Here is a 115,343-nt window from a genome sequence, read left to right as displayed (position 1 = left end):
CATCCCCAAATTTGCCCAAAAATTTGGCGATGCCGCCCAGGTGATTCGCCAGGCAGCACACGATTATGCTCAATCTGTGCGGCAGGAAACATTTCCGACGCTTGATCACTGCTTTGGGGTGCGGCGAAAAGGCTAAGATAATGAAACCAATGGTTTCAATTTAATCGGATCACCTCGATCCGAGCTTATGCGCGTCGCAATGATATGGAAATCCGTCAACTTGAGGCGCTGAACGCAGTCGTCAGTACAGGTAGCGTCACAGCGGCAGGCCGTCTCCTGGGGCGCTCTCAACCGGTTGTCAGCCGCCAGATCAGTGATCTCGAAGCCGAACTCGGATTTGTGCTCTTCGAGCGTACGCGGCCCAACATCACGCTCACCGAATCCGGCGCCGAGTTCCACCAGCAGGCCCGCGGTATTTTGGCTGATCTGAAACAGCTCGAAGGCCGGGTGCTGGGGATGCGCAATGGCCAGCAGCGGCCCCTGCGTATTTTGGTTACCTCCGACCTCGCGCGCAGCATTCTGCCATTGGCACTGGCCTTTATCGACCCAATGCATCCGGTCTTTCACCAGGCCATGGTTGTCGAAGAAGCCGTCCACGAAATCACCCCACAAGACATCTTCAACAGTCGTGCTGATTTTGCGCTGATCAACCTGCCCATTGATACCGAGGGCCTGCGGGTGCATTGGTGTGGCCAGGCGCCTTGCCAGCTGGCGCTGCCTGCGCACCATCCACTGGCCAGCTCAACCGACATGCTGCACCTGGACAACCTCACCGACACCGATGTCATCACCTTGCTGGGGCGTTACCGGATGCGCTATCACCTCACCAACCGTCTGGTTCAGGCCACATCGGCCAGTACCCGACGGCACATCGAGGTGGGCAGCCAGCAAACGGCACTGGCCATGGTGCGTGCCGGGCTGGGTGTGGCCCTGATTGACCCCTTCACCGTGCAGGCCAACTTGCTGGAGGGCCTGGTGCTGCGTCCTGTGCGGGCCGATGTCCATTATCGGATCGGGGTGGTCTCGCAACGCTCGCACGAGGTCTCCGACGGTGCCCAGCGCCTGATCCGTGGCTTGCACCAGCATGTCCGCAATACGGTTGCCCAATTTGTAGATGTTGAAGTCAATGGCATGCAATCCGAGGCACGGCCAGGCACGGAAATCACGCCCATCGGCTGAGTGCACTTCCAGGGCGGCGCGCATGCGTCGATGGTCCCTTTGCGTGGCCGCCTGTGCGATGATGTCAGTTTGCTTGGACAGACGCAGGATCGTATCGTGATGTCGTTTTCTTTAGACGTGGTGTTGGCGTTGATTTTGGCCTTGCTGGCGGGCGGCTTGTCTGTCTGGTGGCTATTGCGCCGGCGTTTGGTAGCATTATCCCAGCAGGCGCAGTTGGCCCACCACGAGCAGGTACGCTTGCAAGCCACGCTGGATGCCCAGGCTGGCCAGATCAGCCAGAATCAAGCTGATTTGGCTGCGGCGCGTGAGGCAGCCGGCCAATGGCAGGCCAGGGCACAAGAGCAAGACCTCGAACTCACCCGGTTGCAGGCCGTGCACCACGAGAAACTGGCACTCATCGAAGAGCTGAAACTCAGTTTCGAGCAGTCCAGAGCCAGTCTGCGCACCGAATTCCAGAATCTCGCCAATCAGGTGCTCGAAGAAAAAGGCAAAACATTTGCACAGACCAGCCAGGCTTCCCTGGATGGCCTGCTGCGGCCGTTTCGCGAGCAAATCGAAGGCTTTCAGAAGCGCGTCAATGAAGTTCACGACGCGTCACTACGCGGGCAAACCCAGTTGGGGGCCGAGATTCGGCGCGTGCTGGATATCGGCCTGAAAATGAGTGCTGAAGCGCACACTTTGGCGACCGCGCTAAAAGGCGAGAAAAAAATCACTGGCAACTGGGGTGAGATCCAGCTCGAGCGCAGCCTGCAGCTGGCCGGCCTGGTGCAGGGCGATCACTATCAGGCGCAGGCAAGCTTTCAGGACGAATCCGGACATCGGCGCCAGCCTGACTTCATCATCAAGCTGCCCGACGACAAGCATCTGGTCATCGACAGCAAAGTGTCGCTGGTGGATTACGATCGTGCCATTGCGGCGGAAACCGATGCCGAGCGGGAAACGGCCTTGTCGGCGCACGTGCTGGCGGTCAGGCATCACATCGACGACCTCGCACACAAGGATTACAGCAATTTGGTGGGCATGAAAAGCCCCAGTTTTGTGCTGATGTTCATGCCGATCGAGCCCGCCTACATCGAGGCAATGAAACATAACCGCGATCTTTTTGACTACGGCTATGGGCGTAATGTGATTCTGGTGTCTCACACCACACTGATGCCCATTCTCAGAACCGTGGCCAACCTGTGGATGGTGGCCCGGGCCAACGAGCAAACACGGGCGCTCAGCGATATGGCGGGCGGCTTGTACAATCAAGTGGCCGTAGTGGCAGAGCGTCTGCAAAAATTGGGCAATACGCTGAATACTGTCAGCACGCATTACAACAGTGCTGTTACTGCGGTGGCAGGCCAGCAGGGCCTGTATGGCAAGGTTAACCGCTTTGCCGAGCTTTCCTCCAAGGCCAACAAACAGTTGCCGGCACTCGACCCCATGCATGCCGACATCGAAGTCCAGCGCCTCGATGCTGTATTGCCGGATGCCCCGGACACGGGCACCGAACCTCCCCCAGATACGCTGCTGCAGCAAACCCGTTCGCCCGAATAAGCCCGACGCAGATATTGTTCATCACTTATTGTTATAAGCTTGGCGGCTAACCCTGTGAAACCGCATGTTAAATTCTCGACCTGACGGTTCTGCCGATCCAGAACCCTGTTTATTGAATGGCCCTTTATCTTGATTGATCTCGAGAATATCCGTAAGACGTTTGATTCGGCCGGCCGCGTGGTGCACGCGCTGGCTGATGTCAATCTCAATATCCGCGAAGGCGAGGTCTTTGGCATTATTGGCCGTTCGGGGGCGGGCAAAAGCACCCTGATCCGGCTTTTGAATTTGCTCGAACGCCCCTCTGAGGGCGCGGTACGGGTGGATGGTCACGACATCACCCAGTTTTCGGACGCGCAGTTGCGCGAATACCGCCACAGCGTGGGCATGGTGTTTCAGCACTTCAATTTGCTGCGCTCGCGCACAGTACTGCAAAATGTGTGTTTTCCGCTGCGCCTGGCCGGTTTGGCCCGGGAGGCACGCGAGGCCCGGGCCCGTGAGGTGCTTAAACTGGTGGGCCTGTCGGATCATGAACACAAATATCCGGGGCAGTTGTCTGGTGGCCAGCAGCAGCGTGTAGGAATTGCGCGGGCACTGGCCAGCAGGCCACGGCTGCTGCTGTGCGATGAGGCCACGTCTGCACTGGATCCCGAAACCACGCAATCCATTTTGCGCTTGCTGGGCGATATCAATCAGCGCCTGGGGCTGACGATTGTCCTGATTACACACAGCATGGATGTCATCCGGGCCGTATGCGATCGGGTGGCGGTGATCGAGGCCGGCCGCATTGTCGAATCCGGCCAGGTGCTTGAGGTCTTTCTGCATCCGCAGCACGATGCTACCCGGGCACTGCTCTCGGAAAGCGGGCTGGATGGTGGCGAAGGTTGGCGCGCCATGGCGCAGGGGATGTCAGGGCGCCTGCTGCGTCTCAGCTTTCGGGGCGATGCCACGGGCACGCCACTGCTCAGCCAGCTCAGCCGCGATCTGCGCCTGGATCTCAGTATTTTGCAGGGCTCTGTTGGCCGAATCAAAGAGACTCCCTACGGCCAACTGGTGGTGGCTGCGCAAGGGGCCGCAGAAGACCTGGACGCACTTGGCGGCGCCCTGGATCGGGCCGGCGTGAACTACGAGGTACTGCGCACATGATGGCCAATGTGGATTGGTGGCTGATTACTGAAGCCACCATCGATACTCTGCTGATGACAGGGTTTTCTTTGCTGTTCACGGTGCTGATTGGCTTGCCGGTGGGGGTACTGCTGTTTCTGACCAGCCCCGGCCAGGTCATGCAGCATCGGGGCCTTTATCAAACCACCGCATTTATCGTCAATGTGCTGCGCTCGGTACCATTTTTGATTCTCCTGATTGTCATGATTCCCATGTCGCGCCTGCTGGTGGGGACAGCACTTGGGGTGCAGGGATCCATTCCGCCGCTGGTGGCCAGTGCCGCGCCCTTTTTTGCCCGCCTGGTTGAAAACGTGTTGCGAGAGCTGGATCCGGGGGTCAGTGAGGCCTGTCGTTCGATGGGGGCCAGTTCGCGGCAAACCGTCTTGTGGGCGCTGTTGCCCGAAGCCACCACCGGAATTCTCGCGGCGATTGTCGTCACCGCCATCACCCTGGTGGGGTACTCGGCAATGTCGGGTGTGATTGGCGGCGGCGGCCTGGGTGACCTGGCCGTGCGCTATGGCTATCAACGCTACCAGGCCGATGTCATGGCCGTCACCGTTATCATTTTGGTAATCATGGTGCAAGTGTTTCAAGTGCTGGGCGACCGCTGGGTTGCCCGGTTAAACCGGAAATAATCGTCCGGCGGGTAGTCTGCCGTGCCGTTTCTTGTCTGCGCGGCCGGTAATCCTTATTTATGTTTCAGGAGGCTTTTATGTTGAAGAAGTTTGTCCCCGCGCTGGCACTGGCGTTGCCATTGGCGTTTGCTTTGCCCGCCCACGCCGAGACGCTCTCGGTGGCGGCCACACCCGTGCCCCATGCCGAGCTACTGGAGTTTGTGACGCCCGATCTGGCCAAAGAAGGTGTGGATCTGGATATCAAGGTGTTCACGGATTATGTGCAGCCCAACCTGCAAGTGGCCGACAAACAGATCGATGCCAATTTTTTCCAGCATCAGCCCTACCTGGATTCCTTTAACAAAGAGCACGACACGAAGCTGGTGTCGGTGGGTGCGGTGCACGTCGAACCCTTTGGCGCGTATTCGCAAAAAATCAAAGACATCAAGGATCTGAAAGACGGCGCTTTGGTGGCCATTCCCAACGATCCGTCCAATGGCGCCCGCGCCTTGCTGTTGCTGCAAAAGCAGGGGCTGATCAAGCTGAAAGACCCCAGCAATATTTTGGCCACCGCACGCGATGTGTCCGAGAACCCCAAGCACCTGGAATTTCGCGAGCTTGAAGCGGCCACTTTGCCGCGCATCTTGCCCGATGTGGATCTGGCGCTGATCAATACCAACTATGCGCTGGAAGCCGGCCTCAATCCGATCAAGGATGCGTTGTTCATCGAAGACAAGAACTCGCCCTATGCCAATCTGGTGGTCACCCGCGCTGATCGCAAAGATGACCCCGCCATCAAGAAACTGGTTGCCGCCTTGCAGTCCGACAAGGTGCGCGACTTTATTCTGAAGCAATATAAGGGTGCCATCGTACCGGCATTCTGATTCGGCTCTGCGGGGTAAAACCCTTTTCGGTGCTAGGGGATTTCCCCAAAAATCGCTGAAAGGCCCGGGTGTTTCGCTGATTTTTCGGCGGGGTACCCGGGCCTTTCAGTTAACATAAGCGCTGGGCACGGCCTGCGGGCCGGCGCAAAAACATCCCACAAGGAGACTTCATATGTTGCCAAAAACCCTCAAAGCAGCCCTGTTGGGCCTGGCCTTTACCCTGGCCCTTCCAACCGCACAAGCCGCCGACAAAGAGCTTGTGGTTGCCACGGACACTGCCTTTGTGCCCTTCGAATTCAAGCAAGACGGCAAATACACTGGCTTTGATATTCAGCTCTGGGAAGCCATTGCCAAGCAGGCAAATCTCAAATATCGCCTGCAGCCGATGGACTTCAACGGGATTATTCCCGGCTTGCAAACGCATAACGTCGATGCGGCCCTGGCCGGCATCACGATTCGTCCCGATCGCGCCAAGGTGATCGATTTCTCCGATCCCTACTACGAGTCTGGTTTGGCCATCCTGGTGTCCAAGGACAGCAACATCAAAACCGCCAAAGACCTCGAAAACAAAATGGTGGCGGTCAAGATTGGTACGGCCACGGTGGATTACATGAAAGCCAATGTGCCATCAGCCAAGCTCAAGCTGTTCCCCAATATTGATAACGCGTTCCTCGAGCTCGCCACCGGCCGGGTAGATGCAGTTGTGCACGATACCCCCAACGTCCAGTACTACGCCAAGACGGCTGGCCAGGGCAAGGTCAAGGTTGTCGGTTCGCTCAAGAGCGGCGATTACTACGGGATTGCTTTCCCCAAGGGCAGCAAGCTGGTTCCGGTGGTCAACAAGGCATTGGCCGAAATCAAGGCCGACGGTACCTACAACAAGCTCTACGAAAAATGGTTTGGCAAGATGCCTGAATAATCCAGGCGCAGGACATTATCGTGACTTTCGAATGGTCTGCAATCTGGGCCGCCTGGCCTGATCTCATGGCAGGGGCCTGGATGACTATCCAGATTACCCTGGTGGGTCTGGTGGGCGGCTCCATCATCGGTGGCCTGGCCGGGGTAGTGGTTACCTATGTGCCTGTGCCGATTACCCGCCGCACCCTGGGCTGGGGTGCTGTCACACTGGTGGTTCTGGTGGCGCTGTGGCGTCTGCTGTCCTGGCTGGGCGCCGGGCCTCTGGCCGAAGTGCCCGATAGTGTCTGGTGGGGCCTGCGTGCCGTGATTATCCTTCTGGTGCTGTGGCGCGGCCTGGTCTGGGTGCCGGTGGGGTTGTCGGTGATCTCCCAGATTTACATCCTGGTGATGCGGGGCACGCCAATTGTGGTGCAGGTGATGTTCATTTACTTTGCCTTGCCGCTGCTGGTTAATATTCGCATCGACGGATTTACTGCCGCCACCTTCACCCTCATGATCAATGCCGGGGCGTATATCGCCGAGATCGTCCGTGGCGGCTTGCTGTCTGTGCCCAAGGGCCTGCAAGAGGCTGGCCAGGCCATGGGCTTGCCGTTTTACAAGATTCTGGCCCACATCATCGGGCCAGTGGCGCTGCGGCGCATGATTCCCACCATGGGCAATCAGTGCATCATCAGCCTTAAAGATTCTTCTTTGTTCATCGTCATCGGGGTGGCAGAGCTTACCCGGCGGGGCCAGGAAATCATCGCCGGCAATTTCCGTGCGGTCGAAATCTGGGGTGCGGTGGCCGTCATCTATCTCATCATGACAGGCTTTATCGCTGTGGTGCTCAAGTTTATTGAACACAGGACCCGCATCATATGAGCATCGTCGAATTCAAAAACGTTACCAAAAGCTTTGGTGACAACGTTGTGCTCAATGGCATCGATCTCACCATCGAGCCAGGCGAGGTGGTGGTGGTTGTGGGGCCCTCGGGTTCCGGAAAATCCACGTTCTTGCGCTGCATCAATGTACTCGAAACCATTCAGGGTGGCGACATTATCGTCAACGGGCTCAGTGTGCTGGGCAAGGCCTCCGAAGTGCGCGAACTTCGGCGCGAAGCAGGGATGGTGTTTCAGCAGTTCAACTTGTTTCCACAGTTGACGGCCCTCGAAAACGTCATGTTTGGCCCGCAGCACACGCGCGGCCTGCCCAGGGCACAGGCCCGGCAGCAGGCACGAGAGCTTCTGCAAAAAGTAGGCTTGGCCGAGCGCGCCGATCACTATCCGGGGCAGCTCTCTGGCGGTCAGCAGCAGCGGGTGGCCATTGCCCGGGCACTGGCCATCAAGCCGTTGCTGATGCTGTTTGACGAGCCTACCTCAGCCTTGGATCCCGAGCTTCGCCACGAGGTTTTGGGGGTGATGCAAGCGGTGGCCGAAGAAGGCATGACCATGATCGTGGTTACTCACGAGATGGAATTTGCCCGCAAGGTGGGCAGCCGTCTGATCTTTATGGATCAGGGCAAAATTGTCGAAGACGGCGCGCCAGAAGCGCTGCTGGATAATCCCCCCACCCAGCGGTTGCGGGATTTCCTGCAGCACGTCAGCTGATTTATCTGGCTGTGGTTGCGCGGATGGTTCGGGTAGCAATCACCTTGTCCGAGCCTTCTGCCGTAATCTGAACCGTCACCTGACGCAGCCGGTAGGCTTTGGGAAGCTCTGTGTCGCCTTCAATGACGATGTAGCGGCCCATGTCCAGCGGTTGGGTGTTCAGGTCGACATACACGGTTTTACCGTTAGGGTAGGTGCCTACGCCCACCAGTTTTACTTCGCCGCGCAGTTGGCCAACTTGAGACTCACCCTCAGGCAAATCTTGAATCAGTAGAACCTGATAATGCAGGCTGCCTTCGCGCACCACCATATCGGCGCTGCGGATCCCTGGAGAGGTGCCGCGGGGGTCGGGTGGGATGGCTGCAATCAAGGTAGAGACACCAGCAGCCATATCGGCAGTTTGCTTGCGCAATTGCTGGGCCTGCTGGGTGGCGTCTTCCTGGCTGGATTTTGCCTGGCCAATTGCTTGCCGCAGCGATTTTGCTTCGGCCGATAAGCGCTGGTTTTCGAGGTTGGATGTGTTCAGATCCATCCGGAGTTGCTCGGATTGCTCGACTGTCAGCCGTTGCGGTCCGTAGCTGCGTTGCAAAAACAGAACGCCGCCGGCTCCTACGGCAATGCCTGCAATCAACAGCACCAGCCAGCGTGGGATGCCCCGACGGCGCCGGGTGTAGCCATAAGGAGTGGGTTTGAATGTGGGGCGGCTGGGGCCAAGAGACATAAGAGGAATTCCTGAAGCGGCAAGGCAATGTGCAAGCGCACCCCCCACGACAGGCCGAGGGGGCAAAGGGGGCGCGAAAGACCGTTAGCATAAACGGATTGCCTTGCGGATCCTGGGCGAATCTACAGACGGTTGCGAAATGCCAGAACTGGTTAGACGACACTTTGCCGTGCAGTGCGCGGCAAAGTGTCAGTTTAGCAGCCTGCCCGGTCAGTTTTGTCTTGCAGTGCGACATCAAGCTCGGCAAGCCGTGCCGGTGTGCCGACATCTACCCAGCGCCCCATGTAATGCAGGCCTTGCACGGCGTGTTGCTGCATGGCGTTGCGCAGCAAGGGTGCCAGCGGGGCAGGCTGGTGTGCAGAAGTATGGGCGAACAGCTGGGGGTGGTACAGGCCAATGCCAGCGTAGGTAAGCCCGGTGCCCAGGGAGGGATCCGCCACCAGACTGCCATCTGGAAGCAGACCGAAATCGCCCTCGGGGTGGTGTGCTGGGTTGTCTACTAATAGCAGTTGCGCCAAGGTTTGGGCTGTCCAGTGGCCTGCCCATCCCAGTGCATGGGCAGGATTCCAGTCGCACCAGATGTCACCATTAATCACCAAAAAGGGTTGATCCTGAAAAAAAGGCAGGGCGCGGGCAATGCCGCCTGCAGTTTCCAGTGCGGTGGTTTCGGCTGAGTAGTGCAATCGCACCCCCCAGGCTTGTCCGTCGCCTAAGGTTGCTTCGATTTGCTGGCCCAGCCAGGCGTGGTTGATCAGTACTTCGTGGATGCCCGCCTTGGCCAGCCTTTGCAGATGCCAGACAATCAGGGCTTGGCCACCCACCACCAACAGGGGCTTTGGGCAAGTGTCGGTGAGGGGGCGCATGCGCTGACCCCGGCCTGCGGCCAGAATCATGGCCCGCATCAGAACGAATACCCGTCTTGGCGTGGCTGGTCGTCCAGCTGATCGAGCAAACGCAGCAGCGGGCGGAATAGTTGGTAGCGGCCAGCCACTTGCTGTACGTAAGCCAGGACTCGGGGGATGTGATCAAGGTAATGGTGCTTGCCGTCGCGATGGGACAGGCGGGCAAAGACGCCAAGAATTCGCAAATTGCGTTGCAGGCCCATCCACTCGTAGTGCATGTGAAACTGTGCAAAATCGGCTGGGACAGGCAGCTTGGCGTCGCGAGCGTATTCCCAGTAGCGGATGGCCCAGTCAAGCTGTGTGGGTTCGTCCCAGGTGGTGCGGGCATCCATCACCAAAGAAGCGATGTCATAGCTGATGGGGCCGCACACTGCATCCTGGAAATCGATGATCCCGGGGATGTAGTCGGGGGCGCCGGCTCCCAGCATCAGGTTGGGAGAATGATAGTCGCGGTGCACGAACACCTGCGGCTGGGCGGCGGCTTGTTGGGCCAGCAACTCGAAGATCTGTGCCAGGGCATTGAGCGTGGCGTCATTTGGCGTGTGTTGATGATGGGCCTGCAGATACCATTGCGGAAACAACTGAAGCTCTTGCACCAGGCGGGCGGCATCGTACGCGGGTAAGCCATTGGCTGGGCATCCTTGCATTTTTACCAGCGCTCGGAGCGCGCCGCGCATGTGTTGCTGCCAGGTGGTGTCGTCTTGTGTGGCGCCGTTTTGGATGGCTTCGTAGAAGGTTTGGCTGCCGAGGTCGCTGATCAGCAGAAAACCCAGGGAAAGCTCTTGGGCAAAGATCTCCGGCACCTGCAGGCCCCCGCGGGTGAGGCGTTGGGCAATATCGATAAAAGGTGTGCAGTCTTCTTGCGGTGGGGGGGCGTCCATGACAATCCGCGGGCCGGTATCGGATTGCACCCGGAAATAGCGGCGGAAGCTTGCATCACCAGAGACGGCGGTGAGCGTATCGGGATGTAAGCCGAAAGAGGTGGCAAGTGTATCGAGCCAGCGCTGCAGGGCGGCCAGGCGAGGGTCGGCAGAAGTGGTGTGTGTCATGGGAAGTAGCGGTTGTAAAACGGGCTGCCCGCACGCGAGTGGCCGAGCTTCTCTATAATACTGGCTCGCTGGTCAATGTGGTGCGCAGATCAGTTATTGTGTCTTCTCTTTAAAAGGGGCCGGATCTTCGTGCATTGGATCAGCCGCATCATTCTCCTGAGTGCTCTTTTGCCTGCCCCAGTGGTTCAGGCAGATTCGTCGGCGCAAGCAGAGTCCATGCGCACGGTCAGCAGCCTGAGGCTGCATTCCGGCTTGCCTGATGATCGTCTGCCGGCCTTTATTATTGGTGACGACCTTACCCGTCACACAGACGGCCGGGTATCCGTGCAGGGCGATGCGCAGGTGCGCCGTCTCGATGGTGTCATCAAGGGCGACCGCATCGATTACAACCCCAATACCGGAGACGTCGAAGTACGTGGCCAGGGCTTGCTGATGCGCGACGGCAATATCGTCCAAGGCCCGCACGTCCAGTACAACACGCAAACAGAACAAGGCGTCGTCCAGGCGCCCGATTTCTGGTTGGGCACTACCGCAGGCCATGGTCAGGCCCAAGAGGCGGAAGTCCTTGGGCGCCGGCATATGCGGCTGCACAAGGTGCACTACACCGGCTGGCATGGCCGTGATGCTGCCTGGTGGATCGATGCCAGCAAGGTGGATCTGTATCTTGATGAAAACGAGGGTGTGGCCCGCAATGGTGTGTTGCGCTTCAAGGGCGTGCCGATTTTGTATTCGCCCTACCTGACGTTTCCTCTGGGCAAAGATCGCAAAAGTGGGTTTCTTGTGCCTACCTATGGCACGTCCAGCAACGCCGGCATCGAGCTCACCACGCCGTATTACCTGAATCTTGCGCCCAATTACGATGCCACGCTGTTCCCGCGCTACATGAGCAAGCGTGGCCTGTTGCTGGGCACTGAAATTCGTCACCTGGGCACACGCTCGCACACCGAACTCTTTGGCACCTACATCATGCGCGATCGCCAGACGGGTGACAAACGCTGGATGTATTCGGCGCAGCATTCACAAAGCCTGGGCGGTGGCCTGCAAGCCTATCTTGATGCCCGCCGGGTGTCGGATGATGATTATTTCCGGGATTTCTCTTCGTTTGGGTTATCGGATGCGGCCATCACCTATATGCCCAGCCAGGCCTTGCTTACCTGGTCGGGAGGCCCGCATTTCAGCGGCTCCTTGCAGTTTTATCGCTACCAAACCCTGCAAGACAGCACGGGTTCGTTCTTGGCGCCGCCTTACGATAAGTTGCCCGAGTTTCACTTTCGTGCCCAGCACTATGGCTGGAACGGCTTCGATGTGGTGTCGGATAATTACGTCACACGGTTTGTGGCGCCCATTTATCAGGGCGATGCCTTTCCCGCGCAATCGGGTCGTCGCCTGATGCCCAATGGCACGCGGATGACCTCCTATACATCCATTGCGCGGCCGTTTATCTTGCCAGGCGCCTATCTCACCCCCAAGATAGGCCTGCACATGAGCCAGTACGAAACCGACTGGTTCTACGATTCCATCCAGGGCTTGCCGCCGGAGCTTCTCGGCCAGCCAAACAGTCAGTCGCGGGTCTTGCCGATTGCTTCCCTGGATATGGGTCTTACGCTGGAGCGTGACAGCAGCTTTTTTGGCAATGCCGCAGTGCAAACCCTAGAGCCTCGCCTTTACTACTTGTACGTGCCCTATCGCGATCAATCCGGCTTGCCGGTTTTTGATACCGGCATGGCCTCGTTCAGTTACCAGCAGGCCTTCGACGAAAACATCTTCAGTGGTGGCTGGGATCGCATCGCCAATGCCAATCAGCTCACGGCAGGCATTACCACCCGGTGGCTGGATGCTGATACGGGCTTCGAGCGCCTGTCGTTGTCTGCGGCCCAACGCTTTTATTTTGCCGACCAGCAAGTGACCTTGCCCAGCCAGACAGCCCGCAAGGCCACAGAGTCGGATTACCTGCTGGGGGCCAAGGCAGCGCTGACCGATAATTTTTCGGTGTATTTCGACGGGCAGTTTGATCACGACACGCAAAAGCGCAACCGGCTCAGCTCTGGCGTGCGCTGGACGCCCAAGCGCCTGGCCACCATGTCGCTGTCGTATCGCTACGAACGCGATCCCAATCTTTACACCGATCCTTACCGGGTCTTGCCCCCAGGGGTAGACCAGCAGTCCCGCGAGCAGGTCAGTTTTACAGCCCAGTGGCCGCTCATGCAGCGCTGGTTTGGTGTCGGTCGTTATGATTACTCATTGGCCGAGAAGCGCAATACGCAGTCAATCGTCGGCCTCGAGTATCGGGGTGATGGCGGCTGGGCAGCCCGTGCAGTGTTACAGCGCTATGCCGTATCCGCCGAAAAAACCAACACGGCCCTGTTTTTGCAGCTGGAGCTCACCGGCCTGGGATCTCTGGGTACCGACCCCATGTCTCTGCTATCCGACCGAATCACAGGTTTCAGATCCACCACTCCGTCCACGCCTGACAAAACTGTTTTCGAGAGGTATGAATGATGCGTCATCCCGCCGGTATGTTTTTTCTGGCCCTGGTGCTGGGCTGCAGCCTTGCACTGCCGGTGGCCTCGGCAGCACAAACCGGGGCGGCCAAGACGGCCAAAAGCGGCCATGCCCAGCCTCCGGCACAGCAATTTGTCGATGGCATCGCTGCAATCGTCAACAAGCAGGTCATTACCCTCAGCCAGTTGGCCGACAAACAGGTGCAGGTGCGCCAGCAGATGAAGGCGCAAAACATCCCTGTGCCCCAAGAAGACGTTTTCAAGCGCCAGGTGCTGCAGCAGATGATCAATGCGGCCTTGCAAGACCAGGAAGCCGCTCGTGTGGGTGTTCAGGTCAGCGACGCTCAGGTGCAAAGGGCCTTGCAATCGATTGCCCAGCGCAACGGCATTACGGTCGACCAGCTCAAAAGTGAAATCGTGCGTAGTGGCATGGATTGGGATCAGTATCAGTCCGAGATCCGCACCCAGATTCAGGATGATCGCTTGCGCCAGCGCTTTGTCGAAGACCGCATCAGCGTCAGCGATAGCGATATCGATGCGTTTTTGCAGACGCACCAGGATCTGGCCGTGCCCGTGCCACTGACGGCAGGGCAGCAGCAGCAAATCCAGCAGCAACACGAAGCCCAGATCCGGCAGCAACAAGAGCAGCAGGCGGCCGCCGCACAGCGTGCTGCGATGGCCAATGCTGGGCCAGAGCTTTTCGAAGTGGCGCAGATCCTCATCGAAGTGCCTGATTACGCTTCTAACGAAGTCGTGGCTCAAAAGCGCAAGGAAGCCGAAGCCATTTTGCGCAAGCTTAAATCCGGAGCCGATTTTGCCGGCCTGGCTGCGGCATCCTCCAACGGCCCTCAGGCCCTTGAGGGAGGCAAGATGGGCATACGCCCGCTTAAAGACTGGCCTGATCTCTTCGCCAGAACCATCAAGGATATTCCCCCTGGCGGCGTCAGTGGTGTGGTGCAGAGTGGTCGGGGGTTTCATATCCTCAAGGTGCTGCGTCGTGGCTACGCCCAGCGCCCGGTACCCAAAAAGGCACCCGCCCAGCAGCCGGCACCCGTGCCAGCGCCTCAGCCGCCTGTTCATACCGGCGCGGGGCCGATGATGGTGACGCAAACACATGCACGCCATATTCTGATCAAAACCGACAAAGTCACTTCGGATGAAAAAGCCCGTGCCATTCTCGAGGGCCTGCGCACCCGAATCGAGCATGGTGAATCCTTTGCCGAGCTCGCCAAGCGCTATTCCCAGGATGCTTCCGCTCCCAAGGGTGGTGATCTGGGTTGGCTGAATCCCGGTGAAACCGTGCCTGCCTTCGAGCTCGCCATGGGCCATCTTCAAAAGGGTGAGGTCAGCGAGCCTGTCAAAACACCGTTTGGCTGGCATCTGATCCAGGTTGAAGACCGCCGCAGCAAAAACATGGAAACCGAGTTCCGTCGCATTCAGGCGCGCCGCGAACTTGTCCAGCGGCGCATTGGCCCGGCCTATGAAGATTGGCTCGATCAACTGCGCAGCCAGGCGTATATCGACAACCGGCTTGACCATACCCAAAGCGGAACCCGTTAAGCCCATGGCTCATCAGGCTCGCAAACGATTTGGCCAGCACTTTCTCAGCGACGAATCCGTCGTGGATGCCATCGTGCGTGCGATCGACCCTCTACCCTCTGATGCCATGGTAGAAATCGGCCCGGGCCTGTCGGCCCTGACCGCACCGCTGCTGGGCCGTCTCAAGCGCCTGGTAGCCGTCGAGCTCGATCGTGATCTGGCGCACAGGCTTCGTCAGCAGTGGCCTGACGATCGCCTGCATCTCATCCAGGCCGATGCGCTGGCTGTGGATTTTGCCGAACTGCAGGCCGTGTGCGGCCCGCTGGCAAGCGATACGGCTACATCAGCTGCTCCGGCGTCTGACGCAGATGCTCGACAGCTTGCCAAGCTGCGCATCGTGGGTAATCTGCCCTACAACATTTCAACCCCGCTGTTGTTTCATTTGATGCAATGGGCTGATCAGGTACAAGATCAGCATTTCATGCTGCAGCGTGAAGTGGTCGATCGGATGGTGGCACGGCCAGGCGACAGCCAGTATGGTCGGCTGTCGGTGATGTTGCAGGCCCGTTACCGGATGGTGCATCTGTTTGATGTCCCCCCCACGGCCTTTGACCCGCCTCCCAAGGTGATGTCTGCCATTGTGCGCATGCGCCCGCTGGCGGCCGACAAACGCCGTACCCCACAAAACCCGGCGCTGTTTGCTCAGCTGGTATCCCGGGTGTTTGAGCATCGCCGCAAGATGATCCGTGGCAGTTTGGGGGCCTGGGCGGCCCAACTGGATTGGGAGCGTCTGGCGATTGCGCCGACGGCGCGCCCCCAAGACCTTGCTGTGAACCAGTTTATGGATTTGGCCGACGCCCTGACGGGTATGGATGCTGATCAGGCCGGGGTTTAGTCTTCGCGGCCTTGCTTCTGGATGAGCTCGATCTTGTAGCCGTCGGGATCCTGCACAAAGGCGATCACGGTATTGCCGTGCTTCATGGGGCCGGCTTCGCGCACCACCAGGCCACCCCGGGATTTGATCGTGGCGCAGGTATCGTAGGCATCTTCAACCTCGATGGCCACATGGCCGTAACCATCTCCGAGGTCGTAGGATTCAGTATCCCAGTTATGGGTAAGCTCGAGCACGGCGCCTTCGGATTCGTCTTGGTAGCCAATAAAGGCCAGGGTAAATCGGCCCTCCGGGTAATCTTTTCGACGCAGCAGCTGCATGCCGAGTACTTCGGTGTAAAACATCAGAGAGCGGTCGAGATTGCCGACGCGCAGCATGGTGTGGAGAAGTCGCATGATGCCATCCTTGATCGTTTGGACTGTCCTATCATACGCATATTTTGAGGTGCCTGGCGCGGGATGCCAGGCCTCTAAAAAAGCGGCAGGCTTCCTGGGTGATGCTGCGCCAGGGCATCGCGCGCCTGCTTGAAGTCCGGGTACAGGTGCTCCACCTCACGCCAGAACGCCGGGCTGTGGTTCATCTCGGTCAAATGGGCCACTTCGTGCGCCACCACGTAGTCGATCAATGTCGGCGGCAGGTGGATAAGACGCCAGTTCAGGTGGATGCGTCGGGTGCTGGAGCAAGATCCCCATCGCCCTTGCGCATTGGAGAGGCGCCAATCCAGGATAGTTTGGCCGGCTCGCGCCAGTGTGGCCTGCAAGCGGATACTAAAATCCCGGCGCGCCTGCTCTTGCAGCCAGCCCTGGGTGCGTTCCTGGATGCGGCTTGGGCCAGCGTTATCGGGCAGGGGTAAAAACAGCTGGTCGTGGTGATCAGGGCTTGTCGGGGTGCCCGAAAAATGCAGGGTACGGGCGCTGTCCAGCGCCAGCTCGATCATCACACCTAAATACGGGATGTGGCCGCCCTTGCGCCACTGGGCCGGCCGCACGGCCAGCACGTCCAGGCGCTGTTGCGCAGCCCGCAGCTTGCGGTCAATCCAGCCTGCCTTGGTGTGGATGGCGGTTTCAATCTGGCTTTGACTCGCCCAGGATGGTGCCTGGATCAGCAAGTGTGCATCGCGGATGGTCAGGCCGATGGATCGTCTGTGTGAGCGCCGTAAACCGTACTCCAGTGGCTCTCCCGGGCGCAGCAGCAGCTTGCGTCGATAGCCCGTAGGTGGCAGCCAGGGCTGTGGTGTCAGCACAAAAAGTGACGCAGGGCTGTCTGGGGGCGGAGCAGTGGGTGTGCGCGGGCTTTTCTGGCCCGCCGCCCGCGGCTGTCCTGGCAACGGTGCGGGTGCTGTATCGAACAGGCTTAATTGCTGTGGTGCGTCAGTGGTCATAGCGCTCTGGATTGAGCTGCCGCATTTCGGCTTCGATCCAGTCACGAACTGCGTTATTGAGGCTTACCGGGTTATAGCCTTTGGGGTCGATGGCTGGCCCAAAGGAAACCGTAACCATGCCTGGCGTCTTGATAAACGCATTGCGCGGCCAGCGTTCTCCCGCATTGTGTGCCACCGGTATCACCGGAACGCCTGTCTTGCATGCCAGCATCGTGCCGCCCTGTTTGTAGCGGCCCACCTCGCCGGGGGCGACGCGCGTGCCTTCGGGAAACAGCACAGGCCAACGACCTTCTCTGAGGCGCTGGCTGCCGATGCGCACAACTTGTTCGAAGGCTTCGCGCCCCTTGGCCCGGTTGATCGGGATCATGCTGAGCAGTGCCAGGCTCCAGCCAAAAAACGGCACATGGTGTAGTTCTTTCTTGTACACAAACACCACGTCGCGTGGCAGTTTGACCGCGAAATAAAGGGTTTCCCAGGCGGACTGGTGTTTGGACAAAATAATGGCCGGGCCTTCTTTGGGCAGGTGTTCCGTGCCGCGCACCTGATAGCGGATGCCAAGGATCCAGCGCGCGCCCCACAGGGCCAGCCGTGGCCAGCCCAGCGTCAGGCGGTAGCGCCATGTCAGGGGTAGTGGGGCCCAAAGCACGCAGCACAGGGCATAGGGGATCACGGTGATGACCAAAAAGGCCATATAAAGGGTGGATCTCAGAAACGTCATGACTGGGTCTTTAGCAAGGCATCGGCCACCGCGGCCAGGTCGTCGTGTACTTCGGTGCCGGCAGGCAGCTCTCCACTGGTGCCGGATTGATTCCAGGTGGCCCGGCCTTTACCGGTGAGCACCAGATACGGGTGGCAACCTGCACTGGCTGCCGCTTGCAGGTCTCGCAGGCTGTCACCCACCAAGGGAACCTCGCTTAAAGAGACATCCAGGCGCCGGGCGATATCGTGCAGCATGCCCGCTTTGGGCTTGCGGCAAGTGCAGCCGTCTTCTGGGCCGTGCGGGCAAAAGAAGATGGCGTCGATGTGGCCCCCCGCTTCTGCCACGGCTTGACGCATGCGGTCGTGGATGGTTCCCAGGGTTTCCATGGAAAACAACCCGCGTGCAATGCCAGATTGGTTGCTGGCCACTACCACATACCAGCCGGCGTGGCTGAGGCGGCCAATGGCCTCGAGACTGCCGGGAATGGGGATCCATTCGTCGGGCGATTTGATGAAGGCGTCACTATCGTGATTGATGACGCCGTCGCGGTCGAGAATGATGAGCTTCACTGTGCCAGCCTGGAGAGGTCGGCGACTTCGTTCATCAGGCCGTGCAGGGATTTAAGCAAGGCCAGGCGATTGTTGCGTAGTGCGGTGTCTTCGGCCATCACCATGACATCTGTAAAGAATTGATCGACAGGGCCACGGGCCTGGGCCAGCACCGCCATGCCGGCGGCAAAATTGCCGGCAGCAAGTTGTGCCTGAGCCTGCGGAGCCAGTTGCTGGATGGTTTGCGCCAATTGCTGTTCGGCAGGTTCTTGCAGCAAGCCCGGATCAAATGCCGGCAAGGTGTCATCTGCTTTCTTGAGCAGGTTGCTGACGCGCTTGTTGGCGGCTGCCAGGGCGGTGGCCTCGGGCAGGTTGCCAAAGGCCATGCAGGCCTGGACACGGGCAGAAACCTGGTGCAGCGGCGGGTGCAGGGCCAGGACGGCATCCACAGCGGTGCGGTCTGCATGCGTGACTAACTGGTTGCGGTAACGCTCGTAGATGAATTCGAGTACGGCCGGGACGGTGCCGGCAGCCAGCGTGCCCGGGGCAAAGCCTGCCGCGGTTTCATCCAGCAGGGCGGCCAGGCGGGCGGGGCTGTCTTCGCTGGCGCGCAGATAACCGCCGGCGGTGAGCTGCTCGTAGGCGCTGATCAGGCCCAGCGCAGCGCGGCGCAGGCCGTAGGGGTCGCGCTCTCCGGTGGGGGCCAGCCCGATCCCCCAGATGCCCACCAGGGTTTCGGCCCGTTCTGCCATAAACAACACGGCTGCCGTCAGTGTCTCGGCGGATACGGGCTGGTCCAGGCGGATCTGGTACTGATTGCGCAGGGCCAGGACAAGCTCGGGGAGTTCACCATCGTGGGCGGCATAGTATGAACCCATGATGCCCTGCAGTTCTGGAAACTCGCCCACCATCTGGGTGCCGAGGTCGGCATGGGCCAGCATGGCAGCTTTGGCAGCCACCAGGGGCGCGCCGCCCAGCAGCGGCGCCAACCAGCGTGCCAGCTTGCGCACACGCTCGGTGCGTTGCAGCTGGGTGCCCAGCTTGTTGTGATAGACGCTGTGGGCCAAGTCGGCCACGCGGTCGACCAGAGGTGTTTTGAGATCGGTCTGATAGAAAAACTGTGCGTCGGCCAGGCGTGGGCGCACCACGCGCTGGTTGCCCTGGATGATATGCGAAGGATCTTCCGGCTGCATGTTGCTGACGATCAAGAAACGATGCGTCAGTGCGTTTGTGGCCGGATCAAACAAGGGAAAATATTTTTGATTGAGACGCATGGTGAGGATGAGGCATTCTGGCGGTACAGCCAGAAAGCCTTCGTCGAACTCGCCTACGTATACGGTGGGCCATTCGACCAAAGCCGTCACCTCGTCGAGCAGCGCCTCTGCTTCGGGAGATTGCCCGATAGTGGCGCTCATTTGGGCAGAGGATTCGGCCAGCTGCGTGGCGATACGGGCGCGCCGCTGTGCAAACCCGGGGATCACGTGGCCCTGCGTCTGTAGTGTCTGTGCCCAGGTGTCTGCCGATGCAATGCTGAGTGGTTCCTGGCACAAGAACCGGTGCCCGCGTGTGATGCGGTCGGCCTGCAGCCCCAGTGCCTGAACAGGCACAACGGTATCGCCAAAAAGGGCCAGCAAATGATGCGCGGGGCGTACAAACTTGACGCTGGTGTGTCCGTCTGCCAGCTGATATTGCATCATTTTGGGGATCGGCAAGTGCGTGACGGCGTAATCCAGCGCCAGCTGCAGCCCATCGGTCAAGGAGGCGCCGGGGGCAGTGCCTTCAGCGTACAGGATGTCCTGCTTGCCGTCGTGGCGGGAGACGAGATCGGAGGGGCTCAGGTGAGCCAGATTCTTGGCCTGCAGTTTTTTAATCAGTGCCGGGCTCGCGGCACCCTGGGCGTCCAGGCCGATGCTGGCGGGCATCAGTTTTTCGGTGTAAGCCTGATCAGGGGCGTGTTCCAGCACGGCGCTCAGGTGGATGGCCAGCCGCCGGGGCGTGGCATAGGCCTGAAAGCTGCAGTCTGCAGCCAACAGATGATGCTGCTTGAGTACTTTGTGCACGCTGTCGGCGAAGGATTGGCCCAAGGCGTCGAGCGCTTTTGGGGGGAGCTCTTCGGTAAGCAGCTCGAGAATCAGGTCGCGGGTGCTCATGCCTGTGCCTCCAGCATGGGAAACCCAAGCCGTTCGCGCGAATCAAAGTACGCCTGGGCCACCGCGCGGGACAGTACCCGGATACGGCCAATATAGGTGGCGCGTTCGGTGACGCTGATGGCACCGCGGGCATCCAGCAGATTAAATGTGTGAGCCGCCTTGAGCGTGGCCTCGTAGGCCGGCAGGGCCAGTGGCACTTCGATCAGGCGTTTGGCCTCGGATTCGTAATCGTTGAAATGAGAAAACAGCATGGGTGTCGCGGCGTATTCGAAGTTGTAGGTGGATTGCTCGACCTCGTTTTGGTGAAACACGTCGCGGTAGTACACGCAACGCCCGTCGGGTGCCTGTGTCCAGACCAGATCATAGACAGACTCGACCCCTTGCAGATACATGGCCAGGCGCTCAAGCCCGTAGGTGATCTCTCCCATGGTCGGGTTGCAGTCCAGCCCGCCTACTTGCTGGAAGTACGTGAATTGCGTGACTTCCATTCCGTTGAGCCAGACCTCCCAACCCAGCCCCCAGGCGCCCAGGGTGGGGTTTTCCCAATCGTCTTCTACAAAGCGGATGTCGTGCTGCTGGGGATCGATGCCCAGTGCCCGCAAAGAGCCCAGGTATAGATCGATGATGTCGAGGGGAGCAGGCTTGAGCACAACCTGGAACTGGTAATAATGTTGCAGACGGTTGGGGTTGTCACCGTAGCGGCCGTCTTTGGGACGGCGTGACGGCTGCACGTAGGCAGCGCGCCAGGGTTCGGGGCCAATGGCCCGCAAAAAGGTGGCGGTGTGTGAAGTACCGGCCCCGACTTCCATGTCGTACGGCTGCAGCAGGGTGCAGCCCTGCCTGTCCCAGTATTGCTGGAGGGATAAAATAAGTTGTTGAAATGTGAGCATGGCGTGGCGGGGTATCCGCAAAGGTTCTGTCTGAAACTCGGGTACAGTGCTGGCTGCGCCCAAAACGACCATTTTATCCACTTTGTCGGAGAACACATGAGCGAGTGCCTCGAGGTGCAGCAACAAGACGGGATTTTGATCCTGCGCCTGAATCGTCCACATGCCCGCAATGCGGTCAATCTCGAGACAGCCCAGGCCCTGGCGGCTGGGCTTGATCAACTGGATGCCGATCCTGATTTGCGTCTGGGCATTCTCACCGGCGCGGGTGGGCATTTCTGTTCGGGCATGGATCTCAAGGCATTTGCGGCCACCGGACAGCGGCCCTATGTCGGCAATCGGGGCTTTGGCGGCCTGTGCGAGCGCCCGCCCAAAAAGCCGCTTATCGCCGCGGTCGAAGGCTACGCACTGGCGGGTGGCTGCGAACTCGCCCTGGCCTGCGACCTGATCGTTGCCGCTGAAGACGCCAGATTTGGGGTTCCTGAGGTCAAACGCGGTCTGGTGCCTGGGTCTGGTGGCATGTTGCGCCTGCCCGCACGTATTCCCTATCATATGGCCATGGAGGCGGTACTGACGGGTGATTTCCTGGATGCTGGCCGATTGCACCAACTGGGGTTGGTGAACCGCCTGGCCCAGCCGGGGCAGGCCCTTGAATCCGCGCTGGCCATGGCTCGCACCATTGCCGCCAATGGCCCGCTGGCCGTGCAAACCGCCAAGGCCATCATCTCGCAATCGCGCAACTGGCGTCCCGAGGACATGTTTGATCTTCAGCGGCCACGCATTGCGCATATCTTCAGTTCCCAGGATGCCCACGAAGGAGCAACTGCCTTCGCTGAAAAACGTGCGCCTGTCTGGAAAGGAAAATAATGACCACCATCCCCGAAGACGACCTGATCCAGTCAATTGAAGATGCTGTTCAGTTCATCAGCATCTATCACCCTCTGGATTACATTCATCACTTGGCGCGAGCCTACGAGCTTGAAGAAAGCCCGGCGGCGCGCGATGCCATTGCCCAGATCCTCACCAATTCGCGTCTGTGCGCCGAAGGCCACCGGCCTATTTGCCAGGACACCGGCATCGTCAACGTCTTCATGAAAATCGGCATGGATGTCCGCTTTGATACGCAGCAAAGCTTGCAGGCTCTGTGCGACGAAGGCGTGCGGCGTGGCTACACCAATCCCGACAACCCCTTGCGGGCGTCCATTCTCGACGACCCCCTGTTTACCCGCCGCAACACGCGGGACAACACCCCCTGTGTTCTGCAGGTAGAGCTTGTGCCAGGCAACACCGTGGATATCCAGGTGGCAGCCAAGGGCGGCGGCTCAGAAAACAAAAGCAAATTTGTCATGCTCAATCCCAACGATTCGGTGGTGGATTGGGTGCTGAAAACCGTGCCCACAATGGGGGCGGGTTGGTGCCCGCCCGGTATGCTCGGTATCGGGGTGGGTGGCACGGCCGAAAAAGCCATGCTGATGGCCAAGCAGTCTTTGATGCAGGACATCAACATGTATGAGCTGCTTCAGCGCGGGCCGCAAAACAAACTCGAAGAACTGCGTATCGAGCTCTATCAGAAGGTCAATGCCCTGGGGATCGGTGCGCAGGGTCTGGGTGGTCTTACCACCGTGCTTGATGTCAAGATCCAGACGGCGGCCACCCACGCGGCGTCCAAACCCGTGGCCATGATTCCCAATTGTGCGGCGACGCGCCACGTGCATTTTGTGCTGGATGGCTCGGGCCCGGCCGATCTTCCGCCCCCGCCGCTTTCCGAGTGGCCGGATGTGCACTGGACACCCGATTACAAAGCCTCCCGTCAGGTCAATCTCGATACACTCACGCCCCAAGAGGTTGCCACCTGGAAGCCCGGCGAGCGCCTCTTGCTGTCCGGACATATCCTCACGGGCCGTGATGCGGCGCACAAGCGCATTCAGGACATGCTGGCCCGAGGCGAGTCCCTGCCGGTTGATTTTGCCGGCCGGGTCATCTATTACGTGGGGCCCGTCAGCCCGGTGCGCGACGAAGTCGTGGGGCCAGCCGGCCCCACCACGTCTACCCGGATGGATGCCTTCACCGAGATGATGCTGGGGCAAACCGGACTGCTGGCCATGATCGGCAAAGCCGAACGCGGTCCAGAAGCCATCGAAGCCATCCGCCGGCATCAGTCTGCTTATCTGATGGCGGTGGGCGGTTCCGCCTATCTGGTGTCCAAGGCCATCCGGGAAGCCCGTGTGGTGGGCTTCGAAGACCTCGGCATGGAGGCCATCTATGAGTTCCGTGTGCAGGATATGCCGGTTACCGTAGCCGTGGATGCGCGCGGCAGTGCCGTGCACACCACCGGCCCCAAAGAGTGGCAGCAACGCATTGCCGCGCGGCGGGTGGCTGCCAAGGCTTGATCGACCTGGTTTAAAGGGGGATACACCATGCAAGAAACTTTGATGCGCTCTGCGCTTTTTGTGCCGGGCAATCGCCCCGAGCGTTTTTCCAAGGCCATCGCCAGCGGTGCGGATGCGGTGATCGTGGATCTCGAAGATTCCGTGGCGCCCGATGCCAAAGAGGCTGCGCGCGAGGCCCTGGCGCGCCACGCGCAACAGTCGCCGCAGGATCATGTCTGGGTCCGTATCAACGACGGCACAACCCCCTGGTTTGAAGACGACCTCGCGCTGTGCCGCTCCTTGCCGTCTGTGGTGGGCATTATGCTGCCCAAGGCACAGGCCGCCGATCACGTGTATCAGGTGTCGGGGGCCGGCAAACCCCTGATTCCGGTGATCGAGTCTGCCCAGGGTCTGCGGATGCTGGACAAAATTGCCGAGGCCAATGGCGTGGTGCGTCTTACCTTTGGCATTCTTGATCTGATGGTCGAGTTTGGTACCCGGCCACAAACCGAAGGGGCCGGAAAGATTCTGGATCAGGTGCGCTTTCAGGTGCTGCAGGCCAGCCGCATGCACGGCCTGGACGATCCCATTGACACGGTCTTTGCCGATTTCTCCAACCTCGACGGTTTGCAGCAATCAGCAACGCTGGCACGTGATATGGGCTATGGCGGCCAGTTGTGTATCCACCCCAAGCAAGTGGCGGTGGTGCATCAGGTATACCAGCCGTTGCCCGAAGAGCTCGACTGGGCCCGGCGCGTGGTGGATCACGCCGAGAAAACCGGCGAGTACGCCTTCCGGCTGGATGGCCGCATGGTGGATCTGCCGGTCATTGTGGGGGCCCGTCGCATCTTGCAACGCGGGGGCCTCTAGTTTCTAGACCGCAATGGGCGCAGAGATACCCGGATACGGGTTGTAGTCGACGATCTCGAAGTCTTCAAATGCGTAGTCGTAGATCGAGTCTGGTTTGCGCTTGATGTGCAATGTCGGCAAGTCGCGGGGGCTGCGTTGCAGTTGTGTATGGATCTGCTCGGTGTGGTTCGAGTAGGCATGCAGGTCACCCAGGCTTACCACGATTTCGTACGGCTCAAGATTGCATTGCTGGGCAAGCATGTGTGTCAGCAAAGCCAGCGAGGCGATGTTGTACGGCAGCCCCAAAAAGCTGTCCGAGCTTCTGATGTACAGCAGGGCCGATAATTTGCCTTCTGCAACATAAAACTGGTACAGCAGATGGCAGGGCGGCAAGGCCATCCGGCCTTGCCGGGCGTTTTCCTGGGGGCTGATTTTTTCGTCCGGCAGGTATTCGGGATTCCAGCCATGAAACAAAATGCGGCGGCTGTCGGGGTTGTTTTTTAGGGTGTTCACCACGTAATCAATCTGATTGATGGTGCCGCCGTCTTTGGTGGGCCATGCCGTCCATTGCTTTCCGTATACGGGGCCCAGCTCGTTATCTTCGGTGGCCCATTCGTTCCAGATGCTCACGCCGTGTGCCTGCAGCCATGAAACATTGGTGTTGCCGCTGAGAAACCAGATGAGTTCGTTGGCAATGCTCTTGAAGTGCAGCTTTTTGGTGGTAAGCAGCGGAAACCCATTGGCCAGGTTGTGCCGTAGCTGGCGGCCAAACACCGAGCGTGTGCCGGTGCCGGTGCGGTCGCCCTTGGCCACGCCGTTGTCGAGAATATCTTGAAGAAGTTCGAGGTATTGCTTCATATTTACATCCGATTGTTCCAGCAGTGCCCCCGGCATCCAGAAAGATGCCGTGTCCGTTTGCCGCTTTGTGGCTAAAGGCTCAGGCGGCCAGGATTTCCACCGAGTGCGTGATGCGGGCAGTTTTTTCGAGCATTGCGACAGCCGAACAATACTTGGTATGGGAGAGTTCGACAGCGCGCTCTACTGCCGCCTGCGGCAGGTCTTTGCCGGTAACCTGAAACGCAAAATGGATTGCCGTAAAAACTTTTGGCTCGGTTTCCGCGCGTTCGGCAGTGAGCTTGACCCTGCAGCCCGTGATGGCATGACGGCCTCGTTTGAGAATTAAAACGACATCGTAGGCGGCGCATCCGCCTGCGCCTGTCAGCACGGTTTCCATGGGGCGGGCAGCCAGGTTCTGGCCGCCGCCCTCGGGGGCGCCATCCATGGCCAGTACGTGGCCGCTGCCGGTTTTAGAGATAAACAGCATGCTGCCGGGGCCTTGCCAGTCTAGGGTGCATTCCATTGTTCAAGTCCTGTGTTTAAGTGTTCAAAGCATCCAAGAGCCGCCTGACGCCTGGCTGAAACCCCCATATTTGATGTGGGTTTGTACGTATTGTGTAAGTTTGTAGATTTATCATAGATCAAAACTAACGCTACAATCTCAGGTTGCCGATTCGGGCTCATGCCCGAGATCGGGCTTCGATTGTCCTTCACTGGAAGCGCTGTGGATACCGTCACCGTATTATTAATGACCTTTATTTTGTCCGTCACTGGGCTGGGTGTTTTTATCTGGTCTTTGCGTCGGAACATGTTTGATGACAACCCTGCTGCGGCCGGGGTCATTTTCTCAACAGGCGAAATCGGCCACGTTGAAGACCCCTCTGCCACACCAGAACAACGGGCTGGCCTGCAACAGATCGTCACTGAGGGCGGCAAGGCTGTCATCGACCCCTCCCTGGCCAGCAAGCTCAAGGCCGAGCTCGCCGAGCGCATGGAGGCCGACCAGTCCACAGCGTATGTTACGTTTGTGTTCCTGTCCTGTGCAATTGTCTGGCTGGTGGCTGCGTCCACGTTTGGACTGATCAGCTCCATCAAGCTGCACAACCCCGAGTTCCTCACTCAATATGCCTGGCTTACCTTTGGTCGCACGCGCACGCTGCACCTTAATATGGTGGCCTATGGCTGGTGCCCGATGGCCGCCTTTGGTATCGCCATCTGGGTGCTGCCGCGTTTGCTCAAAACCCGCCTGTATGGCGGCCGCTTTGCATTGCTGGGCTGTATGCTCTGGAACGCCGGCATCATTGCCGGGTTGGGTGCCATTGCCGCCGGCATTAACGACGGCCTCGAGTGGCTCGAAATCCCCTGGCAAATCAGCATTCTGCTGGTGATCGGTGGTTCGCTCATTGCATTGCCTCTGGTGTTCACCCTGCGCAACCGCAAGGTTGATCACCTGTACGTGTCCATCTGGTACATGGGCGCGGCGCTGTTCTGGTTTCCCGTGCTGTATCTCGTGGGCAAGGTGCCCGGCGTGCACTTCGGGGTTGAGCAGGCCACAATGAACTGGTGGTTTGGCCACAACGTGCTGGGCCTGTATTACACCCCGATTGCCTTGGCCTCGGTGTATTACTTTCTGCCCAAGATCATTGGTCGCCCCATTCAGTCCTACAACCTGTCGCTCATCGGTTTCTGGGCGCTGGCCTTCTTTTATGGCCAGGTGGGCGGGCACCACCTGGTGGGTGGGCCGGTGCCGCACTGGCTTATCTCGCTGTCCATTGTTCAGTCGATGATGATGATCATCCCTGTGCTGGCTTTCTCGGTCAACCAGCACCTCACCATGCGTGGCCACTTCAAAACCATGTATTACTCGCCCACGCTGCGCTTCATTGTGCTGGGCGCCATGATGTACACGGTCAGCTCCTTCGAGGGCTCTCTCGAAGCCCTGCGCAGTGTCAGCCGGGTGGCTCACTTCACGCACTTCACGGTGGCTCACGCGCACCTGGGCTTGTATGCGTTCTTCTCCATCGTCATGTTTGGTGCCATCTATTTTGTGATGCCCCGCGTGATGTCCTGGGAATGGCCACACCCCAAGCTGATCATCGTGCACTTCTGGCTCGTTGTTGTGGGTATGGGGGTCTACATTATTGGCCTGTCCATCGGTGGCTGGTTGCAAGGCCTTGCCATGCTGGATCCCGCGCGTCCGTTCATGGATTCGGTGCTGGTCACCATGCCTTATCTCGAAGCCCGCACAGTGGGTGGCTCGCTGATGACCCTCGGTCATCTGGTGTTTGCCGTGCACTTTGTGCAGATGGCGTTGCGCTATGGCCGCAATCGCGTCGGCCCGGCCTTGTTGCATAAACGTAAGTCTCAGCCTGAAGTTCAGGCGATTGCAGGTGCCTGATCATGGAAAGCGAATACAAACTTCTTAGTGGGGCGATGGTGACCCTCGCCCTGGCCACGGCCACTCTGGTTGTGCTGCCCTATATGCAGCTGTCGGATGTGCAGCCCTCCGAGGGCCTCAAGCCCTACACCGAGCAACAGCTGCGCGGCCGTCAGGTTTACATCGAGATGGGTTGCGTCTATTGCCACTCGCAACAACCCCGCAGCCAGTCAATGGCGCCCGACTTCCAGCGTGGCTGGGGCCGCGCACCCGTGGCCGGCGATTACTACTACGATCATCCCCACCTCCTGGGTACGATGCGTACGGGGCCCGACCTCTTCAATATTGGTGCGCGCCAGCCCAGTGTCGACTGGAACCTCGGACACCTCTACGAGCCCCGGGCTTATACGCCGGGCAGCAACATGCCGGCATTTCCGTTCATGTTCAAGCTCAAGGACAAAGCCGAAGCCGGCGACAAGGTGGTCAATCTGCCGCCCGCCTATGCACCTGCAGATGGCCGTGTGGTGGTTGCTACCCCCGAGGCGCTGGATCTCGTGGCATATCTGATCGGCCTGGATCATACGTATCCGGTTCATCCTGATGCTCAGCTACCCAAGCTGCCAGAGCAGCCGGCAGCGAAGGCCGAAGGAGATAAGAAATGAGCAATAAATATACGCAGCAGCGCCGCGAGCAACCCGAGCCTGTCGAGGGTAGCCGGCCGATTCCCAAGATTGTCCTGACCATCATCGGCGCTTTGCTGGTGTGGGCTGTCTGGCATCTGTATGCGTCCTATACTCCCATGCCTCCTTCTGTGGGTGACGACCGCGTCATGGCCGATTTTGCCGTGCCGGCCAAGGCCGACGGCGGTCAGCTGTATACGGCCAACTGTGTGGCCTGTCACCAGGCCAGTGGGGCAGGTATTCCCGGGGTGTTTCCTCCCTTGTCCAAATCCGAGTGGGTGGATGCAAAGGATCCGGGCATTATGGTGCGTATCGTGTTGCACGGTATCCATGGCCCACTGACGGTCGAAGGTGTCAAGTACAACGGCGAAATGCCTCACTTCCAGGATAAGTTCTCCGACGAGGAAGTTGCTGCCATTGTCAGCCACGTGCGTACCAGCTTTGGTAATTCTGCGTCCACCATTGATGCCCCGTTTGTGGCCAAGGTGCGTGAAGAAACCAAAGGCCAGACCACTCCCTGGAAAGGCGACGAAGATCTCCGTCCCATGCTCGAGAAAAAGTAAGCAGGGGGTTTCGTCATGCGGTGGGTGATTTCCCTGGTGGTGGCGCTGGCTGCAGGGGTTGGGGTGCTGTTTGGCCTCACCAGCGGGTTCACTGCCCTGACCGCCGAAACCGCCCGCCGCCAGGACATCCAGGTGCATCCGCGTGAAATCCCTTCTGCGCGGGTGCTGACCGATTCCGGGCAGCAGCAATCCTTGCGTCGATTGCTTCACGATGATGGCCGGGTTGCCATCGTCAATTTTTTTTATGCACGGTGCATCTCCCTGTGCCTGGCACAGGGCTCGCTCACTGAGCGCCTGCAAAACGCCATCGAGGCCGAAGGCCTGCAAGACAAGCTGCGCCTGATCAGCCTGAGCTTCGATCCACGGGACGATGCTCAGGATCTGGCGCGCTACTCGGTTCGCATGGGTGCCAACCCAAAGGTGTGGCAGTTTTATACGCTCGAAGACCCGGATCAGCGCAAGGCCATCCTGGATCTTTTCGGGATTGTCGTGGTGCCTGCCCCGCTGGGTGAATTCGAGCACAATGCGGCGTTCCATGTGGTCACACCAGGTGGTCAGCTGGTTCGGGTCGTGGATCTTGATGATCCAGGCTGGGCGCTCAAGGCGGCCAGATCTGCCTTGGCAGCTGCGCCCGGCCCGATAACCCCAGCGACGTCCAGCCGGGGTGCCGGGGGGCAACCATGAAGATCGGGCAAAGCCTGATAACCTCCCGGGGGCAGCGGGTAGTGTGTCTGCTGGCGGCTGTGGCCTGCGCGGGTGTTGCCTTGGGCTTTCATGATGCCCTGACTGCGCTAATGAGCCTGCATATGCTGGTGCAGATCCCGTTACTGGTGCTCTCTGGCCTGTTTGCAGAGCTTGCCATCAACCCTCCGGCGGCACACGAGGCGCAGTCGTCGGCCTTTCAGGGCGCGGCGGCGTTGGCAAGCTCCGCAAGGCCTGGCGTGGCACAGGATTCGGTACTAGCCCAAAGACAGCCGCGTCCAATGTGGCAGCCCACATCGGGGCGCCGGATCCGTTGGTCATGGAACGCCTACGGGATCCCGGGGCTGTTGTTTGTCAGCCTGGTGGGGGCGGGGTGGATGATCCCCAAGGCGCTGGATGATGCGCTGGTCGATTGGCGCGTCGCAGCCTTCAAGTACATTGGTTTGCCCGTCTGTGGTTACTTGCTCGGTGCGTCCGTGCGCCAGGCCAATGTGGTGATTAAACTGTTCTTTTTGGGCAATTTTTGCTGGATGAGTGCCATCGTCGGGATGGTCTATCTGGATCAGCCCATCCGTCTGTGCAATGCATACTTGCAGGATGATCAGGTCTGGGCAGGGCGTGGCCTGATTGCGCTGGCCATTGTGTTGCCCTCATGCTGGCTGCTTGTTGCACTCAAGCCTATCTGGCGGTTTCTGAGTCGTTAAAAGGATTGCTGTATGACTTCCTCTTCCATCTCTTCAGTGCCATGGCAGCGCCGTCCCACCTTGCTGGATCAGTTGCTGGCCGAAGGTGGGCGCGCGTTGCAGGTGCTTGATGGCAGCGTGCCTCACGATCGCGCGTATCCCGCCGGGCCCGCCAAGCCGGACGAGCCCGCCTTGTCCCCGGATGAATCGCGCCACAGCGCCGGCTTGATGAGGGTCAATCATGTGGGTGAGATCTGCGCACAGGCCTTGTATCGTGGCCAAGCGTTGCTGTGCCGCGACGAGAGCATCCGCGCAGTGTTGTATCAGGCGGCTGCCGAAGAAGTGGATCATCTGGCCTGGTGCCGTCAGCGCCTGAATGAGCTTCAAAGCCGGCCCAGCATACTGAATCCCCTGTGGTATGCGGGTTCGTTTGGCCTGGGCCTGGCGGCCAGCCGGGCAGGGGTGCCCCATAACCTGGGCTTTATGGCCGAGACCGAGCGTCAGGTAGAGGAGCATCTGGACGGGCACCTGAGTACGCTGCCCGAGCATGACCATCGTTCGAGGCAGGTGGTCACGCAGATGCGCGATGACGAGATCGGCCACCGTGCCACGGCAGAGCACCACGGCGCCGTTCCCTTGCCGGCGCCGGTGCGCTGGGCGATGCGGCTGATGTCCAAGGTCATGACCACCAGCGCCTACCGGATCTGATGATTAGGCCCAAAACAGAGAAGGATTACCCTTGTTTGTGTGTAAAAAGCCACAAACCTATGGCTGTCATCTATTGACATCAAATAATTCTTGCAACGCAGCAATGCCTGTCTATATAATTTGCTTATCGGATGTCGCAAGGTGATTGCAGCGGGAAAACCCTCAACACCATCGGCTCAGGCCCCAGGTCTTCGTAGCCCGACATGCCCAGGTTGTCTCCTCCACCCTCCTCCTTTGGTGGATTTAGCTCAAGATCTTCGGATCTTGGGCTTTTTTTTTGTCTGTTTGGTGGGCATATCTGAAATGACCTAAAGTGTTTGTCTATTCAACGAACACGGAGGATCGATATGTTTTCACTGAAAAACCCCGATCTCCTGCGTCAGCAGGCATACCTGGATGGTCGGTGGTGCGATGCAGATTCAGGCGAGGTGATCACCGTCAACAACCCGGCCACGGGTGAAATTATTGGCAAGGTGCCCTATATGGGCGCGGCCGAAACACGCCGTGCCATCGAGGCTGCCGAGCGTGCCTGGGCGGGTTGGCGTGTCAAGACAGCCAAAGAGCGCGCGGCGGTGCTGCGGCGCTGGTTCGAGCTGATGACAGAAAACGCCGAGGATCTCGCCGTCATCATGACGGCCGAGCAGGGTAAGCCGCTTAAAGAGTCTCTCGGAGAGATTGCCTATGGCGCGGCGTTTCTGGAATGGTTTGCCGAGGAAGGCAAGCGTGCCTATGGTGATGTGATCCCCAGTTATGCCGCCAACCGGCGCGTGGTGGTGATCAAAGAGCCCGTTGGCGTATGTGCGGCGATTACCCCATGGAATTTCCCGTCTTCCATGATCACGCGCAAGGCGGGTGCTGCGCTGGCGGCAGGGTGCCCGTTGGTGGTCAAGCCAGCCGGCCAAACGCCGTTTTCGGCACTTGCGCTGGCGGTATTGGCGCAAGAGGCAGGCGTGCCTGCCGGTGTGTTTTCGGTGCTGACAGGCAACTCTGCCGAGATCGGCGCCGAGATGACCTCCAACGAGCGGGTGCGCAAGATGTCCTTTACCGGTTCTACTGAGGTTGGCCGGTTGCTGATGAAGCAATGCGCACCCAGCATCAAGAAACTCTCGCTTGAGCTTGGCGGCAACGCACCCTTTATTGTGTTTGATGACGCCGACCTGGATGCGGCGGTTGAAGGCGCCATTGCCAGCAAATATCGCAACACCGGCCAAACCTGCGTATGCACCAACCGCTTTTATGTGCAGGATGCTGTCTATGATGCCTTCAGCCAGAAGCTGGTAAAGGCCGTAGAAGGCCTGCGCGTGGGCAATGGGCTGGATGAAGGCATTACCCAGGGGCCCCTGATCGACGAAAAGGCGCTGGCCAAGGTCAAGGAGCATATCGCCGATGCGGTCTCCAAGGGAGGGCGGGTGCTGACCGGGGGCAAGCCTCATTCGCTGGGGGGCACTTATTTTCAGCCCACAGTGCTGGCAGACGCGCGCGACACCATGAAGCTGGCCAACGAAGAAACCTTTGGCCCGGTGGCTCCCTTGTTCCGGTTCTCGGATGATGCCGAAGTCATCCAGATGGCCAACGACACCGAGTATGGGCTGGCGGCCTATTTTTATAGCCGGGATATTGGCCGTGTCTGGCGAGTGGCCGAGGCGCTGGAGTACGGTATGGTTGGCATCAATACGGGCCTGATCTCCAACGAGGCTGTCCCGTTTGGTGGTGTCAAGCAATCCGGACTGGGGCGCGAAGGCTCTCATTACGGGCTGGACGAATACCTGGTCGTCAAATACCTGTCGATGGTCATTGCCTGACTCCGTCGCCGCCCCCTGTTTCCAAGGGGGATGGCGACGTTTTGTTTCTGCTTTTGTTGCATCTGTATCTTTGCCGCAACGGCACAAGTTACAAATTTGGTCGATAATCTCGTTTTGTCTATTCGGGATTGCCTTGAACGCCTCCGGTCTGTCCGCATCACTCAGCTGGCCCCTGATCGGGGTAGTGGCCTTCATGGTGGGTGGTCTCATCGTGGCGTCCGAGCGTTGGCACGGCCGTTTCACGGGCGACACCGATATGCACAAGCCCCAGGCAATGCACAAACGTGCCGCGCCGCGGGTAGGGGGGCTTGCGCTGGTTGCCGGCAGTCTGGCCGGTTTGCTGGTGTTGGGGCCACGCAACATGACGCTCACCTGGCTATGGCCCGCCCTGTTTGTGGCGGCCTTGCCGGTGTTTGTGGCTGGCCTCCTCGAAGACATCACTAAGGATATCGGCTCGGGCAAGCGCCTGCTGGCGGCTTTTATTTCGGCGGGGATTGCCTGGTGGCTGTTGGGCGGGGTGTCGCGCGTCGGGCTCTCGTGGGCCGACAGCATCCTCTCCAGTTGGCCAATTGTGTCACTGGTGTTCACCATGATTGCCGTGGGTGGGTGTACGCACGCGCTCAATATCGTGGATGGCATGAACGGCCTGGCTGGCATGATTGCCACCTTGATGGCGGTGTCATTGGCGCTGGTGGCGTGGCAAGTGCAGGATGTGCCCATCTTTTTGATCTCCACGGCGCTGGCTGCCGCCACCCTGGGCTTTCTCGCCTGGAATTTCCCTTTCGGCCGGGTGTTTCTGGGCGATGGCGGCGCATACTTTTTGGGATTCATGCTGGCCGAGCTGGCTGTACAGCTGGTGGTGCGCAACCCCGGTGTATCGCCTTTTTACGCGCTGGCAGTGTTGTTTTATCCTGTCTTTGAAACCCTGTTTTCAATCTGGCGGCGCAAGTTCAAGCGCGGGGTGCCGGTGGATCAGCCCGATGCCTTGCATTTACACCAACTGGTGTTCCGGCGTCTTGTGCGTATTACCTTCAGTCGCGACCGCCGTCATGCCGTACCGGCCTTGTGCAACGCCATGACGTCCCCGTACCTGTGGGTGCTGGCCCTGATTGGCCTGGTGCCTGCCACTTTGTGGTGGGACAACGCCTGGATACTGTGCCTCAGCATGGGTGTCTTTGCTGCGGTCTATATCTGGCTGTATGTCCGCCTGGTCACGTGGCGCAGGCCCCGCTGGTTGTTGTTGCCCTCGCTTGGGCGTCGGGGCCGCCGTGATTAACAATCCTTCGATTACTACGGCATGTTTGCCGGGGAGAAATGCATGAATATTCAGGACGTCCGCCTGGCCGTTGTGGGCCTGGGCTATGTGGGTCTGCCGCTGGCGGTTGAATTCGGCAAGCAGCGTGACGTGCTGGGCTTTGACATCAATGCGCGCCGCATCGAAGAACTGCGCGCCGGTCAGGATCACACCCTCGAGGTCTCCGGCCCCGAGCTCGCTGAAGCCACGCAACTGCATTATTCGGCTGATCCGGCCGAGCTCGCCAGTGCCAATGTCTTCATTGTCACGGTGCCTACGCCCATCGACCAATACAAGCAGCCCGACCTGACTCCTCTGGAGCGTGCCAGCGAAACCATTGGCCGCGTCCTCAAGCGTGGTGACATCGTCATCTACGAATCCACGGTGTATCCCGGGGCCACCGAAGAAGTCTGCGTGCCTGTGCTCGAGGCCACTTCCGGCCTGAAATTCAATGTGGATTTTTACGCGGGCTACAGCCCCGAGCGCATCAATCCCGGCGACAAACAACACCGGGTGTCCACGATTCGCAAGGTAACTTCGGGTTCTACCCCCGAAGTTGCCGAGCTGGTGGATGAGCTCTATCGCCAGATCATTACGGCCGGCACGCACAAGGCGTCTTCCATTAAGGTGGCCGAGGCTGCCAAGGTGATCGAAAACACCCAGCGCGACGTCAATATTGCCCTGATCAACGAGCTTGCCCTGATCTTCAATCGGCTGGGCATCGATACGCTGGACGTGCTTGAAGCGGCGGGCACCAAATGGAACTTCCTGCCGTTTCGCCCGGGTCTGGTGGGCGGCCACTGCATTGGCGTGGATCCCTACTACCTGACGCACAAGGCGCAGTCGATCGGCTATCACCCCGAGATCATCCTTGCGGGCCGCCGGTTAAACGACTCCATGGGCGGTTATGTGGTGTCCCAGCTGGTCAAGGCCATGACCAAGCGCCGCATCCAGGTGCAGGGTTCACACGTGCTGGTGATGGGGCTGACGTTTAAAGAAAACTGCCCTGATCTGCGCAATACACGGGTGGTGGATATTGTGCGCGAACTGCGCGAGTACAACATCGATGTGGACGTCTACGACCCCTGGGTTGACCCGGCCGAAGCCAACCACGAATACGGTCTGACGCCGATCGATCAGCCGGCCGCGGGTGCCTACGACGGTATCATTTTGGCCGTGTCTCACCAGCAGTTTGCTGCGATGGGAGCATCGGCACTGCGCGCCTTGGGCAAGCCCGAGCATGTGCTGTACGACCTCAAATACGTGTTGGCTGCCGACGAATCCGATCTGCGTCTCTGAGGAGAACCGCCATGACAACCCGTTTTGAGACGGTGCAAGCCGAGCTGCAGGCCAAGCCGCACACCTGGCTGGTCACCGGCTGCGCCGGCTTTATCGGCTCCAATCTGCTTCAGGCGCTGCTGGCACTGGATCAAACCGTGGTGGGGCTGGATAACTTTTCCACGGGCTACCAGCACAACCTCGACGAAGTGCAATCGCGCGTCACGCCAACCCAGTGGGGGCGGTTTCGCTTCATCGAGGGAGACATCCGCGAGTTGGAAACCTGCCGTCAGGCTGCAGAAGGCGTGCAGCATGTCCTTCATCAGGCTGCGTTGGGATCTGTTCCGCGCAGCCTGAAAGACCCGCTCACCACCAATGCCGTCAACGTGGGCGGCCAGCTCAATATGCTGCTGGCTGCGCGTGATGCCCAGGTGCAGTCGTTTGTCTATGCAGCTTCCAGCTCTACCTACGGTGACCATCCCGGCTTGCCCAAGGTCGAGGATCGGATTGGCAAGCCTTTGTCCCCCTATGCGGTTACCAAGCTGGTCAACGAACTCTACGCCGATGTATTTGCCCGGGCCTATGGGTTTCAGGCCGTGGGTCTGCGGTATTTCAATGTGTTCGGGCAACGCCAGGATCCAGACGGCGCCTATGCTGCGGTCATTCCCAAGTGGGTATCTGCCATGATCCGCAACGAAGAAGTTGTGATCAACGGCGATGGTGAGACCAGCCGCGACTTCTGTTATATCGACAACGTGGTGCAGGCCAATGTGCTGGCTTCTCTGGCGGGCGCCGAGGGGGTCAATCAGGTGTACAACGTGGCTTTCAATGCCCGTACCAGCCTTAATCAGCTGTTTGGCTACCTGCGCGATACGCTCGGGCGCAACGGGGTGGCTTATGCACGAGAGCCCCGCTATGGTGATTTTCGCGCCGGTGACGTCCGTCATTCGCAGGCGGATGTCAGCAAGGCACATAGCCTGCTGGGCTACGAGCCCCGCTACGACATCCTGAGCGGTCTGGAGATCGCCATGCCCTGGTACATCCAGTTTCTGCGCTGATGTCCTTTTTGATGCGCCGGCTGGCGGCCCTGCACGCCGATCACCGGCGGATCGCGCTGGGGGCGGCACGGGTTGCATTTTTTCTCCTGATGGGCAAGGCGGTAGGTGCCTTCAAGGAGATGGCCGTTGCTTACCGTTATGGCATCAGCGACGTGGTCGATGCCTATCAGTTCACCCTGACACTGGCCAATTGGCTGCCCGTTACCCTGGTGGGCGCGTTTTCTGTGGTGTTGATTCCTGCGCTGGTGCGCAGCCGCCGTGGTTCTGCGCATCAGCATGGCCGTTTCTTGGGCGAGCTTCAGGCCTGGGCACTGGCGCTGGGGCTGCTGCTTGCGCTTGTGCTGGTGCTTGCCTGGCCCTGGGTGCTGGAGATTGCCGGCCAAGGGTTGTCGGTAAACGTTCAGGGCATGAGCCAGCTGCTGATTTTGGGCTTTGCGCCTGCCGCCTTGTTCACCATCACCACCGGCCTGAGTGCCGCCCGGTTACGGGCGCACGAGCGGCATATCAATACACTGCTCGATAGCCTGCCCGCCCTGATGATTTTGCTCTGGGTGCTGGCAGCGCCCGCCGGTGCAGGGGTGATGCCCCTGCTATGGGGTACCCTGCTGGGTTACGCCTTGCAGGCGTTCTTCCAGCGGCTCCTGGCGCAGCGGGCCGATGCCGTGCCAACGCCGCTGCATCTGAGCCAGCAGGCGCCGCAATGGTCTACTCTTGCGGCGGCAGCCGGCATCATGCTGATTGGCCAATTGGCAATGAGCTTTGTTGGCCCAATCGACCAATACACGGCTGCCCAGCTGGGCCAGAACGCCAACGCCACGCTAGGGTATGCCGCCCGACTGCTGTCCCTGATGATAGGACTGGGAGCCGCGTCGGTGGGTCGTGCCGCCTTGCCTGTGCTGGCCGACATCCAGGGCAGGGGCGATGCCGTGCACGCGCGTGCCATGGCACTGAAATGGTCGGCGGTGATGCTGGTGATCGGGGCAGTGGTGGTTGTACTGGGCTGGTGGCTGGCCCCCTGGATAGTGTCGGTGCTGTTTGAGCGCGGGGCCTTTGGTGCACAGGATACGCAGGCCGTGGCTCATGTACTGCGCTGGGGCTTGCTGCAGCTGCCGTTTTTCTTTGGTGTGCTGATTTTGGTGCAGTTGCTGGCCAGCCAGAACCGATACCGGTGGATGGCGGCAATTGCCGTCCTTAATTTTCTGCTCAAGGCATTCCTCAACACCGTACTGGCCCCCCGGATGGGCGTGGCCGGTATCATGCTGGCCACCAGTGCCATGTATGCGCTGTCGTATACAGCGTATCTGGTGCTGGCACTGCGGGCTGCGCCTGCGGCCGGCACGCTGCGGCGCTCCAAGAGAAACCCGGATAATGAAACAGACCCAGATTGATTTGATGATTGTGATTCACTCTCTGCGCGGCGGCGGTGCCGAACGCGTGGCAGTGGATATGGCTGCCTATTGGCAGGCACGGGGATGTCGCGTGGCCTTGGTTACGCAAACCACGGCGGATCAGGATGCCTACCCGATCCCCGAAGGGGTGGTTCGCTACGCGCTGGGACTGGCCGCCAACAGCCGCGGGATGGTGGCTGCTGCGTGGGGCAACTGGCGCCGCTACTGGGCCTTGCGCCGGCTGATTCGCCGTCATCGCCCGGACGTTGTCCTGGGGATGATGACGCGCGGTTCGGTGATGGCGGTGATGGCGGGGCGCGGGGCAGGTTGCCGCATTATCGCCACCGAACACACGCATCCGCCCATCCAGCATCTGCCGCAAGCCTGGCAGAAGTTGCGGCAACGCACGTACCCGCGGGCGGATGCCGTGGTGGCCCTGACGCGCGGCACGGCCGACTGGCTGGAAGCCCATCTGCCCGGTGTACAGGCGCAGGTGATCCCCAATGCGGTGCATTGGCCACTGGCAGATGAGGAGCCCCGTGTGGTGCCCCCTCAGGTGCCTGGGCGTCTGTGCCTCCTGGCTGTTGGCCGCTTGCATCCCGTCAAGGGCTTTGATTGTTTGCTGCGGGCCTTTGCCCAGCTGGCGCGCGTCTACCCCGAGTGGGATCTTACGATTTTGGGCGAGGGGCCAGAGCGCGCTGCGCTTGAATCCTTGCGTGACGAGCTGGGCCTGACCGATCGGGTACAGCTGCCTGGGCGCGTAGGCAATATGGCAGCCTGGTATGCCGCTGCCGATGTTTATGTGCTCAGTTCCCGGGCCGAGGGCCTGTCCAACACCTTGCTGGAAGCCATGGCTAGCGGCTTGCCTTGTATCGCCTTCGATTGTGATACTGGGCCACGCGAAATTATTCGCGAAGGTATCGATGGCGTGCTGGTACGCCCGGTGCAGGATGCCGAAGCCCTGGCAGGGCATCTGGGGCAACTGATGTCCGATCCCGCATTGCGCAGCCGGTTTGCCAGCCGTGCCACGGATGTCCGCGACCGTTTCTCGACAGCCCGTATCATGGCCTTGTGGGAGCAGGTCTTCGAGGGCGAAAAGGTGAACTGAATGCACACCCTGTTTTTGGTCAGCTCGATGCATGGCGGTGGCGCAGAGCGCGTGGCGGCTACTCTGGCCAATGCCTGGGTGGCACGCGGAGACCGCGTGACTCTGGTGTGTTGTTATTCCGGGCGCGGTACTTGCCTGCAGCCGCTGGATGATCGCGTCAAACTGCTGTGGCTGGCCGATCAGCTGCGCGGGCCGGCACTCTTCAGACCCATCAGCAAGCTTCTGGCCCTGCGCCGCCTGGCCCGTCGGTTGCAACCCGATCGGGTACTGTCTTTTCTGACCAACGTCAATGTCTCCACTTTACTGGCCAGCCGTGGCCTGCAACTGCCCGTGGTGGTCAGCGAGCGCACCGATCCTGCTTATAGCGTCAACCTTGAGCCTGCCTTGCGTTATTTACGCCGCCTGAGTTATCCGTGGGCACATCAGGTCGTTGTACAAACTGCAGCTGCCAGCGGGCATTTGCAACAAGTGGCCCCCCGGGTGCGTCGCATCCAGGTGATTCCCAATCCCCTGCCACAAGGTTTGCCGCCGACGCGGCAGACAGAGCCCGCCGGCCCGCGATTTCGGTTGGTGGCGCTAGGGCGTTTTAATCCGGTCAAGCAATTTGATCGCCTGATTGCAGTGTTTGCCATCTTGGCCCCCCAGTTTCCTGATTGGGATTTATGCATCTGGGGGGATGGGGCTCAACGCCAGGCCTGCCAGGCTCAAGTGGATGACCTTGGCCTCTCTGGGCGGGTGCAGTTGCCGGGTTTCAGCACGACACCCTGGCAAGATTTGCTGACAGCCCACGTGTTTGTGCTGAGTTCTCGCGTCGAGGGGTTTCCCAATGCCTTGCTTGAGGCCATGGCCCTGGGTTTGCCCTGTGTGGCGCTGGATTGTCCGTCGGGGCCAGCCGAGTTGACGCAGGAAGGCGCCGTAGCCACACTGGTGCCGCTGGACGATGACGCTGCGCTGGTGGCCGCATTGCGGCTGCAGATGCAGGCCTCTCCGGCACAACGGACGGCCAGCGGCCAACAGGCGGCGGCCTCGGTGCGTGCACGCTATGGTTTGCCGGCCATTTTGCAGGCGTGGGATGCACTTTGGACACCAAGCGTAATACCAGAGGGTAAGCACGCGACCCCAAATACCGATCATGGAAACCACAATGACACGTGAACCCCAGCCGGCTCACACCGAGGCTCATTCCGTGGATGAGGCGCAAGCATCCGCCTCAGGCCCAGTCACCTTGCAGGTGATGCATATCATCTCCGGGCTGCTGCATGGCGGGGCGGAAACCGTCTTGCAGCGTCTGGTGACGGCGCCTCAAGCCGGTGTCCGGCACACGGTGGTCTCGATGCGGGGTGAAGGCGTGATGGGGGCCACACTGCGAGATGCCGGTATCGAAGTCATCTCTCTGGACATGCAGGGGCTTGCCGGGTCGATTCGCGGCCTGTGGCGGCTGTATCGGCTTTTGCGCCAGCGCCGCCCCGATGTGGTGCAAACCTGGATGTATCACGCCGACCTCATTGGTGGCGTGCTGGCCCGTCTGGCTGGGATCCGTGCCGTGGCCTGGGGAGTGCGCAACTCGGGCGTCAATCTGGCTGAAAGCAGCCGTTCTTCACGGATTACCGCGTGGTTTTGTGCCCGCATGTCTGGCTGGGTGCCCGGTGTCATTGTCATGTGTGCGCGCCGCGCCGCCGAAGTGCATTGTGGCTGGGGATACCGGGCGGATCGCGTGCTGGTCATCCCCAATGGCTATGATCTTTCGCGCTGGCACCCAGATGAATCCGCGCGCCAGGCCTGGCGCGAACAATGGCAAGTGCCGGATGACAGCGTCCTGCTGGGTTGTGTGGCCCGTTGGAATCCGCTTAAAGATCACCATAATTTGTTGGCTGCACTGGCATTGCTGCAAGGCCGGCAGGCCGGTCTGCGCTGCGTGCTGGTTGGCCTGGGCATGTCTCGAGACAATGCGGACCTGGTCGCTTTGGCGCGCCAGTATGGGTTGCTGGATCAACTGATATTCCTTGGACGCCGGGACGATGTGCCGGCCTTGATGCCTGCTCTGGATATCCATGTGCTCTCCAGCAAGGCCGAGGGATTTCCCAATGTGGTTGCCGAGGCCATGGCCTCGGGGGTGGCTTGCGTGGTTACTGACGTGGGCGATGCGGCTGCCATCGTGGCGGAAGATGGCTGGGTGGCTGCCCCGCAAAACCCTGCCGCACTGGCCGACGCCATTGATCAGGCCGTGCGGGCGGTACGCCAGCCGCAATGGGTGCAGCAACAAACCCACGCACGCCAGTCGGTGGCGCAGCGCTTCAGCCTCGAAGCCATGGTGGATCGTTACCACGTGGTGTGGTATCGCCTGGCAGCGGATTTTCCCAATGTGCCCGGCGCGCGGCCTGCTGTTTCGGCATCTTCTGCCGCAGGGGCCTCGCATACCACCACGGCGTCCTCGATTGAGGGCTCGGGGCGGCCCCGGCGCCTGCTGTTTTTCATCACCAACCCCGCTTTCCTGGTGTCGCATCGCCTGCCCATTGCCCTGGCGGCCCAGGCGGCCGGCTACGAGGTGCATGTGGCCTCGATGGGTGGGCCGGCCGTGGCGCAGCTGCAGGCATTAGGGCTTACGCATCATCAGTTGCCGCTCTCGCGCACCAGCATGCGGCCCTGGACAGAAGCCCGCAGCTTGTGGGCGATCTGGCGTTTGTTTCGTAATCTGCAACCCGACCTCGTTCATGTCGTTACCCTGAAATCCGTGCTGTACGGTGGTATCGCCAGCCGCCTGGCCAGGGTGCCCGCCCTGGTGGCCGCGATTTCCGGCCTTGGATATGTGTTTATTCAGGGCTCAGGGTCGCGGCACCTGCTTAAACGGCTGGCGTTGTTGCTCTATCGCCTGGCGCTGGGACAGCGCCACAGCAGGGTGATCTTTCAAAACGCGGCGGATCGCGACGTCTTGCTGGATGCCCATGCAGTGCGGCCAGAGCAGGTTGTCATGGTGCGGGGCTCCGGCGTGGATCTGGAAAAATTTTCGCCAACGCCCTGGCCCGATGGCCCGGTAACCATTGCCATGGCCACCCGCCTGTTGCACGACAAAGGTGTGCGCGAGTTTGTCGATGCCGCGCGTCTGTCGGCGTCTCGCGGTGACGGGCTGCGCTGGCGGCTGGCTGGCAGCCTGGATCCCGAAAATCCCGCGTCTGTCGGTGCGCATGAACTGCAGGCCTGGCAGGCCGAAGGCGTGATCGACTACGTAGGCGAATGCACGGATGTGGCCGCCTTTTATGGTGCTGCGCATATCGTCACGTTGCCTTCCTATCGCGAGGGCTTGCCCAAATCCCTGATCGAAGCCGCCGCTTGCGGCCGGCCCATTGTGACAACCGACGTGCCGGGTTGTCGGGATGCCATCGAGCCTGGCGTTACCGGATTACTGGTGCCTGCCCGCGATGCGCAGGCCCTGGCGAATGCGGTGCAACGTTTGGCGGCCAACCCCGAATTGCGCGAGCGCATGGGGGCTGCCGGGCGCGATCTGGCCGAGCGTGATTTTGGCCTGCAAACCATCGTCCAGGCACATCTGGATGTGTATGAGGCGCTGACTTAAGGGTTTAAAACGGCAGCTTGCACCCTGGCAGCAAGGCGTCTATCGCGGTGCGAAACTCGTTTTGGATGCGTGACAGGGCTTCGGGAGTATCGCCCTCGAAGCGCAGCACCACCACCGGAGTGGTGTTGGATGCCCGTGCCAGGCCAAACCCGTCGGAGTATTCGGCGCGGATGCCGTCGATGGTGATGCGGTCGATGGCTGTGGGAAATCGCCCTTCGGTTTGCAGACGTTTGACAAAGGGATGCGGCTCGCCTTCGTTCATGGCCAGCTTGAGCTCGGGTGTGGAGAGCCCCTGTGGCAGGGATTCCAGCAATTGGCTGGGGTTGTCGTTGGCAGACAAAATCTCCAGTAGCCGTGCGCCTGCATACAGGCCATCGTCAAAGCCAAACCAGCGTTCCTTGAAGAACAGGTGGCCACTCATTTCGCCAGCCAGTGGGGCGCCGGTTTCTGCCAGCCGCGCCTTGATCAGGGAATGGCCTGTTTGCGACATCAGCGGCATCCCGCCGGCCTGGCGGATGGCTTGGCCCAGATGGCGGCTGCACTTGACGTCGTAAATAATGGATGCACCAGGCTGGCGCTGCAAAATATCACGGGCAAACAGCACCATCTGGCGATCGGGCCAGATGATTTCGCCCGAGCGGGTGACGACACCCAGCCGGTCGGCATCGCCGTCAAAGGCCAGGCCCAGCTCGCAATCGGTGCTTTGCACGTGGCGGATCAGGTCTTGCAGGTTTGCTGGCTCGGCGGGATCGGGGTGGTGATTGGGAAAATGCCCGTTGACGGTGCAGAAGAGCTCGTCGACTGTGCAGCCCAGGGCGCGGTACAGGGCGCCCGCCGCCACGGCACCCACGCCATTGCCGCAGTCGATGGCAATGTGCATGGGCCGCTTCAGCCGGACATCCTGGCAGATGCGCTGGATGTAGGTATCAACAAGATCTTGCTTGTGTGCCTGGCCGCTTGCCATGTTGGCGGGGGCCTGGATATTGACCATACGGTTATGCAGGGCCTGGATGTCTGCGCCATGCAGGGTGCGCCCGGCCATCATCAGTTTGAAACCGTTGTAGTCGGGCGGATTATGGCTGCCCGTGATAGCCACCCCTGAGCCGCAACCATCGACGTGGGCTGCAAAATAGACCAGAGGGGTGTGCACCAGCCCGAGATCGGTGGTGTGGATGCCGCCGGCGTGCAGGCCGGCTTGCAAGGACTGTGACAGTGACGGGCTGCTGAGCCGGCCGTCGTGGCCCACCACCAGCCGGGTGACGTTTTCGAGGTGTGCCTGGGCCGCCAGGGCCAGCCCCAGATTGTAGGCAAACACATCATTGAGCTGATCCGGGACGGTTCCGCGGATATCGTATGCTTTGAAGACGGAGGCAGGTAGGGCAGGGGTCACGGCGGTTCTCGAGATGAACAGACAGACGCTGACGACCAAAGATACACCCTGATGACAAGGTCTCTGTGGGTGGCCAGCGGCAAACAGCCCTATTATCGCCGATTACAATAGCAGCTTCCGGACAGGGTTTAGGGATTGGCAAAACATGGATCATCTGGTCGAGTTGCAGGCGCTGGTGGGTGCTTCGCAGGTTCTGACAGGCGCAGACGCGCAGGCCTTTGAGGTTGATTGGCGTGAGCGCTACCGTGGCCGTGCCCGCGCCGTGGTGCGGCCGGGCAGCACCGATGAAGTCGCAGCCGTTGTGCGCTATTGCGCACAAGCGGGCATTCCAGTGATCCCCCAGGGTGGCAATACCGGCTTGTGTGGTGGCGCTACCCCTGACAACTCAGGCCAGGCCATTATTTTGTCATTGCAGCGGCTCAATCGCGTGCGCGGCATCGATACCGAAAACGACACCATGGATGTCGAAGCCGGCTGCATTTTGCAGTCGGTGCAGCAGGCGGCCCGCGAGGCCGGACGCCTGTTTCCGCTTAGCCTGGCTGCCGAAGGCAGCTGCACCATTGGCGGCAATCTTGCCACCAATGCCGGTGGCACGCAGGTGTTGCGTTACGGCAATATGCGCGAGCTCACACTGGGGCTGGAGGTTGTCACTGCTCAGGGCAAAATCTGGCACGGCCTGCGGGGCCTGCGCAAAGACAACACGGGCTACGATCTACGCGATCTGTTCATCGGCAGCGAGGGCACGCTTGGGGTCATCACGGCCGCCACGCTCAAACTGCATCCCTTACCGGTGGCGCGTTGCACGGCTTTGTTGGCGCTGGATTCAATCGCCGCCGCCATCGACATGCTGGCGCGGGCGCGGGCAGGCCTGGGGCCGGCACTTACCGGCTTCGAACTCATGGCGGGCAATTGTCTGCAGGATGTGGCCCGCTGCTTTCCGCAGCAGCGGATTCCCTTCGAAGGTGCGTCGGCCCAACTGCCCTGGTTTGCCTTGCTCGAGCTCTCCGACAGCGAGTCCGAGGCCCACGCGCGTGAGCGCTTCGAGGTGGTCATCGGCGAGGCCCTTGAAGCGGGCGTGGTCCAGGATGCCGTCATTGCAGAGTCCATGGCGCAAAGCCATGCCTTGTGGCATCTGCGCGAAAGCATTCCGCTGGCCGAAAAAGAATCCGGCAAAAGTATCAAGCACGATGTGTCCGTCCCGGTATCCCGGATGGCCGAGTTTGTCGAACAAACCAATGCAGCCTTGCAGGCAGCATTTCCTGGCATTCGTCACGTCATTTTCGGGCACCTTGGTGATGGCAACCTGCATTACAACGTCGCACGCGGCGCCGATTGGGCCGAAGGCCAGCTGCTGGCCCGACAAGACGACGTCTACGCGCTGGTGCATGCGCGTGTCCATGCTGTGGGCGGGTCGATCAGTGCCGAGCACGGGGTGGGGCAGCTCAAGCGCGATGCCTTGCCTCAGTTCAAGGATCCCGTCGAGATGGCGCTGATGCACCAGATCAAGGCTGCCCTGGATCCTCAGGGCATGTTCAATCCCGGCAAGGTGTTGCAGGCCCAATAGCCATCCGGCCTGCCGCCGTCTCGGTGTGCGGGGTGGATAGGGTCAGCGTTTTTGGCAACCCGGACAAAAATACGTGGCGCGCTGCCCCTGGATAATGCGTCGGATGGGGTTGCCGCAGCGTGGGCAGGGCTGGTTCTGATGCTCGTACACAGCCGCGTGCAATGTAAAGTAGGCGCCCGGGGTGCCTTGGGCATTGACATAATCACGCAGGGTACTGCCACCGGCGTCCAGGGCCTGGGTCAGTGTCGTCTGGATGGCGGCATGCAGTTGCACGCTTTTGGGGCGCGAAATCCGGCTGCCCGGTGTGCGTGGGTCGATTCCTGCCAGAAACAAAGACTCTGATGCGTAGATGTTGCCCACGCCCACCACGATTTTGCCCGCCAGCAGTAGGGGCTTGATCGCTTGCCGGCGTCCCCGCAGCCCTGCGTGCAGCCGCTCGGGGGTAAAGCCCGGGTCAAAGGGTTCGATGCCCAGGTTTGCCAGCAAGGGGTGTTGTGCCAGCGGGCCGTCGGTATCCGGGTGCCACAGTACCGCGCCAAAGCGGCGGGGGTCGTGCAGCAAAAACCGGGCATCATCAAAGCGCCACTCCACGTGGTCATGTTTGCGCAAGGGTTCGTCCAGCGGCACACGGCGCAAAGACCCCGACATCCCCAGATGAACAATCTGGGTGCCGTGTTCAAAGCGGATCAGCAGATACTTGCCGCGGCGCTCGCAGGCCAGCACGGTGCGGTTCTCCAAGAGGGCAGGCAGATCCGGCCGGATGGGCCAGCGCAGGCGGCTTTCGTGGACAATCAGTTGCCGCAGGGTGCGGCCCGGCATAACCGTGGCGATTCCACGACGCGTTGTTTCGACTTCTGGCAGTTCAGGCATGGCGGGGTGATAAGATCCTCTTTCGATGAAGCAATTTTGCCACCAGACGCGGGCGTTTCTCGCGTTGCGGCCCTGGTTACCGCTGATGAGACTCTCCGCTTCCGTATTGCCCGTGGTGCTGGCCTTGGCTGCTGCGCAGGATACCGCTTGGGCAGCCAATTTGCCCAGCCCTGCAGAGTCCGTCGAAACCATCCGGCTGCGCGCAGGCGAACCCCCCGACGTCTCTCTTACCCCAGATCTTCTGTTTCGCATTCTGGTGGCCGAGCTCTCGGCTCAGCAGGGAAACTATAACGATTCTGCCCAAGAGCTTCTTGGTCTGGCCCGAGACACGCTCGATCCGCGCCTTGGGCAGCGTGCCTTTCAGATGGCCATGACTGGCCGCAACCTGGCGCTTGCGCTACAAGCCGCACGTCAGTGGGCCACGCTCGACCCCAATAATCCCGAGGCGGTGGCCGCCTCGCTGGCGCTGTCTGCATCCAGTGGACAAACGGATGGTCTGGCCCACACGCTGGCGCGCCGCATCGCGGCGGCCGATGATAAAGACGAGGCGATCGTGCAAGCGGCCGGTATCGTCTCCAAAATGACCGACAAGCGTCTGGCCCTGGATGTGCTTGACAAAGCTCTGGTCGATGTTGTCAAAACCTCGTCACTGGCCCATCTGGCCTTGTCGGATGCCGCCTGGGCGGCAGGCGAGCCGCGCCGTGCCGTAAACGAGGCCTATCAGGGCCAGGCCCTGGATCCGGATTCTCCCGATGCGGCGCAACGCATCCTGGAGTACGGCTTGCGGGTAGAGCCCCGCCAGGCGCTGGGGGATACTTACGCCTATCTGGCCAAGCATCCGGATCAGCGTGCCCTGCAGTTGTTGCTGGTCAGCCGGCTGACTTCACAGGGGCAGTTTGACGAAGCCCTTCGGCAATTGGGCGAGATGCGTCAGCGCACCCCCGAAGATTTCGATCTTCTCTATACCGAGGCTGAAGTCAACGCCCGGGCAGGGCGCTACGAGGCAGCCCGGGGCCTGCTCAATGAATACATCCTGATTCAGCAGCAGCGCCGCAAGAGTGTGGCCGATGGTGCCAGTACTGCGCAGGCCGATGTTTCGGATGCTCGTTTGCTGCTGGTGCGGATTGCCGAGCGCGAGGGAAACCTCAAAGAGGCCATCCACCAGTTGCAGTCCATCGACGAACCTACCCTGCGGTTCCAGGCGCAGACGCATGTTGCCGTGCTGTATGGCAAGCTGGGCAATATTGCTCAGGCCCGGGCCGTACTGGATGCCATCAAGCCCGTGGATCGCCGCGAGCGTGCTGTGGTGCAGCTTACGCTTGCATCTATCTACCGGGATGCCGGACGTACCGATCAGGCAGTCGATATCCTGAAAGCCGCCGACCTCGAAATGCCTGACACCTCCGAGATCAAGTACGACCTCGGGATGCTGCTGCACGAGCAGGGTAAAACGGCAGAGTTCGAAGCCCTGATGCGGCGTGTCATCGAGCTTGAGCCAGACAATGCCAATGCGTATAACTCGCTGGGCTACACCTATGTAGAGGCCAACCGCAATCTGCCCGAGGCGCGTGACCTCCTCGAGCGAGCCCTCGATCTGGATCCGGACAACGGCTATATCCTGGATAGTGTGGGCTGGTATCTGTTTCGTACGGGCGACTATCAGGGCGCCCTCGAGTACCTGCGCCGCTCCTATGATCAACTGCAGGCTGCAGATGTCGCTGCACATCTGGGCGAAACGCTCTGGATGCTCGATCGTCACGCAGAGGCCCGGCGTATCTGGACAGAAGGTCTGCGCTCCGATCCTGACAATGCTGCGCTTCAGGACACCTTGCGCCGTCTTGGAGTCAAGCTGCCATGACACTGTTTTCTTTTTGGCGCGCATTGCGCGGTGCACTGGCGCTGGGTTTTGTGGTGTGGCTTGCGGGTTGCGCCACACCGGCCCATATTCAGGGGACAGGGTCGGCCTTTGATCGCATCGGCCGGTTTGCTGTCAATTTGCAGCCCGTGGCGCAAAGCCCTTATGCCGCCCAGGGTGGGTTCTCCTGGCGCGATAGTCGCGACACCTTGCAGCTGGACCTCAGCAATCCACTGGGCAGCGTGCTGGCCCGTATTCATGTCACACCGCAACGCGCCGTGCTTCAGCGTGCTGACGGCAGCAGCGAATCCGCACCATCTCCGGATGCACTGCTGACGCAGGTGTGGGGGCATCCCATGCCCGTGTCGGGCCTGCGCAGCTGGATTCAGGGCCGCACCACGCCCAACCATCCAGTGCAACAGGTACAGCGCGACCCCCAGGGCCGTCTGCAGGCTTTCCAGCAAGATGGCTGGCAGGTACAGCTGTCTGATTACGATGCGCAAGGGCCCTTGCGGGTGCGTTTGTCGCGTCATGACGACCAAGGCCAGTGGCGTTTGCAACTGGTGATGGGTCGCGATTAAGTCTGTGACCGGCCATCCTGATCCATCCTCCATCAGCCCCGGTTTGGCCGCCCGCGCGCCGGCCACTACGCTATACGACGTCCCGGCACCCGCCAAGCTCAACCTGTTCTTGCATGTCACCGGGCGCCGTGCGGATGGCTACCACCTGTTGCAGACTGCCTTTCGCTTCATCGATCTGCAAGACAAGTTGTTTTTTGAGCGTACCTCGGACGGCCGGGTTGTCCGGGAGGGCGAGGGCCTGGTGGGTCTGCCGGCCGAGCAGGACCTGGTCTTGAGGGCTGCCCTGTGCCTGCAGCAGGCCACGGGCACGTCGTACGGAGCCCGCATCCGTTACCAAAAAAATATCCCTGCCGGCGGTGGCCTGGGGGGTGGCTCAAGCGATGCGGCCACAACCCTGCTGGCACTTAACCGTCTCTGGGGTACAGGGCTTGATCGTGCCGCCCTCTTGCGTCTGGCGCTGCCCCTGGGGGCGGATGTGCCGGTGTTTGTGTTTGGCCAGAATGCCTTTGCACAGGGCATTGGCGAAGACCTCCATCCTTTGTCGATGCCGCCACAGGCGTATTGGGTGGTACGCCCAAAGGTACATACCGACACAGTCGGCATCTTTCGGGATCCTGATTTGACAAGAGATTCAGAATCGGTAAAAATCTCGGTCTTTGCTGATTGGCAAACACGTCATGGCAGCCTATTTGGCTGCAACGATCTTCAGCCTGTCGCGTGTCGGCACCACCCCATGATTGCCAGGGTTCTTGTGGCAATGCATGATGCGGGGCTTGACGCCCGAATGACTGGCTCGGGTTCATGTCTGTTTGCGCCGTTTTCTGATGTCCGGCAAGCCCGGATGCAGCAAAACCGGATAATCAGTAAAATAAACAACCTGCCTGATGTGGCGATCGAAAACACCTGGGTTTGCCAGGGGCTTGATGATCATCCGCTTCGGGGTTGGGTAGTGGATTAATACTGCTGGGGAATCGCCAAGCTGGTTAAGGCACTGGATTTTGATTCCAGCATGCGAAGGTTCGAATCCTTCTTCCCCAGCCATCCTTCCATTTCAGACATTTGTTTCAGGCTGTTGAGTCGGTCCCGCCGGGGCACTGGTCAACAGCCTTGTCATTTGACACCACTGGTTCGATACCATGACACAAGACAGATTCATGATTTTTACCGGAACAGCCAATCCTCGTCTGGCTGTCGATGTGGTGAATCATCTGGATATGTCGCTGGGCAAAATGACAGTTGGCCGGTTTTCAGACGGCGAAGTCATGGTCGAAATCAACGAAAACGTGCGTGGCAAAGACGTTTTCGTGTTGCAGCCCACTTGCGCACCCACCAACGACAATCTCATGGAAATCATGGTGATGGTCGATGCCCTGCGCCGTGCTTCGGCTCGCAACATCACGGCAGCCATCCCGTATTTTGGCTATGCCCGCCAAGACCGTCGTCCGCGTTCCGCTCGCGTGTCCATCTCCGCCAAGGTAGTGGCCAACATGCTCCAGTCTGTGGGCGTCGACCGCATCATGATGATGGATCTGCACGCAGATCAGATCCAGGGGTTCTTCGATATTCCTGTCGACAACATCTATGCCGGCCCCATTTTGCTGGGTGACATCTGGAGCCGCAATTTCCAGAACCTGGTGGTGGTTTCGCCTGATATCGGCGGCGTGGTGCGGGCGCGGGCCCTGGCCAAGCAGCTCGAGTCCGACCTGGCCATCATCGACAAGCGCCGCCCGCGCGCCAATGTGTCAGAAGTCATGAACATCATTGGCGACGTCAACGGCCGCACCTGCCTCATCATGGACGACATGGTCGACACCGCAGGTACGCTGTGCAAGGCGGCGCAAGCGCTTAAAGACCGTGGCGCAGGTCTGGTGTACGCCTATTGCACCCATCCTGTGCTCTCTGGCGAAGCCGTCAAACGCATTCAAGAATCCGCGCTCGACGAAGTTGTCGTCACGGACACCATTCCGCTGTCCGAGACTGCCCGCAATTGCAGCAAGATTCGCCAGCTGTCCTGTGCCTCCTTATTGGGTGAAACCATTTTGCGCATCGCCACAGCCGAATCCGTCAGTTCGCTGTTTGCCGATTGATTTTTTTCACCCCCCGCTGGTCGCGGCGGGGGTTAACGCAGCTTGCGCTGCTGTTTTGATGGGGCCTGCGGGCCCCGATTTTGGAGTTTTCCATGAAATTTACCGCCACTTCACGTAGCGTCCAGGGTTCGAGTGCGAGCCGCCGCCTGCGCCACGCCGGTCGGGTGCCTGCCATTGTTTATGGTGGCAAGTCTGCCCCCGCCAATATCGAACTCGATCACAACGAGATCTACCACGCCCTGAACAAAGAAGAATTCCACGCCTCCATCCTCGATATGGTGCTGGACGGCAAAGCCGAGCCCGTGCTGGTGCGCGCGGTTCAGTGGCACCCGTACAAAGCGCTGGTGTTGCACGTCGATTTTCAGCGCGTAGATGCCTCGCAGGCGGTCAGCACCAAGGTGCCCGTGCACTATCTCAATGCCGACCAAAGCCCGGCCGTCAAGCTGGCAGGCCAGGTCATCACCCACGGCCCGTCCGAGCTCGATATCACCTGCTTGCCTGCCAACCTGCCCAAGTTCGTCGAAGTTGATCTTGGTGGTATGGTGGGTAATGCCCGCTTGCACCTGGCCGACATCACCTTGCCGATCGGCGTCAAATACGTGCCGCACGGCGACGACGTCAACCCGTTGCTGGCCCAGGCCTCTGCACCCAGGGGTGCGGCAGCCGATGATGCCCCCGCCAGCGACGCTCCGGAAGTCCCGGCAGCCGAGTAATCCTGCTGTGCCCACGCAAGGCCGGCTTGCCGGCCCCGTGGGTGTTATCACACCATGATCATCAGCCCCCGCCTGTCGTCAGACAGTCGGGGGTTTGTCGTATCATGAGGCCTTTTTGGCTCCATACTCTTTTTTGGCCACACCATGACTGCGCCCATCCGTCTCATCGTGGGTCTGGGCAACCCCGGCCCCGAATACGAAACCACGCGCCACAACGCCGGCTTTTGGCTGGCCGATCACTTCGCCGACGACCTGCACGCCAGCTTTGCGCTGGATAAATCGTTTTTTGCCTGGGTGGCGCGGGCTCGCCATGCGGGCCAGGCGGTAATCCTCGCCAAACCCACCACCTTCATGAACAAATCAGGGCAGGCTGTGGGCGCATTGGCGCGCTTCTACAAATTGCAGCCCGAAGAAATTCTGGTATTGCATGACGAAATGGATCTCCTGCCAGGCGCCGTCAAGCTTAAATGTGGCGGTGGTCATGCGGGCCACAATGGTTTGCGCGATATCCAGTCGGTGCTGGGCACCCCCAAGTTCTGGCGGTTGCGCATCGGTATTGGCCATCCGCGCAGCCTGGGCCTGGCTCAATCGGTCATCAATTTTGTGCTGCACCCCCCGCGCCAGGATGATATGCCCGGGATCGACGAAGCCATCCGCCGCTGCCGTGTCGAGTTGCCCGGTTTGCTGGACGGTCAGTTTGATCGTGTCACCGAGCACCTGCACCAGGGCAATCATGGCGGGTGACAAGGGAGGGAAAATGCGCGTGGCGGATTTTTTGCCGGGCTGGCATGATGCATTTCATCGGGTAGCCACAAGGTAGGCGAGGATGCGAGGGTTCAGGCGGCCAGAAAATTTGCCTACGATGGGCGAAGAAATTGTCGATTTCTTACGGTTTCTGGTGCGGCCACGGCCAGGCCCGCGGCTGCCGGGGCATCATGCCGGCAATGGGGTGTGGGCCGATTTTCGTATCAATGCGCCGTGGTGGCGCCTGCTGCATTGGGCGGTGCTGCTCTGGACAGTCAATCTTGTGGTGTTTGCGCCCCTGGCGCTGTCTGCCGCACAGGCCAGCGGTGCGCAACACCGACTGGATCTCCACAACTTGCCCTGGCTCACCGCCTTCATCTGGGCCCCCATCATCGAAGAGTTCACCTTCAGGTACGTGCTGCGCCGGCCTGCCATGATTTGGTGGTTTGTGCCACTGATGGTGGCTATTTTGGTGCAGGGCCCGGGGCCTACGTCCATCCTGCTGGCTAGCCTGGCGTGCCTGTTGGCCCTGGCACCGCAGTGGTATCCGCAACAGCATCGTTGGCGCAAGGGCTGGGCCGCGTCCTGGCGTGCCAGGCGGGCGTTTGGCCGGTATTATCCAGGTTTGTTCCATCTGGTTGCCCTGGCGTTTGCCGCCGTGCATCTGTACAACTTCCGCATGACCGCCATGAACCTGGTTTTGCTGCCCCTGTTGGTGTTGCCGCAGTGGGTTACCGGCCTGGTGCTGGGTTGGATACGTGTCAGGCGTGGGGTGGGTACGTCGATGCTGCTGCACGCAATCTTCAATGGCGGGCCCTTATTGCTCATCGGGATTTTGCTGCACTTTGCGCCTCAGTTGGCTGCTTACTAGGCCGTCAGCACGCCTCGGCCTCATTTTGGCAGCCGGGCTACAATAGCGGCCTGATTTTCCTTCACTTTTCTTCAGGATCCCCATGGCACTGCAATGCGGCATCGTTGGCCTGCCCAACGTCGGCAAATCCACTCTGTTCAATGCCCTGACAAAAGCTGGCATTGCCGCAGAGAACTACCCCTTTTGCACCATCGAACCCAATGTGGGGGTGGTCGAGGTGCCGGATCACCGGCTGGCACAGTTGGCCGCTATCGTTAGTCCCGAGCGCATCCTGCCGGCCGTGGTCGAGTTTGTAGACATTGCCGGCCTGGTGGCCGGGGCGTCCAAAGGCGAGGGCCTGGGCAACCAGTTTCTGGCCAATATCCGCGAAACCGATGCCATTGTGCACGTGGTGCGCTGTTTCGAAGACGAAAACGTGATCCACGTGGCGGGCCGGGTCAATCCGGTGTCCGACATCGAAGTCATCAACACCGAGCTCGCCCTGGCGGATCTTGCCACCGCCGACAAAATCCTGCAAAAGAATCGCAAACTGGCTAACTCCGGGGATAAAGAAGCCATCCGTCTGGTGGCCCTGCTTGAGCGCATCGTGGCTGCACTGGATGCTGGCAAGTCGGTGCGCAGCCTGGGCCTGGACGAAGACGAGCAGGCCGCAATCCGGGGATACTGCTTTATTACCGCCAAGCGTGCCATGTATGTTGCCAACGTGCGCGACGATGGCTTCAAGAACAATCCCCATCTCAATGCCGTGCAGGATTACGCCGCAGCCGAGAACGCGCCGGTGGTGGCCGTGTGTGCTGCCATCGAAGCCGAGATCGCCGATCTGGACGAGGACGACAAGAGCGTGTTTCTGGAAGACATGGGCATGACAGAGCCCGGGCTCGATCGCGTGGTTCGTGCCGGCTACCAGCTGCTTGGGCTGCAAACGTATTTCACCGCCGGCGTCAAAGAGGTGCGCGCCTGGACCATCCCGGTGGGCGCCACGGCTCCCCAGGCTGCGGGGGTGATTCACACGGATTTCGAGCGTGGCTTCATCCGTGCACAAACCATCAGCTTCGAAGACTTCATCGCCTGCCAGGGCGAACACGGCGCCAAAGAGGCCGGGAAAATGCGCGCCGAGGGCAAGGATTACGTGGTCAAGGATGGCGACGTCATGAATTTTTTGTTTAACGTCTAGACGGAATAGTCGGTTCCATGGAGTTTCCTGGAACAAGATGAAAGCATCAATTCGTCTGAAAAACCGCGTGAATACGCAGTTTTTTGGTTTCGATCTGTTCCTGTATTTTTCTGGGGTTGCCAAGCATTTTGTGAGTACATAATTGAGTACATGTGGTTGATGCAACCATAATATATGAGTATAGTGGTGAAATTGCCCTGTTTTCAAAGGTAGCACACCATGCTCACGGACGCGCATTGCCGCAATGCCAAGCCTCGGGACAAGCTGTATCGGCTCAATGACCATCGTGGTCTCTATCTGGAGGTCAAGCCCTCTGGCGTGAAGGCTTGGCGCTATCGCTATACCCTCAGTGGCAAGGCCAGCATGTATGCCTTGGGCAATTATTCCGAAGTGACGCTATCCCAGGCTCGCGAGCTTTGTGAGGCTGCGCGCAAGCTTGTGAAGCAGGGTATCAACCCCGCCCAGCAACGGCAGCTTGACCGCGTCAGGCGGGCCAGCGAGGCGAAAAATACCTTTGAAGCAGTCGCCAGGGAATGGCTGCAGACGAAAGACTGGAAGGATGTGACCAAGGATCGACGCTTGGACATGCTGACGCGCGTCGTCTTTCCGAGTATCGGCAAGATGCCGGTGCGCGATGTTACCCCGGCACATGTTCTGGGCATTCTGCAGGCCACAGTGAAACGTGGAGCGCCCTCCGTGGCGGCAGAGGCGCGACGGACTATGTCGGCCGTGTTTGAGTTTGCCGTGGCAACCTTGAGGGCAGATACGGATCCCGTATGGCCGGTGCGCAAGGCCATACCGGCCAACAAGACCCAGCACAAGACAGCACTGACGACCGAACAAATCGGCAAGCTGCTGCGCGATTTCGACAACCATCGTTGCACTTATCAGGTGAACTACTGCATGCAGCTCATGTGGTGGACGCTGGCACGGCCATCCGAGGTTGCAGAAGCGGAGTGGTCAGAGTTTGATCTGGAGGCAGCTATCTGGAGCATCCCTGCGCGTCGCATGAAGGCCAGGAAAACCCATGTAATGCCCTTGCCCCGTCAGGCGGTGACGATGCTTAATGGGTTGCGTATGCTGACAGGTAACCGCAAGCATCTTTTTCCGGGTAGAGATAATCGTCATGCGCCGATGTCAGTGGCGTCCCTACGCCAAGCCCTGAAGGTATTGGGGTGGAGTGGAACCTACAGCCCCCATGCCACTCGCACCAGTGGCAGTACCCGGCTGAATGAAATGGGATATCGGCCGGATGCCATCGAGGCGCAGTTGGCTCATGCCGACCAGAACAATGTGCGCCGCGCCTACAACCATGCGACGTACTTTGACGAGTGCAAGGCCATGATGCAGGATTGGGCAGATCATCTGGAGAAATGGAAAGGGCGATGAAGGAGCTACCGTATTTACCTGAAGGGTGTGAGGGAAGGCTGACTTCGGCACAGCAGAAGTTCGTTCAGCTTACTGTCGAGACGGAACTTCGTCTTCGCCGGAAGGGCTTTGCCGTGTTTCGCGATCGTGGCCGCTTTTGCCAGCACATGTTCGGACTGGCAAAAGAATATCAATATCGTCAGCAACGACAATCTGAGCAAGATGATGCTCGGACCAAGTTTGCCAAGGTCAGCGCTCGCGTACAGCAGCTTCAAATGCTGCAGGCAGGACTCGAACCCGCTGAGATCCAGGCGTTGGAGGCGCAGATGAGTCGTCAGTGGGCAAATGCCAGCATGGACGAACGTGAGGGCCGTGCAGAGACGTATTGCGCAATAGGTTGGCCATTTCGTGCCCTGCCCGTGACAATACTGGATGACGCGTTGGAGGGCTTGGGAAAGGCCTCTGCAAAGCTTTCACGAGCATCCCGAACTGGCCGCGCAAAATTACATACTGAACACTGGGCCGCGCGAGAATTTGTCAGGATTTGTCATGCGACGGGATGGTCGCCAATTAGGATGGCCAATAGCAGCCGTCAAGTGAAGGATCAGGATCCTCCCAGGCTGCCCGATGTTGTGTATTGCCTGGCAGCTGTCTTTGAGATGGCCGGCGTTGCCCAGGCCAGGGCTACAAGCAGGGCCTTGACGGTCTTGCGTGCATTGCGCGCCACTCCTGTGCTGCATCCAGTCAGGGTGACGTATGGCCCGGAAGACGAGTATGACGAGGAAGAGTGGTTCGAGGTCAGCCTTCACAACTGCGTGAGCGAGGAGTGGAAGGGGATGCCGAACTTCATTCCAAAGGATCGTAGGTAGGCGGCCGTCAGGCCTCGCCATTACTGGGGATATTGTGCGGGCATTAAAGCTGAGTTTTCTTCGGCTTTAATGCCCGCGACTTTTATCTGTATCGCATGGATCATGGCCCCACGTTCAATTCGTTTCGAGGTTCATCATGAAGATTCTGCGTATCCAGGAGACCTGCAGCAAGATTGCGCTCAGCCGTACGACCCTATGGCGTCTGTGTCAGCAAACAGATTTTCCAAAACCGATTAACCTGGGTGGTCGTGCCGTCGGCTTTCTGGAGCATGAGATCGATCGATGGCTAGAGAACCAAGCGGCTGCGCGTCCAGTTTCGTCCCAGGAGGACTGAAATGGGGCGCCAACGAACAATCAATGACCAAAACTTTTGGCATGCGCCCCGGCTGGAGGGGTGCACCTCCGAAGACAAGTTTGCGCTCATCCATCTGTTGACTGGGCCGAAGAGCAACATTACGGGGGTCTATACGCTCGTACCACGCCATGCGGGGGCTGAGCTTGGCTGGACGCAGGAGCAGTGGCGGGATGTCGTCAATCGGCTGCAGGAGAGGGCTCTGGCTCGCTACGATGATGAACGTCTCATGGTCTGGGTACGCGTCTGGTGGGAACACCATAATGCTCGGCAAACGATGGGTGTGAAGTTGCGCGGCCGAGCTGTGGAGGAGATAAACCGTATTCCGGCTTCCTGGCTGGACGAATTTCTGACGGACTATCGCAGCCGCTTGATGGAGGAGCAGCGACACTGGCTCAGTGCGGTCCTGACGGGGTTGGTTGATACCTCTGCCGAAGGGTATGGATATGGTATCGATACCTCTGCAGGAAAAGTTCGGCATAACAGTAACGAACAACAGAAACTATTAACTGAAACGACAACGGAAAATAGTTATCCACAATCTGTGGATATGTCGGGCATTCCGCTTGAGTTTCAGGGAGATGTCCACCGAGCCATCCAGGTGGCGATTCAGGATGGTTCAATCCGGCATGATCCTCAGTTGGTGATCAAGGCGATGGTCGAACGCTATCGGTCTCCCAGTCCACCCAGGTCTGCATATCCTCTGACCCAGCATCTGGCAAAGCATCTACAGTCTTGTAATGCCGATTGGCAGAGGTAGCCATGTTGGCCGTTGACGATGATGTGTCTATGCTGGTCTTTGAGTCTCAAGGCGTGTTTGACGAGATTTGTCGGGGTAGGGATCCTATAGGGACCGTATCTAAGCGAACAAAAGTTGATTATGCGAAGGTAACCTGGGGATTAGTCAATAGAGCTACACAGTCTGGTATGAGGCTGATGGACGTGGTGTTGACCACCTCACGGTCTTCCACGTATCACAAACGGATGGCAGCGGTCCGCTACCTATTGGCAACGCAGCATCGGAAATTGATGTCAGAGGAAGAGTTTCGTCGCCGGGCGGGAGGTCAGCTTGACTCTCACCAGATCAGTAGCTGGCAAGGTCATCGTGATCTGTTGATCCAGTATCGCGAGCAACAAAAGCGGGGCTTCACGTCGACACGAAGCAAGCGAATCAGCAAGCGGAAGGCGCTGCGTGGACTTCCAGCCGATTGGCGGCAGCAGATCTGTCAGCGTGCAAGGAATGGGAAATATGGTCTTGCAATGCTGGTGGCCGCATTGACTGGATGTCGTCCAGCGGAGCTTGCGTTCGGTGTGGTTGTCTGGCGTGAGCGTTACCCTGAAGATCAGATTGTTTTCCGTGTTAAGGGGGCCAAAGTCAATGATCGGCAGGGTCAGCCTTACCGGCTAATCGCCTATCGGGCCAATGATTCCCATCCTCTGGTTCAGGCTATCACCGGCGAGCTTGATGCCAGCGGTAGTGCTGCGCCTGTGACTGTACAAATTGAACATGTCGGAAATTTCACCGTGGAGATCCGCCGTCTGGCTGAGTGTTTATGGCCAAAACATCCTCACGCTGTAACTGCATATTGTTTTCGACACCAATGGGCAGCGGATATGAAACGTACCCATGCTGGGGACGTTGTCAGCCAGGGGCTGGGACACGTATCGGCCAAGACGCGCCGGTATTATGGGCAGGCGAGACAGGCAACAGGTGACGCCCTACGACCGGTTGCGATCGCTGGTGTGCGTCCGATAAAGGGCGCTACATCAGAGTTCCAAATGGAGCATGCGCGTGATCTTGGGAAGCAAGACCTGTCTCGGATGGGTAGCGGTGGCTGAGTTTGGTTTGTGAAGTAATGTAACATGCAGTACATTGGCGCTACGTCGCCGTCACGAGATCACCGACTATGTCACGCCGCAAGGATGAGACCCTTTCTATTCGCACATCTGCTGATATCAAGCATCTTTTGAGGATGGCAGCGGAACGCGAACGGCGATCGGTTGCGTCTATGGTGGAGGTGTTGGTCCTTGAGTATGCCAAGCAACACAGTTTGATTTTCGATATGCCGCTCTATCCTCAACTGGACGAGGTGTCGTCGAAATGAATGTTGTGCCTTCAAAGATAACGGCTAGTCAGGTTGAAGGTCACCTTTGGGAATCCGCCAATATTTTGCGCGGTCCAGTAGATGCAGCTGACTTCAAAACCTACATTTTTCCGCTGCTGTTCTTCAAGCGCATCTGCGATGTCTGGGACGAGGAGTACCAGGAGATCATTGATGAGACTGGCGATGAGCAACTGGCCTGGTTTCCGGAGTCGCACCGCTTCCAGATCCCGGAAGACTGCCACTGGAACGACGTTCGCACCAAGGCCAGCAATGTTGGGGCGGTCCTTCAGCGCGCGATGCGCGAGATCGAGAAAGCCAACCCAGACACTCTGTACGGCGTGTTCGGCGATGCCCAGTGGTCAAACAAAGAGCGGCTTTCGGATGCCCTGCTCAGGGACCTGATCGAGCACTTCTCCAAACTGCCGTTTGGCAACAAGAACGTCGCTTCGGATCTGCTTGGCGACGCCTATGAGTACCTGATCAAGAAGTTCGCCGACGCCACCAACAAGAAGGCCGGCGAGTTCTACACCCCGCGCAGCGTGGTGCGGTTGATGATCGGCATGCTAGGTCCCAAGGAAGCCGAGACCATCTACGACCCGGCCTGCGGGACCGGCGGTATGTTGCTCGCAGCCGTGCAGCACGTGAAGGAACAACATGGTGACGTGAAGCGGCTTTGGGGCAAGCTGTACGGGCAAGAGAAGAACCTCACTACCTCGTCCATCGCGCGGATGAACTTGTTCCTCCACGGCATCGAGGACTTCCAGGTGGTGCGTGGCGACACGCTGCGCAACCCAGCCTTCTTCGAGGGCGACCGACTGGCCATGTTCGACTGCGTCATCGCCAACCCGCCGTTTTCGCTGGAAAAGTGGGGCGAAGATCTGTGGCTGAACGATTCCTTCGGCCGCAATTTTGCTGGCCTACCACCCTCATCCAGCGGTGACTTCGCGTGGGTGCAGCACATGGTCAAGTCGATGGCCGACGTTAGCGGTCGGATGGGCGTGGTGCTGCCCCAGGGCGCTCTGTTCCGCAAAGGTGTGGAAGGCAACATCCGCCAGAAGCTACTAGAGATGGATCTGGTCGAGGCCGTGATCGGCTTGGCGCCCAACCTGTTCTACGGCACCGGCCTGGCTGCGTGCATCCTGGTCCTGCGTAAGCGCAAGCCGGCCAAGCACAAGAAGAAGGTGCTAATCGCCGATGCCTCACGACTGTTCCGTCGGGGCCGTGCGCAAAACTATCTGGAGTCCGAGCACGCCGCCGAAATCCTCGGCTGGTATCGCGGCTTTGCCGATGTGCAGGACGCAGTCCGCGTGGTCAGCCTCGACGAGATCAAAGCCGAGGACTGGACGCTGAACATTTCGCGCTATGTGCTGCCGCCATTGCAGGAAGACATCCCACCGCTGCCCGATGCTATCGCGGCATTCAAGGACGCTCTCACCCACTGCCGTGAAGCCGAAGAGCGGCTGGCGCAGGTCATGACTGAAGGGGGATGGCTGAAATGAGTCACCCAAGAAAATGCATCAGCCAACAAGAACTCGAAAGCTATCTGTGGGGCGCCGCCGTACTTTTGCGCGGCCTCATCGACGCGGGCGACTACAAGCAGTTCATCTTCCCGCTGCTGTTCTACAAGCGCGTGTCGGATGTCTGGAACGAGGAATACCAGGCGGCGCTAGCGAATTCAGGTGGCGACCTCTCCTATGCGCAGTTTGCGGAGAACCATCGCTTCCAGATTCCTGAGGGTGCGCACTGGAACGATATACGCCAAGCACCCAAGAACGTCGGTGCTGCTATTCAGAAGGCCATGCGCGCCATCGAGACCGCCAACCCGGATCTGCTCGACGGCATCTTCGGTGATGCGCCCTGGACCAACCGCGAGCGCCTGCCCGACGAAACGCTGAAAAACCTGATCGAGCACTTCTCCACTCAGATGCTGTCGGTGGCCAATGTGCCTGAGGACGAACTCGGCAACGCATACGAGTACCTGATCAAGAAGTTCGCGGACGACTCCGGTCACACGGCGGCTGAGTTCTACACCAACCGCACTGTCGTTCACCTGATGACCCAGCTTTTGGCGCCTCAGGCGGGCGAGTCGATCTACGACCCTACCTGTGGCACCGGCGGCATGCTGATTTCGGCGCTGGACGAAGTGAAGCGCTCGGGCGGCGAATACCGCACGCTGAAGCTCTATGGGCAGGAGCGCAACCTGATTACTTCGTCCATCGCGCGCATGAACCTGTTCCTGCACGGTGTGGAGGACTTCGAAATCATCCGGGGCGACACCCTGGCCAAACCAAAGCACATCGAAGGCGACCGCTTGCGCCAGTTCGATGTGATCCTGGCCAACCCGCCATACTCCATCAAGCAGTGGAATCGCGAGGCCTGGAGCAGTGACAAGTGGGGCCGCAATTCGCTAGGAACGCCGCCGCAGGGCCGCGCCGATTACGCCTTCCAGCAGCACATCCTGACCAGCCTTACCACCAAGGGGCGTAGTGCCGTGCTCTGGCCCCACGGTGTGCTGTTCCGCAACGAAGAGCAGTCCATGCGCGTCAAGATGGTCGAGCAAGACTGGGTTGAGGCCGTCATCGGCTTAGGCCCCAACCTGTTCTACAACTCGCCAATGGAGTCGTGCATCGTCATCTGCAACCGCAAGAAATTCGCCGCTCGCAAGGGAAAGGTGATCTTCATCGACGCGGTGAACGAGGTCACCCGTGAACGGGCGCAGAGCTTCCTTAAGCCTGAGCACCAGCAGCGCATCCTAAGTGCTTTCGACGAATTTTCGGATGTGCCTAGTTTCGCTAAGGTCGCAACACTGGCCGACATTGGTGCCAATGCGGGCAACCTCTCGATCCCGCTGTACGTGAAGCGTATCTCCTCCGCCGTCACTGCGGACGGCGATGGTGAAGTGGTATCACTGCGCTCCGCTTGGGATACATGGCAAACCGAAGGGCGCGCGTTCTGGCAGCAGATGGACGCGTTGGTGGAAACACTGAATGGGCTTTCCAAGGCTGAGGACACCCAATGAAGCTTCAGATGATCCGGCTATCGAACTTCCAGTCTTTCGGTGCGGCGCCCACCGAGGTTCCGCTGGAGGAAATTACTTACCTGATCGGGCCCAATGGATCTGGCAAAACCGCCGCGCTTCAGGCCTTGTGTCGGCTCTTCGCCTTTGATCCATCACTGCGACAAATCCTGCGCTCGGACTTTCATGTCCTATTCGATGAGGAGGCGCCACCGGCTGAGCGCCAGCTATGGATCGAGGCTGACTTTCTGTTCCCAGAACTCGAAGACGACGCGGACAACAGCACGGTTGCGCCTCATTTCGGACACATGCGCCTCGACGAAGTCGACGGCACGCCGCGCGTGCGTTTCCGCCTCAACGCCACCATGGGGTTGGATGGGGACATCGAGGAAAGCATGCTCTATGTGCTGGACATCAATGCTGATGGCTCGCCACTGACCACCGCTCAAGTACACCGATCTGAACGCAACCATATCCGCGTTCACTACCTGCCCGCACGCCGTGATCCCGCTGATCACATTGCCTATGGCGCCAATGCATTGCTGGGACGCATGCTGCGTGCGGTGAACTGGGATTCAGAGCGAAGTGTCATCAAGGGTCTGACCGATCAAATTAGCGACAGCTTGGCGGCCAATCCATCAATCAATGCGTTCAGCATAAGTTTGAAAACGGCATGGAGTGCTTTGCACAAGGGAAGCTTCTTCGCCGACCCCAAGCTCACTTTTGTTGCGTCTGAGATCGAGGCCTTGCTGCGGCACATGTCGGTGTCTTTCACACCAGGCCATGACGAGCAGTTGGTCGATTTCTCGCGGTTGAGCGACGGCCAGAAGTCGATGCTGTATCTGTCGCTCGTGCTGTCCTCGCAAGCCATCAGTCGCGCTGTCCTGGCTGAAGATGACAATTCATTCGACGCAGACAAGCTGCGCCCGCCCGTGTTTACGGTGGTGGCGGTCGAAGAGCCAGAAAACAGCCTCTCGCCGCACTACCTTGGGCGGATCGTCAATGCGCTCAACGAGATGACCAACTATGGTGACGCACAAGCACTGATTGCGACCCATGCGCCGTCGATGCTGCGGCGCGTCCCCCCGGAACGTATCCGCTATCTGCGGCTGACCCAGGAGCGGACATCGCGTGTCACGCACATTCAACTGCCGGAAAGCACGGACGAAGCGCACAAATTCGTGCGTGAAGCCGTCCAGGCTTTTCCCGAGATCTATTTTTCGCGCCTTGTAGTTCTCGGCGAAGGTGATAGCGAAGAAATTGTGTTGCCACGTCTCCTTCAGGCCAAAGGCGCGCCCGTTGATGAGTCCGCCGTCACGATTGCGCCTTTGGGAGGTAGGCATGTCAACCACTTCTGGCGCCTTCTTTCCGCCCTGCAAATTCCTTATCTGACATTGCTTGATCTGGATGTGGCGCGCTACCAAGCTGGATGGGGACGGATCAAGTACGTGAATGACCAGCTCGAAAAGTATCGGCCAGAACAGAAGTTACCGAAGGATCACGTCATTCCAAAATGGGACTCAATAAAGGGCTTGGTCCGCGACTACGACCATTACCTTGATCTGCTTGAGGATCGAGATGTGTACTTCTCATACCCCATGGATCTAGATTTCGCTATGTTGCTTGCATATCCCGATGCGTATGGGGTGGCAGAGGAAGATCCCGAGGAATCAACGATCAAAGCTGTCTTGGGTAAAAGTCACCACGACGCAAGCCAGTACAGCGAAGACGAACAAAAACTATTCAACTCCTACCATCAGCGCTTCAAGCTTGGTAGCAAACCCGCAGCCCATATTGATGCGCTGGCTCAGCTGACTGATGAAGAATTGCTGACTGGCATGCCAGTATCGCTGAACAGATTGGTTGATGCCGTCATCGCCAAGCTCGGGGAGTTGCCGGAGTGATTGCGGTCGATGCCTGGAAGCCTGCAGATGGGTTGACCCTTGAACCGAATGCATTACTGGCAGCCAGGGAGCGGGCGCGCAGCCTCGCGCTGACAGCAGGCCCAGGAGCGGGTAAAACTGAAATGCTTGCGCAGCGGGCAGACTTCCTGCTGTGCACGGGCACTTGTCGTTACCCCAAACGGATTCTGGCCATTTCGTTCAAGGTTGATGCCAGTAGCAACCTGAAAGAGCGTGTCAAGCGCCGCTGTGGTTCAGAACTTGCCATGCGGTTTGATAGCTATACCTTCCACGCGTTTGCCAAGCGCATCATTGATCGTTTCCGTCCGGTGCTGACGGGCGAGTATGCGCTGGATGTTGGGTACAAAATTGCAGATCGAAAGCCTGCTCCATCACGGACCTTGATCGAGTTTTCCGATCTGGTGCCGTTTGCGATCCAGATTCTGCGGCAGTCTGCAGTCGCGCGGAACGCCATCCGTCAAACCTACAGCGACGTGTTCCTCGACGAATTCCAGGACTGTACCAACCTGCAGTACGAGCTGCTCAAGCTCGCTTTTCAAGGTACGAACATTCGCTTGACAGCTGTGGGTGACACCAAACAGAAGATCATGGGTTGGGCGGGAGCAATGGACGGCATCTTTCAGGCTTTCGTTGCCGATTTTGCCGCTGCTCCGCTCAATATGTACCGCAACTTTCGCTCAAAGCCGCGACTGTTGCGTCTGCAAAACGAGATCATTCGCAAGCTTGACCCATCTTCTGTCATGCCCGATGAGCAGCTTGCCGGCGACGAAGGCGAGATATTTGCGTGGCGCTTCGAAGACAGCTGCAAGGAGGCTGATTACCTAGCGGACCTGATTGCAGGCTGGATAAAGACCGAGCAGCTGCCTCCTGCGGAAATCGCGGTCCTGATTCGTAATCAGCTCGACCTGTACGCCGATCATCTGATGGCGGCATTGGAGGCACGTGGCATCCCCTTCCGTAACGAGCAGCAGATGCAGGACATCACGGTCGAGCCGGCTGCACGTTTGATTGTGGACTATCTGTCCTGCCTATATGGTCAGCGCGAGCCCAAGGCCTGGATTCGGCTCATGAATCAGCTCATCCCGTTTGCTGATGAAGAGATTCAGTCAAACGCGCGCAAGGACCTTGATCGGCTCGTCAAGCAGCAACGAAAAGAGATAGCCATTGCCGAGCTGGTCGACGAGCCTTTCGCTGGCTGGTGGGAGTTTGTCCGAGCATTCCTGAAGCAAGTCAGTGTCGAAACACTGGTGTCGCTTTCCCCAGACTACGAGTCACACGATCGGTTGAAACAGGTTGTCCGGGATACCAAGGCCAGGATCGAAGAGTTGCTGAAGCTAGAACCTGATTTGGCCAAAGCCCTTGAGCGGTTCTCAGACGACCAAGCGGTGCGGATACTAACCATTCATAAGAGCAAGGGTCTTGAATTCGATTCAGTCATCATCATGGCTGTCGAAAACGAAATTTTCTTTGGTAATCAGGATGAAAACCGATGCGCCTATTTCGTCGGGGTTTCTCGTGCCAAGAAACGTTTGGTCCTTACGCATACCGATCAACGGGAGCGTCCTGTTGGACATACGAGGCGTTGGGATGTGCGGCGCACGGCTCAAAAGGAATACTTCGGCTATGCCGCACCGTTTGTGAGACAAGAATGATGAACAATAAGGAATTAAAACCAGGCTGGCGTCGGGTGAAATTCGGCGACGTGGTGCGCCTCTCGAAAGCACGCAGTCAAGATCCGTTGGCCGATGGCATTGAACGCTACGTCGGCCTGGAGCATCTCGAACCCGGTGACTTGCGTATTCGCCGTTGGGGCAGCGTCGCTGACGGCGTGACCTTCACCAGCGTGCTTCAACCTGGGCAGGTGCTGTTCGGCAAGCGACGTGCTTACCAGCGCAAGGTGGCTGTGGCGGATTTCTCTGGGGTGTGCTCCGGTGACATCTATGTGTTGGAGACCAAGGACGCGCAGGTTTTGCTGCCAGAGCTGCTGCCCTTCATTTGCCAGACCGACGCCTTTTTTGATCACGCGGTGAGTACGTCGGCTGGCTCGTTGAGCCCCCGCACCAACTGGACGAGTTTGGCGGTCTTCGAGTTTGCATTGCCGCCGCTGGATGAGCAGGCGTCACTTGTAAGTCTGCTCCGTACCGCGACTGATGCCAGTCAAGCTCAAGAGCACAGCATCAAAGCAGCGGAGTGTTTGCTCCAGTCATTCAAGAACGAGGCGATTGGAAATAACACTGCGGGCGTCGCCAAGAATGTCCTCCTCGGCGAGGTACTGCTGGGGTCCCCAGATAGCGGATGCAGTGCTCCTCCAAGAGAGGCTGGCACTGGCTATTTCGTCTTGGGACTTGCTGCGCTATCGCGGCATGGTTACGTGACTGGCGACTTCAAGCCCGTGGAGCCAACCAGCAAAATGCTTTCAGCAAAGCTGTCAAAAGGTGATTTGCTCATTTCGCGTTCCAACACACCAGACAGAGTTGGCTACGTCGGAATTTTTGATGATGAACGAGATGATGTGTCGTTCCCAGACACGATGATGAGGCTGAAACCGAATCCGGACGTCATTGATCCAATTTACCTAGAGGCCGTACTTCAGACCACTTCCTCCCGCGAATTTCTGATGCGAATTGCTGCGGGAACAAGTGCGAGCATGAAGAAAATTAACCGTGCCAATTTGCTGAAAATGCCCTTCAGGCTTCCGAAGCTTGATGCTCAGCGTGCTGCACGTGAGCAACTACACGACCTAAGAGCAGCAGTGGTCCTGCAGCGCGAACGAATGGCTGCAACACGTTCGCTCATTACACAAATATCTGCGGCAGCGTTCGCTGGGGGGCGAACAAATGTTTAACGAGGCTAATACTGTCGAAGCCTACGTCCGCGATCTGCTCGCTGGCCCTATCAAGGCCGTCCCGGCCAACACTGTCCAGGAACCTCAAGCCAGCTACGGTCCCAGCCCCAAAGGCATCGGCTGGCGCTACGCTGCTCCGGCTGAGGTGCCGCGCCAGATTCAGGAAGTGCTGGTTGAACCCTGGCTGCGTGATGCACTGATTCGCCTGAACCCGGAAATCGCTGCTGCCCCGGACCGCGCAGATGAAGTGCTCCACAAACTGCGGGCCATTGTGCTCTCGGTGCGCTCGGATGGGCTGATCCGCGCCAACGAGGAAATGACCGCCTGGATGCGCGGTGAGCGCTCTATGCCCTTCGGTCACAACAACGAGCATGTGCCGGTGCGGTTGATCGACCTGGATGATCTGGCGCAGAACCAGTACATCGTCACCCAGCAGTTCATCTACCGCGCGGGCCCTACCGAACGCCGCGCTGATCTGGTGCTGTTAGTGAATGGTCTGCCGTTGGCGCTGATCGAGGCCAAGACGCCGGTCAAGAAGTGCATCAGCTGGGTCGATGGTGCGGTGCAGGTGCACGACGACTACGAGAAGTTCGTGCCAGAACTGTTCGTTTGCAATGTGTTCTCTGTGGCCACCGAGGGCAAGGCCTACCGCTATGGTTCCATCGGCCTGCCCGTCAAGGACTGGGGGCCGTGGCATCTGGATGACAACGGGGAGGATGGTCAGCATCACCCGCTGAAATCCCTCAAGCTGTCAGCCGAGAGCATGTTGCGCCCGCAGATGATGCTGGACATCCTCAGCAATTTCACCCTGTTCGCCACCAACAAGAAAAAGCAGCGCATCAAGATCATCTGTCGCTACCAGCAGTATGAAGCGGCCAACAAGATCGTGGAGCGTGTGCTGGCGGGCACCCCCAAGAAGGGTTTGATTTGGCATTTTCAGGGCTCTGGCAAATCGCTGCTGATGGTGTTTGCAGCGCAGAAGCTGCGTATGCACGCCGGGCTGAAGAACCCCACGGTGCTAATCGTGGTGGATCGCATTGACCTGGACAGCCAGATTACCGGCACCTTTACCGGCGCGGACATCCCCAATCTGGAAAAGGCTGACAGCCGCGAGAAGCTGCAGCAACTCCTGGCGCAGGACGTGCGCAAGATCATCATCACCACCATCTTCAAGTTTGGTGAGGCCACGGGTGCGCTGAACGAGCGCAGCAACATCATCGCCCTGGTGGACGAGGCCCACCGCACCCAGGAAGGCGACCTGGGCCGCAAGATGCGCGAGGCCCTGCCCAACGCGTTTTTGTTTGGCCTGACCGGCACGCCGATCAACCGTGCCGACCGCAACACCTTCTACGCCTTCGGCGCCGACGAAGACGAGAAAGGCTACATGAGCCGGTACGGCTTCGAGGAGTCGATCCGCGACGGTGCTACGCTGCAACTGCACTTTGAGCCGCGCCTGATTGACCTGCATATCGACAAGACGGCGCTGGATGCTGCGTACAAAAATTTGACCGGCGGCCTGTCTGACCTGGATAAAGACAACCTGTCCAAGACCGCCGCCAAGATGGCGGTGCTGGTGAAAACGCCCGAGCGCATCCGCAAGATCTGCGAGGACATCGTCGAGCACTATCAGACCAAGGTGGAACCCAACGGCTTCAAGGGGCAGATCGTCACCTTCGACCGGGAGTCCTGCCTGCTGTTCAAGGCCGAGCTGGACAAACTGCTGCCGCCCGAGGCTACAGACATTGTCATGTCGGTGCAGGCGTCTGACAAGAAGGAGCACCCAGAGTACGCGCCCTACGACCGAAGCCGCGACGCAGAAGAGCGACTGCTCGATCGCTTCCGCGACCCGATCGACCCGCTGAAGCTGATCATCGTCACGGCCAAGCTGCTGACCGGCTTCGACGCGCCGATCCTGCAGGCCATGTACCTGGACAAGCCGTTGCGTGACCACACGCTGCTGCAGGCCATCTGCCGGGTGAACCGTACTTACTCCGAGCAGAAGACCCACGGCCTGATCGTCGACTACCTAGGCATCTTCGATGACGTGGCAGCAGCGCTGGAATTCGACGACCAGAGCGTCAAGCAGGTGGTCAGCAACATCCAGGAGTTGAAGGACGAGCTGCCTGAGGCGATGCAGAAATGCCTGGCGTTCTTCGCCGGCTGCGACCGCAGCTTGCAAGGCTACGAGGGCCTGATCGCTGCGCAGCAGCGCCTGCCCAACGATGAGGTGCGAGACAACTTTGCCGCCAAGTACAGCGTGCTCAACAAGATCTGGGAGGCGCTGTCACCGGACACCGTACTGGGCCCCTTCGAGAAGGACTACAAGTGGCTGTCTCAGGTGTACCAGTCGGTGCAGCCCTCCAGTGGCCAGGGCAAGCTGATCTGGCATTCGCTGGGCGCAAAAACCATCGAGCTGATCCACCAGAACGTGCATGTCGACGCCGTGCGGGATGACCTCGACACCTTGGTGCTGGACGCTGATCTGCTGGAAGCGGTGCTGTCGAACCCAGACCCGAAGAAGGCCAAGGAGATCGAGATCAAGCTCAAGTGCCGGCTGCGCGGGCATGGCGGCAACCCCAAGTTCAAGAAGCTGTCGGAACGGCTTGATGCGCTGAAGGACCGCTTCGAATCCGGTCAGATCAACAGCGTCGAGTTTCTGAAGCAGTTGCTGGAGATCGCCAAGGAGACGCTGCAGGCCGAGAAGGCGGTCCCGCCCGAAGAGGACGAGGATCGCGGCAAGGCGGCGCTGACCGAACTGTTCAATGAAGTGAAGACCGCCGAGACGCCCATCATGGTCGAGCGCGTGGTGGCGGATATCGACGAGATCGTGCGCCTCGTCCGCTTCCCGGGCTGGCAAGGCACGCAGGCCGGCGAGCGTGAGGTCAAGAAGGCGCTACGAAAGGCTCTCTTCAAATACAAGCTGCATGCGGATGAAGAGCTGTTCGAGAAGGCCTACAGCTACATTCGACAGTATTACTGATAGTGATAGGGATATACGGCGCTGATCTGAGAGTAATTTATAGAAAGCAAAAAGAGAGGCGCCCAGTGTCACGTTACAGTATACGTTTCTACGCAATGTCGACATCATGTTTTGACGTTATAAGCACGCGGTGTGCCCAAATTTGCTACATCTTGGTGACAGGGGCATCGCGGACTGGTGTCATAGTTCTATCACGGTGTGAACAGTATCTTCAGATGGACGCAGCTAAGATTTCTCCTGTCCCCAAAGGGTTTTCTACATTCTTTGTGCTGCTGCGCCAGAGCACAAAGAATGTGGCCGCTGCGCTGGATTTCGGTAGAAATCAGGGGCTGCGGCTTGGGGACAATCAGATGACAGATGCGTCCATCCTCTCTGATTGGCATCGAGTTGCGGCCACGTGCCGCGCATGGTGCTGCCAGGCAAAAGATGTCCAACAGCGTGTTGGACAATTTGCATTCATGGCTACTATGAATGCAGACACAAAATATCCATTGATGGGGGGCCATTCATGCGTTCCGTAGCCCAGATAGAAGCCCTGCTGCCAGAGTTGGAACTGTGCGTTGCGGATGACCTGGAAGACCAGGATCTCGACTTCAAGCAATGGGACACGCAAAGCCGAGACAAGGCTGTGAGGACCTTGGTGCAAATGGCCGTGTGCATGGCCAATGGTGGCGGTGGCACAGTTGTGTTTGGTGTTGCTGATCGGGTGAAGGGGCGCGGTAGGGCGATTCTGGGTGTTCCACCGGAAATTGACACCAATATGCTCAAGGCGGCGGTCTACGATCAGACTGATCCGAAAATCATGCCTGTGTTTGAAGAGTTGCCGGTGTCGGAGGGCACCGGGCGCCTGTTTTTGATGCAGATTCATCCAGGCATGCCACCCTATACCGATAGCGCCGGCAAAGGCACCATCCGAATCGGTAAGGATTGCCAGCCTCTGACCGGTACACTGCGCCGCAAGATTGGCGTGGAAACGGGCGAGTCAGACTATACCGGCCAGCTTGTTGCTGAAGCCAATCCTCGGTTTCTGTCGGCGACTGCGCTGGAGGCCTTGCGGAATCAGGCGCGTCGGGAACGCGCACCCGATGAGCTTCTCGGGCTAGGTGATATAGAGCTTTTGCGTACCCTGGGTCTGATCAAGAACGGCAGCTTGACCCGAGCAGCGCTGCTCTTGGCGGGAACGGAGGAGGCGATTCGCGAACACGTGCCCGGCCACGGATGGACCTTTTTGCACATGGCCTCCGATACCGATTACGCCAATCGTGAAGACCGTGTCAGTGCGTTGCCCCTGGCGGTGCAGCGGCTGGAAGAGCTACTGTTGCCGTTCAACCCGATCACGACCTACAAGCAGGGCCTGTTCCACTACGAATATCGCACCTGGCCAGAAATTGCCTTGCGCGAGGCGCTGATGAACGCATTTTGTCACGCGGATCTGCGGATTGCGGGGCCGGTGATGGTAAAGCTGTACCGTGACCGGCTAGAGATCAGCAACAATGGCGGGTTTATCGCAGGTATTACGCCCGAGAATATCCTGCACCATCAGCCTGCGGCCCGGAATCCCTTGCTGGTAGAGGCGCTCACCCGCTTGCGCTTGGTCAACCGCAGCAATCTCGGCATCAACCGAATGTTTTCATCGTTGCTAGTGGAAGGCAAGGAGCCACCGGTGATTCGCGAGATCGGTGATTCTGTACTGATCAGTTTTGCCAAGCGGGAGTTCGATGCTGCCATGCGTCTTTTTGTCGCTGAAGAAGCGGAGAAAGGCCGGATCCTGGGCGTGGATGAACTGCTGTTGTTGGGCCACTTGCGCCAGCATCCCGAGGTAGATACCGCAGCGGCCGCAGTTTTGTGCCAGCGTAGTGAAGCCGAAATCCGGGAACGTTTGTCCGGCATGGAATCCAATGGCTATGTCGAGCATGGGGGCACGGGCAGAGGGGCTTATTGGTGTCTGTCACCGGCGCTGTATCGCCGATTGAAGGGCGATGGGCAGGGCGAGAAACGCCGTCGTATCGATTGGGACGCGGCCAAGGTTCGTGTGCTTAGCATCCTGATGGAGCGTGCCAGGCGGGGTGAGCCTGGTTTGAGCAACCAGGAAATCCGGCAGATTACGCGCTATGATCGTAACCAAGTATATCGTTTGATGACGGAGCTTCGCCATGAAAACCCAGGGGTGCAGCCGCCAGGGCGAGGCCAAGGAGCTCGGCATGTATTCAAGCAATGATGGTTTTTATGCGCGCGAGCATTCAAATGAGCATTGATTTCGATTAATGCTTGTTTCAATGCTCAGATATCATTGGCGAGCTTAAGCGAACATGAGGAAGCCATGTATCTCGAGAAACTCACACTGGAGAATTTTCGATCTTTTGAGCATGCGGAAATTCCGCTTTGTAGAGACTTGACGATTCTGGTTGGGGAGAACAATGGCGGCAAGAGCAATGCGATAGATGCCATCCGCTTGTTGACCATGCCTCTTGGCGGTCGGCGTGAGTTGTACTGTGAGCCTACAGATATTCGGTTTGGCGGCGTAGATCGTAAGTTCGAAATTATAGGAAACTTTACTGATCTTAGCCCTGGGCAACAGGGGCGTCTGATCACTGCAGCATCAGATCAGGCAATCTCCGGGTGTGTCTTTGGCTTGAAGTACGATGAGAGCGCTGGACGTTTTCCAGTTCGTCCAGTGCTGTGGAGCGGGCAGCACCAAGGCGTGCCGGAGGCTGGTAGCCACGACATGATTCGGCATGTGTACTTGCCCCCGCTCCGTGATGCGAAACGGGCACTTGCATCTGGAAACCCAACGCGTATTTACGCGCTCCTGAACCACTTTCTCGATGGCGGGGACCCGGAAGCGCTTGCAAAAGCACTACGTCGGAATTCCGATGCAGATATCCTCGAAAAAGTCAGTGGGGCGGTAGAGGTTGGATTGAGCTCGCTTACGGCGGGCGTGCGCAGGCAGGCCGCTGCACTTGGTTTTGCCAACAATGAGAAGTTAATCGATATCGCGCGAGATCTGCGATTCAAGCTCGCAGATCATGGTGTCGAGCCGGAGGATCTTCGTTATTCGGGCAATGGGTATGTAAACCTGCTTTACATGGCAACGATCGCTGTTGAACTGGAAAAGGTCAATGACGCGGATCTGACCATATTCCTGGTTGAGGAACCAGAAGCCCACCTACACCCACAGCTCCAGGCCGCAGTGTTGAGTTTCTTAGAGGAGCAGGCCGAGAAGTCTCGGCAAGCAAACTTGCGCCAGGATGGTCCTGCTGGCGAGTTGCAGGTCATAGTCGCAACTCACTCCCCGAACTTGTCGGCGTGGGTGGAAAGCACACAGCTCGTTTTCTTCCGTGCTGCTCAAGCAAATCCCCCGAGGCGTGCTGAAATGGTGACCTCCGATGATGTTGTTGCCATGTCTGCTGTCGATGGTACGGCATCTAACTTCTCTTCGCGGCGGGTAACGCGATGCATTCCATTGGCTGAGCTAGCCCTCGACGATGTCGAGCGTCGCAAGGTGGATCGCTACCTTGATGTGACCAAATCGGCACTACTGTTCGGTGGTCGTGTGCTTCTTGTGGAAGGGATCGCGGAAGCTTTGCTATTACCTGTCCTTGCTAAGAAATTTGTTCTCAGGGATGACGTGGAAAAACTGAGACGTTTCCGATCGGCTGTGTTCGTCCCGATTGATGGCGTGGATTTCGAGCCGTACGTCAAGTTACTCCTAACCTCTGTTCAGGGCGTGTGTATCGCGGACAGACTGGTCGTGCTGACTGATGGAGATGGCTTCAACCTAGCGGCCGGTGCTGTTTCGCCAGGCGCGCTACGGAAGAACAGCCTGGATGCAGTCGTCGCCCGCCTGGGTGCATCTGACATCTTCGAGGTTGTGATAAACGATTATTCACTGGAGACTGAGCTGGTCAGGAACGGGAATGGGGCGTTGATGAAGGACTCCTACCTGAAGCTACATCCCCGTTCTGGAGAAAAATGGGATGACGCAGTGGCTCTTACCGGAGATGCCCAAGCTGCAGCGATTCAGAAACTGTTCGAAACAACGCGCAAGGGTGATTTTGCTCAGTTGTTGGCGGAGGATATCGGTAGGGGGCAGGAGTTCCTTGTGCCTGACTATCTTCAACGTGCAATCAACTCCCTGGCTGCATGAGTATTGAGATTTTCCGACCAACGGAGCAGCAGGCGCGAGTCATCGCGTATGAAGGCTCCGCGTTCATCTCCGCCTGCCCAGGTGCAGGGAAGACCCGCGTACTCGTTGAGCGAGCTCGTCGCCTTCTTGCTGATCGGGTAAAGGGGAAAGGTGTCGCGTTTCTATCGTTCACGACTGCAGCGATATCTGAGCTGGAGACACGCTTGCAGCGGGAAGGGCTAATTGAGGCACCATCGTTTCCCCACTTCATTGGCACGTTCGACGCGTTCCTGTGGCAATACCTGATCGCCCCATTTGGCGGCACCCCAGGATGCTCCGTACGGCCTCGCCTGATCCCGGATAAGAAAGACTGGCTCGTGCAGCCTTTTGCGGGTGCACAGGCGCTACCGCTAAGCTGTTTCGATCGTGCGACAGGTGACTCTATTGAACGCTCGGTCGCTCGGCTAGGATTCAAGGGGCAGATCGCGGCCTATGAAACAATAGCTCGGACGGTCCGTGCGCGTTTCCTCAAACGGGGGGAACTGGATTTCGATGATGCGCGTGAGATATCCCTTGTTCGACTACGGGACCAGACATCATCGGCGATCTTGTCCAGAGCGCTAGCCGCTCGTTTTCGAGAGTTGGTTGTCGATGAGGCGCAGGACTGTAATCCGTTAGACTTGGAGATTATCGCGTGGTTACGCGATGCTGGCATACCGGTCAAGGTGATTTGTGATCCAAATCAGGCGATCTACGGATTCCGAGGAAGCGTGACTGATGAATTAGCTGACTTCGCTCAAGGCTTTCAAGAGAGTGCGCGCCTTGCTTTGACTGGGAATTTTCGATCCAGCGCACATATTTCGAGAGCGGTTGCTGCTTTTCGCGTCCGAGGGGTGAGCGGTGGTATTGATGATGCTATTGGTGAGTACAAGGACGAAACGGTTGCAGTTCAGGTGCTCTCGTATTCTGGGAAGAGTGTTCCCAATGTAGTTGGTGCTAGGTTTCGGGAACTGACGACGTCCATGGGGTTTGATGCGCGCCAGTGCCCGGTGTTGGCCGCCACGAGACGAACGGGTGCGAACGCGTTAGGATACCCAGCCGACAGCGGCGTAAGGAATCTCAGCTATCGGTTGGCAATGGCCGTCAGCAATTACCACTTCTCGTTCGAGCTGGGCGGCAGGAAGGAGGCGCTCGAGAATCTTCACAAGATTCTGCTGGAATTGGAAGGTCGCGCAGTCGGGAAAACCTACCATCAATATATAGCTGAATTGGGGTTGACACCTGGTGCCTGGCGTCCACATGTGCTGCAAGTCGCCGAAGCCTTGCGATTCGATCCGGTGCGCTTCGCTACAGCAGATGCCTGGCTTGCGTATGCCCGTCAACTGCTCGCGCCGTGTTTGCCCGCTGATAGTGAACAAACCATCAGTCAACGTTTGCGCCGGAATGAGGATCTTGCCAATGCGTTGATCAACGCCCCCCGCACGGGGCATGCCGCCCACACTATCCACAGCGTGAAGGGAATGGAGTTTCCCGCGGTTTGTGTTGTGCTATCACCGGCCACGGCGAAGAGCATCATGGACTCACTTGTTGATCAGATGGGGGCGGCTGATAATGAAGAAGTTCGCAAAATTTATGTTGGTGTCTCGCGTGCGCAGAGGTTACTGGTGATCGCGACCCCCAAATCTCAGGCCAGGCGTCTGGTGAGTTTGCTGCAATCGACGGGTGCTGAAGTTTCCGTCGAGAACCTGTGACGGACCAACGACGTCCTGTGTAAATGGCTGTGTAAGCATTAGAGATGAGGTTCTGCCTGGATCCCGTTATTCAGAATCTGCTGCCAAGCACGCCAAGGCGCTATCCAAAAAGAAGCCGTCACAGAAATGAGTACGAAAATGAGTATAAATCACCATTTTACTTCGTGAGATTGTTATTTATCAATAAGATGCATCATAATTTCTTGTTTAATGTCTGACCCATTCGCTGCCTCGCTGATCCCTGCCGACCTTCTGGCCTTCCTGGGCTGTCCCACACCTGATGCCTGGGTGCGGACAGCCCTGACGCAGTTGGATGTGCTGTTGCTGGATCATCGTAATTGCGAGCTGAAAGCGGCCGCGGCGGCCATGAGTGTGATCGCCCGCTATGGCGACGACCCAGCCCTTGCCACTGCTTTATCCAAGCTGGCGCGCGAAGAGCTGGTGCACTACGAGCAAGTGCTGCGGATCATCAAGCAGCGTGGGGTGGCCTTGCGGCCCCTGACGCCCAGCCGGTATGCGGCGGGCCTGCGCGCTGCAGTGCGCACACATGATCCCGCCAAGCTGGTCGACACCTTGATTGTGGGCGCCTTTATCGAGGCCCGCTCCTGCGAGCGCTTTGCCGCACTGGTGCCGCATCTTGATGATGATCTGGCCACGTTTTACGCGGGCTTGTTGCAATCCGAGGCTCGGCATTATCTACGCTATCTGGATTTCGCCCAACGCTTTGGCGAGGCAGCGGATGTTGCGCGTTCGATTGAAAAAATCCGGACACTTGAGCAACACCTGGTGTTGTCGCCCGATCCTGAGTTCCGGTTTCATAGCGGGTGCCCGATAGAGGCATAAGCGGCCGGTGTGGGCGTAGCCTCGGTCGCTGCACCTGCTTGGGGTGAGTTGCCCGTTCCGGGTCTCAGGCGTCGGCGTAGGCCATGCACTTGCCCAATACCCGAAGGCAGCCCTGCGCGCCCAATGCTGGCGCTGTTAAAGAGGGCATACGCAGATCCAGGCAAAGGTCTTTGAGATCCACGCCGATCAGGGTGTGATCGCCGCGAAACGAGCGATAGCTGACGCGCGCGGCGACGCCTGATCCGGATTCCGTCCACTGCACCTGCTCGGGGCGCACCACAATCTGGGCGGCGCCCGCCTGACAGGGGCTGCCGGCATGCAGGTGGACGTCGCCCAGTGCGCAGTATGCGGTGCCGTCGCTGCGGCATTGGCCTGACACAAACAGGGCGGCACCCGTCAGGCGGGCCACCGCTGCGCTGGCGGGCTGCCAGTACACATCCTCGGGCCGGGCGCATTGCATGATGCGGCCCGATTGCATCACTGCCAATTGGTCGGACACTGCAAAGGCTTCTCCGGGGTCGTGTGTTACCAGTACGGTCATGGTGCCCGTTTGTCGCAGTACCCGAATGACCTCTTCGCACATACTGCGCCGCAGATCCAGATCCAGAGCATTAAAAGGTTCGTCCAGCAGCACCAGAGAGGGGCCTGGGGCCAGGGCGCGTGCCAGGGCGACACGCTGCTGTTGGCCGCCCGAGAGCTCGTGCGGAAAGCGCTGGCCCAGACCAGACAGGCCGGTAAGCGCCAGTACTTCTTTGACGCGCTCGTGCCGTCCCGAGCGGCGCGTTAGGCCAAAGCGGATATTGCCTTCGACGGTCAGGTGCGGAAACAGGGTGCCTTCCTGGGGCACATAACCGATGGCGCGTTGTTCGGGGGGCACGCAGGTTCTGGCCGTGGCCATGGTGCGCCCGCCAAAGGCGATCTGGCCCTCGTCCAGGGGATCAAAGCCCGCAATCAGGCGCAGCAATGTGGTTTTGCCGCAGCCCGAGGGCCCCAGCAACGCCAGCACGGATCCGGCAGGGATGCTCAGGTCGATACCAGCCAGCACTTCGGTGCGGCCAAAGTATTTGTGGATCCCCGAGAGGATCATGGGGTGTGCAGTCTTAGTGTCCATGGTGCAGCATGCGGCGGGTAAAGACCCAGACGGGCAAGATTGACACCAGCACCAGCAGAGCTGCAAATGGGGCTGCAGCTGCATATTCGGCGTCGGCGGTGTATGTCCAGACCTCAGTGGCCAGTGTAACGGTGCCTGTGGGGGCCAGCATCAGCGTGGCGGTGAGTTCGCGCACAATCTCCAGCATCATCAGTGCCAGCGCAGCGCCTATGCCCGGCGCAATATTGGGCAGGATCACCGTCAGGAACACATGAAAAGGGCGTCGTCCCAGGCTGCGTGCGATGGATTCGATCTGCGGGGGCACCAGTTCGATGGAGGCGCGCAGCGATGATTGTGCCAGTGGTAAAAACAGGATGGCGTAGGCAATCAGCAATACCGTCATACTCTGGTACAGCGACGGCACCAGCCGGATCGAGAGAAACACCAGCGCCAGGGCCACCACGACGCCCGGGAGGCCATGCACAATGTAGGGCAGGCGTTCGGCAATCTGGGCCAGATAGCCGCGATGTCGGCTTGCCACCAATACCAGGGGAATCGCTAGCAGGCTGGTCAGCAATGCACCTGAGCCGGCCAGAGTTAGCGTGCCCTCGATGGCTGGGAGAATATCCTCATAGCCCCGGCCGGCCGAGCTCCCCTTTACCAGCCAGTACACCAGAATGGATAGAGGCACCCCCAGGGACACCAGGCCCAAAAATCCGAAGGCGCCCAAAACAGGCCAGGTTTTGCGGCCCAGCACAATGGCTTGTGACTGGCGTGTGGCGCCGCGCCCTACGCGTGCAACGCGCCGGCCTGCCCGTAGACGCATTTCGGCCCAGGCGGCAGGGATACACAGCAACATCAGGACGATCGACTGCATGGCGGCCGAGGCGCTGTCAAACTGCAGTTCGTAGGATTCGAAGATGGCTGTGGTAAAGGTTTGCACCCGTAACAGGGCCAGTGCGCCAAACTCGGCAAACATATGAGTCAGTACCAGCAACGCGCCACCGCCCAGTGCGGGCAGCAGTTGCGGCAGCAGGGCGTGTGTAAAAGCGTGCCAGGGCCCGTGGCCCAAGGATCGACAGACATCCTCGAGGCCTGGGTCGGTGCTGCGCAGCGCAGCGGCCACTGGCAGATATACCAGGGGGTAGGTGGATAAGGCCAAAATGAGGATGGCGCCCCCGAGATTCTGAAACACCACGTTGATCGAGGCCCATGCATAGCTGGAAACAAAGGCGGGGACGGCCAGCGGCAGGCCGGCGGCAACGCGCCAGAAACGGCGTCCCGGCAAATCGGTGCGCTCGACACACCATGCCACGGACAGGCCGATCACTGAGGCCAGCAGCATGACACCCACAGCCAGGGTAACGGTGTTGGTCAGCAGCTCAAGGTTGCGGGCACGAAAAAGCTCTGCGGCTGCGCCGGCCAGGCCGGTTTGAGCAGTACGCAGAGCAATATAGATCAAGGGCAGGATGACCAGGCCCACTGGCAACAGTGCGGCAAAGGTCATCCAGGCGGGCGGCATGGCGGGCCGTCGACCCGCCAAAAAACCAGTTCGCGTCACGCCAAGCCGGCCTCCCGGCGCAGTGCCAGTGCGTCGGCGGCGTCCCCGAGGTCGGCAGGGCTGACGTCAGGAGGCATGAGTTGGTCGAAGGGCTTGAGGTCGAATGGCGATTTGACGCCGGGCCGTAGCGGGTATTCGGCAACGGTATCCACGATAGCCTCTTGTCCCGCCTGGCTTACCATGAATGCCACGAACTTTTGCGCCGCCTCGGCATTGCGAGCGGTTTTAAGCACGCCAGCAGCAGAGACGGTGATCAGCCCACCAGGGTCTTTGGGCGCTGCATAATGCAAGCCGGCTTTCATGTTGTTGGCACCAACTTCATTGGCCACGATAAACCAGTAGTAATTGTTGACCAGCGCCGTGGCGACTTCGCCGCGCTCAACGGCACGCATGGCAGCCATGTTGCCGTTGTAGATGCGGCCAAATTCTTTGAGACCCTTGAGCCAATTGAGAGCGGCATCGCGGCCCTTAAGCAGCTTGATGGCGATGATCTGCTCTTGAAATGAACCGCTGGTGGGCACAAATCCGACACGATCTTTCCAGGTGGCTGTGGCCATGTCCATGACGGAAGCCGGCAGCTCGGATGTCTTGACCATGTCCTTGTTAAATACGATGACGCGGTTGCGGGCGCTGACGCCTGTCCAGGTGTTATCCCGGGCGATGTAGGCGGGCATTACCTGGTCAAGCGTACTCTTGGGCAAGGTGGCCAACAGGCTTTTTTCGGCGAGAGCAGCCACCGGGGGGCTTTCTTCCGCGTAAAAAACGTCAGCCGGAGAGTGTTCACCTTCCTCGATAATCTGGTTGGCCAGCTGTGTACTGCTGCCTTTGCGGATCTCCACCTGGATGCCCGTGGCCTTGGTAAAGGCTGCCACCAGAGCATTGGTGGTTTTGGAGTGCTGGCCGTTATACAGCACCAACGTCTGGGCATCGGCTGCACGGGCACTGTGCAAGACCGGGATACCCAGTAAAGCGCTGGCGCCCAGCACAGTGCTGCCACGCAAAAATTGACGACGTGAGGAGGTTTTCATGCTCAAGCTCTCGAAAATGAATTCAAGATAATTGTAAGGCAAATAAGAACCATTATCCTTACGGAGGTATCAGGAGTTCAAAAAAACAGCTGTATCCTGCTGCCGTTACCCGATACTAGGGTGATGTCGGCAGCGGATAACAGCATGCATTTTATGTAGCGGGGGTGTCAGGCTTGTAGCAACCGCTGTGCAGGGGCCCAAAGAGCGGGTTGCGCAGCCGAGGTTTCCTCGGCGTGGGGTTCTCCCGTCTGGAATACGGCAACGCTTTGGGCCAATTGTCGAGCCTGGTCGCGCAATGAATCTGCTGCCGCGGCCGCTTCTTGCACCAGTGCGGCATTTTGCTGGGTGACTTGATCCATCTGGGTGACGGCCAGGTTGACCTGATCAATCCCGGTGGATTGTTCGTTGGATGCAGAGGCGATATCCGCCATGATCTGACTGACCCGATCGACCGCACTCAGCACCTCTTGCATGATGGTGCCCGCAGTATCCGCCTGATGGGTGCCTGCCTGGATCTGTTCTGATGAGTGTGTGATCAGGCCCTTGATCTCGCGGGCCGCATCGGCCGAACGCTGTGCCAGGGCACGTACCTCGGAGGCCACCACAGCAAAGCCTTTGCCCTGTTCTCCTGCCCGGGCCGCCTCGACCGCTGCATTGAGCGCCAGAATGTTGGTTTGAAACGCGATGCTGTCGATCACACCAATAATGTCGGTGATCCGAACAGAGCTGTCCTGGATTTTTTGCATGGTGCCAACCATGCCCTCAACCGCCTGTTCACCCTGATGGGCAGTGTTTGAAGCGCTGGAGGCCAGTTCTTTGGCTTGCCTGGCGTTGTCGGCATTCTGGCGCACCGTGGAGGCCAGCTCTTCCATGCTGGCTGCGGTTTCCTGCAGCGACGCCGCTTGCTGTTCGGTTCGGCTGGATAAGTCCGTATTGCCCGAGGCGATCTCCTGGGCGCCAGTATGGATTTCGCCCACGCTGTACCGTACCTGGCTGATCATGGTGCGCAGTGCCTGCTGGGTTTCTTTCAGGCTGCTTTGCAGCAGGTGCACTTCGTTGTGGCTTTGGGCCGGGCTGTCGGGGATCTCCTGGCCAAGGTCTCCCTGGCCCAGGCGTTGCAAGCCCCTGACTACCCCGTCCACGGGTTTTAAAGTGCGGCGTGCCAGCCAGAAGATGGCCAGGGCGATCAGAAGCGTACCCACCAGCATTAGGCCCAGCTGAATCCACATCTGGCGTGTGCTCTGGGCCAGGTAATCACTGACGGGTCCAAAGCCGTAGATGGTCCAGCCCCAGCGGGGGATGGATTTCCAGGACAAAAAGATGGGTTGGTTGGTGACGTGCACCGCCTGGGCGCCGATGTCGGCGCTGCGAAACGTACTGTTCAGGGTGGCAAAATCGTCAGGCGGGTTACCCGCACTGAGCAAATCACCCGGCTTGCCAAACATGCCGGCTACACGGACCCAGTCTTGGTTGTCCGGGGTGGAACGAATGACAAACAGTTGTCCGAAGCCTGCCAGCATGGTTTCGGTCAGGTCTTTCAGGACAGGGTCGAGTTGGGCGCTGATATCCAGCCGATTGACGATACCGCCGTAGACCTTGCCGCTGTCATCCTTTAAGGGATGGGTGGTCACCAGGTTCCATTTGTTGTCCACCAACTCGGGCAGGTCGGCAGTTGTGCCGCTGTCCAGGGCACGGGCAATGGGATCATCCGCTTTCAGCATATCACCCAGGGCGTGGCCGGGTTTGTCCTGGTAGGCGCTGGCGATGCGCATCCAGCCATCTTGGGTTCGGGCGTAGAGCTCGGCTGTCATGCCGGTGACGCTGTTCATCAAGGCCTTGTCGCCATTAAGCTCTTTGCCATTGGCCACCATAATGGGCTGGCCGTTGCGGCTGCTGCCTTGCAGGGTTGGCGTGCCGCCCGTGTAGCGAAGCAACACCGGATACAGCGAACGCCCGCGATCCAAAGCGATGTCGTAGATCAGCTGCAGGATCCGGTTGTAATCCTGCAAGCCCATCCGGTTGGCGGCGCTGACATTGGCAATGGCTGTTTGCCGGCTTTGCCAGGTAACCGTGGCAGCAAGGGCCGCCATCACAAGAATCGTGCTAAGCGTGGCAGCAATAAACAGTTGGGTACCCAGTGTTGCACGGGTCAGGCGGCCCTTGGGGGCTCGGTGCTTGAACATAAGGTGTGTCTCTCCGGTGGCCAGTAAGGTTGTCATGCGTATCAGAAGTACGCCAGGCCTCGTTTCGGGTAACGGTACAAATGCTCAATGCTTAAGGGTATGGAAGCATGAGTATTGCAAATAGCGCTTATTTGCCTTTGCAAATAATGCAACTGCAATGTCCCGCCTGGGCTTGTGTGTTCCGCGGGCGATCGTATCCCGATTTTTGCGGCGGGGTCCGGTTTGAAATGTCTCCAATAGGGCCGTTACACTGGTGATCAACCCTTGGACAAATAAGGAAAAGCAATTTGATGACACACACCCTGCTCCAGCAATTCATGTCGATCTACCAGGAGTGGGAGGCTGGTATCCTGGTTTTTTTTACGGTGCTGGCCGCTCTGGTGCTGGGTACCGTTTTGCGGATGCTGCTGGCACGTGTTGTCAGGCGTTTGCAGCCGGCGCGCCACGTCTGGACGCATGGTCTGTTGTCAGGTGCAGAAATCCCGGCACAGGTGCTGATCTGGGTACTGGGAATCGCCCTTGCCGGCAGCTTGTTGGTGCAGCACGATAGCGATCTGGCCGAGGGTTCTGTGCTGGCTCACGGAATCGGGCCGGTGCGCGATGTGCTGGTCATCTTGATCGGGATGTGGTTTTTGTTGCGGGCCGTCAATCAGATCCAGTTTAATTTGCTGGATCGTGCCCGGGCGCGCGGCCGAGAACTCGACCCTACCGCGGCGGATGCCATCGGCAAACTCAGTAAAGCATCGGTGGTGATTACCGCCATGCTGATGATCATGCAATCCCTGGGGTTTTCGATTGCCGGCTTGCTGGCTTTTGGTGGCATGGGCGGCATCGCCGTGGGTTTTGCTGCGCAAAGCCTGGTGGCCAACCTGCTGGGTGGGCTTACCATCTTTGCCAGCCGGCCTTTCAAGGTGGGTGAGTACATCATCATTCCGGGCACTGATCTGGCGGGTGGGGTAGAGCATATCGGCTGGCGCGCCACCCGGCTGATCGGCTTCGATTGCAAGCCCTTTTACGTGCCCAACGCCAAATTCAATACAGAGTCTGTGATCAACCATACCCGCATGACGGCGCGGCGCATCATGGAGGACATCCACATCCGCTATGCCGATATGGATGCTGTGCGTGACATCGTGGCTGATGGCCGGGCGCTGCTGGCCAGCCACCCAGGCATCAGGCATGATTTCTTTGCCTTCAATTTCAGCAGTTGTGGCAGCTATTCGCTCAAGCTGTCCTTGTATGCATTCACGGAAAGCACGGATTACAACGAGTACATGGATGTGCAGGAAGACGTCTTGCTGAAGATTGGCGACATCATCCGCAATCACGGCGCCCAGCTTACCGGGCCGGTGTCGACTGTCGACATGCCGCAATTGGCTGTGGCGGGAAAAGGGCCTGAAGCCGTATCTGGCGCCCCCGCTGGCCGTTTGCCGCCGGCACCACCCGGCCTGCCGCCATTGTCAGACCCCTCTTGAAAAAAACGCAGTTGGCCCCATTTGTACGTCTGTGGGCTTAAGCCCGTTTCTGGCGGGCTGCGTGCCCTTTTTTTTACCAACTGTCCAAATTTACGCACCATGAGCCAAACCGAATCTCAAGCCTCTGAAACCCTGGGCTTTCAGGCTGAAGTCAAGCAGCTGCTGCATCTGATGATCCATTCCTTGTATAGCAACAAGGAAATCTTCCTGCGAGAACTTGTCTCCAATGCGTCCGACGCCTGCGACAAGCTGCGCTTCGAGGCCATTGATCACCCGGATCTGTTCGAGGGCGACACCGACTTGCGCATTCAGGTCGAGTTTGACAAGGATGCCCGTACCATCACCATTAGCGATAACGGCATTGGCCTGTCGCGCGACGAGGCCGTTGCCAACCTGGGCACGATTGCCCGCTCTGGCACGCGCGAATTCTTCTCGCAACTGACGGGCGACAAGCAAAAAGATGCGCAACTGATTGGCCAGTTCGGGGTGGGGTTTTATTCCTCCTTCATCGTGGCCGAAAAAGTGTCGGTCAGCAGCCGTCGTGCTGGCCTGCCTGCTTCTGAGGGCGTGCTCTGGGAGTCTGACGGCCAAGGTGAATTCTCTGTATCGGCGATTGATCGCGCGCAGCGCGGCACGTCCGTTACCCTGACGCTACGTGCCGACGAAGATGATTTCTTGTCGGGCTGGAAACTGCGTGATGTCCTGCGTCGGTATTCGGATCACATCTCCTTGCCCATCCAGATGAAAAAAGAGGAGTGGGACGCTGAGAAATCCGAGCAAGTGACTCGCGACGAGTGGGAAACGGTCAACCAGGCCAACGCCCTGTGGACGCGCAGCAAGTCGGATATCACTGACGAACAATACCAAGAGTTTTACAAGCACATTGCCCACGATTTTGACGACCCCCTGGCCTGGACGCACAACCGGGTGGAAGGCCGCAGCGAGTACACCCAGCTGCTGTATATCCCCAAGCGTGCACCCTTTGATCTTTATGATCGGGATGCCCGCCGTGGTGTGAAGCTGTACATCAAGCGTGTCTTCATCATGGATGATGCCGAGCAACTGCTGCCGGCCTATCTGCGGTTTGTGCGGGGGGTGGTAGATTCTGCCGATCTGCCGCTTAATGTCTCGCGCGAGATCCTGCAAGAAAGCCGGGATGTCCGCTCCATTCGCGAAGGTAGCGCCAAGCGCATCCTGGGCCTGCTGGACGACCTGATCAAAGACAAGCCCGAGCAATATGCCGAGTTCTGGTCGCAATTTGGCCAGGTGCTTAAAGAAGGGATGGGCGAAGACCCCGCCAACAAAGACCGGATCGCCGGTTTGTTGCGCTTTGCCTCCACCCATGCCGATAGTCCCGCCCAGACCGTGTCGCTGGCTGATTACATCGGCCGTCTCAAAGAAGGCCAGGACAAGATTTATTATCTCAGCGCCGATTCCTATGCGGCGGCCGCTCATAGCCCGCACCTCGAGGTTTTCCGTCGCAAGGGCATCGAAGTGCTGCTGTTGTCCGACCGCGTCGATGAGTGGATGCTGTCCCATCTGCGCGAGTTCGAAGGCAAGTCGCTGGCATCGGTAGCCAAAGGCGGGCTTGATCTTGACGCGCTGGCGGACGAAGACGAAAAGAAACAGCAGGCCGAAGTGGCCGAAGCGTTCAAGCCCACCATCGAGCGTCTTAAGACGGCATTGGGTGATCGTGTCAAAGAAGTTCGCTCTACCGCCCGGTTGGTGGATTCTCCCGCTTGCGTCGTGGTAGACGAAAACGAACTGAGCCCGCATCTGCTGCGCATGCTCAAGGCCGCCGGCCAGGAGGCCCCGGATATCAAACCCATCCTGGAGGTTAATCCACAGCATGCCTTGGTCAAGCGTCTCGAAGCCCAGCCCGATGCCACCTTTGGCGAGTGGGCGGCATTGCTGCTGGATCAGGCCATGCTGGCCGAAGGCGCAGCCCTCAAGGATCCAGCAGCGTTTGTGAAGCGCCTGAACGCGCTGCTGCTGAGCGCCTGATTTAAACCAGCGCTTGCGCAAGGCCGGGCGGGTCCTCGCGGATCAGCCCGGCTTTGTGCTATGGAGTGTTGATAAATGGCCGTGGCCCGGTTTGTCTTATCCCGAGCTTCTGGCCATAATCGGCTCTTCCCCTCGTGATTTTGAACAAACCGGAGTCTTGCTGATGAAATCCCGTGCTGCTGTGGCCTTTGAGGCCGGAAAGCCTCTGCAGATCGTTGAGATCGATGTCGAGCCGCCCCGCAAGGGCGAAGTCCTGATCAAAATCAGCCATACGGGCATTTGCCATACCGATGCTTTCACCCTCAGTGGTGATGACCCTGAAGGCGTATTTCCCGCGGTGCTGGGGCACGAAGGCGCCGGCGTGGTGGTGCAGGTGGGCGAGGGCGTCACCAGCGTGGCGCCTGGCGACCACGTCATCCCGCTGTATACCGCCGAGTGCGGTGAGTGCCTGTTTTGCAAATCCGGCAAGACCAATCTGTGCGTGTCTGTGCGCGCCACCCAGGGCAAGGGGCTGATGCCTGACGGCACCACGCGGTTTTCCTATCAGGGGCAGCCCATCTATCACTACATGGGTTGCTCCACCTTCAGCGAGTACACGGTGGTTGCCGAAGTCTCGCTGGCCAAGATTGATCCGCACGCCAACCCAGAGCAGGTTTGCCTGCTGGGCTGCGGGGTAACCACCGGTATTGGCGCGGTACGCAATACAGCCAAGGTGCAGCCAGGTGATACGGTTGCGGTATTTGGCCTGGGCGGCATTGGTCTGGCTGTGGTGCAGGGCGCGCGCCAGGCAGGTGCCGGCCGTATCATTGCCGTGGATACCAATCCCGATAAATTTGCGCTGGCCAAGGTGTTTGGCGCCACCGATTGCGTCAATCCCAAAGACCACACCGAACCCATCCAGCAAGTGATTGTCGGTATGACGGGCTGGGGCGTGGATCACAGCTTTGAGTGCATTGGCAACGTCAATGTCATGCGGGCCGCGCTTGAGTCCGCCCATCGCGGGTGGGGCCAGTCCATCATTATTGGTGTGGCGGGGGCAGGGCAAGAGATCTCCACCCGGCCATTCCAGCTGGTCACTGGGCGTTCCTGGCGTGGCACGGCCTTTGGCGGCGTCAAGGGGCGTTCGCAACTGCCCGGTATGGTGCAAGAAGCCATGCGCGGCGATATCGATCTGGCACCGTTTGTGACGCACACCATGGGGCTCGACGGGATCAACCAGGCGTTCGACCTCATGCACGAAGGCAAATCGATCCGTTCGGTTGTGCATTACTGATTTACCCGGCCACCAGCCCCCCCTCCAATACCGGAGGGTGCGGGTTCTTGCGCCCTTTTTAAAGGATCATCCCCTATGACCAATCTTTCGGGCCAGGAAGCCCTGCGCTGTGTCGAGCAGCATGCCAGTTTTGGTGGACGCCAGGAAGTCTGGCAACATGAGTCTGCCGTCCTGGGCTGCACCATGCGGTTTGCCGTGTATCAGCCGGCCGCCGCCTTGCGTGGTGAACCCTGCCCGGTGTTGTACTGGCTGTCAGGCCTTACCTGCACTGAACAAAATTTCATCACCAAGGCGGGTGCTCAGGCCTATGCCGCTTTGCACGGACTGATCGTGGTGGCCCCGGATACCAGCCCGCGTGGCCAGCAAGTGGCCGATGACGAGGCGTACGACCTCGGCCAGGGAGCAGGCTTTTATCTGAATGCCAGCCAGGCGCCGTGGTCGACGCATTACCGCATGCAGGATTACATCGCCCAGGAACTACCGGATTTGGTCCAGCAGCATTTTTCAACGTCTGGCCGGCGCAGTATCTCCGGGCATTCAATGGGCGGTCATGGGGCGCTGGTAACGGCCATGCGCCATCCGGGCCGGTACTGCAGTGTGTCTGCGCTTGCCCCTATTGTGGCGCCGTCACAGGTGGCTTGGGGGCAAAAAGCCTTTGCCGCTTATCTAGGTGATGATCGCTCCGGTTGGGCCCAATGGGATGCAGTCGAGCTGATCCAGACAGCCTTGCCTGAGCGTCTGCCCATCCTGGTGGATCAGGGCCTGGACGATGAGTTTTTAACCGCGCAGTTGCGCCCCGAGCTGCTGGAGGCCGCCTGCCAGGCCAGCAATCATCCTTTAACCCTTCGGCGCCAGCCGGGGCATGATCACAGCTATTACTTTATTGCCAGCTTTATCGGCGACCACATCGCGCATCACGCTGCGGCACTGAAAGCCTGATTTTTGGTTGGTGCGGGCCTGGCAAGCTGCGTGGCGGATGATTACGGAATCTCGGTTAAGCACGCCGAGCACATAGTCTTTAATTGAACAGACCGAGAAATGTCCCGACTACCCCGGAGTGACCGGCTGTTTGTGACTGTTTGGCCTTGGTATCCCGAGCATCGTTGTTCAGGCAGGCATCGCTGTCGCCAAAATACTCGACCATGCAGCGTGTGGAAATCTGAAGGCGTAAGCCGGTGTTATCCGCTTTGGCTGCCATGGTGATGAGGTCGCTGTAGTAGTTGGGTGGCCGGCCGAATTGGTCAAACGCGGCATATAGGGCTTCTACAGCGGCGGGATTGGGCGAGCCCTTGTGGCTGTTCATTCTGGCTCGTTGCGCCATCACAGGCATCCAGAATGAAGGGTAGGGGCTTTTCTCGGCGTGGGCGGCGATCCTCAAAACGCGATCGGGGCGGCCGCTGGCTTCTTCGATTGCTGCTTGAACCAGTTGGTAAAACGTTTGGCTGCGGGCGTCCCGGTTATTGGCTTTGGCCAGTTGATTGCGGGCTGCCCGCACATCCCCCTCGTTGAGCTTTTTCCAGGCCAGCATGGCATATTCAACGCTATTCGAGAGTCGTCGTGTTTGGGTATTATGGGCGATCCGGCGCCAGGGAGCTGTCTGCGGAGCCGGGCGTGCTACACGCCGATAATGGGCCCTGATGTAGGCAGCGACGTCGTCCTGACGTGCCTGGATTTCATCGTGCGTATTGCTAAGTTGGTTGATCTTCTCTTCCACTTGCAAGGCCAGGGGTTCAAGAGCGCTGATGGCCAGCGCCTGCCAGTCGTTTTGTGCAAATCGCTTAGTGGCAGCCGCCACCAGAAGGCTGCCTTTGGGGGCATATTGCTGCAACAGGGCCGCATTGTTTTTGTTCCATTGCTCGATGCGGCTTAGCAGCGCCGTCATGCTGTTCAGGTTGCGGCCGCTCACCACCAGAAAGTCGATGGCCAGGCGATCTGCATCGGTTTCCTGGGTTCGAGTCCAGCCAGGAGACAGAATTTTTTCGGTGGCCTGATACATCGCCACGCTATTGCGAATCCGTCGACTGACGGATTCAAGTTCGCCTTGATTCATGTCCAGCTTATTGGCAACTGCGTACAAGGTTGTTGCTTTCTTTTGCAAGGACTTGATGAGGTCGGTGTCGTTGTGCGAGAGGGCGGCATGAGCGAATTCGTGGGCCAGCAATGCATCCATCTCGTCCAGCGTTTGGATGTCCAGCACACTGGGTAGAGGGATATAGATGTTGCCAGCCGCACTGGTTCGGGCACTCATGCCGGCGGCCGCCAGTAAATATACTTTTGCTGGGTGATTTCCAAAACCGCTGCTGTCCTTTATATGTTGTAGTTCGTCGTTGAGCAGCTTTTCCAGTTTGGGCGCGCTGACCAGGCCCAGGCTTTCGCTTTGCACCTGCTTCAAATCTTCCAACATCTCCTTTGGTGTTTCTGCGGAAGCAGCGGCAAGTGTGTCGGATGTCGCTTTGTCTGGCGCGATTGGTGTGCGCGCTTGTGGTGAAATCACCCGTGGGTTGTTGGGGTCGCCGGATTGAAGCGCTGGGTGTAGTTGGGCCAGATAGGGCGTGTCATCGTTAAATACCACCGGTATCCACCCGGGACGCTGGCCCATATTGGCGCAGGCTGACAATAGCAGCGGTAGCAGGATGGCAAACAAAATACGGGGATTACCGGTAGACATGATTAGCATCCTTGGCCGGTAATGCCGCGGGTAGAGGCTTCCATCTTGCCGTTGATGGCATTGGGACACACCCCTTTGGCCTTTGCTTGAAAAACCTTATTGGTATTGGCGCCGGAAGCCTGGATGACGTATTTCTTGCCGTTCACCCGAATCACAAAACTGCCATTGCGGTCATCCAGGATCGGGATGGGATAGGTGAGGGACTTTGGGTTGATGCTCCTGACGTAAGCGCCATTGGCTCCGGTGCTGAACAGATCCAGTTCAGTTATGTCGGGAGCAAACGAATCGATCTTCAAGTCTGCGGCCAGGGAGGTTTGAGCGGCAAGAGCCAACCCTAGCAGGAGTGTTTTGACGTAACGCTTCATGGCAGATCCCTTTGCTTCAGGTGAGCGAGATAAGATTGGGCCGCCTGGTGGATGGTGTTGGCCCAGGATCTAGCGGTGGGGCGGGCATCGTTCATCATCCAGTCAAGCAGCTTCAATCGATCCAGAAAATATCCCAAGGCGATAAACGCGATGTATCCAGCCAAAGAGGACGCGGACACGCCAAAATAATGAAATTCGATCGTCGCGCATATCAGCAGGTAAAGGCCCACGAGCACTGCGCACAATCGCTGCATCCACAGCGGATGTTGGTTCGCAAGTGTCTGTAATCTCTGATAGCCCGCAGACTGCGTACAAAAGCCAGGGCACAAGGCAGCTGCATTACTGAAAAATGCAAAAACGAGCGCGACTGGCAGAATAAACAGCAGACTTAGTGTTTCGTGTCCCCAGGCACGGGCGATCCATGTGGTGCCATTGCTGGATTTATAGGCTTTACCCCAGTGCAGCAGGTTGTCCAGCGCCATGGCGTGCAAGTAGACGCCTGGCAGCAGCTGTCGTGTGGGCGTAAATATCAAATCCTGCACCCCCGACAGATTGCCGCCGTACATGACAAACCGGTTCTGCAGCAAATCCCGGGCCTGTTGGTCCGCAATAGCATTGGTCTGTGCCCGGGGGTTGAGCAGATCCCTGACGTACAAGGTGGTGGTGTATGGCACGGGAGTGCTCACGCCGGTATAACCGGAGTGCAATACCTGCAACATGCCGGGGCTGGGATGGTCGCCGGCCATCCAGTGTTGATTTGCCCGATTAGGACGTGTTCCCCAGAAAATATCCATATCGGCGTCGGATATTGGGGAGAATCGTGCGGGGTCGGCGTCTTCAGCCATGCGAAATGCGGCTGTGCGTTGACTGCCGTGGTTTACCGGATAACGGCGATACACAAAATCCGTGTAGTCCAGATCAACTTGAGCGGAGACGTAACGCACTAATCCTCGGAGATCCTTGCCCAAATGTCCGACGACGCCTGGCGAGTATGACAAGTAAACAGGGATACCGGCAGCCTTGTAGCGCTGCAGCACGTGTATCAGATAATCGCCATCCCTCACTCGGTTTGTCGCCGCAGTGGGTCGTTGGCTGAGCCATAGGAAATCAATGAAAACTGCGGCCGGTTTATGGCGCAACAGTGTATTGAGCACCTGCGCGTGGAAGTCGTAGCGGGCAGGCCAGTGGCCTTGTTGATAGTGGTCGACGGATTCGTCGGTCAGCAAAAGGACAGTGATCTGCTCGCTTGCATCGGGATACAGCCAATTGCCGGCATAGGTGTTGAACAGGTCGTGGAGGTACTGATCGGCCCGTGTGCTGGTGCCAAACCAGGAGTAACCCAGGGTGCTGTAGGCCAGCAACAAAATGAGTACGACTTGGGCGATGGCCCTAAACCACGCGTGCGGTTTGCTGGCGACGCCGTGTATTGAAGCGGCGGTTACTGTGCTTTTATGGGTTGCGGCGTGCGTCATCAGGGCAGGTGGACGTATTTGGGTACGTGAACAGCCCAGGTAAACAATTGCCGTTCAGCTCAGAAGCGAAACATCCTGCAAAGATTACAAAAATTTTGAATAAAAATCAAAGGGCGAATCAGAAAAATTGTTTTGAGTCAGCCGAGCCTTTTACCGCCCGCCCCAGAACCGTGCCCAGTCAAAGGCCTCGCCCGGATCTGTCTTGCGTCCGGGGGCGATGTGCTGGTGCCCCTGTACGGCGCGGATCGGGTGGCGGGTGCGGATCACATCGGCCAATTGATCCAGGCGTGCGTATTGCGCATCGGTGTAGGGCACGGTGTCGGCCCCCTCAAGCTCGATGCCGATGGAAAAATCGTTGCAGTGCTCTCGTCCTTCGAAGACAGATACGCCCGCATGCCAGGCGCGCAGCACCGTGGGCACAAATTGGACAATTGCCCCGTCGCGGCGGATCAGGAAATGTGCAGAGACATGAACATCGCGGATATTCTCAAACCAGGGGTCGGCATTGATATCCAGGCAGTTCTGAAAAAAATCGATGATGCAGTTGCCCTGAAACACGCCGGGCGGCAGGCTGATATTGTGGATCACCAGCAGATAGGGGTCTTCGGCGTTGGGCCGTGCGTCGTGGTTGGGCGATGGCCGATGCAATACCCCTGGCCCGGACGGCAGCCAGCCGTCTGCACCGATGGCGGGCAAAGCGCTAAAAAGCTGTTTGGCTGCCGGGGTGTCCGGTGCGTTTGCCATGGCGCCCTACTTTTTTAGCCCCAGGCGGGCGTGGTCGGCGCTGCACCAGGTTTTGCCCTGGCTCATGTAGGCTTCGGATCGTGGCAAAAAAATGTGGCAGTGCGCACATCGCACCATCGATTCTGCGGCCAGGCGGGCGTCGGCATCTTGGCGGCGGCCTGCGGCTTGCCGGGCGGCGGCCTTTTGGTGACTAAGGATGCGGGATACCAGCAGGACGGCCAGGATAATGACGGCCCATAACAAGAACTTACCCAAGAGAGCCTCTGTGGAGAATGACTTCGAGAACAAAACGGCTGCCTGTGTAGGACAGCAACAAAAAAGCAAAACCGGCCAGTGTCCAGCGTAAGGCGATACGCCCGCGCCAGCCCTTGATCTGGCGGCCTGCCAGCAGCACGCCAAAAGTGACCCACGACAGCAGCGTAAACACGGTTTTGTGGTCCATGGGCAGGGCATGCCCGGTGAGACGCAGGGACACGACAATACCAGTGATCACCGTTAGCGTCAGCACGCCAAACCCGATCCAGATCAGGCGAAACAGCAGTTGTTCGAGGGTCAGCAGGGCCGGCATGGCCCCCATGGCCCGATCCAGGGCGCTTTGTTGCCCCATGGATTCGATCGGGCGGTGCAGGTGGCGATCCAGAACCGTCATCAGCATCGCATGCAGGGCCGCCACTGTGATCAGGCCGTAGGCCGTCATGGCGATCAGCAGATGAACACGCAGCCAGTCGCTGTTGGCGTGTGGTACCAGATATCCTTGTGGAAACACGCCCGCCAGCAGGCTGATGAAAGCTGCTGCCGGCAGCAGTAATAGCAGTAAGCTATCCAGGCGCAGCAGAAAGTTTTCTATCCAAAAAACGATCATGCCCAGCCAGATGGCAGCCGACAAGGCCAGTGCCCAACTTAAATACAGGCCCTTGGGCACAATAATGGCTGCCAGCAACCCTATGCCGTGCAAGGCGATGGCGCCGAGCAGGCAGCTGCGGCCCAGGGCCGAGCTGGGAGTGACATCTTGTGCCTTGAGAATGGGCAGCCATAGTGCAATGCCCAATGCAGCGTAGGCCAGCGCGGCAAGCAAGTGAAATACAATGCTGACTGACATAGTCCTGTTGGTCTAAGGTGCACGGTGTGCACCGCAAAAGTATTCATTTTATGCGCAGGCCGACAGATCAACCAGTTTTGTGGAACCAGCCATGCTTGATAACCTGACCTCCCGTCTCTCGCGCATCGTCAAGACCATGCGCGGCGAGGCCCGCCTGACCGAGGCCAACACGCAAGAAATGTTGCGAGAGGTTCGTCTGGCCTTGCTCGAGGCCGACGTTGCCTTGCCAGTAGTGCGCGAGTTCGTCAGCCGCGTCAAAGAAGCAGCGTTGGGGCAAGAAGTCGCCGGCAGCCTTAATCCGGGTCAGGCGCTCGTGGGTATCGTTCATAAAGAACTCACCCGCCTGATGGGGGCCGATCTCGGCACTGAGGCCGGCGAGCTTTCTCTGGCGGCTCAGCCGCCAGCCGTGATTTTGATGGCAGGCTTGCAGGGGGCGGGTAAAACCACCACCACTGGCAAGCTGGCCAAGTGGCTGTCCGAAGGCAACCACGTCCAGCAGGGCCGCAAAACCGGCCGCAAAAAGGTCCTGGTGGTCAGTGCCGATGTCTACCGCCCGGCAGCCATCGATCAGCTCAAAACCGTGGCGGCGCAAGTGGGGGTCGATTTTCTGCCCTCCGATCCTTCGCAAAAGCCGGCCGATATTGCGCACAACGCCCTGGATTACGCCAAGCGCCATCATTACGATGTCCTGATTGTCGATACCGCAGGTCGTCTGGGTATCGATCAGGTCATGATGGACGAGATCCGTCAGTTGCACAGCCAGCTTGATCCCATCGAAACGCTCTTCGTTGTGGACGCGATGCAAGGCCAGGATGCGGTCAATGTTGCCAAGGCGTTTTCTGATGCCTTGCCCCTGACAGGCGTGGTGATGACCAAGCTGGACGGTGACGCCCGCGGGGGTGCTGCACTGTCCGTGCGGCAAATCACTGGCAAACCGCTTAAGTTTGTGGGGGTTTCCGAAAAACTCGACGGCCTCGAGCCTTTTCACCCCGAGCGCATGGCACAGCGCGTCTTGGGCATGGGTGATATTGTCTCGTTGGTTGAGCAAGCGCAGAAAAATATCGATATTGCCGAGGCTCAAAAGCTGGCGGCACGGCTTAAGTCTGGTAATCGCTTTGATCTCAACGATTTTCGCGACCAGCTCCAACAAGTCAAGAAAATGGGCGACATGGGTTCTTTGCTCGAAAAACTCCCGGCACAGTTTGCCCAGGCAGCCTCCCAGGTGCAAGGCGGGCAGGCCGAGAAACAACTGGCACGTACCGAAGGCATCCTCAATTCCATGACACCGCTTGAGCGGGCCAAACCCGAACTCATCAAGGCCTCACGCAAGCGCCGCATTGCCGCAGGGTCGGGGGTGCCGGTTCAGGAAGTCAACCGCATGCTCAAGCAGTTCGAGCAAATGCAGGGCATGATGAAGCAGATGAAAAAAGGTGGCATGGCCAAAATGATGCGTGCCATGGGCGGCATGAAAGGCCTGGGCGGCATGATGGGTAAAGGCGGCTTTCGATAAAGCCAGCTTTCAGTAAAGCCGGTTTGCGGCTTAGCCGCCGCCCACCGCCACCACGATTTCAAGCTGGTCGCCCTCGGCCAGCTGCGTTTTTCCGTGCAGGCTTTTGGGGACAATATCGCCATTGCGTTCTACCGCAATCCGCTTGTCCTGATAGCCCAGGTGCTGCAGCAGGTTCAGTATTGTCCAGGCGGCTTCGATCTGGGTGGCTTTGCCATTGAGTTTGATCGTTATGCTCATAAAGAAACCTCGAGGCCGGGTTGCCGGATGCGTATTGCCGCATCCGGTGGGCCTATAAAAAACGGGTGTGTTTGGCTGGCTAGGCAAACTGGTCTGTGGCTGCCAGCAATTGCTTGAGGATACCCGGTTCATCAAAGGCGTGGCCAGCGTCGGGTACCAGATGAAAACCAGCTTGTGGCCAGGCCTGGTGCAAATCCCAGGCTGATCGAGTGGGTGTGCAGGCGTCGTAGCGGCCTTGCACGATCACTCCCGGGATATCGGCCAGTTTGTGGGCGTCGCGCAAGAGCTGGCCTTCTTCCATGAAGCCACGGTGCACGAAATAGTGGTTTTCGATCCGGGCAAAGGCCAATGCAGAGGCGTCTGCAGCATGGGCCTGCACGTGCTCGGGGTTGGGCAACAGGCTGATGGTGTGGCTTTCCCATTGGGTCCAGGCATGCGCGGCGGCCAGTTGCATTGCGGTATCGGTGCCTGTAAGGCGGCGGTGGTAGGCCTGAATCAGGTCGTCGCGCTCAGCTTGCGGGATTGGCGCCAGGTAGGACTCCCAGATATCCGGAAACAGCCAGGAAGCACCTTCTTGGTAAAACCAGCGCAATTCGGCCAGGCGCAGCAGAAATATCCCGCGCACAATCAAGGCCTTGACGTGTTGCGGATGCGTCTCGGCATAGGCCAGTGCCAGTGTAGAACCCCAGGATCCGCCGAACACCACGGCCTGATCTGCTTGCAGAATCTCTGTGCGCAGCCGCTCGATGTCGGCCACCAAGTCCCAGGTGGTGTTGTGGTCCAGGCAAGCCGAAGGCAAGGACCGGCCGCACCCGCGTTGGTCAAACAGCAAGACCTTGTACCGTTGTGGATCAAACACCCGCCGGTGAGTGGGCGAGCAGCCCGCACCTGGGCCGCCATGCAAAAAAATGGCTGGCGTGCCATTGGGGTTACCGCATAGCTCCCAGTACACCTGGTGGCCGTATCCTACGTCCAGAAAGCCATGTGCGTAGGGTTCGATCTCCGGATACATTTATAAAGCCTCGGTTGAGTGAGTGTCTGTTGTGGCAGGCCGCCGGGTAAAGATCAAATCCCACACCCCGTGTCCAAGCCGCAGCCCACGATTTTCGAACTTGGTGAGCGGACGGTAATCGGGGCGCGGTGCATAACCTGGATACTGATTGGCCAGCATCGGCTCGGCCGACAGCACCTCCAGCATTTGTCCTGCGTAGTGTTCCCAATCGGTGGCGCAGTGCAGATAGCCACCCGGTGCCAGGCGGCTGACCAGCAGGCGCACAAAATCCGGCTGGATCAGGCGGCGCTTATGGTGACGTTTCTTGGGCCAGGGATCAGGAAAATAAATATGTGCACCTGCCAGTGAGGCGGGCGCAATCATGTCGCGCAACACCTCGACGGCATCGTGCTGGATGATGCGGATATTCGGGATTTCGTGATCGTGGATGCGTCGCAGCAGCGCGCCAACCCCTGCATTGAAAACCTCCACCCCCAGGAAGTTGTCTTCCGGCCGGGCCTGGGCAATCTGCTGGGTGGTTTCACCCATGCCAAAGCCAATCTCCAGGATGGTGGGTGCCAACCGCCCAAAGGTGGCGGTCAGATCCAGTGGTGTGCTTTGATAGGAAACCGACCACAGCGGGAGCCATTGCGCGATGGCGTGCTCCTGGCTGGGCGTGATGTGGGCCCGGCGATGAACGAAGCTGCGGATATGGGTGCTGCCCGAGGGTGCCTGGGTGGTGACAATCGGTGGTGGGGATTTTGGCGAATTCAAAATGAGGTAAACTACGGGGCTTCAGGGATTTTGCTGGTGTTTCATTTTACCCGTAAATCCCTGTATGTCAGTCGAGCCTCTCGATTGCGGGTGTAGTTCAATGGTAGAACGGCGGCTTCCCAAGCCTCAAGCGTGGGTTCGATTCCCATCACCCGCTCCAAGTAGCGCTCCATACCCGGTTTGTCACATTGGGAAGTTCTCCCAAGTTATTGAATTTCAATGATATTTTTTCATTCCTGGCGCTTTCGGGATTGGAAAAATGCCTCTCTAGTGCCCCCATTTCGGTACATTTGTCTTCCAGGGGCCGAGCCTGTCGGTCACCTCAGCTTTATACAGACCATTGATGGTCTCAGCCAGCGCGTTGTCGTAAGCGTCATCAGGGCCTTCTGGCCGTCTGTATAGTAGATTCGAGGTCGCTGCTTCATCTGCAACACTCCTTCTGCTCACGCAGCTGCTAGTATGTTGCATCCACCGGTTGAATCCGCAGCCGAAAGTAGCCATCCGTATGGCTGCTTTCCTCCTATGCTTCGTGCGCCAAGAAGGCCCCTGCGGTCAAATCAATGTCCGCACTGCTAATACGCATCCGGCGAGCAGCATCCTGCCAACGATCGACAACCATGACTACCTCATCCACAATTTGCCGGGCCTGCACATCGTCCAGCCCATAAAATGCGGCCGTGCTGAGGACAGTCTCCAGGCTGGGTCGATTGTCGACGTCGTCAATATTCAAGACATGCTCTGCCTTGTCGATATTCGGATTGACGTCAAAAGCGGGCGCGAGTCTCCATCCGGTCTCGCCAAGCACGAATCCGTGATTGCGAAGGTGGTCGTCGCGGTTGCCGACCGCGACGTTGAACGCGAGGCGCCTAAATAGCTGTTCCAAGTCTGCATCGGCATGCTCGGCGTCGCCCTGAGCTCGAATGAACTGCGCCAATTTCAGATAGCTCGTGCCTTCACTTTGAGCCTTGTGAAGCAATGTCATTGCAGAGGCATAGAAGCGTCGCGAACCGTTGGCGCGATCGAAGCGTTGGACGCAGAAGGTATGGAAGTCGTTGTTTAGCTTGATGAGCTTCGCAGGCGGCACGTCTATCCCCGCTTTTTGAGCAAGTTGATGAACGATATATTCCCAAGCTCCGATGTCTCGCTCGTCATCGTGTGCAGGAAATTTTCCGATCCAGAGTGAACCATCGGCTTCGGTAAAGTTGGCTTTTGGTCTTGCGCCGCCCAGAGACGCGCCAGGTGCGACGAGCACGGCGAGCCATTTTCGTAGCGCATCTAGATCGTCGATACGCCGGTTGCTGAGCTGGTAGGCCACGGCTTCCAGCTCTCGCAGCGTCGTTACCGGTGGAGCCGCCATTTTTTCGTCGCCAAGAAACGCTTCCGTACCTGGCCGGCGAAAGCGCAGCGCGCCTTGGCGAGTGAGGTCTTGCACGCCGATCAGGAAATCCCAGGCGTACAGCGTACGAGGAGAGCGTTGCTCATCCTTTGCCTGCAGGGCCTCGCGCCGCTTCATCAGTGTTTGTCCCCATCGGTCTGGTGACGAGTCCAGGAAGACGCCGAAGTTGCCTAGCTCGGGCTTGGGAAAGAAAGGGTGTTCATCCAGAGAGAGGTCGGGGTCCAGTGCGAAGGCGCGGGGGTCTTGTAGCCAATCGCGTTCGTAATGGAAGCGGATCTGGCCGCGATCATGGGCGAGCGTGCCGACTTGGCGTGCAGGGCCGAGATCGTCATCCAACCAGACTTCCAGGGTGTTGTCCCGCGCGCTCATGTCGATTCCTCGCTGTTTGGGGCTGACGAGGGTTTGGTCGCTTTGGCACGGGTAGCCGTGCGGCGCTTGGGTGTTGGTTCAAGCGCTAGGTCCTGCAATTTACGACCAACCCTGTCGTCGGCTCCAAGTTGATTGAGGTCGTCCTCAAGACCAAGCACGGCCAGAACTCGAACATAGGATCCCAGCGTAGCTCCAGGATCACCCGCCTCAACCTTGTACAAGGTGGTCCTTGAAATTCCTGCGCGTTGCGCTACGACGGCATTGCTTAGCTTGCGTCGCTTACGGGCAAGGCGCAGCCGCTCTCCCAGAGCGGAAAGGAGACGCTGTTCTTGAGGGAAGACGATAGGCGGTTTGCGTGGCATGTTCGCTATTATGGTCTATATAAATGTAATTTGTCCATAATAGCGTGAAATAAAAATTTTTGTGTCAGCGCCTAAGAAGAGTGAACAGCAGCCGCCCCACACTGTAGGCGTTGTGTGTCAATAAAATCCGGCACAACAGATCGATGCATCGCTAGGTAGAGTCAGACATAAAGAGCGCCTACATATTAGAAACCGCTACGGGATTGGGATCTTGCATTTTCTTCCAGATATTAATTCTTGAAATGAGAACGATTCACGTTTAGAATTCCCCCATTTGCCCAGGGGCCAATGCCTGGGTGTGGTTATTGGGGAAGCGTGAAATGGGAACAACAAATACACAGGCGGCGCGTGTTAGGAAACCGTCCAAACGCCTCATCTCTCTTGCCTGGCAGTGTGCGGAGGCGACATGCTGAAGCCAAACTGCTTGCCGGTATTCCGGGATATTGCTGTTGCAGGGTGGTGTGTGGCATTTATGCTGTCGCCTGCTCATGCACAGACCACCAATGTGAGCGCTTCGCCCGGTGGCGAGGACACATCGGTTGTCTCAGAATTGGATTCGGTCACGGTTGTTGGCACGATTGGCGATTTACAGAGCCTGGATTTCTATGCACCGAACTCCAGTGCCGTAATCAGCAGTCAGGATGTACAGGCGCTGGGCGCCCGTAAGCTTGACCAGGCTCTGCAATATCAGTCGGGCATCTTGAGCGAGCCCTTTGGTCCAGACAACAAGGCGGAATGGTTCAAGATCCGGGGGTTCGATGCATCAGTCTCGCTGGACGGCACGCCCACCACACCCAATGGCTACTTTGTCTGGAAGCCGGAAGTGTTTGGGCTGGAGTTCGTCGAGGTGCTCAAGGGGCCCAGCTCGCTGCTGTATGGTGCCTCAGAAACAGGGGGTGTGGTCAACCTGGTAACTAAACGGCCCCATAAGACAGAATCTCTGGAAATGAGCCTGGAAGGCGGTACGGGGGAGCGTGCAGGCTTGAGCCTGGATTACAACGGGATTGCCAACGAAGAGGGCAATATCTATTACCGGGTTGTTGCGCAGGCGCGCCGTGAAAACGGCATGCAGTACGACACGCGCATGAAGAGCTACTATCTGGCGCCCAGCATGACGTTCGATTTCAGTGATCACACCTCGCTGACATTGCTCACCAGCATCCAGCATGAAGACGGGATTCCCACCAATGGGTTTCTCTCTGGCTACGGCACAATCATTGATACCCCCTATGGCATGATCGACCGTCGACGGAATGCCGGCGAACCCGATTTTGATCAGCTCAAGCGCACGCAGGTAACAGCCGGCTGGTTGTTTCGCCATCGGTTCTCGGGTGATTGGACGTTCACGCAGAACTACAAGTTCTCGCGCCTGAGCGTGGATCAGCATAATGTGTTTGCTTATGGATCCGATAATAATCGCGCGCTGCTGCGTGGCTACACTTATACAAAGGGCAGCACACGGAACAACTATATTGATAACCGCCTATCGGGAAAAATCCGTCTGGGCGACTCTGTAGAGCTGCTGCCTGTCGTTGGTTTTGATTACCTGAAATCCGACACAAGTGGTCAGAATAACGGTTTTGGTTTGGCTCCAAACCTGGATATGTTTTCGCCCGTCTACGGAAAACCGTTTGCGGTGACGTCAACGCCCTACGATCTGGATACCAAACAACTTGGCGTGTATGCGTCCACCCAGTTGCGCGTGGGGTCGCATTGGAATTTCAATGCCGGGCTGCGACACGACAGTGCCCAAGGCAGTGGCATGTCCGGCGGGGCCGATGCGGGCTACTCTGCCAGTCACAATAGCGTCAATGTGGGCATGATGTACATCAGCGACTTCGGTGTTTCGCCTTATGTCAGCTATTCAGAGTCCTTTAAACCGCAGCCTGGCGTAGACGCGTATGGGAGTGCTTACCTGCCGTTTGTGGGCAAGCAAAAGGAAGTGGGTCTTAAGCTGGAGCCAGGTTGGCTGGATGGCACTGTCACGCTGGCGTATTTCGATATCGAGCAGAAAAATGCGCTGGTCGCCGATGCTTCCAATATCCAGACGCAGAGCGGCAAGCGCACCAACAAGGGCGTGGAACTGCAGGGCGACTTCCGTATCGGGCCAAGCACGGCGGTGAAAGTGGCTTACACCTATAACCATTCCCGTCAGGACATCGATGGTGGCAAGACCATCCGTACGCCGCTTATCCCCAGAAACCAGGCAAGCCTCTGGGTCAGCCATCAGCTCAATCTGCCGCATGGCAGTGGTCTGACAGTGGCTGCCGGTGTACGCTATAACGGCCCAACCGAGGATCAGCACTATTACTCTGGCATCACTATTCCTGGCTATACCATTTTCGATATGATGGCCCGCTATCAGATTGATCGCCGTTGGGCATTGCAGATCAATGCGCGCAATCTGACTGACAAGACCTATGTCAGTGGTTGCGACTTCTATTGCTACTATGGCAGCGGCAGGGTAGTGGATGCCCAGCTTCAGTATCAATGGAAATAAGCGGTTATGTAGCAGCCGACGTCCCTGCGACAGCGCCGGTCGAATGGACAATTCGAGGGCTCTTCACGGTGGCGTTCCTGGGGATTGCCGCTGGGCTGCAGTTGGTGGATTTCGGGCTGCAGGCCGTGTCGCTCTCGGCCATTCAGCAAAGTTTCCAGGTCAGTGATGCCGCGATTGGGGCGCTGCAAGGGCTGGCGGGTGTGCTGGTGGGCAGTGCCCTGGCTATTCCGCTGGCGCGTTTTGGTGATCAGATCTCACGCAAACGCATGCTGTTGTGCCTGGTTGTCGTGTCTTCGATATTGATGGCCATGAGTGGCCTGGCACCAAATTTCCCTGTTTTCTTCCTGGGGCGATCGACGGCGGGGATCGCTGAGTTTGCGATGGTACCGTTGGTGTATTCGATGATTCCCGATCTGGCGCCCGAACACCACCGGGTTGCCGCAAACCTGAGCTTTGCCGCACTGATGGCGGCAGGCGCAAGCGGCGGCTTTTATTTCAGTGGTGCCCTTCTGGCGACAGCCAGCGATTTCTTCGCTGGATCGATGGAGCCCTGGCGCAAGGGGTTCATGCTGCTTTCATTGGCAGGCCTGCCCTTGTTGCTGCTGGGCACGATAACGGTTGATCCGCCTCGGCTGGCTGCGGTGGGCGATACGATGGCTGGGTTGAGCCTGCGTCGTTTTCTGATGCGGCGCTGGCGGGCAATCGGGCTGTTTGTGGGTGTGGCGGGCTGTCTGATGATCGCCGTCCAGGCACTCAACCAGTTGCTGACCCTCGCGTTGGAGCGCCGTTTTGATGCTGAGCCCGCCCATATCGGCTACGCCATCGGCATCATCCTATTGGTGACGAGTGTGGGATGCCTGCCTGTGGCTGGCTTTCTGGACAGATTGATGGAGCGTCATTTTGGACGGGCGGTTCGGCCTCTGATCATGGGCCTGTCGGCCATTCTCGCCTTGCCCGCCATTTTTTGGATGAATACGGTGCAGACACTGGATGGGGCCTTCGTCGTGGCGGGTGTCTTCTTGTTCATGACATGCACCGCTAATGCACTGGTGCCCACCATGCTGCAGGACCTGGCGCCGCCCTCGCTGCGGGCCCGCATCTTCGCCCTGTGGAGTTTTGTGGTTTCGGTTTTCTGTGCCACGGGGCCTTTGCTGGCCGGTACGCTTTCAGATTGGCTATTTGACCAGCATCTGCTTGAGGCAATCATTGCAGTGGCTGTTCCTGCGCTGGCACTCTCCGCGATCTGTGCAGCAGGATCGTTTTTGCAGGGCTTGCGCGCACGCCGACTGCAGTTGGTTTCTTCCGTCTGACGTGCCTGCTGGGCAGGCTTACCGCGATCAGTGAGGGGTAAGCCCGGCGCAGCGGCAGGCGAAGGCCCAAAACAGGGCGGCAGAGGCGAATGCCTGATCTTGGTCGTCACTTTCCTGGTGGCCGCTGTCCGGATTCAAAACCAATATTGCGGGTTGGTCTCCGGTTGCCCGATGGCGGATGTTGGCAATCAGTTTGGCAGGCTCCCAGTAGGGGACACGATCGTCTTTCAGGCCCGCCGTGCACAATAATGGCGGGTAGTGCGCTTCCAGGACATTCTCGTAGGGCGAGATGGCGGCAATACTGTCGTAGGCGTGCGGATCGGCCAGGGGATCGCCCCAGTCGGGTCGCAGCAGCGGCACCAGCGGGTGGTCGGCGTCGCTAAGCGTATTGAGCATATCGACAAAGGGCACCTGGGCAATGGCGCCGGCCCATAGTTCGGGTTCCAGGTTCATGGCGCCGCAAACCAGCAGCCCTCCGGCAGACACGCCCTGGGCGACGATCCGGCCGGGCGCGGCATAGCCGATGTCCAGCAGGTGGTGCGCGCAGGCGATGAAGTCGGTTATGGAGTTGCGTTTCTTTTCGCGGCAGCCGTCCTGATACCAATGCCAGCCTTTTTCCGAGCCGCCACGCACATGCGCGATGGCGTAGCGAAACCCGGCATCCACCAGTACGGCGGCAGGCCAGGAAAATACAGGTTCGTGGGCAATGCCATAGGCGCCGTACCCGGTCAGGAGCACGGGCAATGCCGCATTGGCAGGCACATCCTTGCGCGACAGCACCGTCAGGGGGATCTGTGCACCATCAGGGGCTGTGGCATGGAGACGCTCGAGCCGGTAGGCCGAGGGGTCGAAGCGGCCCGGCGTCTCATCTCCGATAGCGTGGTAGTGCCCATCAAGCAGATCCATCTCCAGCCAGCGAGAGGGGTGGGCGGGTGTCTGGTGCGTGAAGCGTACCAGTCGGGTTTCATAGGCCTGCAAGGGCGCCAGGGCGATACTGTAGGCGGGCTCGTCAAACGCGATGGACGTCTCTTTTCCTTCCGGGTGCATCACTACCAGACGCTGCAGTGTTTGGTGTCGCTCAATACGAATGAGCGCATCGGCAAACGGATGAACAGCCAGCAGTGTGATCCCTGGGCGATGGGGTACCAGCTCTGTCTGGATTGAGTAGTCTTGCAGGTTTACTTCGAGCAGCTTGCGATCGAAGGCGCCCTCTGCGTTGGTGAGCATGAGCAAGCGGCCGTCCCACTCGTCCATCGTGTAATGAACTCCTCGCTTGCGGGGCTGCACCATGCGGGGCGGATCGCTTTCAGTCGCGGCTGCAATGAGGTGAACCTCGCTGGTATCAGGCCCTGCCAGGGTCAGCATCACAAAACCACCGGCGGCGCTGCGTGCGACCTGCATGAACATTGCTGGGTCGTGCTCCTCGTGCAGGAGGGTGGTGTCGCCACATTCTATGGACGTGCGGTACAGGCGCGTGGGGCGGCTGTGTGCGTCGCGCCAGATCCAGAACACGGATTGCGAGGAGGGTGAGAAGACCAAGCCGCCATAGCCGTAGGCATCGGATTCGACCAGCGTACGGATATCCCCTGTCATCGTGTCCAGCACGCAGATGCGATGGCGATCGTTTCCCACGAGATCCTCGGCCCAGGCGAAGTAGCGATCATCGGGGCTTGCCTGGTGGTCGGTTGCACGGTAGTACGCGTGGCCATGCGCGCGTTCGGCTTCGTCCAGGAGCGGTTGAGCCTGGCCTTGAGGAGGATGGCGGGAGAAGATGCGGTGCGATCCGCCGGTGGGCAGTTCACTGGTGTAGCGCCAGCTGTTGGCGGCCATGCTTGGCCTGGGTGGTGCGTTGCTTGTGGGTGCGCGATCCGTGAGGCGATCGAGAAACCACTGGATGTCAGCGTGCAGCGGGCCCAGGACCTCGGTTGCATAGGCCATCTCTGATTGCAGGTGGATGCGTAAAGCGGGAGGTAATCCGTCCAGTGTTCGAGAACCGGAGGGCGGGATGTATTTCATCCAGGCATAGGCATCCATCCGTGTGCGCCCGATCTGCGTGATCTCCTGGCTCTGGCGCGGTGCCTTTGGCGGGAGCACCGTTGAGAGATTGAATGAAGAGGTTCTTTTTGTCATGCGGATTATCGTGGATATTGCCTGGGTACTTGTGTCCCGCATTATCCCTGATGTCGCAGCAGGCGCAGGCCGTTGCCCACCACCAGCAGGCTGGCACCCACATCGGCAAACACCGCCATCCACATGGTGCCCAGCCCGATAACGGTCAGGGCTAAAAACACCCCTTTGATCAGTAGCGCCAGCGCGATGTTTTGCACCAGTATCCGGTGTGTGGCACGGGATAATCCGATAAACCAGGGGATCTTGCGTAGGTCGTCATCCATCAGTGCGACATCTGCGGTTTCGATGGCTGTATCGGTGCCCATGGCACCCATGGCGAAACCGATATCGGCCCGGGCCAGGGCAGGGGCGTCGTTGATGCCGTCGCCCACCATGCCCACGGGGCCATGGCTTTGGCTCAGTTGGGTAACCGCCTGCAGCTTGTCTTCGGGCAGCAGGTTGCCCTGTACTTGATCGATCCCCACTTGGGCGCCGATGGCGGCTGCCGTGTGGGCATTGTCACCGGACAACATTGCTGTGCGCACCCCCTGGGCATGCAGGCTTGCAATGGCGGTGGCACTCTCAGGTTTGACGGTGTCTGCCACGGCGTACAGGGCCAGCACCTGCTGGTTATCAGCCAGCATGACAACGGTTTTGCCCTGTTGTTCCAGGGCACCCAGGGTGGTTTCCAGTGCGGGTGAGCATAAACCTTGTTCGTGGATCAGACGATGATTGCCCAGCCAATAGGTTTGCAGCTCGGAGGTTGCGCGGGCACCGCGGCCAGGCAAGGCTGCAAATGAGGACACGGCGGGCAGGTTTTCTGCCGATAAGCCTTGCACCACAGCGCGAGAAACCGGGTGGTCAGACTGGCAGGCGATGCTTGCAGCCAGATCGATACATTGCTGTGCGGGCAGGGTGCCCAGTGTGTGCTGATCGGCCAGGACAGGCCGTCCGTGCGTCAGGGTGCCGGTTTTGTCCAGAGCAATCCAACGCAGCAGGCGCCCTTGTTCGAGATGGACGCCTCCCTTGATCAGCACCCCATGGCGTGCCGCTGCTGCCAGGCCGCTGACGATCGTGACCGGCGTGGAGATAACCAGTGCGCAGGGGCAGGCAATCACCAACATCACCAGGGCCTTGTAAATCCACTCGTACCAGCCCCCCAGGCCGAGCATCGGTGGCAACACCGCAATGGCCAATGCCAGAAGCACCACCAGCGGTGTGTACACGCGGGCAAAGCGGTCAACAAAACGCTGGGTGGGGGCCCGTGCCGATTGTGCCGTTTCGATCGCCCGGATGATGCGCGCCAGCGTGGAGTCGCCCGACACCGCCAGCACCCGAAACTCGAGCGTGCCTGTGCCATTGATGGTGCCGGCATACACGGAATCTCCGGCGCTTTTATCGACAGGCAGACTCTCGCCTGTGATGGGGGATTGGTCGACGGTGGATTGGCCTGACTCGATCTGGCCATCCAGGGCGATGCGCTCGCCCGGCCGCACACGAACCCGTGCGCCGGTTTGCACAGAGTCTGCTGGCGTGGTGTGCCAGCTGCCGTCTGTTTGCTGCACCAGCGCCTCATCGGGGCTTAGCCGCATCAGGCTCTGAACAGCGTTGCGTGCGCGATCCAGCGAGAGCGCTTCGATGCGCTCGGCCAGGGTGTAGAGCACCATCACCATGGCGGCTTCGGCCCATTGGCCCAGCAGCAACGCGCCTGTGACGGCAATGCTCATGAGGGCATTGATGTTCATCTGCCCGTTGCGCAGGGCTGTCCAGCCTTTGCGATAGGTGACCAGGCCGCAGCCCGCCACAGCCAGTACGGACAACATGGCGGATACCCACCAGGGGGTGTTCCACCAGTGTGCGGCTTCTGCAGCCAGAGCAGCCAGGCCCGACGCTGCCAATGGCCACCAGGGCTCGGGGGTTTCCGGTGTGGCAGGGCGCCCTTCGATGGCTTGTTCGGGTGTAAAGCCCAGGTTCCGGATGGCAGCCAGGACGGCATCCAGGGCATCTGGCGTGTGCACGACTGTCAGCACGCGATGAATAAGGTTGAATTCCAGCCGTTGCACCTGGGGGAGCTTGCCCAGCGCCTGACGGATCAAGGCTTCTTCGGTGGGGCAATCCATTTGCAGGATCCGCAACTGCGTGCGCAGTCCGTTTCCCTCGTGCGTGGGGGCCGCCAGCGTGTCGGCGCCCGCTTGGGGGCTGTGGGCGTGGTGAGGCCTGTGACAGCAGTTGGGCTCAGTGGGCTGGGCTGCGTGCGTGTGCGTGCAGGATGACATGGCAAATGCCTGTGATGCAGATTATGATGAGATTGAACACCCTGTAGTAACTACAAGGTCAAATCCCTCGAACTCTCAGCAGCAGGCACGCAAGTCATGAAGATCGGCGAACTCGCACAAGCCACAAATTGCCCCACGGAAACCATCCGTTTCTACGAAAAATCCGGCCTGTTGCCGGCGCCCGGGCGCACCCCGGGCAATTACCGTCAATATGGCGCTGCGCATCTCGATCGCCTGCGCTTTATTCGCAACTGCCGCAGCCTGGACATGGCCCATGACGAGATCCGGGCATTGCTGGGCATGATTGATCATCCGGCCCTCGATTGCGGGGATATCAACCAGTTGCTGGATGAGCACATTGCTCACGTACAGGTGCGTTTGCGTGAGCTTGAGGATTTGCGCGGGCAGTTGCTGCGGCTGCGTGGCCAGTGCCAGACCGAGCAGGCGGTGGACAGTTGCGGGATTGTGCAGGGCCTGTCGCGGATGCAAACCCCCGAGAAACCGCCGCATGCCACGCATTTATAGGTGCTACGGGTACCCGTGGATGGCTGCCTAAACCGGATCAAAGTGTGTCATGACATCCAGCACAGGCAGGTCGGCCATGACACGCTCACGGGCTGCCACCGCAATGGCATGGCCGGCCTCGATAGTCAGCTGGCCGTCCATTTCGATGTCTACCTCAACCCACACCATATCGCCCATTTTGCGTGTGCGCAGATCGTGGATGCCACGCACGCCCGGAGTGCCCAGAATGCGCTCGCGGATGGCCTGTTCAGTTTCATCGTCGACTGCACGATCGACTAGGTCGTTAAAGGCTTGCGATGAAAATTTCCAGCCCATGCGGATGATCATCAGGCCCACGATCAGGGCGGCCAGCGGGTCGGCCAGTGGCAGGCCGGCCAGGTTGGCGCCGATGCCCAATGCCACCACTAAAGAGGAGGCTGCGTCAGACCGCGCATGCCAGGCATTGGCCACCAGCATGGTAGAGCGCACTTTGCCCGCCACATACAGTAAATAGCGAAACAGCAGTTCTTTGGACAGCAGCGCCAGCAGTGCCACATAAAAAGCGGCGGCATGCACCACCGGGATGAGGTCGGGTGCCTGCAGGCGCTCGAAACTGCGCCATAGCATCCCGATCCCCACGACAGCCAGCAGTACGCCGATGCCCAGCGTGGCAGCAGTTTCAAAGCGCAAATGCCCATAGGGATGATCGGCATCCGGCGCCTTGCCGCTGTGCTTGTTGGCAAACAGCACAATGCCATCGGAGATCAGATCCGAGAGCGAATGGATGGCGTCCGCCACCAGGGCCTGGGATTGCGCAAAAATGCCAATCACCAGCTGGACAGCAGTGAGCAGCAAATTGACCCAGACGCTGACCCAGGTGCTGCGGCGCGCAGCAACCTGGCGCTCTGGGGTCTCTACTTGGACGGCAGAAGCGGGTGTCATGCCCGCAAGTATAAGGGCGGTCAGGTAAAGCTGCTGCAGTACACTGAAAACCTTGTCGGTCATACAGGATTGGCCCCAAATGCTGGTGCCCTCACCGCTTTTTTTCAGCCGCGTATGGCGCTTGATGCGTCGGTTTCCCTGGCATTGGCTGATTGCCATTCTGGTCGCCATCGATGGTTATCTGTTTCTTGCGCCGTTGTGGCAGCTGATCGGTGGTCAGGGCCTGTTGCCGGCACTGCAGGTGCGTGATGGTGCCGGTGTATCGGCGTTTCTGGATTCCGGCGGCATCGGGCTGATGTCGCGCCTGATGCTTGGGATTGGAGTGCTGGTAATGGCTATCGGGCTGCTGTATCGCGCCCGAATCGCCTGGGCCATGAGCCTGGTACTCCTGGCGATGGTGGGCGGTTATTTTCTCTGGCGTGGCCAGAGCCATATCGACCTGTTGGTGTATACGGGGGTGCTGGTCGCCCTGCTGGGGGCTTATTGGCGTCAGTTCGATCGTACCAGCCTGGCAGCGGGCAGCCTGTTCGCCGTCCTTAGCGTGGTCAGCCTGTTGGTATATGCCGTGTTGGGTGTGCTGTATCTGGGTGATCAGTTTGCGCCACCCATCCACGACCCCGTCACCGCCCTGTATTTCTCGATTGTGTCGATGTCCACGGTAGGTTATGGCGACATCAGCCCCCATACCGATGCGGCACGCCTGTTTACAGTATCCATCATTATTTTTGGGATCACGGTGTTTGCCACCTCCGTCAGTGCCGTCGTGGTGCCCATGATTGGTGGCAATATCAAACGCTTGATGCACGGGAGAATGACGCACGCCATGCGAAAAAATCACATTATTCTGGCTGGGGTCAGCCCATTGGCCCAAAGCCTGTATGAGGCGCTGCTTCAGCGTGGGCACGAGGTGACGGTGATTGTCCCTTCTTCCGAGGGCCATCCCTATCCTGAAGGTGCGGATATCCTCGAAGGCGATGCATCCGAAACCAGCGTGCTGCAGCAGGCCGGGGCGGCTCAGGCCCGCTATATCCTGGCCTTGCGTCAGGATGATTCGGAAAACGCCTTTATTGTGCTGGCTGGCCGTGAGGCGGGTGGCAGCGACACCCGCCTGGTGGCATTGGTCAATTCGCCCATGCATCTCTCCAAGATACAGCGGGTCAATCCGGATATGCTGATTTCGCTGCAGGCCTTGGGCAGTGAAATTCTGGCACGCACGCTAAGCGGCGAGCCCATCGACGAGACGCTGGTGACGCGCCTGCTGTTTGGCGAGAAAACCCCCAATATCACCTGATCAGGCCAGGCAGCCGCTGCCCGTTAGGATGCGCGGATGGCCCCCTCTGGCGCTTAGTGAATCCGCATGCCTGGCTGGGCACCCTCCCAGGGCTCAAGCACATAGATGCCCGGATGCGCGGATTCGTCTGCGTGGCTGGCAGCCAGCACCATGCCTTCGGAGACGCCAAAGCGCATCTTGCGCGGGGCCAGGTTGGCCACCACCACGGTCAGTTTGCCGGCCAGGTCGGCGGGCTGATACATCGATTTGATACCCGAAAACACCTGACGCAGACGGCCTTCGCCTACATCCAGAGAAAGGCGCAGCAGCTTATCCGAACCCTCTACGGCAGTGCACTCGACAATCCGGGCGATGCGTAGATCGATCCGGCCGAAGTCCTTAATGTCGATGGTGTCGGCGATGGGTTCGCCGCCGGGCTGAACCACGGGCTCTGCCGGCGGCTCGAACAGGGCATCCAGCTGGGCAGGGTCGACACGCTGCATCAGGTGCTTGAACGCGGCAATCCGGGTAGGCAGTTGATCGGCATCCGACCACACATAGCTGCGTGCATGGCCAAAGAGCTCGTGGGCCACCCGGTGCGTAAGCGCCGGCAAGACGGGCGAGAGCATCACCGACAACGCCTGGAAACCAGCCAATGCCCGTGAGCAGACGTCCTGCAAGGCTGCTTTTTGGGCATCGTCGGCCTGAGCCAGGCCTTTGGCCAGCACCCAGGGTTGGGCGGCATCAAATGCCTGGTTGATTTTGTCGGCCAAAGCCATGATGCGCCGGATGGCGCGGCCATAATCGCGGGCTTCGAAGTCGGCCTGAACTGCGCTGGTGCATTGACGCAATTCGGCCTGCAGCTCGAGGGTGTCTCCTGCATAACCCAGCGCGCCATCAAAGTGCCGCGTGATGAAGGTGGCTGCGCGGCTGGCAATATTGACGTACTTGCCGATGAGGTCGCTGTTGACGCGGGCGATGAAATCATCCGGATTGAAGTCGAGGTCTTCGACGTGGGCATTGAGCTTGGCCGCAATGTAGTAGCGCAGCCATTCGGCGTCCATGCCAATATCCAGATAGCGCAGCGGTGAGATCCCCGTGCCGCGGCTTTTGGACATTTTTTCGCCGCTTACCGTGATAAACCCGTGCACGTGCAGCATGTCGGGTACCTTTCGGCCCGAAAACTTGAGCATGGCAGGCCAAAACAGGGCGTGAAAATACACGATGTCCTTGCCGATAAAGTGCACTTGCTCGGTGTCGGCATCCGGCGACAGCAGCTGTTCGTAATCCAGGCCCTGCTTCTGGCAGTAGGCCTTGAGAGACGCCAGATATCCAACCGGCGCATCCAGCCACACATAAAAATATTTGCCCGGTGCGTCCGGGATCGGGATGCCAAAGTAGGGCTCGTCGCGTGAAATATCCCAGTCGGCCAGATTGGCTTCGGCGCCCTCTGCGGTGCCCAGCCATTCGCGGGTTTTGCCCAACACTTCGCTTTGCAGCCGTGCGGTGCCGTCCTGCCGGCGGCCGGTGGTCCATTCTTGCAGGAAAGCCACACAACGGGGATCGGACAGCCGAAAGAAAAAATGCTCGGAGCTGCGCAACACCGGGCGTGCCCGGGTAAGCGTCGAATAAGGCTCGATGAGCTCGGTGGGGCTATACACGGCCCCGCAGGATTCGCAGGAATCCCCGTATTGGTCTTTGGTGTGGCAGCGCGGGCATTCGCCTTTGATGTAGCGGTCGGGCAAAAACATGCCCTTGACGGGGTCGTAAAACTGCTCGATTTCGCGGCTGTTGATAAAGCCTGCAGCCTTTAGTGCGCGGTAGATATCCTGGGACAGCGCGATGTTCTCGGCAGAGTCGGTGCTGTGCCAGTGGTCGAAGCGGACATGGAATCCATTGAGGTATTTTGGGCGCTCGGAGGCGTAGCGGGCCACCAGGGCTTGCGGCGTGATGCCCTCGGCTTCGGCCTTGAGCATGATAGGTGCCCCATGGGCATCGTCTGCGCCCACAAAGTGCACGGTGTGTCCCGCCATGCGCATGGCCCGTACCCAGGTATCAGCCTGGATGTATTCCATGATGTGGCCAATGTGGAAAGAGCCATTGGCATAGGGCAGGGCAGTGGTAACAAATAGGGTGCGCGGCATGGCGGGCGGGCTGACTAGGGAAAAACACTGATTCTATCAGCCCGCCAGAGATCACGGGATCTCGCGCATTTCGATGTCGGTGACATCCTGACGGCGAGCCGTTGGGGCCTCTGCGGACCATCGGCTGGATCGGTTGGGCATGGGCGGGCGCCGGCGCTCGGCCCAGTAGGCCTTGACGCCGAAGGGGCGCCCTTGCAGGCGCGCCACAATGTACAGCACTGCGATGGCCAGTAGTGTAGATGCCATGAAAATCATGGCCATGATCAGGCCAAAGAAGGCCAGAACCAGAAACAGGGCGGCTCGCAGGGTTTGCTGGATGATGTTCATATGAATAAGACCTCTGTGGCCGAAAAAAGTTGCAGGGGATGGCGGCATGCGGGCCAACCCCGGTTGGTAATGATCATATCGGGGTCAATCCGCAGATTTCCAGGGGAATCCGCTATGCTTGTGGTTTCGATTGTTTTCATTGGGACGATTCATGAGCACCCCCCAGGAAATCCGCACGGTTTTATCGCGGGTCATTAACCCGGATACCCGAAAATCTCTGGCTGTCACAGAGGCCGATCTACAAATCCGGCCTGCCGGACAAGCCTTTGATATCACTGTAACGCTGGGCTACCCAGTATTCAACGGTGAGCCTGCCTTGCGCGAAGCTATCGGTCAAGCCCTGTCAGCCGCGGGGGTAACCCTTGGCCAGCTGGATTTCCAGTCGCGCATTGATACGCATGCCGTGCAGCGGGGCTTGCGTCCGCTGGATACGGTGCGCAATATCATTGCCGTGGCATCCGGCAAGGGCGGAGTAGGTAAAAGTACCACGGCCGTCAATCTGGCACTTGCCCTGCACGCACAGGGGGCCCGTGTGGGCTTGCTCGACGCGGATATTTACGGTCCAAGCGTGCCTATCATGCTGGGCTTGTCGGGCAAGCCCAAAAGCGCCGACGGCAAAAGCATGGAACCCATGGTTGGCCACGGTCTGCAAAGCAACTCCATCGGCTTCTTGATGGATGACGAGGCGCCGGCCATCTGGCGTGGCCCCATGGTTACCCAGGCGCTAACCCAGCTGCTTTCGCTTACCAAATGGAACGATCTGGATTATTTGATTGTGGACATGCCTCCCGGAACAGGCGATATTGCCCTTACCATGGCGCAAAAGGTGCCCTTGACGGGCGCCATCATCGTCACCACACCGCAAGATCTTGCCTTGGCCGATGCGCGCAAGGGTTTGATCATGTTCCAGAAAGTGGATGTTCCTGTGTTGGGGATCGTAGAAAACATGTCTGTGCACGTGTGCTCCAATTGCGGGCACACCGAGCCCATCTTCGGGCAGGATGGCGGCCGTCAACTGGCAGCCACCTATCATCTGCCGTGGCTGGGTGGTTTGCCGCTGCAAATCGACATTCGCCAGGAAACCGATTCGGGTCGTCCCAGCGTAGTGGCATCGCCAGATGGCACGGCAGCAGGCCTGTACCACGAGATCGCCCACCGGCTGGCGGTTCATGTGGCGGGGCAGCCGCTGGATGATTCCAAAACCCGGCCCCAGGTTGTGGCCCGCAAAGTTTAATGCGGATACGGCGTGCCCTGATATCGGCATGCCAGCGTGTGCTGGCAAACTGCAGGCCAGGTAGTCGATGGGCAGCCACAAATATATTGTGGGCACCGAACGCGGCTGCTTGCAGCGCGCTGGCCTGTTTGCTGGCCAGCCCCTTCGCCCTGGCCGCACCGCCACAAGTCATCATCGATCCCGGCAGTTCGCCGCCCAAGGTGTTACAGGCAATTACCGATGCAGTGGGCGCCATTACCCGCCTGGCCGACGACCAAGACCTGCGCGAGGTCTCGCGTTTGCGGCGCCGTGCCTGGGATGCAGCGCACGCCGCCTTGCAGACGCAAGGCTATTTTGATGCCAAGGTGACCCTGGATGTCACCGAAGGGCCGCCTGGGCAAGGCGAGTTCTGGGACATCACGATTGATCCCGGCATACGCACCCGGGTGCGTCAGCTGGGCTTAAGCTTTAAGGGTGCCATTGCTACGCCTGCCTACCAGGGGCGGCGTGATGCCTTGCGCTCGGATTGGCTGCTCAAGCCCGGGATGCCATTCATCAACGACGATTGGCACGATGCCAAGGCAGGTTTGCTGCAGTCTGTGGCCGAGCAGGATTTTTACTTTGCCCGGCTTGATCCCACACAGGCAGTGGTCAATCCCGAGACCTCCCAGGCTGATCTGGCGGTCAATGTCGACAGTGGCCCTCCGGTAAAAATGGGCGAACTGCAGGTGCTGGGGCTAAAACGCGTACCTGAATCCCTGATCCGGCGCTATGTGCAATATCAGCCGGGCGACCCCTATAACCAGACCTTGCTGGAAGATTGGCAGCAATCTTTGCAGTCCACCACATTTTTTCGCGGGGCGTTTGTCACCATGGTCGATGGTGACGCCGATCCCACCTCCGCAGACGCTGATAAAACCAGCGATGAGACTATCCAGGATCAAAAAAGCAAGCCGCTGCCGCCCTCCGAAACCGAGCCGGTCACCTTACCTGTGCGGGTACGGGTAACCGAGGCGCCGGCGCGTTATGCCAGCGGGTCATTGGGGGCGGACAGTGATCACGGCGTGCGCGTTGAGGGGCTATACCGCCAGAATGTCGTCTTTGGGCTGCCTGTCTGGATAGAAACCGGTGCGGGGGTTGATCGCGACCGCCAGCGTGCCTTTTTTGATGTGCACCTGCCGCCAAGCCCCTCGGGCTATAACGACAGCTTTGGTGTTTTATATGATCACTCCGACATCGAAGGGCTGGAAACCAGCCGCTCCGGCCTGGGGTGGAGGCGCAACCAACTGCGCAAGGCGGCGGGCGACAGCCGTGTCGAATATGAAACCACCTTGGCGGGCTTGCTGGCCTACGACAAAACCCGTATCTCGGGGGCTTATAAATACGAAGTCCCCAGCTGGGCCGCCACCTGGCAGTGGCTGCGGCGTGACGTCAATAACAAATATGATCCGCGTGAAGGCAACCTGATCGAGTTTGGGGTCGGTGTGGGTACCACGCTGGATGATGGCCAACCGTTTTACCGCACCAGCCTGCGTGCGCAGCAATGGTGGACAATTGCTGATCGGGACGTGCTCACGGTTCGTGGTGAAATCGGCAAGGTGTGGTCGCACACCAATCGCCTGCCCCAGGATTTTTCCTGGCGCACCGGCGGCTCGCGCACCATACGTGGTTATCGCTATCAAAGTATCGGCCTGCAACGCGGC

Annotated in this window: 98 protein-coding genes, 2 tRNA genes and 1 pseudogene (2 of these 101 running past the window's edge); 68 read left to right on the top strand and 33 right to left on the bottom strand. The window is 59.0% G+C overall.

The features are described 5' to 3' along the window. The 9 genes from panB to glnQ form a co-directional block, all read left to right on the top strand. Positions 1-136: the end of a 3-methyl-2-oxobutanoate hydroxymethyltransferase gene (gene panB, locus ABS758_RS01010; protein ID WP_350379834.1), read on the top strand. Its footprint begins 692 nt before the window's first position; the window shows 136 of its 828 coding nt (coding positions 693-828); its start codon lies off the left edge, out of view; the stop codon is at positions 134-136. 68 nt (positions 137-204) lie between these two features. Continuing rightward, positions 205-1,179, top strand: coding sequence for a LysR family transcriptional regulator (locus tag ABS758_RS01005; RefSeq protein WP_350379831.1), 975 nt, complete (start codon positions 205-207; stop codon positions 1,177-1,179). Positions 1,180-1,209: 30 nt separating this feature from the next. Next, entirely contained in the window at positions 1,210-2,718 is a 1,509-nt protein-coding gene (locus ABS758_RS01000; RefSeq protein ID WP_350379830.1) for a DNA recombination protein RmuC, read from the top strand. A gap of 129 nt (positions 2,719-2,847) precedes the next feature. Next, complete coding sequence (locus tag ABS758_RS00995; RefSeq protein WP_350379828.1) at positions 2,848-3,861, top strand: methionine ABC transporter ATP-binding protein; 1,014 nt, start codon at positions 2,848-2,850, stop codon at positions 3,859-3,861. Then, positions 3,858-4,514, top strand: a complete 657-nt coding sequence (locus tag ABS758_RS00990) for a methionine ABC transporter permease (RefSeq protein ID WP_350379826.1) — start codon at positions 3,858-3,860, stop codon at positions 4,512-4,514. The genes ABS758_RS00995 and ABS758_RS00990 overlap by 4 nt, the downstream gene beginning before the upstream one ends. 77 nt (positions 4,515-4,591) lie before the next feature. Continuing rightward, positions 4,592-5,377 (top strand): MetQ/NlpA family ABC transporter substrate-binding protein, encoded by a 786-nt coding sequence (locus ABS758_RS00985; protein ID WP_350379823.1) that lies wholly within the window; start codon positions 4,592-4,594, stop codon positions 5,375-5,377. 172 nt (positions 5,378-5,549) lie between these two features. Continuing rightward, positions 5,550-6,296 (top strand): glutamine ABC transporter substrate-binding protein GlnH, encoded by a 747-nt coding sequence (glnH, locus tag ABS758_RS00980; protein WP_350379822.1) that lies wholly within the window; start codon positions 5,550-5,552, stop codon positions 6,294-6,296. Between the two features lie 65 nt (positions 6,297-6,361). Then, complete coding sequence (locus tag ABS758_RS00975; RefSeq protein WP_492304487.1) at positions 6,362-7,156, top strand: ABC transporter permease subunit; 795 nt, start codon at positions 6,362-6,364, stop codon at positions 7,154-7,156. Then, positions 7,153-7,881: a glutamine ABC transporter ATP-binding protein GlnQ gene (gene glnQ / locus ABS758_RS00970; protein WP_350379821.1), complete on the top strand. Its 729-nt coding sequence runs from the start codon at positions 7,153-7,155 to the stop codon at positions 7,879-7,881. The genes ABS758_RS00975 and glnQ overlap by 4 nt, the downstream gene beginning before the upstream one ends. A 1-nt stretch (position 7,882) precedes the next feature. On the opposite strand, the gene ABS758_RS00965 is transcribed toward glnQ, so the two are convergent. The 3 genes from ABS758_RS00965 to ABS758_RS00955 all read right to left on the bottom strand — a co-directional run bounded on the left by ABS758_RS00965 (position 7,883) and on the right by ABS758_RS00955 (position 10,553). Next, a complete protein-coding gene (locus ABS758_RS00965) occupies positions 7,883-8,602 on the bottom strand; it encodes a PilN family protein (RefSeq protein WP_350379820.1) in 720 nt (239 codons plus the stop codon). Between the two features lie 194 nt (positions 8,603-8,796). After that, a complete protein-coding gene (gene murU / locus ABS758_RS00960; RefSeq protein ID WP_350379817.1) occupies positions 8,797-9,504 on the bottom strand; it encodes an N-acetylmuramate alpha-1-phosphate uridylyltransferase MurU in 708 nt (235 codons plus the stop codon). Further along, positions 9,504-10,553 carry an aminoglycoside phosphotransferase family protein gene (locus ABS758_RS00955; RefSeq protein ID WP_350379814.1) on the bottom strand — a complete coding sequence of 350 codons (1,050 nt, stop codon included), beginning with the start codon at positions 10,551-10,553 and terminating at the stop codon, positions 9,504-9,506. The genes murU and ABS758_RS00955 overlap by 1 nt, the downstream gene beginning before the upstream one ends. Before the next feature lie 129 nt (positions 10,554-10,682). On the opposite strand from ABS758_RS00955, the gene ABS758_RS00950 reads away from it, so the two are divergent. Genes ABS758_RS00950 through rsmA form a run of 3 tightly spaced genes read left to right on the top strand, consistent with a single transcriptional unit; the run spans position 10,683 to position 15,488 of the window. Beyond that, complete coding sequence (locus tag ABS758_RS00950; RefSeq protein ID WP_350379813.1) at positions 10,683-13,052, top strand: LPS-assembly protein LptD; 2,370 nt, start codon at positions 10,683-10,685, stop codon at positions 13,050-13,052. Next, positions 13,049-14,614: a peptidylprolyl isomerase gene (locus ABS758_RS00945; RefSeq protein ID WP_350379810.1), complete on the top strand. Its 1,566-nt coding sequence runs from the start codon at positions 13,049-13,051 to the stop codon at positions 14,612-14,614. Before ABS758_RS00950 ends, ABS758_RS00945 begins: the two co-directional genes overlap by 4 nt. 4 nt (positions 14,615-14,618) lie before the next feature. Continuing rightward, positions 14,619-15,488: a 16S rRNA (adenine(1518)-N(6)/adenine(1519)-N(6))-dimethyltransferase RsmA gene (rsmA, locus tag ABS758_RS00940; RefSeq protein WP_350379807.1), complete on the top strand. Its 870-nt coding sequence runs from the start codon at positions 14,619-14,621 to the stop codon at positions 15,486-15,488. Here rsmA and gloA read toward each other — a convergent pair. From gloA to glyQ, 6 genes are all read right to left on the bottom strand, one after another. Beyond that, on the bottom strand, positions 15,485-15,880 hold the full coding sequence (gloA, locus tag ABS758_RS00935; protein WP_350379805.1) for a lactoylglutathione lyase: 396 nt from the start codon (positions 15,878-15,880) through the stop codon (positions 15,485-15,487). The genes rsmA and gloA overlap by 4 nt on opposite strands. Before the next feature lie 74 nt (positions 15,881-15,954). Beyond that, on the bottom strand, positions 15,955-16,866 hold the full coding sequence (locus ABS758_RS00930) for a M48 family metallopeptidase (protein WP_350379803.1): 912 nt from the start codon (positions 16,864-16,866) through the stop codon (positions 15,955-15,957). Further along, positions 16,856-17,584, bottom strand: coding sequence for a lysophospholipid acyltransferase family protein (locus tag ABS758_RS00925; RefSeq protein ID WP_350379802.1), 729 nt, complete (start codon positions 17,582-17,584; stop codon positions 16,856-16,858). The genes ABS758_RS00930 and ABS758_RS00925 overlap by 11 nt, the downstream gene beginning before the upstream one ends. Next, on the bottom strand, positions 17,581-18,135 hold the full coding sequence (gmhB, locus tag ABS758_RS00920) for a D-glycero-beta-D-manno-heptose 1,7-bisphosphate 7-phosphatase (RefSeq protein ID WP_350379799.1): 555 nt from the start codon (positions 18,133-18,135) through the stop codon (positions 17,581-17,583). Before gmhB ends, ABS758_RS00925 begins: the two co-directional genes overlap by 4 nt. Then, entirely contained in the window at positions 18,132-20,264 is a 2,133-nt protein-coding gene (glyS, locus tag ABS758_RS00915; RefSeq protein WP_350379797.1) for a glycine--tRNA ligase subunit beta, read from the bottom strand. The genes gmhB and glyS overlap by 4 nt, the downstream gene beginning before the upstream one ends. Then, complete coding sequence (gene glyQ / locus ABS758_RS00910) at positions 20,261-21,154, bottom strand: glycine--tRNA ligase subunit alpha (RefSeq protein ID WP_350380223.1); 894 nt, start codon at positions 21,152-21,154, stop codon at positions 20,261-20,263. Before glyQ ends, glyS begins: the two co-directional genes overlap by 4 nt. Before the next feature lie 96 nt (positions 21,155-21,250). Between glyQ and ABS758_RS00905 the strand changes: the two genes are divergently transcribed. From ABS758_RS00905 to ABS758_RS00895, 3 genes are read left to right on the top strand one after another with little or no spacing between them, the layout of a single operon-like run. Beyond that, positions 21,251-22,018: a crotonase/enoyl-CoA hydratase family protein gene (locus ABS758_RS00905; RefSeq protein WP_350379796.1), complete on the top strand. Its 768-nt coding sequence runs from the start codon at positions 21,251-21,253 to the stop codon at positions 22,016-22,018. Then, positions 22,018-23,541 carry a fumarate hydratase gene (locus ABS758_RS00900; protein WP_492304484.1) on the top strand — a complete coding sequence of 508 codons (1,524 nt, stop codon included), beginning with the start codon at positions 22,018-22,020 and terminating at the stop codon, positions 23,539-23,541. The genes ABS758_RS00905 and ABS758_RS00900 overlap by 1 nt, the downstream gene beginning before the upstream one ends. A 27-nt stretch (positions 23,542-23,568) precedes the next feature. Beyond that, complete coding sequence (locus tag ABS758_RS00895) at positions 23,569-24,390, top strand: HpcH/HpaI aldolase/citrate lyase family protein (RefSeq protein ID WP_350379794.1); 822 nt, start codon at positions 23,569-23,571, stop codon at positions 24,388-24,390. Between the two features lie 3 nt (positions 24,391-24,393). On the opposite strand, the gene ABS758_RS00890 is transcribed toward ABS758_RS00895, so the two are convergent. Both ABS758_RS00890 and ABS758_RS00885 read right to left on the bottom strand, forming a co-directional pair. Then, the gene (locus ABS758_RS00890; RefSeq protein ID WP_350379791.1) at positions 24,394-25,227 is read right to left on the bottom strand and encodes a thymidylate synthase; all 834 of its coding nucleotides are present in this window, start codon (positions 25,225-25,227) and stop codon (positions 24,394-24,396) included. Positions 25,228-25,306: 79 nt separating this feature from the next. Further along, positions 25,307-25,729, bottom strand: coding sequence for an OsmC family protein (locus ABS758_RS00885; protein ID WP_350379790.1), 423 nt, complete (start codon positions 25,727-25,729; stop codon positions 25,307-25,309). A gap of 201 nt (positions 25,730-25,930) precedes the next feature. Here ABS758_RS00885 and ABS758_RS00880 point away from each other — a divergent pair, with 201 nt between their 5' ends. From ABS758_RS00880 to ABS758_RS00810, 15 genes and pseudogenes are all read left to right on the top strand, one after another. Next, positions 25,931-27,604, top strand: a complete 1,674-nt coding sequence (locus ABS758_RS00880) for a cbb3-type cytochrome c oxidase subunit I (protein WP_350379788.1) — start codon at positions 25,931-25,933, stop codon at positions 27,602-27,604. A gap of 2 nt (positions 27,605-27,606) precedes the next feature. Next, a complete protein-coding gene (locus ABS758_RS00875; protein ID WP_350379787.1) occupies positions 27,607-28,245 on the top strand; it encodes a cbb3-type cytochrome c oxidase subunit II in 639 nt (212 codons plus the stop codon). Further along, positions 28,242-28,826, top strand: coding sequence for a c-type cytochrome (locus ABS758_RS00870; RefSeq protein ID WP_350379784.1), 585 nt, complete (start codon positions 28,242-28,244; stop codon positions 28,824-28,826). The genes ABS758_RS00875 and ABS758_RS00870 overlap by 4 nt, the downstream gene beginning before the upstream one ends. 15 nt (positions 28,827-28,841) lie before the next feature. Further along, positions 28,842-29,510 (top strand): SCO family protein, encoded by a 669-nt coding sequence (locus ABS758_RS00865; protein WP_350379782.1) that lies wholly within the window; start codon positions 28,842-28,844, stop codon positions 29,508-29,510. Beyond that, positions 29,507-30,232, top strand: coding sequence for a hypothetical protein (locus tag ABS758_RS00860; protein WP_350379779.1), 726 nt, complete (start codon positions 29,507-29,509; stop codon positions 30,230-30,232). Before ABS758_RS00865 ends, ABS758_RS00860 begins: the two co-directional genes overlap by 4 nt. 12 nt (positions 30,233-30,244) lie before the next feature. After that, positions 30,245-30,919 carry a 2-polyprenyl-3-methyl-6-methoxy-1,4-benzoquinone monooxygenase gene (coq7, locus tag ABS758_RS00855; RefSeq protein WP_350379777.1) on the top strand — a complete coding sequence of 225 codons (675 nt, stop codon included), beginning with the start codon at positions 30,245-30,247 and terminating at the stop codon, positions 30,917-30,919. A 347-nt stretch (positions 30,920-31,266) separates the two neighbouring features. Continuing rightward, entirely contained in the window at positions 31,267-32,721 is a 1,455-nt protein-coding gene (gene gabD, locus ABS758_RS00850; protein ID WP_350379775.1) for an NADP-dependent succinate-semialdehyde dehydrogenase, read from the top strand. Between the two features lie 193 nt (positions 32,722-32,914). Then, positions 32,915-33,997, top strand: coding sequence for an MraY family glycosyltransferase (locus ABS758_RS00845; protein ID WP_350380218.1), 1,083 nt, complete (start codon positions 32,915-32,917; stop codon positions 33,995-33,997). Between the two features lie 42 nt (positions 33,998-34,039). Continuing rightward, on the top strand, positions 34,040-35,314 hold the full coding sequence (tviB, locus tag ABS758_RS00840; protein ID WP_350379774.1) for a Vi polysaccharide biosynthesis UDP-N-acetylglucosamine C-6 dehydrogenase TviB: 1,275 nt from the start codon (positions 34,040-34,042) through the stop codon (positions 35,312-35,314). Between the two features lie 11 nt (positions 35,315-35,325). After that, positions 35,326-36,351: an NAD-dependent epimerase/dehydratase family protein gene (locus ABS758_RS00835; protein ID WP_350379772.1), complete on the top strand. Its 1,026-nt coding sequence runs from the start codon at positions 35,326-35,328 to the stop codon at positions 36,349-36,351. Continuing rightward, positions 36,351-37,739 (top strand): murein biosynthesis integral membrane protein MurJ, encoded by a 1,389-nt coding sequence (gene murJ, locus ABS758_RS00830; RefSeq protein WP_350379770.1) that lies wholly within the window; start codon positions 36,351-36,353, stop codon positions 37,737-37,739. Before ABS758_RS00835 ends, murJ begins: the two co-directional genes overlap by 1 nt. Continuing rightward, complete coding sequence (locus ABS758_RS00825; protein WP_350379768.1) at positions 37,720-38,847, top strand: glycosyltransferase family 4 protein; 1,128 nt, start codon at positions 37,720-37,722, stop codon at positions 38,845-38,847. Before murJ ends, ABS758_RS00825 begins: the two co-directional genes overlap by 20 nt. Further along, on the top strand, positions 38,848-40,002 hold the full coding sequence (locus tag ABS758_RS00820) for a glycosyltransferase family 4 protein (RefSeq protein WP_350379766.1): 1,155 nt from the start codon (positions 38,848-38,850) through the stop codon (positions 40,000-40,002). Continuing rightward, a pseudogene (locus tag ABS758_RS00815) lies at positions 39,980-41,014 on the top strand (glycosyltransferase); the annotation flags it as partial. The gene ABS758_RS00820 and the pseudogene ABS758_RS00815, both read left to right, overlap by 23 nt. Positions 41,015-41,281: 267 nt before the next feature. Beyond that, on the top strand, positions 41,282-42,418 hold the full coding sequence (locus tag ABS758_RS00810) for a glycosyltransferase family 4 protein (protein ID WP_350380215.1): 1,137 nt from the start codon (positions 41,282-41,284) through the stop codon (positions 42,416-42,418). 4 nt (positions 42,419-42,422) lie between these two features. Here ABS758_RS00810 and ABS758_RS00805 read toward each other — a convergent pair whose 3' ends face one another. Further along, on the bottom strand, positions 42,423-43,808 hold the full coding sequence (locus ABS758_RS00805; RefSeq protein ID WP_350379764.1) for a phosphomannomutase/phosphoglucomutase: 1,386 nt from the start codon (positions 43,806-43,808) through the stop codon (positions 42,423-42,425). A gap of 145 nt (positions 43,809-43,953) precedes the next feature. On the opposite strand from ABS758_RS00805, the gene ABS758_RS00800 reads away from it, so the two are divergent. Further along, complete coding sequence (locus ABS758_RS00800; protein ID WP_350379762.1) at positions 43,954-45,372, top strand: FAD-binding oxidoreductase; 1,419 nt, start codon at positions 43,954-43,956, stop codon at positions 45,370-45,372. A gap of 42 nt (positions 45,373-45,414) precedes the next feature. Here the strand turns inward: ABS758_RS00800 and mutM are convergent, their stop codons facing one another. After that, the gene (gene mutM / locus ABS758_RS00795; protein WP_350379761.1) at positions 45,415-46,242 is read right to left on the bottom strand and encodes a bifunctional DNA-formamidopyrimidine glycosylase/DNA-(apurinic or apyrimidinic site) lyase; all 828 of its coding nucleotides are present in this window, start codon (positions 46,240-46,242) and stop codon (positions 45,415-45,417) included. 85 nt (positions 46,243-46,327) lie between these two features. Here mutM and ABS758_RS00790 point away from each other — a divergent pair, with 85 nt between their 5' ends. The 25 genes from ABS758_RS00790 to ABS758_RS00670 all read left to right on the top strand — a co-directional run bounded on the left by ABS758_RS00790 (position 46,328) and on the right by ABS758_RS00670 (position 76,444). Continuing rightward, a complete protein-coding gene (locus ABS758_RS00790) occupies positions 46,328-48,100 on the top strand; it encodes a tetratricopeptide repeat protein (protein WP_350379759.1) in 1,773 nt (590 codons plus the stop codon). Then, positions 48,097-48,678 (top strand): outer membrane lipoprotein LolB, encoded by a 582-nt coding sequence (locus ABS758_RS00785; RefSeq protein WP_350379757.1) that lies wholly within the window; start codon positions 48,097-48,099, stop codon positions 48,676-48,678. The genes ABS758_RS00790 and ABS758_RS00785 overlap by 4 nt, the downstream gene beginning before the upstream one ends. Positions 48,679-48,721: 43 nt before the next feature. Further along, positions 48,722-49,636 carry a 4-(cytidine 5'-diphospho)-2-C-methyl-D-erythritol kinase gene (ispE, locus tag ABS758_RS00780; protein WP_350380213.1) on the top strand — a complete coding sequence of 305 codons (915 nt, stop codon included), beginning with the start codon at positions 48,722-48,724 and terminating at the stop codon, positions 49,634-49,636. A gap of 6 nt (positions 49,637-49,642) precedes the next feature. After that, a tRNA-Gln gene (locus tag ABS758_RS00775) sits at positions 49,643-49,719 on the top strand. Between the two features lie 95 nt (positions 49,720-49,814). Continuing rightward, entirely contained in the window at positions 49,815-50,765 is a 951-nt protein-coding gene (locus ABS758_RS00770) for a ribose-phosphate pyrophosphokinase (protein ID WP_350379754.1), read from the top strand. A 92-nt stretch (positions 50,766-50,857) separates the two neighbouring features. Beyond that, on the top strand, positions 50,858-51,478 hold the full coding sequence (locus ABS758_RS00765) for a 50S ribosomal protein L25/general stress protein Ctc (RefSeq protein WP_350379751.1): 621 nt from the start codon (positions 50,858-50,860) through the stop codon (positions 51,476-51,478). 144 nt (positions 51,479-51,622) lie between these two features. Next, positions 51,623-52,222 carry an aminoacyl-tRNA hydrolase gene (gene pth, locus ABS758_RS00760; RefSeq protein ID WP_350379748.1) on the top strand — a complete coding sequence of 200 codons (600 nt, stop codon included), beginning with the start codon at positions 51,623-51,625 and terminating at the stop codon, positions 52,220-52,222. 118 nt (positions 52,223-52,340) lie between these two features. Beyond that, complete coding sequence (locus ABS758_RS00755) at positions 52,341-53,093, top strand: CPBP family glutamic-type intramembrane protease (protein WP_350379746.1); 753 nt, start codon at positions 52,341-52,343, stop codon at positions 53,091-53,093. 82 nt (positions 53,094-53,175) lie between these two features. Next, complete coding sequence (ychF, locus tag ABS758_RS00750; protein ID WP_350379744.1) at positions 53,176-54,267, top strand: redox-regulated ATPase YchF; 1,092 nt, start codon at positions 53,176-53,178, stop codon at positions 54,265-54,267. 219 nt (positions 54,268-54,486) lie between these two features. After that, positions 54,487-55,656 carry a tyrosine-type recombinase/integrase gene (locus ABS758_RS00745; RefSeq protein ID WP_350379742.1) on the top strand — a complete coding sequence of 390 codons (1,170 nt, stop codon included), beginning with the start codon at positions 54,487-54,489 and terminating at the stop codon, positions 55,654-55,656. Then, complete coding sequence (locus ABS758_RS00740; RefSeq protein WP_350379740.1) at positions 55,653-56,504, top strand: hypothetical protein; 852 nt, start codon at positions 55,653-55,655, stop codon at positions 56,502-56,504. Before ABS758_RS00745 ends, ABS758_RS00740 begins: the two co-directional genes overlap by 4 nt. A 136-nt stretch (positions 56,505-56,640) precedes the next feature. After that, positions 56,641-56,838 (top strand): helix-turn-helix transcriptional regulator, encoded by a 198-nt coding sequence (locus ABS758_RS00735; protein ID WP_350379739.1) that lies wholly within the window; start codon positions 56,641-56,643, stop codon positions 56,836-56,838. A 1-nt stretch (position 56,839) separates the two neighbouring features. Continuing rightward, on the top strand, positions 56,840-57,616 hold the full coding sequence (locus ABS758_RS00730; RefSeq protein ID WP_350379737.1) for a hypothetical protein: 777 nt from the start codon (positions 56,840-56,842) through the stop codon (positions 57,614-57,616). Between the two features lie 2 nt (positions 57,617-57,618). Continuing rightward, positions 57,619-58,695 carry a site-specific integrase gene (locus ABS758_RS00725; RefSeq protein WP_350379735.1) on the top strand — a complete coding sequence of 359 codons (1,077 nt, stop codon included), beginning with the start codon at positions 57,619-57,621 and terminating at the stop codon, positions 58,693-58,695. Positions 58,696-58,763: 68 nt separating this feature from the next. Further along, positions 58,764-58,961 carry a hypothetical protein gene (locus ABS758_RS00720; RefSeq protein WP_350379732.1) on the top strand — a complete coding sequence of 66 codons (198 nt, stop codon included), beginning with the start codon at positions 58,764-58,766 and terminating at the stop codon, positions 58,959-58,961. After that, the gene (locus ABS758_RS00715) at positions 58,958-60,460 is read left to right on the top strand and encodes a type I restriction-modification system subunit M (protein ID WP_350379730.1); all 1,503 of its coding nucleotides are present in this window, start codon (positions 58,958-58,960) and stop codon (positions 60,458-60,460) included. Before ABS758_RS00720 ends, ABS758_RS00715 begins: the two co-directional genes overlap by 4 nt. Next, the gene (locus ABS758_RS00710) at positions 60,448-61,980 is read left to right on the top strand and encodes a type I restriction-modification system subunit M (RefSeq protein WP_350379727.1); all 1,533 of its coding nucleotides are present in this window, start codon (positions 60,448-60,450) and stop codon (positions 61,978-61,980) included. The genes ABS758_RS00715 and ABS758_RS00710 overlap by 13 nt, the downstream gene beginning before the upstream one ends. Continuing rightward, positions 61,977-63,881 carry an ATP-dependent nuclease gene (locus tag ABS758_RS00705; protein WP_350379724.1) on the top strand — a complete coding sequence of 635 codons (1,905 nt, stop codon included), beginning with the start codon at positions 61,977-61,979 and terminating at the stop codon, positions 63,879-63,881. Before ABS758_RS00710 ends, ABS758_RS00705 begins: the two co-directional genes overlap by 4 nt. Next, on the top strand, positions 63,878-65,551 hold the full coding sequence (locus ABS758_RS00700; protein WP_350379721.1) for a UvrD-helicase domain-containing protein: 1,674 nt from the start codon (positions 63,878-63,880) through the stop codon (positions 65,549-65,551). The genes ABS758_RS00705 and ABS758_RS00700 overlap by 4 nt, the downstream gene beginning before the upstream one ends. Continuing rightward, entirely contained in the window at positions 65,548-66,744 is a 1,197-nt protein-coding gene (locus tag ABS758_RS00695; RefSeq protein ID WP_350379719.1) for a restriction endonuclease subunit S, read from the top strand. Before ABS758_RS00700 ends, ABS758_RS00695 begins: the two co-directional genes overlap by 4 nt. Continuing rightward, positions 66,737-69,724, top strand: coding sequence for a type I restriction endonuclease subunit R (locus ABS758_RS00690; protein WP_350379717.1), 2,988 nt, complete (start codon positions 66,737-66,739; stop codon positions 69,722-69,724). The genes ABS758_RS00695 and ABS758_RS00690 overlap by 8 nt, the downstream gene beginning before the upstream one ends. A gap of 508 nt (positions 69,725-70,232) precedes the next feature. Then, positions 70,233-71,942, top strand: coding sequence for an RNA-binding domain-containing protein (locus ABS758_RS00685; protein ID WP_350379715.1), 1,710 nt, complete (start codon positions 70,233-70,235; stop codon positions 71,940-71,942). 33 nt (positions 71,943-71,975) lie between these two features. Continuing rightward, the gene (locus tag ABS758_RS00680; protein WP_350379714.1) at positions 71,976-73,871 is read left to right on the top strand and encodes an ATP-dependent nuclease; all 1,896 of its coding nucleotides are present in this window, start codon (positions 71,976-71,978) and stop codon (positions 73,869-73,871) included. Continuing rightward, positions 73,868-75,601: a UvrD-helicase domain-containing protein gene (locus ABS758_RS00675; RefSeq protein ID WP_350379712.1), complete on the top strand. Its 1,734-nt coding sequence runs from the start codon at positions 73,868-73,870 to the stop codon at positions 75,599-75,601. The genes ABS758_RS00680 and ABS758_RS00675 overlap by 4 nt, the downstream gene beginning before the upstream one ends. 210 nt (positions 75,602-75,811) lie before the next feature. After that, positions 75,812-76,444, top strand: coding sequence for a MiaE family protein (locus ABS758_RS00670; RefSeq protein ID WP_350379709.1), 633 nt, complete (start codon positions 75,812-75,814; stop codon positions 76,442-76,444). 64 nt (positions 76,445-76,508) lie between these two features. On the opposite strand, the gene ABS758_RS00665 is transcribed toward ABS758_RS00670, so the two are convergent. The 4 genes from ABS758_RS00665 to ABS758_RS00650 form a co-directional block, all read right to left on the bottom strand. Further along, a complete protein-coding gene (locus ABS758_RS00665; RefSeq protein ID WP_350379707.1) occupies positions 76,509-77,555 on the bottom strand; it encodes an ABC transporter ATP-binding protein in 1,047 nt (348 codons plus the stop codon). Beyond that, positions 77,545-79,056 carry an ABC transporter permease gene (locus ABS758_RS00660; RefSeq protein WP_350379706.1) on the bottom strand — a complete coding sequence of 504 codons (1,512 nt, stop codon included), beginning with the start codon at positions 79,054-79,056 and terminating at the stop codon, positions 77,545-77,547. The genes ABS758_RS00665 and ABS758_RS00660 overlap by 11 nt, the downstream gene beginning before the upstream one ends. Before the next feature lie 35 nt (positions 79,057-79,091). Further along, on the bottom strand, positions 79,092-80,123 hold the full coding sequence (locus tag ABS758_RS00655) for an extracellular solute-binding protein (protein WP_350379704.1): 1,032 nt from the start codon (positions 80,121-80,123) through the stop codon (positions 79,092-79,094). A 167-nt stretch (positions 80,124-80,290) separates the two neighbouring features. Next, a complete protein-coding gene (locus ABS758_RS00650; protein WP_350379702.1) occupies positions 80,291-82,342 on the bottom strand; it encodes a methyl-accepting chemotaxis protein in 2,052 nt (683 codons plus the stop codon). Positions 82,343-82,596: 254 nt separating this feature from the next. Between ABS758_RS00650 and ABS758_RS00645 the strand changes: the two genes are divergently transcribed. The 4 genes from ABS758_RS00645 to fghA all read left to right on the top strand — a co-directional run bounded on the left by ABS758_RS00645 (position 82,597) and on the right by fghA (position 87,997). Next, positions 82,597-83,781 carry a mechanosensitive ion channel family protein gene (locus tag ABS758_RS00645; RefSeq protein ID WP_350379701.1) on the top strand — a complete coding sequence of 395 codons (1,185 nt, stop codon included), beginning with the start codon at positions 82,597-82,599 and terminating at the stop codon, positions 83,779-83,781. A gap of 99 nt (positions 83,782-83,880) precedes the next feature. Beyond that, complete coding sequence (gene htpG, locus ABS758_RS00640) at positions 83,881-85,785, top strand: molecular chaperone HtpG (protein ID WP_350379700.1); 1,905 nt, start codon at positions 83,881-83,883, stop codon at positions 85,783-85,785. 163 nt (positions 85,786-85,948) lie between these two features. Continuing rightward, on the top strand, positions 85,949-87,058 hold the full coding sequence (locus ABS758_RS00635) for an S-(hydroxymethyl)glutathione dehydrogenase/class III alcohol dehydrogenase (protein ID WP_350379698.1): 1,110 nt from the start codon (positions 85,949-85,951) through the stop codon (positions 87,056-87,058). A gap of 75 nt (positions 87,059-87,133) precedes the next feature. Beyond that, a complete protein-coding gene (gene fghA, locus ABS758_RS00630; RefSeq protein WP_492304485.1) occupies positions 87,134-87,997 on the top strand; it encodes an S-formylglutathione hydrolase in 864 nt (287 codons plus the stop codon). Between the two features lie 79 nt (positions 87,998-88,076). Here fghA and ABS758_RS00625 read toward each other — a convergent pair whose 3' ends face one another. From ABS758_RS00625 to ABS758_RS00600, 6 genes are all read right to left on the bottom strand, one after another. After that, complete coding sequence (locus ABS758_RS00625; protein WP_350379696.1) at positions 88,077-89,726, bottom strand: M48 family metalloprotease; 1,650 nt, start codon at positions 89,724-89,726, stop codon at positions 88,077-88,079. Positions 89,727-89,728: 2 nt separating this feature from the next. After that, on the bottom strand, positions 89,729-90,091 hold the full coding sequence (locus ABS758_RS00620) for a hypothetical protein (RefSeq protein WP_350379693.1): 363 nt from the start codon (positions 90,089-90,091) through the stop codon (positions 89,729-89,731). Beyond that, on the bottom strand, positions 90,088-91,563 hold the full coding sequence (locus ABS758_RS00615) for a CHASE2 domain-containing protein (RefSeq protein ID WP_350379691.1): 1,476 nt from the start codon (positions 91,561-91,563) through the stop codon (positions 90,088-90,090). Before ABS758_RS00615 ends, ABS758_RS00620 begins: the two co-directional genes overlap by 4 nt. Positions 91,564-91,713: 150 nt before the next feature. Next, positions 91,714-92,307: a 1,6-anhydro-N-acetylmuramyl-L-alanine amidase AmpD gene (gene ampD, locus ABS758_RS00610; RefSeq protein WP_350379688.1), complete on the bottom strand. Its 594-nt coding sequence runs from the start codon at positions 92,305-92,307 to the stop codon at positions 91,714-91,716. Positions 92,308-92,313: 6 nt separating this feature from the next. Next, the gene (locus ABS758_RS00605; protein ID WP_350379685.1) at positions 92,314-92,562 is read right to left on the bottom strand and encodes a PP0621 family protein; all 249 of its coding nucleotides are present in this window, start codon (positions 92,560-92,562) and stop codon (positions 92,314-92,316) included. Then, positions 92,555-93,406, bottom strand: a complete 852-nt coding sequence (locus ABS758_RS00600) for a cytochrome C assembly family protein (protein WP_350379682.1) — start codon at positions 93,404-93,406, stop codon at positions 92,555-92,557. The genes ABS758_RS00605 and ABS758_RS00600 overlap by 8 nt, the downstream gene beginning before the upstream one ends. 91 nt (positions 93,407-93,497) lie before the next feature. Between ABS758_RS00600 and ffh the strand changes: the two genes are divergently transcribed. After that, complete coding sequence (ffh, locus tag ABS758_RS00595; protein ID WP_350379679.1) at positions 93,498-94,916, top strand: signal recognition particle protein; 1,419 nt, start codon at positions 93,498-93,500, stop codon at positions 94,914-94,916. Positions 94,917-94,946: 30 nt separating this feature from the next. Here the strand turns inward: ffh and thiS are convergent, their stop codons facing one another. From thiS to trmB, 3 genes are all read right to left on the bottom strand, one after another. Beyond that, positions 94,947-95,147 carry a sulfur carrier protein ThiS gene (gene thiS / locus ABS758_RS00590; RefSeq protein ID WP_350380209.1) on the bottom strand — a complete coding sequence of 67 codons (201 nt, stop codon included), beginning with the start codon at positions 95,145-95,147 and terminating at the stop codon, positions 94,947-94,949. Positions 95,148-95,232: 85 nt separating this feature from the next. Further along, positions 95,233-96,165 carry a prolyl aminopeptidase gene (gene pip, locus ABS758_RS00585; protein WP_350379677.1) on the bottom strand — a complete coding sequence of 311 codons (933 nt, stop codon included), beginning with the start codon at positions 96,163-96,165 and terminating at the stop codon, positions 95,233-95,235. Further along, entirely contained in the window at positions 96,166-96,918 is a 753-nt protein-coding gene (trmB, locus tag ABS758_RS00580; protein ID WP_350379674.1) for a tRNA (guanosine(46)-N7)-methyltransferase TrmB, read from the bottom strand. It lies immediately after the preceding gene. Between the two features lie 86 nt (positions 96,919-97,004). On the opposite strand from trmB, the gene ABS758_RS00575 reads away from it, so the two are divergent. Then, positions 97,005-97,078, top strand: a tRNA-Gly gene (locus ABS758_RS00575). A gap of 360 nt (positions 97,079-97,438) precedes the next feature. On the opposite strand, the gene ABS758_RS00570 is transcribed toward ABS758_RS00575, so the two are convergent. Together ABS758_RS00570 and ABS758_RS00565 are read right to left on the bottom strand one after the other, a co-directional pair. Further along, positions 97,439-98,683: a type II toxin-antitoxin system HipA family toxin gene (locus ABS758_RS00570; RefSeq protein ID WP_350379672.1), complete on the bottom strand. Its 1,245-nt coding sequence runs from the start codon at positions 98,681-98,683 to the stop codon at positions 97,439-97,441. After that, complete coding sequence (locus ABS758_RS00565) at positions 98,680-99,045, bottom strand: helix-turn-helix domain-containing protein (protein WP_350379671.1); 366 nt, start codon at positions 99,043-99,045, stop codon at positions 98,680-98,682. Before ABS758_RS00565 ends, ABS758_RS00570 begins: the two co-directional genes overlap by 4 nt. 406 nt (positions 99,046-99,451) lie before the next feature. On the opposite strand from ABS758_RS00565, the gene ABS758_RS00560 reads away from it, so the two are divergent. Then, positions 99,452-101,545, top strand: coding sequence for a TonB-dependent siderophore receptor (locus tag ABS758_RS00560; protein WP_350379669.1), 2,094 nt, complete (start codon positions 99,452-99,454; stop codon positions 101,543-101,545). Next, entirely contained in the window at positions 101,536-102,855 is a 1,320-nt protein-coding gene (locus ABS758_RS00555) for an MFS transporter (protein ID WP_350379666.1), read from the top strand. The genes ABS758_RS00560 and ABS758_RS00555 overlap by 10 nt, the downstream gene beginning before the upstream one ends. Before the next feature lie 27 nt (positions 102,856-102,882). On the opposite strand, the gene ABS758_RS00550 is transcribed toward ABS758_RS00555, so the two are convergent. Continuing rightward, positions 102,883-104,985 (bottom strand): S9 family peptidase, encoded by a 2,103-nt coding sequence (locus tag ABS758_RS00550; RefSeq protein ID WP_350379664.1) that lies wholly within the window; start codon positions 104,983-104,985, stop codon positions 102,883-102,885. A 41-nt stretch (positions 104,986-105,026) separates the two neighbouring features. Continuing rightward, on the bottom strand, positions 105,027-107,240 hold the full coding sequence (locus ABS758_RS00545) for a heavy metal translocating P-type ATPase (protein ID WP_492304486.1): 2,214 nt from the start codon (positions 107,238-107,240) through the stop codon (positions 105,027-105,029). 96 nt (positions 107,241-107,336) lie between these two features. On the opposite strand from ABS758_RS00545, the gene cadR reads away from it, so the two are divergent. Then, the gene (cadR, locus tag ABS758_RS00540) at positions 107,337-107,765 is read left to right on the top strand and encodes a Cd(II)/Pb(II)-responsive transcriptional regulator (RefSeq protein WP_350379662.1); all 429 of its coding nucleotides are present in this window, start codon (positions 107,337-107,339) and stop codon (positions 107,763-107,765) included. A gap of 27 nt (positions 107,766-107,792) precedes the next feature. On the opposite strand, the gene ABS758_RS00535 is transcribed toward cadR, so the two are convergent. Next, positions 107,793-108,686, bottom strand: coding sequence for a cation diffusion facilitator family transporter (locus ABS758_RS00535; RefSeq protein ID WP_350380204.1), 894 nt, complete (start codon positions 108,684-108,686; stop codon positions 107,793-107,795). Between the two features lie 79 nt (positions 108,687-108,765). On the opposite strand from ABS758_RS00535, the gene kch reads away from it, so the two are divergent. Continuing rightward, positions 108,766-109,977 (top strand): voltage-gated potassium channel protein, encoded by a 1,212-nt coding sequence (kch, locus tag ABS758_RS00530; protein ID WP_350379660.1) that lies wholly within the window; start codon positions 108,766-108,768, stop codon positions 109,975-109,977. Between the two features lie 53 nt (positions 109,978-110,030). Here the strand turns inward: kch and metG are convergent, their stop codons facing one another. After that, positions 110,031-112,100, bottom strand: coding sequence for a methionine--tRNA ligase (gene metG, locus ABS758_RS00525; protein WP_350379659.1), 2,070 nt, complete (start codon positions 112,098-112,100; stop codon positions 110,031-110,033). 51 nt (positions 112,101-112,151) lie between these two features. After that, a complete protein-coding gene (locus ABS758_RS00520) occupies positions 112,152-112,427 on the bottom strand; it encodes a hypothetical protein (protein WP_350379656.1) in 276 nt (91 codons plus the stop codon). Positions 112,428-112,578: 151 nt separating this feature from the next. Between ABS758_RS00520 and apbC the strand changes: the two genes are divergently transcribed. Beyond that, positions 112,579-113,661 (top strand): iron-sulfur cluster carrier protein ApbC, encoded by a 1,083-nt coding sequence (gene apbC / locus ABS758_RS00515; protein WP_350379654.1) that lies wholly within the window; start codon positions 112,579-112,581, stop codon positions 113,659-113,661. Between the two features lie 119 nt (positions 113,662-113,780). Further along, positions 113,781-115,343, top strand: partial view of an autotransporter assembly complex protein TamA gene (locus ABS758_RS00510; RefSeq protein ID WP_417251826.1) — the 5' portion only. It continues 255 nt past the right edge of the window; 1,563 of the gene's 1,818 nt are visible here — the first part of the coding sequence; its start codon is at positions 113,781-113,783; its stop codon lies off the right edge, out of view.

Source organism: Castellaniella sp. FW104-7C03 (assembly GCF_040276085.1).
Classification (GTDB): Bacteria; Pseudomonadota; Gammaproteobacteria; order Burkholderiales; family Burkholderiaceae_B; genus Castellaniella.
Note: the sequence above shows the minus strand (reverse complement) of the source record. Positions and strands in the feature narration are given on the sequence as shown.

What these genes read in the sequence shown, in the direction of transcription:
- ABS758_RS01005 (WP_350379831.1), top strand. Translation starts at nt 205, where the DNA reads ATGGAAATCCGTCAACTTGAGGCGCTGAACGCAGTCGTCAGTACAGGT.
- pth (WP_350379748.1), top strand. Translation starts at nt 51,623, where the DNA reads ATGACTGCGCCCATCCGTCTCATCGTGGGTCTGGGCAACCCCGGCCCC.
- ABS758_RS00725 (WP_350379735.1), top strand. Translation starts at nt 57,619, where the DNA reads ATGTTGGCCGTTGACGATGATGTGTCTATGCTGGTCTTTGAGTCTCAA.
- ABS758_RS00665 (WP_350379707.1), bottom strand. Translation starts at nt 77,555, where the DNA reads ATGGACACTAAGACTGCACACCCCATGATCCTCTCGGGGATCCACAAA.
- ABS758_RS00820 (WP_350379766.1), top strand. Translation starts at nt 38,848, where the DNA reads ATGCACACCCTGTTTTTGGTCAGCTCGATGCATGGCGGTGGCGCAGAG.
- ABS758_RS00645 (WP_350379701.1), top strand. Translation starts at nt 82,597, where the DNA reads ATGACACACACCCTGCTCCAGCAATTCATGTCGATCTACCAGGAGTGG.
- ABS758_RS00890 (WP_350379791.1), bottom strand. Translation starts at nt 25,227, where the DNA reads ATGAAGCAATACCTCGAACTTCTTCAAGATATTCTCGACAACGGCGTG.
- ABS758_RS00545 (WP_492304486.1), bottom strand. Translation starts at nt 107,240, where the DNA reads ATGTCATCCTGCACGCACACGCACGCAGCCCAGCCCACTGAGCCCAAC.
- ABS758_RS00550 (WP_350379664.1), bottom strand. Translation starts at nt 104,985, where the DNA reads ATGACAAAAAGAACCTCTTCATTCAATCTCTCAACGGTGCTCCCGCCA.
- ABS758_RS00670 (WP_350379709.1), top strand. Translation starts at nt 75,812, where the DNA reads ATGTCTGACCCATTCGCTGCCTCGCTGATCCCTGCCGACCTTCTGGCC.
- ABS758_RS00875 (WP_350379787.1), top strand. Translation starts at nt 27,607, where the DNA reads ATGGAAAGCGAATACAAACTTCTTAGTGGGGCGATGGTGACCCTCGCC.
- ABS758_RS00520 (WP_350379656.1), bottom strand. Translation starts at nt 112,427, where the DNA reads ATGAACATCATCCAGCAAACCCTGCGAGCCGCCCTGTTTCTGGTTCTG.
- ABS758_RS00720 (WP_350379732.1), top strand. Translation starts at nt 58,764, where the DNA reads ATGTCACGCCGCAAGGATGAGACCCTTTCTATTCGCACATCTGCTGAT.
- ABS758_RS00975 (WP_492304487.1), top strand. Translation starts at nt 6,362, where the DNA reads ATGGCAGGGGCCTGGATGACTATCCAGATTACCCTGGTGGGTCTGGTG.
- fghA (WP_492304485.1), top strand. Translation starts at nt 87,134, where the DNA reads ATGACCAATCTTTCGGGCCAGGAAGCCCTGCGCTGTGTCGAGCAGCAT.
- ABS758_RS00535 (WP_350380204.1), bottom strand. Translation starts at nt 108,686, where the DNA reads ATGACACCCGCTTCTGCCGTCCAAGTAGAGACCCCAGAGCGCCAGGTT.
- ABS758_RS00770 (WP_350379754.1), top strand. Translation starts at nt 49,815, where the DNA reads ATGACACAAGACAGATTCATGATTTTTACCGGAACAGCCAATCCTCGT.
- ABS758_RS00860 (WP_350379779.1), top strand. Translation starts at nt 29,507, where the DNA reads ATGAAGATCGGGCAAAGCCTGATAACCTCCCGGGGGCAGCGGGTAGTG.
- ABS758_RS00730 (WP_350379737.1), top strand. Translation starts at nt 56,840, where the DNA reads ATGGGGCGCCAACGAACAATCAATGACCAAAACTTTTGGCATGCGCCC.
- apbC (WP_350379654.1), top strand. Translation starts at nt 112,579, where the DNA reads ATGAGCACCCCCCAGGAAATCCGCACGGTTTTATCGCGGGTCATTAAC.
- ABS758_RS01000 (WP_350379830.1), top strand. Translation starts at nt 1,210, where the DNA reads ATGGTCCCTTTGCGTGGCCGCCTGTGCGATGATGTCAGTTTGCTTGGA.
- ABS758_RS00735 (WP_350379739.1), top strand. Translation starts at nt 56,641, where the DNA reads ATGAAGATTCTGCGTATCCAGGAGACCTGCAGCAAGATTGCGCTCAGC.
- kch (WP_350379660.1), top strand. Translation starts at nt 108,766, where the DNA reads ATGCTGGTGCCCTCACCGCTTTTTTTCAGCCGCGTATGGCGCTTGATG.
- ychF (WP_350379744.1), top strand. Translation starts at nt 53,176, where the DNA reads ATGGCACTGCAATGCGGCATCGTTGGCCTGCCCAACGTCGGCAAATCC.
- ABS758_RS00685 (WP_350379715.1), top strand. Translation starts at nt 70,233, where the DNA reads ATGCGTTCCGTAGCCCAGATAGAAGCCCTGCTGCCAGAGTTGGAACTG.
- ABS758_RS00835 (WP_350379772.1), top strand. Translation starts at nt 35,326, where the DNA reads ATGACAACCCGTTTTGAGACGGTGCAAGCCGAGCTGCAGGCCAAGCCG.
- cadR (WP_350379662.1), top strand. Translation starts at nt 107,337, where the DNA reads ATGAAGATCGGCGAACTCGCACAAGCCACAAATTGCCCCACGGAAACC.
- glyS (WP_350379797.1), bottom strand. Translation starts at nt 20,264, where the DNA reads ATGAGCACCCGCGACCTGATTCTCGAGCTGCTTACCGAAGAGCTCCCC.
- ABS758_RS00625 (WP_350379696.1), bottom strand. Translation starts at nt 89,726, where the DNA reads ATGTCTACCGGTAATCCCCGTATTTTGTTTGCCATCCTGCTACCGCTG.
- ABS758_RS00615 (WP_350379691.1), bottom strand. Translation starts at nt 91,563, where the DNA reads ATGACGCACGCCGCAACCCATAAAAGCACAGTAACCGCCGCTTCAATA.
- ABS758_RS00570 (WP_350379672.1), bottom strand. Translation starts at nt 98,683, where the DNA reads ATGAGCGCGCGGGACAACACCCTGGAAGTCTGGTTGGATGACGATCTC.
- ABS758_RS00800 (WP_350379762.1), top strand. Translation starts at nt 43,954, where the DNA reads ATGGATCATCTGGTCGAGTTGCAGGCGCTGGTGGGTGCTTCGCAGGTT.
- ABS758_RS00710 (WP_350379727.1), top strand. Translation starts at nt 60,448, where the DNA reads ATGGCTGAAATGAGTCACCCAAGAAAATGCATCAGCCAACAAGAACTC.
- glnQ (WP_350379821.1), top strand. Translation starts at nt 7,153, where the DNA reads ATGAGCATCGTCGAATTCAAAAACGTTACCAAAAGCTTTGGTGACAAC.
- glnH (WP_350379822.1), top strand. Translation starts at nt 5,550, where the DNA reads ATGTTGCCAAAAACCCTCAAAGCAGCCCTGTTGGGCCTGGCCTTTACC.
- ABS758_RS00565 (WP_350379671.1), bottom strand. Translation starts at nt 99,045, where the DNA reads ATGCCACGCAAACCGCCTATCGTCTTCCCTCAAGAACAGCGTCTCCTT.
- ABS758_RS00755 (WP_350379746.1), top strand. Translation starts at nt 52,341, where the DNA reads ATGGGCGAAGAAATTGTCGATTTCTTACGGTTTCTGGTGCGGCCACGG.
- ABS758_RS00705 (WP_350379724.1), top strand. Translation starts at nt 61,977, where the DNA reads ATGAAGCTTCAGATGATCCGGCTATCGAACTTCCAGTCTTTCGGTGCG.
- metG (WP_350379659.1), bottom strand. Translation starts at nt 112,100, where the DNA reads ATGCCGCGCACCCTATTTGTTACCACTGCCCTGCCCTATGCCAATGGC.
- ABS758_RS00690 (WP_350379717.1), top strand. Translation starts at nt 66,737, where the DNA reads ATGTTTAACGAGGCTAATACTGTCGAAGCCTACGTCCGCGATCTGCTC.
- tviB (WP_350379774.1), top strand. Translation starts at nt 34,040, where the DNA reads ATGAATATTCAGGACGTCCGCCTGGCCGTTGTGGGCCTGGGCTATGTG.
- ABS758_RS00785 (WP_350379757.1), top strand. Translation starts at nt 48,097, where the DNA reads ATGACACTGTTTTCTTTTTGGCGCGCATTGCGCGGTGCACTGGCGCTG.
- ABS758_RS00790 (WP_350379759.1), top strand. Translation starts at nt 46,328, where the DNA reads ATGAGACTCTCCGCTTCCGTATTGCCCGTGGTGCTGGCCTTGGCTGCT.
- ABS758_RS00905 (WP_350379796.1), top strand. Translation starts at nt 21,251, where the DNA reads ATGAGCGAGTGCCTCGAGGTGCAGCAACAAGACGGGATTTTGATCCTG.
- ABS758_RS00895 (WP_350379794.1), top strand. Translation starts at nt 23,569, where the DNA reads ATGCAAGAAACTTTGATGCGCTCTGCGCTTTTTGTGCCGGGCAATCGC.
- ABS758_RS00650 (WP_350379702.1), bottom strand. Translation starts at nt 82,342, where the DNA reads ATGACAACCTTACTGGCCACCGGAGAGACACACCTTATGTTCAAGCAC.
- ABS758_RS00600 (WP_350379682.1), bottom strand. Translation starts at nt 93,406, where the DNA reads ATGTCAGTCAGCATTGTATTTCACTTGCTTGCCGCGCTGGCCTACGCT.
- gabD (WP_350379775.1), top strand. Translation starts at nt 31,267, where the DNA reads ATGTTTTCACTGAAAAACCCCGATCTCCTGCGTCAGCAGGCATACCTG.
- ABS758_RS00870 (WP_350379784.1), top strand. Translation starts at nt 28,242, where the DNA reads ATGAGCAATAAATATACGCAGCAGCGCCGCGAGCAACCCGAGCCTGTC.
- murJ (WP_350379770.1), top strand. Translation starts at nt 36,351, where the DNA reads ATGTCCTTTTTGATGCGCCGGCTGGCGGCCCTGCACGCCGATCACCGG.
- ABS758_RS00900 (WP_492304484.1), top strand. Translation starts at nt 22,018, where the DNA reads ATGACCACCATCCCCGAAGACGACCTGATCCAGTCAATTGAAGATGCT.
- ABS758_RS00765 (WP_350379751.1), top strand. Translation starts at nt 50,858, where the DNA reads ATGAAATTTACCGCCACTTCACGTAGCGTCCAGGGTTCGAGTGCGAGC.
- ABS758_RS00655 (WP_350379704.1), bottom strand. Translation starts at nt 80,123, where the DNA reads ATGAAAACCTCCTCACGTCGTCAATTTTTGCGTGGCAGCACTGTGCTG.
- gloA (WP_350379805.1), bottom strand. Translation starts at nt 15,880, where the DNA reads ATGCGACTTCTCCACACCATGCTGCGCGTCGGCAATCTCGACCGCTCT.
- ffh (WP_350379679.1), top strand. Translation starts at nt 93,498, where the DNA reads ATGCTTGATAACCTGACCTCCCGTCTCTCGCGCATCGTCAAGACCATG.
- ABS758_RS00825 (WP_350379768.1), top strand. Translation starts at nt 37,720, where the DNA reads ATGAAACAGACCCAGATTGATTTGATGATTGTGATTCACTCTCTGCGC.
- ABS758_RS00865 (WP_350379782.1), top strand. Translation starts at nt 28,842, where the DNA reads ATGCGGTGGGTGATTTCCCTGGTGGTGGCGCTGGCTGCAGGGGTTGGG.
- ABS758_RS00675 (WP_350379712.1), top strand. Translation starts at nt 73,868, where the DNA reads ATGAGTATTGAGATTTTCCGACCAACGGAGCAGCAGGCGCGAGTCATC.
- ABS758_RS00740 (WP_350379740.1), top strand. Translation starts at nt 55,653, where the DNA reads ATGAAGGAGCTACCGTATTTACCTGAAGGGTGTGAGGGAAGGCTGACT.
- ABS758_RS00715 (WP_350379730.1), top strand. Translation starts at nt 58,958, where the DNA reads ATGAATGTTGTGCCTTCAAAGATAACGGCTAGTCAGGTTGAAGGTCAC.
- pip (WP_350379677.1), bottom strand. Translation starts at nt 96,165, where the DNA reads ATGTATCCGGAGATCGAACCCTACGCACATGGCTTTCTGGACGTAGGA.
- ampD (WP_350379688.1), bottom strand. Translation starts at nt 92,307, where the DNA reads ATGGCAAACGCACCGGACACCCCGGCAGCCAAACAGCTTTTTAGCGCT.
- ABS758_RS00965 (WP_350379820.1), bottom strand. Translation starts at nt 8,602, where the DNA reads ATGTCTCTTGGCCCCAGCCGCCCCACATTCAAACCCACTCCTTATGGC.
- ABS758_RS00945 (WP_350379810.1), top strand. Translation starts at nt 13,049, where the DNA reads ATGATGCGTCATCCCGCCGGTATGTTTTTTCTGGCCCTGGTGCTGGGC.
- ABS758_RS00560 (WP_350379669.1), top strand. Translation starts at nt 99,452, where the DNA reads ATGCTGAAGCCAAACTGCTTGCCGGTATTCCGGGATATTGCTGTTGCA.
- ABS758_RS00660 (WP_350379706.1), bottom strand. Translation starts at nt 79,056, where the DNA reads ATGCCGCCCGCCTGGATGACCTTTGCCGCACTGTTGCCAGTGGGCCTG.
- ABS758_RS00845 (WP_350380218.1), top strand. Translation starts at nt 32,915, where the DNA reads ATGGTGGGTGGTCTCATCGTGGCGTCCGAGCGTTGGCACGGCCGTTTC.
- ABS758_RS00930 (WP_350379803.1), bottom strand. Translation starts at nt 16,866, where the DNA reads ATGACCACTGACGCACCACAGCAATTAAGCCTGTTCGATACAGCACCC.
- ABS758_RS00885 (WP_350379790.1), bottom strand. Translation starts at nt 25,729, where the DNA reads ATGGAATGCACCCTAGACTGGCAAGGCCCCGGCAGCATGCTGTTTATC.
- htpG (WP_350379700.1), top strand. Translation starts at nt 83,881, where the DNA reads ATGAGCCAAACCGAATCTCAAGCCTCTGAAACCCTGGGCTTTCAGGCT.
- ABS758_RS00955 (WP_350379814.1), bottom strand. Translation starts at nt 10,553, where the DNA reads ATGACACACACCACTTCTGCCGACCCTCGCCTGGCCGCCCTGCAGCGC.
- glyQ (WP_350380223.1), bottom strand. Translation starts at nt 21,154, where the DNA reads ATGCTCACATTTCAACAACTTATTTTATCCCTCCAGCAATACTGGGAC.
- ABS758_RS00925 (WP_350379802.1), bottom strand. Translation starts at nt 17,584, where the DNA reads ATGACGTTTCTGAGATCCACCCTTTATATGGCCTTTTTGGTCATCACC.
- ABS758_RS00555 (WP_350379666.1), top strand. Translation starts at nt 101,536, where the DNA reads ATGGAAATAAGCGGTTATGTAGCAGCCGACGTCCCTGCGACAGCGCCG.
- ABS758_RS00695 (WP_350379719.1), top strand. Translation starts at nt 65,548, where the DNA reads ATGATGAACAATAAGGAATTAAAACCAGGCTGGCGTCGGGTGAAATTC.
- ABS758_RS00620 (WP_350379693.1), bottom strand. Translation starts at nt 90,091, where the DNA reads ATGAAGCGTTACGTCAAAACACTCCTGCTAGGGTTGGCTCTTGCCGCT.
- ABS758_RS00990 (WP_350379826.1), top strand. Translation starts at nt 3,858, where the DNA reads ATGATGGCCAATGTGGATTGGTGGCTGATTACTGAAGCCACCATCGAT.
- ABS758_RS00745 (WP_350379742.1), top strand. Translation starts at nt 54,487, where the DNA reads ATGCTCACGGACGCGCATTGCCGCAATGCCAAGCCTCGGGACAAGCTG.
- rsmA (WP_350379807.1), top strand. Translation starts at nt 14,619, where the DNA reads ATGGCTCATCAGGCTCGCAAACGATTTGGCCAGCACTTTCTCAGCGAC.
- ABS758_RS00985 (WP_350379823.1), top strand. Translation starts at nt 4,592, where the DNA reads ATGTTGAAGAAGTTTGTCCCCGCGCTGGCACTGGCGTTGCCATTGGCG.
- coq7 (WP_350379777.1), top strand. Translation starts at nt 30,245, where the DNA reads ATGACTTCCTCTTCCATCTCTTCAGTGCCATGGCAGCGCCGTCCCACC.
- murU (WP_350379817.1), bottom strand. Translation starts at nt 9,504, where the DNA reads ATGCGGGCCATGATTCTGGCCGCAGGCCGGGGTCAGCGCATGCGCCCC.
- ABS758_RS00635 (WP_350379698.1), top strand. Translation starts at nt 85,949, where the DNA reads ATGAAATCCCGTGCTGCTGTGGCCTTTGAGGCCGGAAAGCCTCTGCAG.
- mutM (WP_350379761.1), bottom strand. Translation starts at nt 46,242, where the DNA reads ATGCCTGAACTGCCAGAAGTCGAAACAACGCGTCGTGGAATCGCCACG.